Origin of the sequence: Mycoplasma sp. 21DD0573, from assembly GCF_034863425.1 — a bacterium.
Lineage (GTDB): Bacteria > Bacillota_I > Bacilli_A > Mycoplasmatales > Metamycoplasmataceae > Mycoplasmopsis.
Genome location: NZ_JAYFEZ010000001.1, coordinates 1 through 85,568, shown reverse-complemented (window position 1 = coordinate 85,568; position 85,568 = coordinate 1). Strand labels below are relative to the sequence as shown.

72 protein-coding genes are annotated in these 85,568 nt (G+C 29.0%); 27 read left to right on the top strand and 45 right to left on the bottom strand.

Features of this window, described 5'->3' with window-relative positions:
* Positions 1-47 precede the first annotated feature (47 nt).
* Positions 48-920: a hypothetical protein gene (locus VBM86_RS00360; RefSeq protein ID WP_323189475.1), complete on the top strand. Its 873-nt coding sequence runs from the start codon at positions 48-50 to the stop codon at positions 918-920.
* 143 nt (positions 921-1,063) lie between these two features.
* On the opposite strand, the gene VBM86_RS00355 is transcribed toward VBM86_RS00360, so the two are convergent.
* From VBM86_RS00355 to mutM, 4 genes are all read right to left on the bottom strand, one after another.
* Positions 1,064-3,835, bottom strand: coding sequence for a cation-translocating P-type ATPase (locus VBM86_RS00355; RefSeq protein ID WP_323189474.1), 2,772 nt, complete (start codon positions 3,833-3,835; stop codon positions 1,064-1,066).
* Positions 3,836-4,054: 219 nt separating this feature from the next.
* A complete protein-coding gene (locus tag VBM86_RS00350) occupies positions 4,055-4,384 on the bottom strand; it encodes a Smr/MutS family protein (protein WP_323189473.1) in 330 nt (109 codons plus the stop codon).
* Complete coding sequence (locus VBM86_RS00345) at positions 4,375-4,911, bottom strand: isochorismatase family cysteine hydrolase (RefSeq protein ID WP_323189472.1); 537 nt, start codon at positions 4,909-4,911, stop codon at positions 4,375-4,377. The genes VBM86_RS00350 and VBM86_RS00345 overlap by 10 nt, the downstream gene beginning before the upstream one ends.
* 1 nt (position 4,912) lies before the next feature.
* Positions 4,913-5,767 (bottom strand): bifunctional DNA-formamidopyrimidine glycosylase/DNA-(apurinic or apyrimidinic site) lyase, encoded by an 855-nt coding sequence (gene mutM / locus VBM86_RS00340; RefSeq protein ID WP_323189471.1) that lies wholly within the window; start codon positions 5,765-5,767, stop codon positions 4,913-4,915.
* Positions 5,768-5,865: 98 nt separating this feature from the next.
* Between mutM and VBM86_RS00335 the strand changes: the two genes are divergently transcribed.
* The 5 genes from VBM86_RS00335 to VBM86_RS00315 all read left to right on the top strand — a co-directional run bounded on the left by VBM86_RS00335 (position 5,866) and on the right by VBM86_RS00315 (position 9,861).
* The gene (locus tag VBM86_RS00335; protein WP_323189470.1) at positions 5,866-6,336 is read left to right on the top strand and encodes an L-threonylcarbamoyladenylate synthase; all 471 of its coding nucleotides are present in this window, start codon (positions 5,866-5,868) and stop codon (positions 6,334-6,336) included.
* A gap of 282 nt (positions 6,337-6,618) precedes the next feature.
* Complete coding sequence (gene deoD / locus VBM86_RS00330) at positions 6,619-7,323, top strand: purine-nucleoside phosphorylase (RefSeq protein ID WP_257088632.1); 705 nt, start codon at positions 6,619-6,621, stop codon at positions 7,321-7,323.
* A gap of 1 nt (position 7,324) precedes the next feature.
* Positions 7,325-8,620 carry a pyrimidine-nucleoside phosphorylase gene (locus VBM86_RS00325; protein ID WP_323189469.1) on the top strand — a complete coding sequence of 432 codons (1,296 nt, stop codon included), beginning with the start codon at positions 7,325-7,327 and terminating at the stop codon, positions 8,618-8,620.
* A gap of 48 nt (positions 8,621-8,668) precedes the next feature.
* Positions 8,669-9,331, top strand: coding sequence for a deoxyribose-phosphate aldolase (gene deoC / locus VBM86_RS00320; RefSeq protein ID WP_257088628.1), 663 nt, complete (start codon positions 8,669-8,671; stop codon positions 9,329-9,331).
* Between the two features lie 107 nt (positions 9,332-9,438).
* On the top strand, positions 9,439-9,861 hold the full coding sequence (locus VBM86_RS00315) for a hypothetical protein (protein ID WP_323188505.1): 423 nt from the start codon (positions 9,439-9,441) through the stop codon (positions 9,859-9,861).
* 77 nt (positions 9,862-9,938) lie between these two features.
* Here the strand turns inward: VBM86_RS00315 and VBM86_RS00310 are convergent, their stop codons facing one another.
* Together VBM86_RS00310 and VBM86_RS00305 are read right to left on the bottom strand one after the other, a co-directional pair.
* A complete protein-coding gene (locus tag VBM86_RS00310; RefSeq protein ID WP_257088624.1) occupies positions 9,939-10,169 on the bottom strand; it encodes a hypothetical protein in 231 nt (76 codons plus the stop codon).
* The gene (locus VBM86_RS00305; protein WP_323189468.1) at positions 10,162-11,010 is read right to left on the bottom strand and encodes a DegV family protein; all 849 of its coding nucleotides are present in this window, start codon (positions 11,008-11,010) and stop codon (positions 10,162-10,164) included. The genes VBM86_RS00310 and VBM86_RS00305 overlap by 8 nt, the downstream gene beginning before the upstream one ends.
* A gap of 222 nt (positions 11,011-11,232) precedes the next feature.
* Between VBM86_RS00305 and VBM86_RS00300 the strand changes: the two genes are divergently transcribed.
* Genes VBM86_RS00300 through VBM86_RS00280 form a run of 5 tightly spaced genes read left to right on the top strand, consistent with a single transcriptional unit; the run spans position 11,233 to position 19,805 of the window.
* The gene (locus tag VBM86_RS00300; RefSeq protein ID WP_323189467.1) at positions 11,233-11,586 is read left to right on the top strand and encodes a PTS glucose transporter subunit IIB; all 354 of its coding nucleotides are present in this window, start codon (positions 11,233-11,235) and stop codon (positions 11,584-11,586) included.
* Positions 11,587-11,598: 12 nt separating this feature from the next.
* A complete protein-coding gene (locus VBM86_RS00295) occupies positions 11,599-15,729 on the top strand; it encodes an AAA domain-containing protein (RefSeq protein ID WP_323189466.1) in 4,131 nt (1,376 codons plus the stop codon).
* Between the two features lie 18 nt (positions 15,730-15,747).
* Positions 15,748-16,134: a transcriptional regulator gene (locus VBM86_RS00290; RefSeq protein WP_257088616.1), complete on the top strand. Its 387-nt coding sequence runs from the start codon at positions 15,748-15,750 to the stop codon at positions 16,132-16,134.
* A 1-nt stretch (position 16,135) separates the two neighbouring features.
* Positions 16,136-17,896 carry an ABC transporter ATP-binding protein gene (locus tag VBM86_RS00285; protein ID WP_323189465.1) on the top strand — a complete coding sequence of 587 codons (1,761 nt, stop codon included), beginning with the start codon at positions 16,136-16,138 and terminating at the stop codon, positions 17,894-17,896.
* On the top strand, positions 17,874-19,805 hold the full coding sequence (locus VBM86_RS00280; protein ID WP_323189464.1) for an ABC transporter ATP-binding protein: 1,932 nt from the start codon (positions 17,874-17,876) through the stop codon (positions 19,803-19,805). The genes VBM86_RS00285 and VBM86_RS00280 overlap by 23 nt, the downstream gene beginning before the upstream one ends.
* A gap of 270 nt (positions 19,806-20,075) precedes the next feature.
* Here VBM86_RS00280 and VBM86_RS00275 read toward each other — a convergent pair whose 3' ends face one another.
* The 13 genes from VBM86_RS00275 to VBM86_RS00215 all read right to left on the bottom strand — a co-directional run bounded on the left by VBM86_RS00275 (position 20,076) and on the right by VBM86_RS00215 (position 31,540).
* Positions 20,076-20,540 (bottom strand): NUDIX domain-containing protein, encoded by a 465-nt coding sequence (locus tag VBM86_RS00275; protein WP_323189463.1) that lies wholly within the window; start codon positions 20,538-20,540, stop codon positions 20,076-20,078.
* Entirely contained in the window at positions 20,519-21,667 is a 1,149-nt protein-coding gene (metK, locus tag VBM86_RS00270) for a methionine adenosyltransferase (RefSeq protein WP_323189462.1), read from the bottom strand. The genes VBM86_RS00275 and metK overlap by 22 nt, the downstream gene beginning before the upstream one ends.
* A gap of 247 nt (positions 21,668-21,914) precedes the next feature.
* Complete coding sequence (locus VBM86_RS00265; RefSeq protein WP_323189461.1) at positions 21,915-23,696, bottom strand: hypothetical protein; 1,782 nt, start codon at positions 23,694-23,696, stop codon at positions 21,915-21,917.
* Between the two features lie 47 nt (positions 23,697-23,743).
* Entirely contained in the window at positions 23,744-24,082 is a 339-nt protein-coding gene (gene rbfA, locus VBM86_RS00260) for a 30S ribosome-binding factor RbfA (protein ID WP_257089750.1), read from the bottom strand.
* A 194-nt stretch (positions 24,083-24,276) separates the two neighbouring features.
* Positions 24,277-24,816: a variable surface lipoprotein gene (locus VBM86_RS00255; RefSeq protein WP_323189460.1), complete on the bottom strand. Its 540-nt coding sequence runs from the start codon at positions 24,814-24,816 to the stop codon at positions 24,277-24,279.
* A gap of 225 nt (positions 24,817-25,041) precedes the next feature.
* A complete protein-coding gene (locus VBM86_RS00250) occupies positions 25,042-25,509 on the bottom strand; it encodes a hypothetical protein (protein ID WP_323189459.1) in 468 nt (155 codons plus the stop codon).
* Positions 25,510-25,698: 189 nt separating this feature from the next.
* Positions 25,699-26,886, bottom strand: a complete 1,188-nt coding sequence (locus VBM86_RS00245) for a phosphoglycerate kinase (RefSeq protein ID WP_323189458.1) — start codon at positions 26,884-26,886, stop codon at positions 25,699-25,701.
* Positions 26,887-26,984: 98 nt separating this feature from the next.
* Positions 26,985-28,094 carry a DUF3137 domain-containing protein gene (locus VBM86_RS00240; RefSeq protein WP_323189457.1) on the bottom strand — a complete coding sequence of 370 codons (1,110 nt, stop codon included), beginning with the start codon at positions 28,092-28,094 and terminating at the stop codon, positions 26,985-26,987.
* Between the two features lie 5 nt (positions 28,095-28,099).
* The gene (locus VBM86_RS00235; protein ID WP_323189456.1) at positions 28,100-28,762 is read right to left on the bottom strand and encodes a LemA family protein; all 663 of its coding nucleotides are present in this window, start codon (positions 28,760-28,762) and stop codon (positions 28,100-28,102) included.
* Positions 28,763-28,874: 112 nt separating this feature from the next.
* Positions 28,875-29,987, bottom strand: a complete 1,113-nt coding sequence (locus tag VBM86_RS00230; RefSeq protein WP_323189455.1) for a DUF3137 domain-containing protein — start codon at positions 29,985-29,987, stop codon at positions 28,875-28,877.
* Between the two features lies 1 nt (position 29,988).
* Complete coding sequence (locus tag VBM86_RS00225; protein WP_323189454.1) at positions 29,989-30,651, bottom strand: LemA family protein; 663 nt, start codon at positions 30,649-30,651, stop codon at positions 29,989-29,991.
* A gap of 200 nt (positions 30,652-30,851) precedes the next feature.
* Positions 30,852-31,097 (bottom strand): DUF2188 domain-containing protein, encoded by a 246-nt coding sequence (locus VBM86_RS00220; RefSeq protein WP_257089736.1) that lies wholly within the window; start codon positions 31,095-31,097, stop codon positions 30,852-30,854.
* Positions 31,098-31,099: 2 nt separating this feature from the next.
* On the bottom strand, positions 31,100-31,540 hold the full coding sequence (locus tag VBM86_RS00215) for an RpiB/LacA/LacB family sugar-phosphate isomerase (protein WP_323189453.1): 441 nt from the start codon (positions 31,538-31,540) through the stop codon (positions 31,100-31,102).
* A 149-nt stretch (positions 31,541-31,689) separates the two neighbouring features.
* Between VBM86_RS00215 and VBM86_RS00210 the strand changes: the two genes are divergently transcribed.
* Together VBM86_RS00210 and VBM86_RS00205 are read left to right on the top strand one after the other, a co-directional pair.
* Positions 31,690-33,747, top strand: a complete 2,058-nt coding sequence (locus VBM86_RS00210) for an Mbov_0121 family peptidase domain-containing ABC transporter (protein ID WP_323189452.1) — start codon at positions 31,690-31,692, stop codon at positions 33,745-33,747.
* The gene (locus VBM86_RS00205; RefSeq protein ID WP_323189451.1) at positions 33,731-34,114 is read left to right on the top strand and encodes an MAG1140 family protein; all 384 of its coding nucleotides are present in this window, start codon (positions 33,731-33,733) and stop codon (positions 34,112-34,114) included. The genes VBM86_RS00210 and VBM86_RS00205 overlap by 17 nt, the downstream gene beginning before the upstream one ends.
* Before the next feature lie 19 nt (positions 34,115-34,133).
* Here the strand turns inward: VBM86_RS00205 and VBM86_RS00200 are convergent, their stop codons facing one another.
* The 3 genes from VBM86_RS00200 to topA form a co-directional block, all read right to left on the bottom strand.
* Positions 34,134-34,568 (bottom strand): 23S rRNA (pseudouridine(1915)-N(3))-methyltransferase RlmH, encoded by a 435-nt coding sequence (locus VBM86_RS00200; RefSeq protein WP_323177493.1) that lies wholly within the window; start codon positions 34,566-34,568, stop codon positions 34,134-34,136.
* Positions 34,568-36,418, bottom strand: coding sequence for a tRNA uridine-5-carboxymethylaminomethyl(34) synthesis enzyme MnmG (gene mnmG / locus VBM86_RS00195; RefSeq protein ID WP_323189450.1), 1,851 nt, complete (start codon positions 36,416-36,418; stop codon positions 34,568-34,570). The genes VBM86_RS00200 and mnmG overlap by 1 nt, the downstream gene beginning before the upstream one ends.
* A 163-nt stretch (positions 36,419-36,581) precedes the next feature.
* On the bottom strand, positions 36,582-38,456 hold the full coding sequence (gene topA / locus VBM86_RS00190) for a type I DNA topoisomerase (protein WP_323189449.1): 1,875 nt from the start codon (positions 38,454-38,456) through the stop codon (positions 36,582-36,584).
* A 179-nt stretch (positions 38,457-38,635) separates the two neighbouring features.
* Between topA and prfA the strand changes: the two genes are divergently transcribed.
* From prfA to VBM86_RS00170, 4 genes are all read left to right on the top strand, one after another.
* Positions 38,636-39,700, top strand: a complete 1,065-nt coding sequence (gene prfA, locus VBM86_RS00185) for a peptide chain release factor 1 (protein ID WP_323189448.1) — start codon at positions 38,636-38,638, stop codon at positions 39,698-39,700.
* Positions 39,700-40,410, top strand: coding sequence for a peptide chain release factor N(5)-glutamine methyltransferase (prmC, locus tag VBM86_RS00180; RefSeq protein WP_323189447.1), 711 nt, complete (start codon positions 39,700-39,702; stop codon positions 40,408-40,410). The genes prfA and prmC overlap by 1 nt, the downstream gene beginning before the upstream one ends.
* An 11-nt stretch (positions 40,411-40,421) precedes the next feature.
* Positions 40,422-41,927 carry a 2,3-bisphosphoglycerate-independent phosphoglycerate mutase gene (gpmI, locus tag VBM86_RS00175; protein WP_323189446.1) on the top strand — a complete coding sequence of 502 codons (1,506 nt, stop codon included), beginning with the start codon at positions 40,422-40,424 and terminating at the stop codon, positions 41,925-41,927.
* A gap of 332 nt (positions 41,928-42,259) precedes the next feature.
* Positions 42,260-47,413, top strand: a complete 5,154-nt coding sequence (locus tag VBM86_RS00170) for a M60 family metallopeptidase (protein ID WP_323189445.1) — start codon at positions 42,260-42,262, stop codon at positions 47,411-47,413.
* Positions 47,414-47,532: 119 nt separating this feature from the next.
* Here VBM86_RS00170 and VBM86_RS00165 read toward each other — a convergent pair whose 3' ends face one another.
* The 10 genes from VBM86_RS00165 to VBM86_RS00120 all read right to left on the bottom strand — a co-directional run bounded on the left by VBM86_RS00165 (position 47,533) and on the right by VBM86_RS00120 (position 65,484).
* Complete coding sequence (locus tag VBM86_RS00165) at positions 47,533-53,181, bottom strand: phosphatidylinositol-specific phospholipase C domain-containing protein (protein ID WP_323189444.1); 5,649 nt, start codon at positions 53,179-53,181, stop codon at positions 47,533-47,535.
* Positions 53,182-53,397: 216 nt separating this feature from the next.
* On the bottom strand, positions 53,398-54,660 hold the full coding sequence (gene glyA / locus VBM86_RS00160; RefSeq protein WP_323189443.1) for a serine hydroxymethyltransferase: 1,263 nt from the start codon (positions 54,658-54,660) through the stop codon (positions 53,398-53,400).
* Positions 54,661-54,667: 7 nt separating this feature from the next.
* On the bottom strand, positions 54,668-56,866 hold the full coding sequence (locus tag VBM86_RS00155) for a phenylalanine--tRNA ligase subunit beta (RefSeq protein WP_323189442.1): 2,199 nt from the start codon (positions 56,864-56,866) through the stop codon (positions 54,668-54,670).
* Positions 56,867-56,869: 3 nt separating this feature from the next.
* A complete protein-coding gene (locus tag VBM86_RS00150; protein ID WP_323189441.1) occupies positions 56,870-57,541 on the bottom strand; it encodes a uracil-DNA glycosylase in 672 nt (223 codons plus the stop codon).
* Positions 57,531-58,484, bottom strand: coding sequence for a phenylalanine--tRNA ligase subunit alpha (gene pheS / locus VBM86_RS00145; RefSeq protein WP_323189440.1), 954 nt, complete (start codon positions 58,482-58,484; stop codon positions 57,531-57,533). The genes VBM86_RS00150 and pheS overlap by 11 nt, the downstream gene beginning before the upstream one ends.
* Positions 58,485-59,711: a replication-associated recombination protein A gene (locus VBM86_RS00140; RefSeq protein WP_323189439.1), complete on the bottom strand. Its 1,227-nt coding sequence runs from the start codon at positions 59,709-59,711 to the stop codon at positions 58,485-58,487.
* Positions 59,712-59,890: 179 nt separating this feature from the next.
* A complete protein-coding gene (locus VBM86_RS00135; RefSeq protein WP_323177506.1) occupies positions 59,891-60,682 on the bottom strand; it encodes a Nif3-like dinuclear metal center hexameric protein in 792 nt (263 codons plus the stop codon).
* 37 nt (positions 60,683-60,719) lie between these two features.
* Complete coding sequence (locus VBM86_RS00130) at positions 60,720-62,207, bottom strand: RNA polymerase sigma factor (RefSeq protein WP_323189438.1); 1,488 nt, start codon at positions 62,205-62,207, stop codon at positions 60,720-60,722.
* Between the two features lie 3 nt (positions 62,208-62,210).
* Positions 62,211-64,082, bottom strand: coding sequence for a DNA primase (gene dnaG / locus VBM86_RS00125; RefSeq protein ID WP_323189437.1), 1,872 nt, complete (start codon positions 64,080-64,082; stop codon positions 62,211-62,213).
* 31 nt (positions 64,083-64,113) lie between these two features.
* On the bottom strand, positions 64,114-65,484 hold the full coding sequence (locus tag VBM86_RS00120) for a glycine--tRNA ligase (protein ID WP_323189436.1): 1,371 nt from the start codon (positions 65,482-65,484) through the stop codon (positions 64,114-64,116).
* A gap of 360 nt (positions 65,485-65,844) precedes the next feature.
* Between VBM86_RS00120 and VBM86_RS00115 the strand changes: the two genes are divergently transcribed.
* The 5 genes from VBM86_RS00115 to VBM86_RS00095 all read left to right on the top strand — a co-directional run bounded on the left by VBM86_RS00115 (position 65,845) and on the right by VBM86_RS00095 (position 72,854).
* Entirely contained in the window at positions 65,845-67,083 is a 1,239-nt protein-coding gene (locus VBM86_RS00115; RefSeq protein WP_323189435.1) for an MAG3090 family protein, read from the top strand.
* Positions 67,084-67,180: 97 nt separating this feature from the next.
* Entirely contained in the window at positions 67,181-68,191 is a 1,011-nt protein-coding gene (locus tag VBM86_RS00110) for a glycosyltransferase (protein WP_323189434.1), read from the top strand.
* Positions 68,192-68,356: 165 nt separating this feature from the next.
* Positions 68,357-68,992, top strand: a complete 636-nt coding sequence (locus VBM86_RS00105; protein WP_323189433.1) for an RDD family protein — start codon at positions 68,357-68,359, stop codon at positions 68,990-68,992.
* Entirely contained in the window at positions 68,983-71,190 is a 2,208-nt protein-coding gene (locus VBM86_RS00100) for an ATP-dependent helicase (RefSeq protein ID WP_323189432.1), read from the top strand. Before VBM86_RS00105 ends, VBM86_RS00100 begins: the two co-directional genes overlap by 10 nt.
* Complete coding sequence (locus tag VBM86_RS00095; protein ID WP_323189431.1) at positions 71,190-72,854, top strand: MHO_4530 family protein; 1,665 nt, start codon at positions 71,190-71,192, stop codon at positions 72,852-72,854. Before VBM86_RS00100 ends, VBM86_RS00095 begins: the two co-directional genes overlap by 1 nt.
* A 58-nt stretch (positions 72,855-72,912) precedes the next feature.
* On the opposite strand, the gene VBM86_RS00090 is transcribed toward VBM86_RS00095, so the two are convergent.
* The 5 genes from VBM86_RS00090 to efp are packed head-to-tail and all read right to left on the bottom strand — an operon-like array spanning position 72,913 to position 76,202.
* Positions 72,913-73,932 (bottom strand): nicotinate phosphoribosyltransferase, encoded by a 1,020-nt coding sequence (locus VBM86_RS00090; RefSeq protein WP_323189430.1) that lies wholly within the window; start codon positions 73,930-73,932, stop codon positions 72,913-72,915.
* A 52-nt stretch (positions 73,933-73,984) separates the two neighbouring features.
* A complete protein-coding gene (locus VBM86_RS00085) occupies positions 73,985-74,971 on the bottom strand; it encodes an MAGa3780 family membrane protein (RefSeq protein WP_323189429.1) in 987 nt (328 codons plus the stop codon).
* Between the two features lie 15 nt (positions 74,972-74,986).
* Entirely contained in the window at positions 74,987-75,331 is a 345-nt protein-coding gene (locus tag VBM86_RS00080; RefSeq protein WP_323189428.1) for a hypothetical protein, read from the bottom strand.
* Complete coding sequence (locus VBM86_RS00075) at positions 75,331-75,639, bottom strand: MMB_0454 family protein (protein WP_257089681.1); 309 nt, start codon at positions 75,637-75,639, stop codon at positions 75,331-75,333. Before VBM86_RS00075 ends, VBM86_RS00080 begins: the two co-directional genes overlap by 1 nt.
* Positions 75,639-76,202 (bottom strand): elongation factor P, encoded by a 564-nt coding sequence (efp, locus tag VBM86_RS00070; RefSeq protein ID WP_257089679.1) that lies wholly within the window; start codon positions 76,200-76,202, stop codon positions 75,639-75,641. The genes VBM86_RS00075 and efp overlap by 1 nt, the downstream gene beginning before the upstream one ends.
* A 278-nt stretch (positions 76,203-76,480) precedes the next feature.
* Here efp and rpsF point away from each other — a divergent pair, with 278 nt between their 5' ends.
* Genes rpsF through rpsR form a run of 3 tightly spaced genes read left to right on the top strand, consistent with a single transcriptional unit; the run spans position 76,481 to position 77,734 of the window.
* On the top strand, positions 76,481-76,888 hold the full coding sequence (rpsF, locus tag VBM86_RS00065; RefSeq protein ID WP_323176425.1) for a 30S ribosomal protein S6: 408 nt from the start codon (positions 76,481-76,483) through the stop codon (positions 76,886-76,888).
* A 38-nt stretch (positions 76,889-76,926) separates the two neighbouring features.
* Entirely contained in the window at positions 76,927-77,460 is a 534-nt protein-coding gene (locus VBM86_RS00060; RefSeq protein WP_323176426.1) for a single-stranded DNA-binding protein, read from the top strand.
* Positions 77,461-77,470: 10 nt separating this feature from the next.
* Positions 77,471-77,734 carry a 30S ribosomal protein S18 gene (gene rpsR, locus VBM86_RS00055; protein ID WP_257089673.1) on the top strand — a complete coding sequence of 88 codons (264 nt, stop codon included), beginning with the start codon at positions 77,471-77,473 and terminating at the stop codon, positions 77,732-77,734.
* Between the two features lie 193 nt (positions 77,735-77,927).
* Here rpsR and trmB read toward each other — a convergent pair whose 3' ends face one another.
* Positions 77,928-78,539 (bottom strand): tRNA (guanosine(46)-N7)-methyltransferase TrmB, encoded by a 612-nt coding sequence (trmB, locus tag VBM86_RS00050; RefSeq protein ID WP_323176427.1) that lies wholly within the window; start codon positions 78,537-78,539, stop codon positions 77,928-77,930.
* Positions 78,540-78,610: 71 nt separating this feature from the next.
* On the opposite strand from trmB, the gene rsmD reads away from it, so the two are divergent.
* Both rsmD and rlmD read left to right on the top strand, forming a co-directional pair.
* Positions 78,611-79,153 (top strand): 16S rRNA (guanine(966)-N(2))-methyltransferase RsmD, encoded by a 543-nt coding sequence (rsmD, locus tag VBM86_RS00045; protein ID WP_323176428.1) that lies wholly within the window; start codon positions 78,611-78,613, stop codon positions 79,151-79,153.
* Positions 79,141-80,469, top strand: coding sequence for a 23S rRNA (uracil(1939)-C(5))-methyltransferase RlmD (rlmD, locus tag VBM86_RS00040; protein WP_323189427.1), 1,329 nt, complete (start codon positions 79,141-79,143; stop codon positions 80,467-80,469). Before rsmD ends, rlmD begins: the two co-directional genes overlap by 13 nt.
* Before the next feature lie 14 nt (positions 80,470-80,483).
* On the opposite strand, the gene VBM86_RS00035 is transcribed toward rlmD, so the two are convergent.
* From VBM86_RS00035 to VBM86_RS00005, 7 genes are read right to left on the bottom strand one after another with little or no spacing between them, the layout of a single operon-like run.
* Complete coding sequence (locus VBM86_RS00035) at positions 80,484-81,278, bottom strand: hypothetical protein (protein ID WP_323189426.1); 795 nt, start codon at positions 81,276-81,278, stop codon at positions 80,484-80,486.
* Positions 81,279-81,331: 53 nt separating this feature from the next.
* Positions 81,332-82,156 carry a CDP-diacylglycerol--glycerol-3-phosphate 3-phosphatidyltransferase gene (gene pgsA / locus VBM86_RS00030; RefSeq protein ID WP_323189425.1) on the bottom strand — a complete coding sequence of 275 codons (825 nt, stop codon included), beginning with the start codon at positions 82,154-82,156 and terminating at the stop codon, positions 81,332-81,334.
* On the bottom strand, positions 82,128-82,700 hold the full coding sequence (locus VBM86_RS00025) for an MHJ_0274 family protein (RefSeq protein WP_323189424.1): 573 nt from the start codon (positions 82,698-82,700) through the stop codon (positions 82,128-82,130). The genes pgsA and VBM86_RS00025 overlap by 29 nt, the downstream gene beginning before the upstream one ends.
* Positions 82,701-82,712: 12 nt before the next feature.
* Entirely contained in the window at positions 82,713-83,045 is a 333-nt protein-coding gene (locus tag VBM86_RS00020) for a hypothetical protein (protein WP_257089647.1), read from the bottom strand.
* A gap of 9 nt (positions 83,046-83,054) precedes the next feature.
* Positions 83,055-84,524, bottom strand: coding sequence for a magnesium transporter (gene mgtE / locus VBM86_RS00015; RefSeq protein WP_323176434.1), 1,470 nt, complete (start codon positions 84,522-84,524; stop codon positions 83,055-83,057).
* Between the two features lies 1 nt (position 84,525).
* The gene (locus VBM86_RS00010) at positions 84,526-85,116 is read right to left on the bottom strand and encodes a diadenylate cyclase (RefSeq protein ID WP_257089643.1); all 591 of its coding nucleotides are present in this window, start codon (positions 85,114-85,116) and stop codon (positions 84,526-84,528) included.
* Complete coding sequence (locus VBM86_RS00005; protein ID WP_323176435.1) at positions 85,116-85,355, bottom strand: hypothetical protein; 240 nt, start codon at positions 85,353-85,355, stop codon at positions 85,116-85,118. The genes VBM86_RS00010 and VBM86_RS00005 overlap by 1 nt, the downstream gene beginning before the upstream one ends.
* Between the last annotated feature and the right edge of the window lie 213 nt (positions 85,356-85,568).

Sequence of the window (85,568 nt, the reverse complement as noted above, 5' to 3'; positions counted from 1 at the left end):
ATTAATATTTTTAGCTTCCTTAAGTATTTATTGAAAAAGGAAATTTTATGAACTTAAAAAATAAGAAAAAATGAATTCTTTTACCTTTAGGCGCAGGAGTTGCGGCTCCACTTGCTTTACTTACAACAGTAAGTGCAACAACTGAAAATGTAACAACTACAAATACAAATCCTGAAATTAATGCTCCTGAAGGAAGATTAAAATTCAATAATGCAAAGAATGAAGCAGTTAAATCACTTAACGACTTATCATTCTTATCAGATGAACCATATCCATATGATTCAGAAAAATTCAAAGCTTCTGAAGCTATTAAATCTGCTAAATCAATTGAAGAACTACAAAAAGCTATTGAAGATGCTAAAGCTTTAAACAAAGCTAACTACGATGCTCAAGTAGCTGAGTTAGAAAGCTTAACAAACCAATACTTAGCAAGTACATATGGAACTGAAAAAGCAAATGTTTTAAGAAAACAAATTGAAAATAAAATTGCTATGTTCAATTCAAAATCATACAAAGAAGAATCTGGAGAAAAAGCAGTTGCTAAAGCTCAAAACTTACTTGACTTAGTTGACTACTTAACATCAAAAGTTTCAGAATACAAATTTAATAAAACAGCTAAACAATTAGATTTAGCTAACTTAAATGAGTTTAAAAAATTATTAACAACATACGATTACTTCAACATTCAACTTAAAGACAGAAGCGACATAAAATCAGATGATGTTAAAAATATGAAACAATTAGCTCTTGATGTTTCAAAAATCAAAGATCTTAATGTTTTAGTAACTGCTGTTAAAAAATCATTAGTTAACAGAGTTCCACGCTTAGTATGACCATATGTTGTTGCTGGTTCATTAATTGCCTTCTTAAGTGGTATTTTCATTGCGACTGCTGCTAGAAGAAAAAACAAAAACAAATAATGATTTAATTTAAAGAAAATTCAGTATCACTAACATGGTACTGTTTTTTTATACTCTAATGTGTAAAATTATGCAAAAATTGTAAAAAAATAAAAAAACAGTTAAACTGATTAATTTAACTGTTTATATGATTTCTAAGCTAATTAGTTTTTCTTTGCTAATTTAGCTTTGATGTGATTGTTAGGGTTAAATTTGACAAATTTATAAAGTTTGTAGAATTCAAATGAAATTGTAAGCACAAATCCAAGCAATAATGGAATTAATCAGTAAACAACTGAGTATGATGCTTTTAAATCAATTAATTTTGCATCATTTACAAACTCAACAATATCAACATTTCTAAACACTGAAGCAAGTCCAGGAATGAATGCTGAAGCAACAACACAGATAAAGCTAAATGCTGAAGCTAAGTAAACTAAGTAGTATTTTTTAATGTTTGTTACAAAAATGCTTTTTGAAGACATTAAGTTAAGTGAGTTAATACTTGAACCAATACCTAATGTAATGAATGTAGCAGAAGATGTAAGTTTTACAAATCATTCACCTTTAATACCTTGTGATTGAGCATATAACCCAACAAATAAGTATGAAAGTAATGATACAAGTCCTAAGATTGAACTTTGGATAATTAAACTAATACCCATTCCATTTGCGAAGATACTATCATTTTTATTAAATGGTTTACGTTTCATAACATCTTCTTCATTTGGTACCATTCCAAGTGCAATAGCAGGAAGTCCGTGTGTAAGAAGGTTAATTCATAATAATTGTGCAGCTGTAAGAACAATAAATTCAGCTGTATTGATTGCATCTTTAAAGATAAATCTAAAGATGAATAAACCAAATAACATAACAATAATTTCTGTTAATGAAGAAATAAGTAAGTTTAAGATAACTGTTTTAATTCTGTCGAATGTTTCTCTACCACTTTTTACAGCGTGCACAATGGTGTTAAAGTTGTCATCAGTTAAAATAACATCAGCAGCTTGTTTAGAAACATCTGTTCCTGTAATTCCCATTGCACAACCAACGTCGGCCGCTTTAAGAGCAGGAGCATCATTAACACCGTCTCCTGTCATAGCAACAACTTGATTGTGTGCTTGTCAAGCTTTAACAATACGTAATTTGTCAGATGGATTTACACGAGCATATACAGAAATGTTTTTAACTTGTTCTAATAATTGTTCATCACTCATTTCTGCTAATTGTTTTCCATCAATTGCAATATCTCCATCTTTGAAAATTGATAAGCTTTTTGCAATTGAAATAGCAGTTGTTAAGTGATCACCTGTAATCATAACTGTTTTAATTCCAGCTGCAGTAGCTTCTTCGATTGAAGCTTTAACTGAAGCTCTAGGTGGATCAATCATTCCGATTAATCCTAAGAATACTAAATCATTTTCATCTTCAACACTAATTGAAGTTGTATCAGGTTTCATTTTTTTGTATCCAACAGCAATAACTCTGATTGAATCGTTTGATCATTGTTCATTGATGTGTGAATATTCATCAGCTTTGTTTTTTGATTTAGCAAAGATTACATCAGGAGCACCTTTTGTAATCATTACTCTACCACCTTCAGGTGTTTCGATTAATACTGACATTGTTTTTCTGTCACTATCAAATGGAAGTGAAGAAATCTTTTTGTATCTATAATAGAAACCATCTTTTGAATTGTTATTTTCAATTCCAAATCTTAAGATAGCTGTTTCAGTAGGGTCTCCAACTTCGTTGTAACCATTTTCAAGTTTTGTAACTTCTGCATCACAACAAGCAACAAATGATGCTAATGTTTGTGATTTAGCTAGGTTTTTATTATTTGGATCAGCTGCTTCAAAGAATTTAACAACTGTCATTTTGTTTTCAGTTAATGTTCCTGTTTTATCTGAACAAATAATTGATGTAGAACCTAATGTTTCAACAACAGGGAATGCTTTGATAATTGCATTTTGTTTTGTCATTCTTGAAACACCGATTGCTAAAAGAACTGTTGTGAAAGTGATTAATCCTTCAGGAATTGCAGCTACTGCAAGTGAAATACCAATGACAACAGCGTTTGAGTACACTTGAGGTTCATTTCAATTGTTTGAAATTGTGTTTGTTAAAACAATTTGTAAGATTGTTGTTAAGAACAATAATACAACTCCAGCAATTCCGAAGATTTTACTTAATTTGTTTAATTTAATTTGTAATGGTGAAAGTTGAACTTCTTGTTCTTGGATAGATGAGTTAATCTTTCCGATTTCTGTGTTAGCCCCAATTGCTTTTACAAGTGCAATTGCTCTACCATTTACAACGTATGTACTTGAGTAAATTTGATTGTATCTGTCACCTAATGGTAAAGATTCAATTTTTTCAATAGATCCGACTTTTTTATCTACAGCAAGTGATTCACCAGTTAATGATGATTCAACCACACTAAGTGAGTAAGATTCAACTAATTCAGCATCAGCAGATATGTAATCTCCAGCTTCAACTACAATTAAATCACCAATTGTAACTTGTGATGATGGAATAATAACTGTTTTTCCATCTCTTATAACTTTAGCCATAAGCTCATTAGATTTAGCTAATGCAGCTACAGCTTGATCACTCTTGATTTCCTGATAAGTTCCAAGCATAGAGTTAAGTGCCACAACTACTAAAATGATGAATGGTTCAATATATGCAATAACGATTTCACTAGTTGTTTTTAATCTACCATCAACGTGTTCTCAAATAGTAACACCAAAACTAAATGCAGCAGCAATTAAAAGAATGATGATCATAAAATCTTTAAATTGATTTAAGAAAATTAAAAAGATATTCTTTTTCTTTTTAGTTTCAATTGTGTTTAAACCAAATTGTTGATTTCTTTTAAGTGCTTCCTCAGAACTTAAACCAAGTTTTAAATCAGTTTGTGTTAAGTTTTCCATTTTTTCTCCTTTCTTATTTAATTTAACTTATAAATAAGTTAAATAATTATACCTTTTGTTTCCTATTTGCTAAATTTAATATTTTGAAGCTACAAAATACAAAAATCACTAGCACATAGACTTAAAAGTCTTTAACTAGTGGTCAATTATTAAAGGTATTTTCCTGCTTTATTTAGATTTCGATAATCCTGATAAATCTAAATTTAAAGCAATTTATTCTTATTCTTCGTTCTTGAAGTTATTAAATAAATTATCTACATCTAATGGTGACATCGAAAATTCTTCATCGTCTTCATATGAATCATAGTCATATGTTGAATATGGTTCATCGAATCTATTTATTAAATAGGCTCCATCATCATTAAAAATAGAGTATCTAATATTATTAGAATGTAAGTAGTTTTCTAATGTAGTTTTTAAAATACCAGTACCTTTACCTGTGATGAACATAATTTGGTCAACTTTACCAGTTTTATAATCAAACAAATTGTTTGTAATTACAATTAGAGCTTCTTCAGCTAATAAACCGTGTAAATCAACTACTCTCATACTCTAATTTTAATTCCTGCGTTTTTCATTATGTCTAGAGCAAAGTTGTGGAATTTATCTCCATTATGTTCAGGAGCATCATATGTATCAGTTGCATTTGAATAAACTAAGACTTTTTTATCTGAATTTATTTTGTTCAAGTAAATTTTTAAACTTAAAGCAAGTTGCATAACACAAATATCTGTGCAGCAACCTACGAGCACAAATTCATCATATTGATCTCATAATTTCATTGGAATATCGTAAAACCCATTTGTAGTATTTTTATAATAAACTTTTTGAACATATTCTTGTAATTCATGAACTATTTGTGATTCTTTATCATTAGCTAAACAGTGAATTGGATAAGTTTTCATTTCCGAATCATCTTCAGAGTGATGGTCGCATATGAAAATATTATGCTCATAGTTTTGCAACATATCTTCTATAGTAGGAATAATGTTATTTATTCTGCTTGAAGATAATTTTCCTTCTTTAGCAAAACCGTTAAGCATATCTATTACTATTAATAAACTTTTTTTATTCATCTTATTGTTCTTTTTGACAAACAGGACAGAATGATGTTCCTCTCCCATTTGGTTTAAAGTCTAATTTAACTTTTTGAACAATTCCTTCTTTACATACTAAGCAACGTTTATTAGCTCTACTATAAACTCTTAAATAGTTTTGATAATGTCCAACTACACCATTAACTGACGCATAAGTGTGAACTGTGCTGCCACCTGCTTTGATACTGTCGTCCATAATGATTTGTGCATTTTTTAAAAGTTCTTTAAGTTGTCCTTTAGTTACTTTGTTGCATTTAGTCATTGGGTAAATTTTAGTTGCAAATAAAGATTCGTCTGCATAAATGTTACCAATACCTAAAACAAGTTGTTGATCTAATAATGCAGCTTTAATTGAAATGTTTTTTCTTTGTAATTTCTCATATAAAGCATCAACATCTACATCTTTAGGTAACTTAGCTAACTTTTTAATTTCATAAACACTTCTTTTATCAGAGTTTGCAAAGTATTCAATCGATCCGAACATTCTTGGATCAACAAAAACGAAACATAAGTTGTCAGATAAATAAAATTCAACAATTATATGATTTACCATTTTCTTTAAATCAGCTAAATGTTGTTGTTCAACAACATAAAACATACCTGACATTCTTAAATGGATAACCATTTTAGAATTGTCATCTAAATAAATTGTGATGAATTTACCATAGTTTTGAATTTGGATAATTTTCTTATCAGTAACTGATTTTACAAACTCATCTAAAGGTACATTTTTAATAATTTTAGAAACATTAATTTGTACATTTTTGATAGTTTTGTTTAATATTTTTTTATTTAATTGTTCTGTGATTATAGTCACTTCAGGATATTCCGGCATTTTTACCTCCATTTTTTAGGGTTAAAAGTTTTTTAAATAAATTTACAAAAAATTTAATTTAGTATATATATTTTACTCTATAAGAGTAAAATTAAAATATGGAAAGATCAAAATATAAAGATATTTTCCTAGTATCTACAGATACTGTACCTGGACTTGGTGGTTTTGTTTCTCCTGAAACATTAGAAGAACTTTATGAACTTAAACAAAGACCTTTAGATAAAAAGATGGTAATTGTTGTAGGTTCATTAGAACAAGCTCAAGGATTTGCGCAATGAAATGAAGAAGCAAATGCATTTGCTATTCATAAATGACCTGGAGCAAATACAATTATTGTAAACGATCAAGGTTTCAGAATGCCAGCTTGCAAAGCATTTCAAGAGTTCTTAATCAAAAATGGTCCAATGTATTTAACAAGTGCTAATTTATCAGGACAACCAGCTTCGAAAACTTTAGAAGAAGCTAAAGCACAATTCCCAATGATCCAAAATGTTATTGACTTCTGCGAAGGAACAGGAACGCCAAGTACAATTTATAATTTAGATACTAGAGAAACTATCAGACGTTAAAATGTCTATAAAAAACTCAAAAATAAAACTTTTGTCAAAGTTTTGTTTTTGGTTTGCTTTTTATAATAACTGCTTCCGTTAAATAAAATTTATATATGAAATTATTTTGTGCATATTTTAGTTAGTCTGCTTGACTAACTTTTTTATTTTCCTTATTAATAATATATTATTAATAATTCTTTTAACTTTTTGTTTTAAGTGTTAAAATATTTTTGACTAAAAATAGTCCACATCATACTTAATATTTTGATGTTTTTAAATTATTAAATTTAGGAGGAAATTATGACACCACACATTCATGCTAAAAAAGGTGAAATAGCTAAAACAGTTATTATGCCAGGTGACCCATTAAGAGCAAAATTTATTGCTGAAACATACTTAGATGAAGGGTTCAAATTAGTTAATACAGTTAGAAATATGTTTATGTACACAGGTACATACAAAGGAAGACCAATCACTGTAGCAGCTAGTGGAATGGGATGTCCTTCAATCGGGATTTACTCATATGAATTATTCAAATTTTATGATGTAGATAGAATTATTAGAATTGGTTCAGCTGGATCATACAAAGCTGACTTAGGACTTTACGAAGTTGTTTTAGCATCAGAAGCTTTTGCTGACGCTGATGCATTTAGAAGAATTGCTTTAGGAAAAGAAGGAAACATTTCATTACCTTCAGCAAAATTAAACGAAGAAATTAAAGCTATTGCTGCTTCACAAGGAACAAAAATTACTGAAGGAAGAGTACATTCATCAGATATATTCTACTCAGTTGTTCCACTTGAACAAAGAATTGAAGAAACACAATCAGTTTGTGTTGAAATGGAATCATTTGCATTATTCACAAATGCTGAAGCTACAGGAAAAGAAGCTGCTTGTTTATTAACAATTTCAGATAACTTAATTACACACGAAGAAACATCAGCTGAAGAACGTCAAACAGCATTTACAAAAATGATGGAGATTGCTTTAGAATTAGCAAAATAATATGCGTGTAGTAGATATTATTGAGAAAAAACGTTTAAATCACGAACTAACAAATGAAGAAATTGAATTTTTAATTAATTCATACGTTAGAGGTGAAGCGCCAGATTATCAAATGAGTGCATTCTTAATGGCAGTTATGTTCAATGGAATGAACTCAAGAGAAATTGCAACAATGACAAAATATATGATGCATTCTGGTGAAGTTATGAACTTATCAGCTATTCCTGGTATTAAAGTTGACAAACACTCAACAGGTGGAATTGGAGATAAAACAACTTTAGCAGTAGGACCAATCGTTGCTGCTTTAGGAGCTCCAGTTGCTAAAATGAGTGGTAGAGGACTTGGACACACAGGTGGAACTATCGATAAATTAGAAACAATTCCAGGTTTCACAGTTGAATTATCAGAAAAAGAATTTATTGAACAAGTTAAAGAACACGGTATTGCAGTTATTGGACAATCTGCATCACTTGTTCCAGCTGACAAAAAATTATATGCATTAAGAGATGTTACAGCAACAGTTGAATCTATTCCACTTATTGCTTCATCTATTATGTCTAAAAAATTAGCAACAGGTTCAAACGCTATCTTACTTGATGTTAAATGTGGAAATGGTGCTTTTATGAAAAATGAAAAAAGCGCTATTGCATTAGCTGAAACAATGATTAGCATTGGTAAAGAACTTAATGTAGACACAAGAGCTGAAATTACAAATATGTCAAGACCAATTGGTTGTGAAATCGGTAACAAAAACGAGGTTCTTGAAGCTATTAGAACTCTTGAAGGAAAAGGACCTGAAGATTTCAATGAATTAGTTTACTCATCTTGTGCAACAATTTTAGAACAAGCTAAAATTGCTAAATCACACGATGAAGCACTTAAAATGGTTGATGAAGTTATTAAAAACGGAAAAGCTCTTGAAAAATTCTATGAATTTGTAAGAGTACAACATGGTGATGTAGAAGCTCTTAAATCACCTACATTCTGAAATCCTAAATACAAATTAGAAGTTATTTCAGAAGACGAAGGATACTTAGAAATCTTTGACGCTTTAACATTTGGTATTGTTTCAATGAAATTAGGTGCTGGAAGAAAAACAAAAGAAGACAGCATTGACAATGAAGCTGGAATTACATTGAACAAGAAAACAAATGAAGAAGTTAAAAAAGGTGATGTATTATTCACATTATATTCATCAAACCCAATCGATGTTGAATTAGTTAACGAACTTAAACAAGGATACAAATTCAATAAAGAAAAAGTTGAAAACAAAATTATTATTGCTAAATTACAATAATTACATTAAACACTTAATTTAAATAGTTAAATTTAAACAAAGGATAAAATGAATTACAACAAATTAATCGATCATACTTTATTAAAAGCTGAAGCGCAAAAAAAAGACATTGATAAATTAATCGACGAAGCTATTAAATATGACTTTGCTACAGTTTGTGTTAACTCAGGATGAGCAAAATACGCAGCTGAAAGATTAGCAGGAACAGGAATTGGTGTTACTGTAGTTGTTGGTTTCCCTTTAGGGGCTAACATTACAGCAGTTAAAGCACACGAAGCTAAATTAGCTATCGAACACGGTGCTACAGAAATTGATATGGTTATGGCTATCGGACGTTTCAAACAAGGGGACTACGAATACGTTCTTAACGACATTAAAAAAGTTAAAGAAGCTTGTGGAGATAAAGTTCTTAAAGTTATCATCGAAACAGCTTTATTATCAGAAGAAGAAATCAGAAAAGCAACTGAAATCGTTATGAAATCAGGTGCTGAATTCATCAAAACTTCAACAGGAACAAGCTTCCGTGGTGCATCATTGGAAGATGTTAAAATTATGAAAAGCGTTTGTGGAGACAAATTACTTATCAAAGCAGCTGGAGGAATTGCAAACATTGATGATTTAATCGCAATGTACGAAGCTGGAGCTACAAGATTTGGAACAAGTCGTTCAATCGCTATTGTTGAAGGAAAAACTTCTAAAGAAGGATACTAATCCTTTAATAATTATTAGATCACTATCATAAGATGGTGATTTTTTAATGCACTTTATTCAATTTAAGTTCAAATTTGACTAAATTTACTAAATAAATGAGGTACAAAATGAAAAATAAAGAAAAACTTATAGATTTATTTGAAGTTCACGAAATCAGTGATGATTTATTCGACTTCTTATTTAAAAAATCGAAAATGACTGATAAATTAATTATGCCAATCTTACAAGTGGGTAATGAATACTTATTTTGTGAAGTTAAACACAAGAAATTCAAATTAGACACTGATATGGGTCTGCTTTTATATACTGCAGATGGTTTGACTGATTATGAACTTAATGTAAACACAATATTTAAAATTAAAGAAGATATCTTATTTAAGAATTCATACAACATTAATCACGAAGTACTACATAAGAAAATTAGTGAGTTTAATGAATTAGAAATTCTACAAATCATTCACGATAAGGTTATGGATAATCTAAGAAATGTAAAAGTAATTCAAATCAATCGATTAAATAATCAAATTTAGTCAAGTTAAACACAAAAAATTAAAATTAGATTAAAAAACATCTTAACAACTACGTTAAGATGTCTTTGGTTATGTAATTATATTCATTTAAGTGCAATAGCTGTAATTAAGACAGCTACTAATGCAATTAATAGAACTAAAGAGAAAATAGCTAGTATATATGCTAGCCTATTTTTCTTATATCTTTTAACAGATGTTTCATCTTTAACATTCTCTTCGATTACTAAATCAACTAATTGAGTATATTTTTTCTCTGATTTGATTGTTGAGTAACCTGGTTTTTTAGCATTTTTCTTTTGTCTAGGCATCGTAACCTTCTTTTGGAGTTATCATAATAGCAAAAGCTTCAGGACCTGTGTGAACTGAAATAACACTTGAAGTAAGTTGTTCATTAACAAGTTTAATCGAGTGTTTTTGCGCTTGTTCTTGAACTAATTTATTAACTTTTTCATCTATACCATGCATTCATGTAAAAACGTAATCTTCTGGCTTATCAACTGCTTCCATTACTTTTTCAAATAGTTTTTTAATAGCGCCTGATGAAGTTAATTTGAATGAAACAAATGAAACTGCGTCATTTTTATCATATGAAAGGACAGGGTAAATACTTACTTTTGAAGCGATAAACTTTTTAACTGATGATAATCTTCCACCTGAAATTAAATATTTTAAGTTCATAGGGAGTAAGAATGTGTGTGATTTTTGATTTAGTTTAGCAAGATGATTGATAATAGATTGAACTTCTAAGCCTTGCTCACTTAGTTTTTTAGCATATTTAGCTGCATATAATAATTGAACACCTGCAAAGTGATTATCAACTACGTGAATGTTTTTATATTCATTAGACATAGCTGCAACATGATTTGGTGTAGAAGATAATTTAGATGAGATACCTAAATAAATAACTTCTTGGTTTTCCTCAGCAGCTTTTTTAACTGTGCTTTGAAGGATGTCTAATTTTGGTGATGAAGATTTAATATCAGTTGCATTAGCAAGCTGCTCTAAAACTTCAACGGGGTCAACTATACCATCTTGATAAACTTTTTTATCAATTTCTATCTGTAATGGTAAATAATAAAATCCGTGAGCTTCTGCTTCGGTTTTTGAGATTCCTGAAAAGGAATCAATAATAATACCTATTTTTTCCATAAAGTAAATTATATAGCAATTTATTTTAAAAAAAGTCTTATATATACATAATATGTATATATAAAAATATATGAATTTTTAGTAATAATTTAGTTTTATTTTTTGACTAAAATGCCTTGTACACTATGCTAAAAGTATTTTTACACGTGTATATGTATATTATATGTATATATAATATAAAAAATATTTAATAATAATTATATTTACAATATAATTATTACTATGACTAAACAAATGACAAAGATTATTTTTCTAACTATTATTACGTTAGGTTTCATATGAATTAAATGAAACAAAGAAAAGAAAGCTAAGAATACTATTTACCAAAGTAACAAGCTTCCATTCAAAGTTGAACAATTAGTTAGTGCTCTAGGTACTAAAGAAAATATTGATAACTTTGAAGTTAAAATAAGTAGACTAGTTGTAACAGTTAAATCAAACAACAAAGTCGATACAGAAGCTTTAAAAGAATTAAAAGGTGTAAGTGGAATTTTATTATCTAGTTCTAAAGTATCTATAACACTTGGTGAGTATGCTAACGAAACATTAAGACAATTAGAACAACAAGTAAAATAATGAGGTTACAAAATGAGTAAAGAACAAAACAAATATAAGATTATTCTAGATAACTTATTAGATATTTCGCAGACTGACTCTTCTATATTTACTAAAATACAAAATAAATATTTTTATGACTTGTATTCGCTTATAGGAGATAAAAACTGAGATACGTTTTATAACAATGAAACATTTCAAATAAGTGCGCTAGACAATAATGTAATTACTTTGATTGAGAAGATTTCTAATATATCAGGACCTGATAACTTGGTCTTATATTTAGAAAGCAAACTTGATGTATTGCATCATTTAAAAATTAAAGTTAATTTAGAAAACGTACAACAAGATTGAGAATACTACAAGAACAAGATTTTAAATGACTTACAGTTAATGTTACAAAAGTCAATCACACAATGAAAATTGTTAGATGACAAAGTAACTAACATTCTTGATGAAACAAATATTTGACCTTTATATATAGGTTTCCTATTTATTTCACTTAAGAAAGATGACAAATTCATTTATGCTCCTTTATTCTTAAAACAAGCTTCAATAGATTTTGTAAATGGTAAACCAATTATTAAATCAGATGGAGATATTAAAGTTAATGAAAAACTTGTATTCTTCTTAAACAATAATGATTTCAAGATTTCTATTGACGCAGAATTTAAAGACTACAAGATTTCTACTTTAATTAATAAGTTACAAGAAGATTGAAACGATTTATTTGATTTACCAGTTTCACTTAAAAATCCTTTTGAAAAAATCTCAAATCCTGAGGAAGAAATTACTAATGAAAACATTAAATTCCATCCAGGTGCTGTTTTAGGAATTTACCAACCTTGAGGTGGGTACGCTAGAAACAGAATGAAAGAGATTGCTCAAAAAGATGAAATTGATAACATCATCAAAGTTGAATTTAATAAAAACATTTATAAAGCTACAGTTGAGCATAACACATATAGAGATAACACAGGATTAATCAAGATAACAGATTCAAACTTATCTCAAGATAAGGCTATCGTTAGTTCAATGCTTCAAAACACTGTTATTTGAGGTCCACCTGGTACAGGTAAATCTCAAACAATAGTTAATATATTAGCTAACATCTTAGTAAGAAAGAAAACAGCAATTGTTGCTTCACAAAAGAGAGCTGCACTTGAAGTTATTAAAAATAGATTGGATGATTTATCTGAATTCTGTTTATTTATATTAAATACAAAGAATACAAACAGAAAATCATTCTATGAACCTATTAAAAAATATTTAGATACGCTTGAGAACTTTAGTGGAACAAATGGATTCCATCCTTTGAATGTTATTTCAGAAAGTGAAATTAACTTTATAGATGCTGCTTCTGAATATCTAAATGATTCACTTGCAAAAGATGTTTTATTAACTTACTACTACTTTGCATCACAAAAGCAAGATTTCGATCATTTAACAGACATCGAGTTTCTATTATCGCTTCCAAAAGATGTTAAATATCCGACTGAACCAACAAACCATCAAACAGCTAAAGAATTACTTAAATTAAGTAAATATAAATATTTACCTTTTGTAAAAGAATATAGAAGACTAAAAGAATTAGGTAACTTAATTGATGAAAAATTACCTACATTCAATGGTTCATTAAATGATTTAATGAAATTTGTAAACACAATTGGATTTGAGCACATTAATTCAGAACACAGTCCATTTAAAAAACTTAATAATTTAATTACAGCTTACAAAAACATTCAACCTAGACCACAAAGAATGAGTATAGAAGAAGTCAGAGACTTTGTAGCTCACTTAATAGTGGCTAGAATTAATAAATTTGACGAAAAACTTAAAAAAGAATATAGAGAATTTGCTCAATCAGTAAGAATTCAAAACTTAGAACCTTACAGATTTGTTAAAAAATTCACTGGAATGATTAAACAATTATTCCCAATTGTAGTTGCTACACCTAACACAGATTTATCAGGTTGATCTAAAGAAGAATTTGATTATGCGATCCTTGACGAATCAAGTCAGATTTTCATTGAAAATGCCATTCCAATTCTTTATTTAGCAAAATTCAAAATCTTTGCTGGTGACACAGAGCAAATGAAGCCGACTTCTTGATTCGTGCAACGTATTACAGATGATTCGATTTTCGGTAAAGTTGAATCAGTTCTAGATTATGCACTTTCATTAGGAGTTCATAATGTTATGCTTGATAAGAATTACCGTTCAAATCACGCTGAACTTATGGGGTTCTCGTCAAAAACTTTCTACCAAAGTAAACTTAACGTTTTAGATGCCGCTAATGCTTGAAATAACGAACCGATTGAAGTTTACCAAGTAGATGGTTCTTGAGACCAAAATAAAAACATTGTTGAAGCTAAATTAGCTATAGACAAAGTAATAGATAATATAGATAAATATAAGAAAATAATTCTTTTATCATTTAACGTTAAACAAAGTAATTACATAACAGAATTGATTTACAATCAATATCCATTACTTGAAAAAGCAATTCACAGCAAGAAACTTTTAATCAGAAACATTGAAAACATCCAAGGGGATGAAGCTGACTTAGTTATTGCAACAATTGCTTACGATAAGAACACAAAATTATCATCTACATATGTTTCACGTCCAGGTGGTAAAAATGCTCTTAACGTTGCGATTTCACGTGCTAAAGAAAAAATGATTATCATTAAGACAATCAAATCTGAAGATATCATTTTAACACCTGAAATATCTGACGATATTAGAGTATTCAAATCTTGACTTCAATTCTTAGAAAAAGAATCAGAACAAAGAAGAATTGAAATCAAAGAATCATTTGATCAAAACCATTATTCAATTTCAAATACTAAACTCAAGGACGACTGATTTAAAAACTTAGTATTTAATAGAATTAAAAGTGCAATTGCATATGATCCAAACTTTGAAGTGTTCAAAGATTACATAGTTGGTTCATTAGATATAGACATTGTGGTTACATACAACAAAATACCATTCAAATGTATTTCATTTGACACAATGTACTATGCAAATTCAAAAGAAAACTTCGTGTCTTTATATGATGCAGTTAAATTCTTAAAATCTAAATCATATGATGTGGAAGTTGTTACACCTATTAACTGAATTTGAATTCAAAATCAAATCGATAGTTGATTTACACCTGAAAAAACAAAAGAGTTTAAATCAACTTCAAAAGGTCAAGTAACAAATACTTACACAATTAACAAAACTGCAGAACACGAAGTTGCTAAAGAACCACAAGTACAAAATCAAATTTTAACTGCACAAATCACAGTTGAACCAATTGCTGAAGAAGTGGATGAAGTTGATTTAAATATTAATGATGAACAAATAATCGAAGCTGAAGAACAACCTGCAGAGCAAGTTGTAATTCTCTCAGAAGAAAAAGTTGAACCTATAACAGAGACTGTTGTGGAGAAAAAAATCTTTAACTTTGATTCATCTGATGAAGATGAAGAAGAAGTTATGAAGAGCAAAACTTCAGGAAGCATTGAAGAACAAAATGAACCTGAAGAAGTCAAAGACACACTTGAAGAAGAAATTGATTCAGAAGATATATTAGTTGATGAATCAAACTCAGAAAATGATAATAAAATAGAAACTCAAAATGATTCAGATATTTATGAAGAAATTTGAACATTTGGAGACAATAAAGTTTCAAATGATAATATTGAAACTGAACAAATAATAATAGAAGATATACAAAATGAAGAAGTTAATGAAGAACCTGTTGCTGTAGAAGAAACAACAATTAAAGAAGAACAACCAACAGAAGAACCATTCATTAACCAAAACGAAATTGATTCATCATTTGATGACATTTTCCAAATCAAACCAGAAAATATAGAAGAACAAATAACACAAGAATTTGTTGCTGACAGTACTGAAGAACAACAATCTTCTACAGATTCACAAGAATCAAAAGTAGATGACCTAGATTACAGTGATGAAGATGATGATAATTTTGTATTAAATTTTGAATCATTTAACCCAAGAGCTGTTACAAAAGAAGAAAAAATAACACTTGATAAAGTTGAACAAGCTGAAGAAGTGTTAAATAAGAAAAAATCTCATATAATTCATCCAACGATGCAAGATAAAACAGAAGAATGAATTTATGATGGACAATACGATGACTTTTAATAGATAGGAGAACTTATCATGACAATCGAAAAATTTTTAACATTTATGTCTAAGGACGTTAAAAGAAATTTAATTATTCACTTATTTACTTGTCACGAAAAAGAATGTGACGTTTTAGATTTAGTTGACCTTTTAAAGGAAAAACAAGCTAACGTTTCAAAACACTTAGGTGATTTGAGAAGAGACAAAGTGGTAGCTAGAACAAAACAAGGTAAAAAGTCAAAATACTATGTAACAAATGAATTTAAAAAACAATATGGTTACTTAGTTGAAGAAATTATGGAACACTCAGATCCTGCTTTACTTGACAAAATGGCTTGCAAATGTTTTGGAGATGGACACGTAATGGAAGTTGGAGAACACAATCACAACTTAAAATACGTTTCAAGCGTAAACAAAAAATAATATGCAAAAACCAATTCCAAAAATTACTTTCTGAAAATTGACAAAAGGCATTCGAATATATGGTCTTTTATCTATTTTTACAATTTTAGTAGGAGTTTTAATGCAGGTATTTTTACCTGACGTTTCAAATGATGTAATTAATGCATTGCAAAACAATACTGCTGATATTAATTTTGTACTACAAAAAGGAGCGATTCTAATAGCTCTTGCTCTTATTGCGCTTTTAACAGGTATATTAGCTATATATTTTTTAAATATTGCATCCACTAGATATGCTCAAAACATCAGAAACGCAATAATTAAACAAGTTAATGAATTTTCATTTGAAGATATTGACCATTTTACAAATGGTTCCATTTTAAATAGACTCAATATAGATGTGAATAATGTTCAAATGTCATTTAGGATGATAATCGGAACTTTTATTAGGTTACCTATTACTTTCTTATTATCACTTATAATGTCAATTAAACTATCATTGACTTTATCATCTATATTCTTAGTAACATTACCAATATTATGTAGTTTCTTTGTTTTAATCTGATTTATTAGTTTTCCTAAATTCAAACTAATGTATAAACAATATGATTTATACAATCAAAAAATTCAAGAAAACTTAAACAGCATTAGAACAATCAAATCATATGTAACTGAAAAATCAGAGTACAACAAAGTTGCATCTTTAGCTAATACACTTAAAGATACTAATATCAAAGTTAATAAGCACTTAACTTTTAACAGCTTATTAATTAATGGAATAATTTATAGCTCATTTATTACGCTTGCAATAGTCGGAACACAATTGTATTTAGGACAAAAAATTCAAATTGGAACAATTATGGCATTTGGTTCATACATCTGAATGGTTTCAGGTTCTCTAATGGGAACTATGAACGTTTTAAGTCAAATTTTAATGTCAATTCCTGCTTCAAAAAGAATTAAAGAAATTTTAAATTACGTTCCTACCATATTAGATGCAAAAGACTCAATCAAACACAATGTAATTGGTGACATTGAATTTAAGGATGTTTCATTTGCATATACAAATTCAAGTCATCAAGCGCTCAAAGATATTAATCTTAGAATTCCAGCTAATAGTTCGTTTGGAATTATCGGACAAACTGGTTCAGGAAAAACTACACTTATTAACTTGATTCCTAGATTTTATTCAGTTAAAGATGGAGCCATTTTAATTGATGGGATTAACATTAATAAGATTCAAAAAGATAATCTAAGACAACAGATTTCTGTTGTATTTCAAGATCCAACTTTATTTAAAGGAACTATTAGAGAAAATATGCTTTTTGCTAATCCTGATGCAACTGATGAGCAAATTTATCAAGCATTATCAGAAGCAAACATTTATGACTATGTCTATGGATTAGAAGATAAATTAGATCAGGTAGTAGAACAAAGAGGAAGAAACTTCTCTGGTGGTCAAAAACAAAGATTAGCAATTGCTCAATCATTACTTAAACAACCTAAAATCTTAATTTTAGATGACTCAACATCAGCGCTTGATTCTAAAACAGAAAATCACGTGAAAAATGCTGTGTCAAAATTACAAAATTGCACCAAAATTATCATTGCACAAAAGATTAGTTCAATCAAAGATTGTGACAATATTATCTTGTTACAAGATGGAAAAATCCAAATTCAAGGTAATCACGAGTATTTACTTAAACATAGTAAATACTATAATGAACTATATCAATCACAACAAAATGCAGGAGGTTTAGATGAGGTCGATGCAATCATTTAAATCACCTAATCACAATCTTAATTTAAAACTAACTAAAGAAGAAAAGCTAGATTCATTTAAGAAGTTAGTTTCTTTATTATGAAAACATAATAAAGGATGATTGCTTTTAGCTTTTACTTTAGTTATATTTAGTGCAATGGGTAATATATATAACCAACTATTTTTGGGATATGTAATAGTTGACAAATTATTGTTAGGAACAAATCCATTTAATGAAGACAAGTTTTACATAATCATTTGTGTATCTGCACTTATTTTCTTAACAAGTATTATTTGTGATTTCATAGCTAATAGAATAATGATATCTATTACCTATAAAACAATGACTAAACTGCGTTTGGACTTGTATGAGCATATACAAACTTTACCTATTAAATACTTTGACTCTAAATCTAAAGGTAATCTAGTATCTAGATTTACTTCAGATATAGATACACTTAGAATGTTTCTATCAAGAACAATAATTACAATTATTCAATCGTTTATAACTTTAACTGTATCACTTTCAATATTATTTGTACTTAACTGATTACTTAGTTTAATAATGGTTGCTTTAACAATACTAATAGCACTTAGTGCATACATTATTAGTAAAAAATCAAGCAAGTACTTTATTAATAAACAAAAAAATAACGGTCAAATGATAGGTTATGCAGAAGAAGTTATTTTAGGACTTAAAACTGTTAAAATGTATGGTCAAAGTGCTAATGTAGTTAAGAAGTTCTCTGATATTAATAACACACTAACTAAAAACAGTTTTAAATCTGAATTTATTTCTTCAATCATATGACCTTTATCAAAGAACTTAAGCAACATTGCTTATGCGCTTGTTATTATGATTGGAGCAATTGTTGTTATCACAAACAAATCAGGTAACGGAGTTGCTCTAGGATTAACAATCGGTATTGTTGTTTCATTTTCTCAATCAGCTAAAAGTTTCTCAGGTCCAATTTCAACAATGACTCAAACAGTAAGCTCATTTATGCTCGCGTTAGCTGGTTCAAAAAGAGTTTTCGATATATTAGCTCAAAAAAGTGAAATTAACCAAGGAACTATTAAATTAGTTAAAGTAATTAATAAAAATGATAAATACACTGAAGTTAATTTAAATGATAAGGATGGTTTCTATGCTTGAAAAACACAAGTAGGAAATCAAATCATTTACCAAAAAGCACAAGGTAAAATTGAATTTAAAAATGTATATTTTAAATACAATGAAAATGATGAAAACTACACATTAAAAGATATTAGTTTTGTAGCTAATCCAGGAGATAAAATTGCATTCGTTGGACCAACTGGCGCTGGAAAAACAACAATAGTTAACTTAATAACTAGATTTTACGAAGTAACTGATGGAGCGATATTGTATGACAATATACCTATCGAGAATATTGATAAACATTCTCTTAGAAAATCTATTGGTTATGTTCTTCAGGAAACAAGGTTGTTTACAGATACAATTCAAAACAATATAACATATGGTTCTGATTTATATGACGAACAAATGCTATCTAATGTTTCAAGAACAACTAATTTAGTTGAACATATAGAAAAACTAGATGATAAATACTCGACTATGTTAACTAATTCAAGTTCTAATTTATCTCAAGGACAAAAACAACTTATTTCTATAGCTAGAGCTAGCTATAAAAATCCAATAGTTTTAATATTAGATGAAGCAACATCTAATATTGATACACATACAGAATTTCAAATAGAAAAAGCAACCGATAAGTTGCTTCAAAACAAAACATCATTTATCATAGCTCACAGATTAAGCACAGTTAAAAATGCCACTAAAATAATTGTTATAAATGATGGGCAAATCATTGAACAAGGTTCTCACGATGAACTTATAAAAAATAAAAATCTATATGCTCAACTATGAGAATATGCTTCAAACAAATAGCAGGAAAAATCAATTTCTTGCTATTTTTATATATAAAAGTAGAAAACTTCACAAATCACAAAAAATGTAATTTAGAGAAGTGATTTTTAAAAAAATTAAACAAGTTATTTTGCTATTAATTAATTACAAGTAAGGTATTTTACTTTTATTCTTTAATTTAGACTTAAAAGTTTTAAATTATCACAATTAATAAGTGCTATGCAAATAGTGCTGATTTTTTATATCTTTTTTAAGTTAATTAATTAACTAAAGATATAAAAAATAACAAGACTATTTAATCTTGCTATTTGTAATATTTAAATACTGTTTATAAGCGTGTTTTAAGAATGCTTTTGACTTGTTATATGTAAGAATATTCAAAGCTCTTTTCACAGGGTAAAAATGCGCTTTTTTGACCTCTGAGAGCAGTTTCTTAGGACAAGAAGTGGTTTTAGTATCTGCTAAGAAGTAAGTCACTTCTTTTCAGTTACCTGTTTGATTAACAAAATATGTGTCAACATAAAATTTGTCTGCATAAATTGTTATATCTTTAATTGATGTTTCTTCAAAAACTTCACGATGTGCTGTATCAAGTTTTGTTTCGTTATTTTCCATATGTCCTTTAGGAAAATTTCAAACATCATTAATTTGTTTAATTAATAAAACTTTAATTTGTTTTTTGAATTGTTTGAAAACAATTGCACCACACGAATATTCAGATACTTTTTGATCCATTATTTTTGATCTTCCAATCATTGTGTAGCTAATTGTTTAAGTTTTTCAACTTTGTTAAGTTGTTCTCAAGGTAAGTGTAAATCATTTCTGCCAAAGTGTCCATAGTATGCTGTTTGTAAGAAAATAGGTTTTCTAAGACCAAGAGCATCAATGATACCTTTAGGTGTTAAATCAAATAATTGAGTTACAAAGTCAGCAATTACACTGTCTGGAATGTTTTTAGATGTACCAAATGTTTCAATCATAATTGAAACTGGTTTAGCAACACCGATTGCATAAGCGATTTGAACTTCACATCTGTCTGCTAAATTAGCTGCAACAATGTTTTTAGCAATTCATCTAGCAGCATATGCTGCTGATCTATCAACTTTAGTTGAATCTTTTCCTGAAAATGCTCCTCCACCGTGTCTTGCTGAACCACCATATGTATCAACGATGATTTTACGTCCTGTAAGACCTGTGTCACCAATAGGCCCACCGATAACAAATTGACCTGTTGGGTTGATTAAAATGTGTTTAGGTGCATCTAAGTTGTATTCTTTTAATACAGGTAAGATAATTTGTTCTTTAATGTATTTTTTAAACTCTTGTTCGTTGTAGTTTTTAGAATGTTGAATACTTAATAAAACTGTGTCTACAAATACATTGTCTTTGTCTGTGTAATCTAATGTAACTTGTGATTTCATATCAGCTTTAGCTCATTTGAATTCCATATTTTGTCTTAAGTTTTCAGCTCTTTTAACTAAAGCGTGAGCTAATGTGATTCCCAAAGGCATATATTCAGGTGTTTCGTTAATTGCATAACCGAACATTAAACCTTGGTCACCAGCACCGATTTCGTGTCCTTTTTCAACACCCATAGCGATGTCTTCACTTTGTTTTTTGATGTCTGTAATGAAACTTGTTTCTGTTGTGTAGTATCCGAGTTCTTTTAAGATGTTTTTAGCTATTTCTATAACATCAATATCAGCAGATGATTTAACTTCTCCTGCTATGAAAATATTATGCCCACTTGCCATTGTTTCAATAGCAACTTTTGATGTTGGATCTAAAGCAAGGTAAGCATCTAAGATTGCATCAGAAATTTGGTCACACAATTTATCTGGGTGACCTCTTCCAACTGATTCACTTGTAAAAAGTTTTCTCATTTTATCTCCTAATTTAATCAAATGTTTACTAATTATTCAGTCATTTATTTTGGGCTAATAAATTCATTGAAAAAGTTAGCAAGATAATTTTACTATAAATCTATTAAATAACCTCGCGCTTGCTTCTGTTTTTCAGGACAATGATTAAGAAAAATAAGGGAAATGAAGCAAAATTTTTGTTTTGAAAATAAGATTAAAATCGCAAAATAAAACCCACTATTTTAGTGGGTTCTAAATTAATCATTTATTATTCAGGTAATACTAATGTTTGTGTGTATTCTTTATTATTTTCACTTGAAACTTGGTATGTAATTGTAACTGATTTGTTTGCTTCATCTAATGTTCCATCAAGGAATTTACTATTTTTTAAAACAATGTTTGATACGCTTAAACCTTCTTTAAGTGCGAATAATTTGTTGTTTTCTCCGTTACCACCAGATGTTATACCGAAGAATGCACCTTTACTGTATGATTGTAATAAACCGTTTGTTTTAATTTTACCTTGTTTAGCATCATATGTAGTTTTAGCGTTAGCATATGTAGCTGTTGGTAACACAACGAATGCATCTTTGTATGCTGATTCAGCTTCTGCAACAGGTTGTTCTGATACTGTAGAACCAGTATCAGTTCTTGATTCCTCTCCATCTGCTGTAGCTGGTGTTGTTTCTTTAGCTTTTAATCCATTAAGAACTTGTGAGAACTTTCCATTCATTGCCTCTGTTAATTCTGTAGCTTTTGGCTCAGCTGATTTTACGAAGTAGAATACTTTTTGACCTTCTGCAACTGTAGGAACAACTGTTTCAAATTCAAAACTAATTTTTGCACTTGTTTCAGATGCATCACCTGGAATAGTTTCGATTTTTGCAACTTTGAATTTAGATGCTTCTTTGAAGTTTGCATCTAATACATACCCATATTCTTCACCACCAGCTTTTGGAAGGATTGTCATTGGTGTGAAATTTAATGCAGCTGTAACATTGTCAACTGTTAAGTCACTAAATGAAACTTCACTCATACTTTGTTTATTTAATGCTTCTAATAATTTTGCTTCGTCAATTGTGAATGCTTTTTCAACACGATATGTATTAGCAATACCAGCAGCACTCATTGCTAAAACAGGCAATTTTGTAACTTCGACTTCATCTTCTAATGATGTAGCTTCTGTGCTTCCTGTTTTGTACATAAAGATATCATTGTGTGATTTATCATCTAAGTATAAGTACGGAATAACTCTAGTTTTTCCTTCTTTAAGGTTTGTGCTTGCATCTACTACTGTAAATGCTCCTTTAACTAAATCATCACCTGTAACTGATACTTTGATTACATTTTCTAATGTTTTGTTTGTATATGAACCAGCTAAATATTTAGCACCAGCTGAAACACCTTTAGCAGTTTGAGGTTGAATTGCAAGGTTGTTTTCTTGTTCTTTATCAACTGTTGTTGACATTGTCGCTAAAACTGCTCTGAATTTTTCATATGCTTTTTCTTTTGAGATGTAACCTGCGACTTCGAAGTCTTCTGATGTAGGTTCTGTTTGACCTTCTTTTGTTGTTTTAACAGTAACTTTAGCTTTTCCAGCAAATAATAATTCTTTAGCAGCTCTACCTTCATCTGTATCTGCTTTTGATAATTCATATAAGTCAACTACTGATTTTTCAACAAGTGTAACACCTTCTGGAACATCAACTGTAAAGTCATTAATATCAGCTACGTAAGCTGTTTTCTTTCCTGTAACATCTGCATTAAGTGTTACTGATACTTTCTTTTCTTCTACTGGTGGTGTCACTGGGTCTGGATTAGGAGTTTCGTTTCCTCCGTTTCCATCTCCAGGGTTACCTGTGTTTGGATTTTGATTACCATCTTTAGGGTTAGTTGAAGTTCCTGTTCCTGGGTTTGCAGGTTGTTTTGAATCTTTATTATTGTCGCCTTTATTGAACTTTCCTAAAACTGCCATAGGAATTGTAACAATAGCTATTCCTAATGCTGCAGCTCCTAAAATGGTGAATGCAACTTTTCAAGCTCTTTTCATAATTTCTCCTTTTCAATTTCAATTTTGAAAATTGAAAAATAATTTAACTAATTTTCATTTTTAATTTGTCTAATGATTTCATCAATTTTGTATCCATTCTTAGAAACTGTATCTAAGTGGAAATGAACTGAAGGCACTTTACGTCAATCGAGTGATTTGGATAACACTTTTTTAACATAACCTGCCGCATTGTTTAATGCTTCGATACCTTTTTCTTCGTTTTTGAATAATGATACAAACACTTTCACGTGTGATAAGTCAGGTGATAGTTGAATATCCATCACTACTGGGTCTATTACATTTGAATTTGTAATATCATTAGTCACTATGTCAGCAATCAATTGATGTAATCTTGCTTCTTTTCTTTTTAAACTAATTTCGTTCATAGTTAAATTATACTTTCTTTCTTATTGAATATATATAAATATAACTATAACTATTTTATACACCTTTTACCCTAAAATGTAAGAATTTTCTTAAATTTTTGACAAAATGTGTAAAAAATAGCATCTTTTTTCACAAGATGCTAATATATTTTGGCTATTTTGATTAATTTAATTTTGAAATTTTCGTAATTTTTCTAGCTTAAAGTAAATGATTGTTCGTATACTTTGTCACCATTATCTTTGATTTTGTATTTAATTGTAAGTATTTTTGTTTCTGGATTTCAAGTTCCATCAAAATACTTGTTATCCGTAGTATCTCTAGTTGAAAGGAATTGGTCAATTGTAATTCCTTCTTTAGGAAGAAGAATTTTATTATCATCGCCTTGACCACCAGATTTAATTCCTATACCATTGAAACCTTTGTAAAGTTGTAAAAGACCATATCTGCTAATTTGATTAGCTTTTTCTTGAACCTTAGCATTTACATATGCAAATGTACCAGCTGGCTGCAATACGAATGCATTTTCGTATTGGTCAACTGGAGCTGCTATAGTTATTGGATTATCAGTTACACCATTTACTGGATTAACAGGAACCGGTTGTGGTTCTGGATTGGTTGGCGTTTTAGGTTCTTCAGATTTTTGTTCTTTCGCAGAACATTGAGCGGCGATAAGTGGCATTGATGCTACTGATAAAACACCTGTAGCAAAAAGTAAGAATTTGATTTTTTTCATTTATCCTCTTTTATTCTTTTGTCTAAAAAAGAATGTTTGTTAATTTATTAAATATATTTAATTTGAAAAAATTGAATATATTTTACTTATACACCTTTATCAAATTAAAGTAAAGCAAACTCTTTAATTTTTCACAAAATGTGTAAAAAATAGCATCTTTTTCACAAGATGCTAATATATTTTGGTTATTTTGATTAATTTAATTTTGAAATTTTCTTAATTTTTCTAGCTTAAAGTAAATGATTGTTCGTATACTTTGTCACCATTATCTTTGATTTTGTATTTAATTGTAAGTATTTTTGTTTCTGGATTTCAAGTTCCATCAAAATACACGTTATCCTTAGCATCCATAGTTGAAAGGATTTGGTCAATTGCAATTCCTTCTTTAGGAAGAAGAATTTTATTATCGTTTCCTTCACTACCAAACATACCACCAAAAATTCCTATACCATTGAAACTTCCGTAACGTTTTAAAAGACTATATCTGCGAATTTGATTAGCTTTTTCTTGAATCTTAGCATTTACATTTTCAAATGTACCAGCTGGTTGCAATACAAATGCATTTTCGTAATTGGTTGGTGTTTTAGGTTCTTCAGATTTTTGTTCTTTTGCAGAACATTGACTGGCAATAAGCGGCATTGATGTTGCTGATAAAACACCTGTAGCAAAAAGTAAGAATTTGATTTTTTTCATTTATCCTCTTTTATTCTTTTGTCTAAAAAAGAATGTTTGTTAATTTATTAAATATATTTAATTTGAAAAAATTGAATATATTTTACTTATACACCTTTGTCAAATAAAAGTAAAGTAAACTCCTTAATTTTTCACAAAATGTGTAAAAAAATAGCACTTTTGGTGCTACTTGTGAAAATATTCGGTTAATTATTCAGTGTCTTGAATTGAATCAACACCTGGTAAGTTTTGACCTTGTAATAATTCTAAGCTTGCTCCACCACCTGTTGAAACGTGTGAGAATTTATCTTCCATTCCTAATTTTTCAACAGCAGCAACTGAATCTCCACCACCAACAACTGTGTAAGCGTTTGATAATTTAGAAACAGCTTCACATACTGCTAATGTACCATTTTTGTAGTGTTCAAATTCAGCAACTCCCATAGGTCCGTTTCATACAACTGTTTTAGCTCCTTCAAGAGCTTCTTTAACGTTTTGGATTGATTTTGGTCCAAAGTCAAGTCCCATAAATCCATCTGAAATTGAACCTTCTTGAATTGTAGGTTCAACGTCTGCAAACATTTCAGCTGTAGCGTGGTCAAGTGGTAAGATAACTTTGTCTGAGTATTTTGCTAAGAAATCTTTAGCTAATTGAATGTAATCATTTTCAACTAATGAAGTTCCAACTTTTTGTCCTTGAGCTACCATAAATGTGTAAGCCATAGCTCCACCGATAATTAATTTGTCAGCAATTTCTACTAATTTTTCTAACACTAAGATTTTGTCTGAAACTTTAGCTCCACCAACGATAGCTACATAAGGGTGTTCTGGGTTTTGTAAAACTTTAGATAATGATGAAACTTCTTTTTCCATTAAGAATCCTAAGGCAGATTCAGCAATGTTTGAAGCAATACCAACATTAGATGCGTGTGCTCTGTGAGCTGTACCGAAGGCATCGTTTACAAATACATCACCTAATGAAGCTCAGTAAGCTCCTAAGTATGGATCGTTTTTAGATTCAGCTTTGTTATTTAAGTCTTCAAAACGTGTGTTTTCAACTAAAATAACATCACCACTTTCCATTTGTTTGATTGCAGATTCTAACACGTTTCCACGTGTTACAGGAACAAATGTAACTGGTTTTTTAAGTAATCTAGCTAATTCAACTGCAACTGGTCTTAATGATTTGTCTTTTAAATCTTCTTCTGTTTTTACTCTTCCTAAGTGTGAAAATAAAACAACTTTTCCACCTTTTCTGATGATGTACTGAATTGTAGGAAGTGCAGCTACAATTCTTTTAGCAGATGTAATAACACCATTTTTTAATGGTACGTTAAAGTCAACTCTAACTAAAACTGTTTTATTTTTCAAACTAAGTTCATTTAAAACTTTTTTCATTGTATCTCCTATGTAAATATAACAAATAAAATAAGGTGTATATATTATAAAGTATTAAATAAAAACACAACAATATTTATTGTTGTGAAATTTAAGGTTTAATAAAGATATACAGGTATATAACTTAAGGCTAAAATAAAGTATAAAGAGTATATATCTTTAATAACATCTTTGTAGATTGTATTGATTAATTTTTCTTTATTACCAATAAACGTAGATGAATTTATAACCATAAATCCAGATGAACATTGAAATGAAGCGTAAATTACATCATTATTAGCTCAATAACGCATACCTCTGGCGATAATGCTTGTATTTTTAATACCAAATTTGAAAAGTTTATTCATTTCTTCCATTGCTAATGGAGTAAATAATTGAAACATTTTAGTTGGATTATTAGATTTAACTTTGTAAATTTTGTTAAATTCAATGTTTTCAAGTTCTACTGGTTCTAAATCAGAAAACTTATCTCCAAAGAATGTAAAGTTTGCTTGGTCTTTTTGAGCAAGTGCTCTTGCATCGATTTTTATTAAAGCACTATAGTAATGTTCTTCGTGAATATTACCATCTTTATCTCTGTGGAAATCGACTCAATGTGCTTCTGATATATGTGCATGATATTTATTATCAATAGTAACTGTTTGAATTTCGGTTACACCTCTTAGTTCTGAGCCAGTTGGTATTCATTTAGGTTTAGTGCTTAAGTATTCATCTTTTGTAAACTTATTTGTGTTAGGATCAAAATTATGTTTTATAGATGTAGGTGTAAAGTTTTTGCCTTCATATTTTCATCTATCAATTAGAGCTTCAATCGCAACTCCATAAATATTTGATTTATGAAGCTGACTTATAATTTCTTTTTTAATTTTTCTAATAATATTTCATGCTTTAATTCAAAAACCAATAGCAACAAGTATAGATATTACAAATACAAGTGCAAAAATAATAGCACAGGTAGTAAATGCCGAAAGCGCTCTAAAACCACCATATTCTTTTGTAGCTTCTAATCCAAGAAAAAAACCAGAAAACAAGAAAGCGCCTATTGATGCTAAAAACACCCTAAGTGCATACCTATTGGTTTTTTTATAATCAACATAGATTGGTAATTGAGTAATTTCATTTACATGATTTTTAACGATTGGTAATACAGTTTGATTTGCTTTTTCATAGAATTTATCTATGCTAATAAAATCTTCAGCTCTTTTCATATTTTTTATAATCCTAGAGCAACCATATCAACATCTTTTCTAGCTTGAGAAGATGCTTGGAATAATCTAACTGTTGATAACCCCATATTTGCAGCAACAACGTTAGATGGAATTTCAAATAACATTCTGTTGAACATATTAGCTTGTGAATTGTAATTTCTTCTAGCAGCTGCAATTTCACGTTCAATGTATGTTGTTTCATCCATTAATTCAGTGTATAAAGCACTTGATTTAAGTTCTGGATAGTTTTCTGAAATAGCCATTAAACGACCGAATACTGATTGGTTTAATTTGTCTAATTCTGCAGAATTTTCAAGTGTTCTACCTGATGAAACAAGTGAACGCATTTTTGTAACGTTTTCAAAAACTTCAGCTTCGTGAATTTTAAATGATTTAACTTGTTGAACTAATTTAACAAGTGTGTCATTACGTTTCTGTAATTGAACATCAATGCTTGATGCACTATTGTTAATGTTATTTTGCATTCTGTTTAATTCATTTTTCTTTCCAAGGTATCAAAATCAACCTAAACCTAAGGGTAAACTCATTAAAATGTACATAAAAATCTTAAGTCCTGTAGATGCTTTAGCAGGAATTTCAGCACTTGATGCTGTAGGTTCAAAACCTTTTTGGTTTTGTTCTTCATTATGTGAATATAAATTTGCCATATTTAATCTCCTTTTTTTTATTTACCTATAATTTTATATAAAAATAAGTTAAATATATTGAATAAAAAATAACAAAAAAACACAACAATTTCTTGTTGTGTAATCGATTTGATTAATATAAGTAAACAGGAATGTAACTTAATGCTAATACAAAGTATAAAGTGTAAATATCAGTAACTACATCTTTGTAAATTTTTGCAACAAATTTGTCTTTTTTACCTACAAAAACCGGAATATCAATATCCATAAACCCGGATGGAGTTATAAATGAACAGTAAACAACATCATTGTTTGCTCAATATTCAAAATCTTTAGCTTTTTGAATGTTTGTGTGTTGTAAACCTTGATTGATTAATTTAACTAATTCTTCCATTGCAAGTGGTGTGAACAATTGGTACATTTTTGTTGAATTATCACTTGCAACTTTGAAAATTTTGTTAAATTCTTTGTTTTCCATTTCTACTGGTTGAAGACCATTTTTATTATCAAAGTATGTAAAGTTTGCTCTATCTCTTTCTTTAAGTTCTCTAGCATCAATTTTAAGTAAAGCAGAATATCAAGTTTGTTTTGTTTCGTGTCCGTTTTTGTTTCTTGTATTTAAAAGTCATTTAGCAACTGAAACGTGTGCGTGATATTTATCATCGATTGTAATTGTTTGAACTGGTGATGTGCTTTCTAATCGAGCATTTCGTGGAACAAATGCAGGTTTGAATGATTCATATTCTTTGAGTGCGAATCTTTCTGTTGAAAAATCATAGTTATGTCTGATTGAACTAGGTTCAAAATCATCATTTCTATATTTTCATCTTGAATCAGCTGCATTGACTGCTTTTCCATAAATGTTATCTTCTCTTAATTTGCTTGCAATAAAGCTTCTAAAAATTAAGTTTCTCTTTTTAGCTAATTTTACAAACACAAGTGTTAATATGAAACAAATAAAAGCAGCAAGAAAGAAAAGGCCTGATACAACAAGTTTAGCCATTCCATTAGCCATTCCATCGGCTATTCTATCATTTAGTTGTATAACAAAACATATCATTGCTATTGTAACAGATATAATCATACTTATAGATGACCCTAAAATTCAATATTTCATACTTTTATATTTTTTGTATAAAGGTGACTTGTAAGCATCATCTACTGCATTTTGAATAATTGGAAGTACTACTTGATCAGTTTTTTCTTTAAACTGTTCTATACTAACAAAATCTTCAACTCTTTTCATATTATAAACCTAACGCTTGAATATCAACATCTTTTCTAGCTTGAGAAGATGCTTGGAATAATCTAACTGTTGATAATCCCATAATTGCAGCAACAACTTTTGTTGGGATTGTAAATATTTCTTTATTGAACGCGTTAGCTTGAGCATTGTAATTTCTTCTAGCTGCAGCAATTTCACGTTCAATGTATGTTGTTTCATCCATTAATTCAGTGTATAAAGCACTTGCTTTAAGTTCTGGATAACTTTCTGAAATAGCCATTAAACGACCGAATACTGATTGGTTTAAGCTTTCTAATTCAGCTGAGTTTTCAATTCCTCTACCACCAGCTGCTAATGAACGCATTTTTGTAACATTTTCAAAAACTTCAGCTTCGTGAATTTTGTATGACTTAACTTGTTGCACTAATTTAACAAGTGTATCATTACGTTTTTGCAATTGCACATCAATGCTTGATGCACTATTGTTAATGTCATTTTGCATTCTATTTAAACTATTTTTTCTTTGGAAGTATCAAATTCAACCTAAAAATAGTGGAATAGACATAATAATGTATAAAAATACTTTTGCAGCTGTAGAAGTTTGAACTGCAATTTCAACGCTTGAAGCTGTTGGTTCAAAACCTTTTTGGTTTTGAGCTTCATTTTGTGAATATAAATTTGCCATTTTTCTCCTAAATTAATTGTTAATTTATTAAATACAAGCTAATATTCATCAAAATATGTAAATATTTGTTGTATTTCAACTCTATTCTAGAAAAAAAAAAAAAAACGGAAGTAAAAAGTCAAAAATCCTGAAATTATGTGAAAAATTATGAAAAAAATAGACAGATTTTACTCTGTCTATGCAAATTTAAATAACTTAAATTATTTTTCTTGGTAGTTTGATCCACCTCTGATTTTACCTTTTGTACTGTGGATTAACATTCTACCTTTGTTGTTTTTTGCTAATTCTTTAGCAAATTCGATTGCTTCTTTTTGTGTTTCAAAAGTTTTAATAGCTTTTACTCCACCTTGTCTGATAACTTTTCAGCCATCGTTGTGTTGTGAAACGTGTCAAACAGCATCTAATTCTTTAACTTCTTTTTCTTGAACTTCATTTACTTTTGCCATAATTATTCGTCAAGCTCATCAATTCTAGATTGATGTCTTCCTCCTTCAAATTGTGTATTCATATATTCATTTAACATATCTTTAGCTTGCTCAAATGTTACTTGTCTTCCACCGAATACAAGAACGTTTGCATTATTGTGTTGTTTTGCTAAATGTGCATCATCAACAGATGTAACTCTAGCTGCACGAATGTGTTTGTGTCTGTTAAGTGCATATGAAATACCTAAACCTGTACCACAAACTGCAATACCAAAATCAGGGTTTGCTTCATCTACATAATTAGCTAATTCCTTACCTTTTGAAGCATATGACACTGAAACTGAATCTGTTTCAGGTCCTAAGTCCACAACATCAAACCCTTGTTCTTTTAAGTATGATGCTAATTCGTCTTTTAATTTGTAACCTGCGTGGTCACTTGCAAGTGCTACTACTTTTTTGCTCATTAGTCCTCCTTTTAAATTTTGAACATTAATTTATTGATAAATTAATTATACAAAGTTTTAAAAACTTTTGTATTTTCAATTTTGCGAAAACTTTAGTGTAAAAATTGTGCTTTAGTTCCTTTTTGACAAAAATTACTAAATATAATGAGATGAAGACACAAGTAGATCAAAGAGATTGCTCATTATATGTGCTAGATTATTTTCACGAGTTTTTCTACAAAGAAAATTTAGATATTAATAATCTAAAATTGCAAATTCAATATAGTGCAGCAGGTATAAGTTTGGAAAACATAAAGCTCCTTGCTTCAAAAGTAAATTTGGAGCTTAATGCTTATGAAATTAATTGTGAACAATTGCTTTTGTTAGAAAAGCAAGTTTTTCCTATTGCAACAGTTATCAAAAATAATACTACGGACCATATGATTGTAATTAGGAAAATCAAGAACAATAAATTTTATATTTATGATCCGATTGATGGTGATGTTAAATTGAGCAAAAATGAATTTGAAACTAAATTCACTAACATTATTGTTGCATTTAGTAAAAACAAAAAGCAAATTGATAATGAAGGTGAAGAAAACAAGAAAAATATAAAACCAAATCCATTGATAAGTAACTCCAGAAGTTTAAAAATTTCATTATGGTCTAACTTCTCATTTTTATACTTATTTTGCTTACTCATAGAAATAAGCATCTATATTTCGTTTCCGTTCTTGAATAAAGTTATTATAAATAATATTGCTTTAAATAAAGATGATCAAATTCTTATGTTTTTAGGAATGATTTTTAGTGTGCTATTTTTAATAAATTTCACGTTCAACCTACTAACCAGACAACTGATGTATAAAATAGCAACTAAATATAAAAGTGATTTAATTAATAATTTAATAAATGAATTGAAATTTAAAAATAAGCAAGTAATTAATTTGCTAACTTTTGCAGATTTTAAAAACAGAATTATTGCACTTGATAATTTAAGTTTATTTAAATTATGTTTTCTTCCTGAATTAATTAGCACAGTTATTTCGATTGCTGTTTCATTTATTTTACTAATCAATATAAATTGAGTGTTGCTTTTAATAATTTTTTGTTATTCAGTAATTACATTGATTTTAAGTTTTATTAATAAAACTAATTTTGATAATAACTTCAATAAATTACTCAATAACTCAATTATGTTTGAAGATACCTTATTTAATATTTACAAATTAAATCAAACTTCACATAATGAAAATCTGCTTAATAATTTAAATCTTAAATCTACTTATGTGAATGAGAAATTGCATAGCGATTCAATTATTTTCAAAAATAAACAAAGCTTAATTAATTATTTAAGTTCATTTTTAAACTTTTTAGTTCCTTTATTAATTTTAATAATAGGAACTATTCAAATTTGAAATCAAAATTTGAGTGTTGTCAATTTAATTTTCTTTTTAACTGGTGTTTCTTTATTCACTAATCCAATTAGAAATATAATTCCATTAATAACTAGTTATAGTCAATATAAAAAGGATTTAGATTTGATTTCATTATTAAATTTTGAAGACTTAAAAATACCTAAAACTAGCTTACAGAAGGAAAGAATAATTAAAATTCAACTTTCTAATATAAGTTATTCATATAATTCATTAAAAGTCAATAAAGATTTAGAAATTAGTAAACTATTGATTGATTCGAACATACATTTAGTCGGTAAAAATGGTTCAGGAAAAAGCACACTCTGTTCTATATTGAATGGCTCGTGTGAGAGTTTATCTGGAATTATTAAAGTTAATGATCAAAAGCTCAATCCATTCTTAGATGAAACATACAAACAAAGAGTTTTATATATTTCAAATCAGATGCTGAATTTAAAGATTAGAACACTAGAATACCTATGTGTAAGTGATATTAGTATTTTCAAGTCAATTTTAGAAAACAATAAATTAGATAAATTAATTGATGAATTAAACATTAATTTAAACTCATCACTGGACCAATTATCTAGTGGTCAGGTTCAATTTGTTAATTTGCTTAATATATTTTTAAATGACTATGATTTATTGATACTAGATGAAGCTTTTGCAAATATTGATAAATCAATGTTCGAAAAACTAAAACCTATTATTAAAAATAATTTGCAAAATAAATTAGTTGTAGAAATTTCACACAATAATAGATATATTTTCGATGATTCTAAGGAAGTGAATATTGAAAACTTATCTTAAAGAACATAAGTGAAATTTCTGCATACTACTTATATTATTTTTCATTTTCGTAGCGCTCATTTTAGTCTTATGTTCAACTAAAGTAAATGTATATAAAACAGTTTTAATAACTGCAGAAGGTGATGATTTATATTTATACAACTTCAACATTGATAATCAAAAACTAGATACCTGTTATGTTAGTTTTGTTTATGATAATGAATTTTATAAATTCAATATCGATATTTCTAATCAAGATCACTCTGATGTTCTTATTAAAAGTGATGAACTGAAGTTATTTGTAAATGAAAATAACATTAGACAAATTCAAGTTAATTTACTAATTGATCAAACTTTATTTATCAAATATGTCTTGGGAAGTATATAAAAAAACTCCATTACAGAGTTTATTTATGATAAGTAATATTATTTCTAATTGTAAATGCTCTATAAATTTGCTCAACTAACATAACTCTAAATAATTGATGTGGAAAGGTCATTTTTGAGAAGTTAATTTTATTAGCAAACATTTCTTCATCAACTCCATTTGAACCACCAATCACAAAAGTTACATTATCAATATCTAAAAATGTTGAACCAAACTCTTCAGAGCTTAATTGTTTTCCTTGTAATGATAAGTAGATGACTTTTGAATTTTTAGGTATCTTTTCTAAAATCATTTCAGTTTCTTTTTTAATTTTTAACTGAATGTTATCTATCTTTTGTTCTTTAATTTCAATTAAATTAATCTTTGCAAAGAAGTTAATTTTCTTAACATAATCATCATATAAAACTTGAAAATCTTTTGTTAATGAACCTACTGCAACTATATTTAGTTTCATTATTTGTTTTTTCTACTTTCAATATGGAACATAAGCATTTGAATGTCAGCTGGGTTAATTCCACTAATTCTTGATGCTTGTCCAATTGTTAAAGGTCTAATTTTTTCAAGTTTTTGTTTAGCTTCTGTAGCTATGTTTTGAACTTTTGAATAATCGATATCTTCAGGTATTTTAAAGTCTTCTAATTTATTCATTTTTTGAGCATCAGATTTTTGCTTCTTAATGTAACCTTCAAGTCTTACCATGATAGTTAATTCATTTTTGTAAGGGAAGTCACCTAAAACATCAACCGGATCAACATCTGGTCTAGCTAAAACTCTTAACATTGAAACTCCATTTTCTACTCCAAGTTTTTTAGCTAATTCTGATTTAGATGATAAGTATGTGTTTTCTATTTCATTGATTTTTTCATCAATCATTTGGTATTTATTAATTATGTTTTGGTAATCTACATCAGAAACTAAACCAACTTCATTTCCATATTTTGCAAGTCTAATATCAGGGTTATCATTTCTTAATAATAAACGATATTCAGCTCTTGAAGTTAACATTCTGTAAGGTTCTTTAGTCCCTTTTGTAACTAAATCATCAACTAAAACACCAATGTAAGCATCGTGTCTTTTAAGAATCAATGGTTCTTTAGCTTCAAGTTTTCTTCCTGCATTAATTCCAGCAATAAGACCTTGAGCCGCTGCTTCTTCATATCCACTTGTTCCATTAATTTGACCAGCTGTAAAGATGTTTTTGATAACTTTAGATTCTAATGTAGGTGTAATTTGCAATGGATTCAATGCATCATATTCAATTGCATATCCTCATTTTTGAACCTTCATATTTTCTAAACCAGGAATTGTTCTTAACATTAAATCTTGAACTTCAATAGGCATTGATGTAGACATTCCGTTTACATAAATAATTGAACCATCAGCAGTTTCTGGTTCAAAGAAAACTTGATGTCTTTCTTTATCAGCAAATCTCATAACTTTATCTTCAACACTTGGGCAGTATCTTGGACCTATCCCTTCGATAAGTCCTGAATACATAGCTGATTTATCAATGTTATTTCTAATAATTTCGTGTGTTTTCTCGTTTGTGTAAGTTAAATAACAAGAAATTTGCTTATCAAGTTTAACATTTGAACGGGATGAGAAAGCTAAATAAGTATCATTAAGTTCTTCTTTTTCAACTTTTGAAAAGTCGATTGAATCAGCATAAACTCTAGCAGGTGTTCCTGTTTTTAATCTTTGTAAATCAAAACCTAACTTAGCAAGTGATTGTGATAATTTTGGTGTTGTTTTTTGATTATCAGGTCCTGAAATTTTAATTTCATCACCTCTAAGAATTCTTGAGTTCATATACGTTCCAGTTGTGATAACTAAAACTTTAGCATCTAAAATCGAACCATCTTCCATTTTGATCGCTTTAAATTGGCTATTATCGTCAACAAGAATATCCTCTGCAACTCCTTCAATTAAAGTTACATTTTTATGATTTTGTAATGCTTCTAAAATAAGTGCTGAATATTTTTCTTTATCAATTTGAGCTCTCATAGCTCTAACTGCAGGTCCTTTTGATTCGTTAAGCATCTTAATTTGAATCATTGCTAAATCTGAAAAGTAACCTTGAACTCCACCAAGTGCATCAATTTCACGTGTAATAATTCCTTTAGCAGGTCCACCAATTGATGGGTTGCAAGGCATCATAGCAACTTTTGAAAGATCAAAAGTGATAAGAGCTACTTTGTGACCCATATTAGCTAAAGCAAAAGTTGCTTCAACACCAGCGTGGCCTCCACCTATAACTATTGCTTCAAATTCTTTTTTGTTCTCTAAAATACCTTTATTATTCATAGTTTCATAATTTTAATTTATTTTTTAATTTTTAAAAATCATAAAATTAGTTTATTTTATGGTCTAAATTGATGTTTTTGATTAAATAGCGCAATTAAAATAACAAAATTAATTAAAAAATGAACAGACTTTTAAATCTGCTCATCTAAATAATTTTAATTAATTAATCATCATACTCATCGATGATTTCTTCATCATCTGATTCGCTCGGAAAATCATCTGGTTCGATGTTTCTTGTGAATTTACAGTTAGGGAAGTTTTTGCAAGCAATGAATGGTTGATTTTTCTTGTTATATCTTTTAACTAAGATACCATCATCTTCAGGACAAGTTGTGTCCAATTGTTCTAATTTGAATGTGTAAGGTGTAATTTTACCTTGTGCATTATCAAATTCAACAAGGAAGTTATCTCAGAAATCTTGCATAACTTCATTTTTAGTGATTTCATCTTCAGCAATTTGGTCTAATTCTTGTTCAACGTGTGCTGTATAACTTTCGTTAATAATATTAGGAAAAGCTGCGATTAAGTTTTGTAAGATAATTTCACCAAATTCAGTAGGATGTAATGCACCATTGTTTAATTCAACAAAACGTCTATCTTTAACAATTTGAACTGTTGAAGCAAATGTTGATGGACGACCAACTTTGATATTATCAAGCGCTTCAATAAGTGTCCCATCGTTATATCTTGGTGCTGGTTTTGTTTCGTGATCACATAAGATAAACTCATCAACCTTAACTTCTTGATCAATTTCGTAATTTGGATCAACTTGTTCAGATTCTTTACCTGTCACAACATAGTAACCATTAAATTTAATTGTTGAATAAGAATTTTTAAATGTGTATTTATCATTTACATAAGTATATTGAACACTTGTTCTAATTGGTTGCTTAATTAAAGCTTGAAGTGTTGTATCATAGATTAATTTGTAAATTCTTACATCATTATCTTCCATTTTTGGATAGTGAATTTGAACTTGTTCAGGTGTTAATGAAACATCTGATGGTCTAATGGCCTCGTGGGCATCTTGGTCTCCACTAAATCCTTTAATTTCATCAGCAATATAATCTTCACCTCACTTATTTTTGATAAATTTATGTGCATCATCAATAAACGATTGAGATAAACGTGTTGAATCTGTTCTCGGGTAAGTAATTAAACCGTTTTCGAAAAGTTTTTTAAGAATGTTTGTTGTTGAATTAGATGAAAATGGTGACTTTTTATATAAAACAGCCTGTTTGAATGGTTGAATTGCTCCAACTTTTCTATCAGAAACTTTTTTGTTAGTTACTTTTAAAACTTTAGGAGCTGACTCAAAGTATTCTTTGATTACATCAACTTCTGAACTGTAAATTCAGTTTTTTCTATCTGATTCATTAGCTTCATTATGATATGCAGCTAAAACGGGATTGTTATTTAATTTAGCATCAAGAGTAAAGTATTTTTCAGGAATAAATGCTCTGATTTCTTTTTCTCTATCAACTATTAGTTTAAGAGCAATTGATTGAACTCTTCCTGCTGTAGGTTGACCTGGTGTATTTTTAAATTTATATCTTAATAAATAAGATAATCTAAATCCAATAATTCTGTCAAGCATTCTACGACTCTTTTGAGCATTAACAAGAGCATCATCAATACCTGTCGGATTATCTAAGGATCTTAAAATAGCATCTTTAGTAATCTCATTATATTTAATACGTGAGTATTTTTCTTTGGGTATTTTTAAATAATCAACTAATTGGTACCCTATAGCTTCTCCTTCACGGTCAGGGTCAGTTGCTATATAAACGTGTTCTGCTTCTTTTGTTGCTTTTTTAAGCTCGTTGATAATATTTTTCTTTGTATTATCAGCTGTATAAAGAGGTTCCCAAGTATCAAAATCGATACCTAATGAATAAAGACCAGAAATCTTCATTCTAAGGAAATGACCTACAGATGCAATAACATTGTATTCATCTCCAACATATTTTTGAATTGTCTTAACCTTTGTAGGTGACTCGACAATAATTAATTTTTTCTTCAAGGTTGTTGCACTCATAATGGAAAATATATACTTTTTTTAGAAAATCAAAAGCATTTAAATTATTCTGCTTATATTAATTATTAATATTTTAATAATTAGGAAATGTAAAAATTTTTACATCACACAACAATAGAGCAATCTTTTAAAACTTTAGATTTTTTATGTGTTAAAATATACTAACTATGGAATTAACTATGTATAACTCTTTAATGCAAATTAAAAATAAGCACGATGAATTAGAAAAATCTTTACAAGATCAGGAAATAATTTCTGACATTAAAAAATACACAAAAATTAATAAAGAAATTAACTCAATTAAAGATATTGTTGAAGCATTTGATAAATACCTTGAAGCTGAAGCTAACTTAGCAAATGCAAAAGAAATGTTAGGTGAATCAGATGAAGAATTAGTTGCTCTTGCAAAAATGGAAATTAATGAAGCTGAAAAAACAATGGAAGATTTATCTGAAGATCTTAAAATCTTAATTCTTCCTAAAGATGAAAACGATGAAAAAGACGTTATTGTTGAAATTCGTGGAGCAGCTGGTGGTGATGAAGCTAACATTTTTGCAGGTGACTTATATAGAATGTACACAAAATGAGCTTCACAAAATGATATGAAAATCACACTCTTAGATGCATCAGCATCTGAAGCTGGTGGATTTACTTTGGTTACATTTGCTGTAAAAGGTGACAGACCATATTCAAAACTTAAATTTGAATCAGGTGTTCACAGAGTTCAAAGAATTCCAGCAACTGAGACTAAAGGTAGAGTCCATACTTCAACAGCAACAGTTACAGTTATGCCTGAAATCGATGATGATATTCAAGTTGAAATTAAATCTGAAGAAATCAGAATTGACGTTTACCGTTCATCAGGAAACGGTGGTCAATCAGTTAACACAACTGACTCAGCAGTTCGTATTACACACTTCCCAACTGGAATTGTTGTAACTTGTCAAGAAGGTAAAAACCAAATTCAAAACAGAGAAATCGCAATGAGAGTTCTTAAATCAAAACTTTACGACATTGAGTTACAGAAAAAACAAGCAGAAGAATCAGGTTACAGAAAATTAGCTGGTTCTGGCGCTAGAAGTGAAAAAATCAGAACATATAACTATCCTCAAGATAGAGTTACAGACCATAGAATTTCATACTCTACAAGTTTACTTCCTGTTATGGAAGGAAAACTTAATCCTATTATTGATGCATTACTTACAGAAGAACAAAACGAAAAAATCAAAGAAGCTGGAATTTAATGCCTACAAGAGAAGATTTATTATTAGAAAAAAGAAGATATGGTTTAGAACAAACTGTATCTTCTTTTGAATTAGAACAACTTCAAAAAGGAATGCCGGTTCAAAAAATAATGGGTTATGTTGAATTAGCAGATGTAACTATTGATGTTTCTAAAAAAGTTTTAATCCCTAGATACGAAACAGAAGAACTAGTTATATTAGTTAATTCAGAAAATAAAAAACAAAATTTAGATGTTTTAGACTTATGTACTGGTTCAGGTTTTATTGCAATTGCTCTAAAAAAAGCAAATCCAACTTGAAATATAACTGCATCAGATATAGATTATGAAGCAATTGAGCAAACTAAAATAAATGCACAAAAAAATGATGTTATGATTAACATCATTCAATCAGATATGTTTGAAAATATCAATCAAAAATTTGATTTAATTGTTTCAAATCCACCTTACATTCAGGAAACTGAAATATTAGATAAATCAGTCACTGATTGAGAGCCGCTTCATGCATTATATGCAAAAGACGATGGATTTTATTTTTATGATTTAATAATTAACAATGCAGAAAACTACTTAAAACAAGGTGGAAAAATCTATTTTGAAATCAATCCATTTCACATTAAATATTGAGAAAAATTACAAGAAAAATATAAAATTACTATACATAAAGATATGAGTTCTAAAAACAGGTTTGCTGTTATAGAATTTGACTAAAAGGAGAAAAAATGAAAAAAACAGTATTAATTGTTATTGATGGTTTAGGTTTAAGAGAACAAACACAAGGTAATGCATTTGCATTAGCTAACACACCAACATTTGATAACTTATTTGCAAATTATCCAAATTCACTTATTCAAGCTTCAGGTCAATATGTAGGATTACCAGCAGGACAAATGGGAAACTCTGAAGTAGGACACTTAAACATTGGAGCTGGAACAGTTGTTTACACAGGGCTTTCATTAATTCAAAAATCTCTTGATGATAATACATTTAAATCAAATGAGGCTTTTGTAACTGCGTTTGATGATGTTAAGAAAAATAATTCAACATTGCACTTAATGGGGCTTTTATCACCTGGTGGGGTTCACTCACTTGAAAATCACTTATTTGAATTAATTGAAGCAGCACACGAACATGGAGTTAAAAATGTTTTAGTTCATGTTTTTGGAGACGGTAGAGACGTTGCTCCTAAATCAATTATTCCTTCACTTGAAAAATTAGTTGCATTATGTGACAAATATGGATACCACATCGCATCTATTTCAGGAAGATTTTATGCAATGGATAGAGACTCAATGTTTGATAGAGTTGATAAAGCATACGATGCTATTTTAGGTTTATTAGATGTTAAATTTGACAATGTAATTGATTATGTAAACAAACAATATGCAGAAGGAATTACAGATGAATTCTTTGTACCTGCTATTAATGAAACACTTCCAAAAAGTAACTTTGTAAAAGATCACGATTCAATTATCTTCTTTAACTTCAGACCTGACAGAGCAAGACAATTAACACACTTATTTATTGGTTCACCATTATATCCAAACAAACCGGCTCATCCAGTTGTAATTAACAAATTTGTTTCAATGATGAAATATGAAGGAATTGACACAATTGTTGCATTCAAAGAAATGGAAATCAATATGCCAATTGGTAGAGTTTTAGAATTAGCTAACTTAAATCAATTAAGAATTGCTGAAACTCAAAAATATGCTCACGTTACATACTTTATGGACGGTGGAAACGACATTGAATTTAAAAATTCAAAACGTATTATGGTTGACTCACTTAAAGTTGAATCATATGCTGATGAACCAGAAATGTCTGCAGAAGGAATTACAGACGAATTATTAGCAAACGCATTAAATTATGATGTAACAATTATGAATTATGCAAACCCTGATATGGTTGGACACACAGGGAACTTAAAAGCCGCTATCAAAGCAGTTGAATTCTTAGATTCACAAATTAAAAGAGTTATTGAATGAGCTGAAGAGAATGATGTTACAGTATTCATCACAGCTGACCATGGAAATGCTGAAATCACAGAAGATGAAAATGGTAAACCAGCTACAAAACATACATCAAGTCCGGTTATGTTAATTTGTACAGATAAAAACGTTAAATTAAAAGATGGAAAATTAGCTAACGTTGCACCTACTGTTTTAGATTACATCAATATTTCTAAACCTAAAGAAATGGATGAAGAATCTTTATTAGTTAAATAATTAAATTAAAAAAGTTTAATTAACTACTCTATTGTTATGTCTATAATTAGATATACTCAGTAAGCTTAATAAAACTTTTACACCTATATAAAGCACTTAAAAGTACATTTACTACAAATCTTAAAGGTACTAAATGTACTTTTTATTTAATTAAATTAGTTAATTTTAGTGCTTAATCACACTAACAAAAACAGAAATAATTCATATAAAATTTACACACAAAAATAGAATAAATATTTTGATAAATAAAAGATAGATTAAAATAAAATAAAAAGACTTATAAAATAAAATTTTAATTTTATTTTAGTCATAAATAAAAAGAAAGGATGATTATGGCTGACAAAAATAGAAAAAGAAAACTCATTATTGGTCTAATACTTGGTGGTGTTGGTGCTGCAGCATTAATTGGTACTGGAGTTGGATTAGGATTAAGCAAAAAAGAAGCCCCCACTCCTGCTCAACCAGTTGACAAGCAACCTTCTAAAAATATTGTTGCTAATTTATCAAACTTAACTCAAGCACAAAAAGATGCAATTTATAAACAAATTAATGATGCTGCTGATAAAACTGCAATTGATAATATTGTAAACAACTCAAGAGACTTAAATGAATTAGCTGCTAAATTAAATGAAGCTAATGAAAAACAAAAATCTGAAGCATACACAAATGCATCAGCTGAGCAAAAACAAAAATTTAACGAAGCTAAAAAGTCTCTTGAAGATGCTATTGCTGCTAAAACCGATTTAACTACACCAGTAGAAAACAAACAAAGCTTAATTGATGCATTAAATGCTGCTGAAGAAAAATTAAGTTCATCTACTTCATCAGAACAACCTACTAACCCTGGAAATAGTGATGGTGGAGGAAGCAATGAAACCCCAAGTAATTCTAATGGAGATGGAGGTTCATCAACTGAACCAACTGATCCTAATCCAGGAACAGGAAATGGTGATGATAATGGTACACCAGATTATGAAGAGCCAGAAACTGGAGAAGAAACTCCATCACAACCTACTACATCAGAAAGAATTCTAGAACCTGAATATCCACCAGTTGATATGTTAAGCGAAGAAGAAACAAACCGTTTAACTGAAAATGCTAAATTCACAATCACAAACCAAGGTTACTTCCCAGAAGAAGGTAAACCAGTTGTATTACAATTTGTCGCTGGAAAAGAAGAATTAAAACCTGAACAATTCAAATGATATTCAAATGATAGTGAATTTAGTGTTACTGATAAAGGTACTTTAGAAGTATTTAATAACCAAATCGGTATTGATTCTAACTTCCAACTTGAAGTTATCGGAACATACAATGGTAAAAAATACGTTAAGAAACTTAATGTGGAAATGGTTTACAAAGTTAACCCATTACAAAATGTAAAATTAACTGCATCAAATGATGGATTATTAATAAATAACGCAGCTACAGTTACAGCAAGTAATGTTGATGGTGTAGATTGAACTAACTCATCTTGATACAGATATACAACATTAATTGAAAATGAACATTCAGCTACATTAAATGTAAACAGAGATGGAGACTATTCATTAGTAGTTAAAAATTCAGCTGGTGTAATGTGAAGATTAAAACCAGTTACTATTTCAGCATTACCACTCGCAAATAATACTCAACCATTCAGTTCATTACTTTCAAACAGATTAGACATTGTTTCATATACAGATAAAATCATTGAAAGAAAAACTAGACCTTCAATCCAAAAACAAGTTTACGATACAAAATTAAACCAAATGTATTCAAGTTATGGATTCAGATACCCTGGATACGATTTTAACTACGAAAAAAATGGTTCAAGCTTTGCCGATCGCGCTTTCTTTGAAGTAAATGGTCAAAAACTTAGTATGGGTGAACTTGTTTACAACGAAAGAGTTGAAGGTGTTATTGGTATAGATGGGTTCACAGGTGAAGGTGCACGTAAATATAGTGATGCAAACTTCATTAAAGAAGAAATAGCAAATAACCGTCTTAAAAAACACCCTGCTGCAGATAAATGATTCGAAAGAGTAGTTACAGACGAAACTCAAACAGTTACAAAAGAAATTTCAATTAACACATCAATGACAGGATACAACGTTATTGGTTTATATGCTCCAGCTGGAGAAGTTATTGAATTTGAAATTAGTGAAGACACATACAAAATTCTTAAAGAATTATATGGAACACCAAATGAAACTACAGGTATTTACAGTGAAGTTCCATTTGATTTCTATGTAAACAAAAGCTACTGAGACAACTACCCAGCAGACAACACAGGTAAAATTTCTAACCGTTACCCATTTGTTCTATCAAGATTTAGATTTAGATTTAACGAAATTGACCCAGCCACAAGAAGAGTTAAAGTTGGTTCACCATTTGGTGGAGCATTATCAATTAACGTTGGTGTAACTCTTAGAGATCAAAATGGTAACCCTGCTCCATTTGACGTTAAAGTTTATAATGCAGTTGAACAACTTCACTACGTTTATGGAAAAACAACAAAAGCAGAATGAGATGCACAAATGGCCGCTGTTAAAGCAGGTACAATTAATGCACCTATTATGACAATTCAATCAAACTACACAGGTATAGCAATTCCTTATACATCATCAAGTGCTATTGCTCATGTTAAATTTGATGATATTATCTTCCCTGAAGAAAAAATGCACAAATGAGACAGTTTCTATGAAATGTCATACTTATGATACGACTACAATTCACCTAAGTTAGCACTTAACTACTGTGATGACGTTTGAGGAGGAGCTGGTGCTTGAGGTGGTGGAAACAACCTTTGAGCTGCAATCGGATGAGCATCACCTTACTTAAAAGGAGCTTCTGACTTTGGATTTGATGATTGAGGAAACTACCACGAAATTAACCATAACTTTCAAGCTCACCAAGATCCATTCAATGTAAGAGACCACGGATGAACAAACATTCCATCAGTAATTAACTTATCATTTATTAATGATAAAACAAGACTTCGTGGAATCACAAACCCATCAGGAGACTTTGATGTACACTGAGCTAGATTAGCTAACTCATATTCAATTAACCAAACAAAAGCTGACTGATACGCACTTTACTCAAATATGATTTACACATTAGGACCAGTTAACTTTATTGAATGAGTTAAATCGTCAGGAAGAAATGGTTTATACGATAAGAAATTGAAGACAACTTGATACTTATCTAAATACTTCAAATTAAACTTCTACTACGCATTAAAACAATACGCAAGCACAATTGAATCATTACAACGATCAGTACCAACAGTTGATATTGCAAACGACCATAAACCAGAATTTGATGCAGCTATGGCTGAAGCTAATAAAGCTGCAGCTGAATTTGAGAAAGTTCAAGCTGACTGAAAAGACTGAAGATTTGAGGGAAGTAAAGAAATTGATCCTAAAGGTTACTATGGATATAATGATTCAGATAGACCTCGAAACTTAACAGAAATGGATAAACAATGAGCTCAAAAAGAAAGAGACGCCATTGCTAAATTAAGAGCAACTGGAGATAAAATTAATGAGCTTATGGCTAAATATCCAGATCAAGAAAACATCGAAAGAATGCTTGATATGTTCCAATGACCATCATTCGATTTTGTCGCTAACATTTATGCTTGTGGTCAATTCTTATACAACAGTGAACTAGACAGATTTGAATATACTTCAGATACAGCTCCAGCTTACCAAATTTCAGCAGGACAAGACTTTACATTTGACTTTGCAAATGGAATTAACTCACTTAACTCTAACTTTAGAATTAAAGAACTTAAATTCCCGACAAGAACAAAATTAGGTGGAAGTTTAGAATTTGATCCATCAGATCCTACAAGAATGAAAGTTATCTATAGAGCAAATCCAGATAAACTTGCAGAAATTGATGAATTTGATATGGAAGTTATTCCAGCTGACTTTGAAAACAAACCAAAAAGATATGTACCTGCTTACAGATACAAAATTAAACTTAGAAACGTAGTTAACCGTCCAGTCTTAACAACTTACCAACTTACAGATGGTCAAGTTAAAGGGTTAAGAACAATTTCACAAATTATGAACTACATCAAAACAAATAACATTCAACCAAAAGATACTTTAGTTGAAGACTTTGAACAAAGAAAACTTCAAAATCCATTTACAGGTAAAAAACAATTAGTTGAATCTAAGGCAAAATTCATCGCACCTGAAACAGGATCATATAATATTAAAGCTTACTTCTCTAACTGAGGATACATTAAGATTGGCGATGCATTCGAAGGTGAAATTAACTCAACAAATAATGCACTAAAAGATTTTGGTACAGTAACATTACAAAAAGGACAAGTTTACGACCTTACAATCGCGGCTTGAAATGATATTGCATACCCAAGAAGAACATTCTGATTGGAAAAAATCAATGATACAGGTTCTAATACAATCTACGAAATTAACAACTATGCATTAAGTCCATATCTTCCAGCAGATTGATACGATACACCAGAAAAAATCCAAGAATTATTAACTGGTAAACAATGACAATACAAACCAAGATTTATGCCTACTGATACTAAGAGTGACCTTCAAATTACAAAATTCGCTGGTTCATCTCAAGTTACAAACCCTGTTGCATTAAGCATTAGAGGGCCTTCAAACCGTTATATTAATGGTAATACAGAATATAAAGCAATTTACGATCAAATTTACGACACAAAAATTGAAACTTGACAAACAGATAAATTAGACTTTAATATCAAGTTCCAAAAACCTGCTACATTAAGCTTTATGGATATTATTGCTAAAGCTGACTTCCAAAAACAATACCGTCCAACTCATTACACAATCGAACTTAAGAGAACTGAAAAAGTTGAAGTATTCGAAGGTGAATTTATTGATATGCCAGTTGTGTTCAAAACATTAAACTTTGTAGTTGACCCTACAAAAGATACAGAAGGTCTTCCATTAACTAATAGATTAGACTTTGGTGCTATTTATGATGGAATTGAAGAAGTTCACATTACAACAATGAGAGAACCAATCAATGACGACGAAAAAACAAGAAAGCTTAAAGTTACAATCATTAGAGAAATTAAATTTGGTCTTGATACTCAAAACAAGAGAGTATTACCAATTAACAACTCTGGAATTCAATTCTATGGAACATCTTGAGAATTTTTAACAAACGAAAATGATCAAATCAACAACGCAATCAATGGTGTTTCAGCTAAAGTTTCAAAAGCTAACGAATACTTTGAATTTACATTCAACTCAGACGCTATTGACTTATTTGGAAAAACAGGACCAAATATGTCATCATTTGACGTATACATTGATGATGAATTAGTTCTTGAAAATGTTTCAGCAGTTACAACTGAAGAAACATACAACCACTGTTTATTAACATTATTTACACCTGAAAAATATGACTTAACAAAAGATCACAAAATGAAGATTGTAAATAAAGAAAATAAACCATTATTCTTTAACTACATTTTAACCAAATAAGATGTAATCGCAAAATTTAGAAGATACCTTACGGTGTCTTCTTTTCTTTTACTTTTTTGGCAAAAACAAAATAAAAAAAACCTTCATCACTAGGATGAAAGTTTAAATTTAAAAATTATTTATTTACGTTTTCTACGTTTTTTGTAGAAGATAAATCCAGCTCCGGTACCAATTAATGCAAGTAATCCTGATACACCACCTGCAATTGGACCAACTAAGTTTGAACCACTATTTGTGTTTTCTTTTTTATCTTCTTCTTTAGTAGGGTATTCAGGTTTAGTTTGTGGTTTAACTTTACCGTTAAGAGCTTCTGTAGCTTTTTGAAGTACAACTAATCTTTCAGATAAATTAGGAATTCCTGTAGTAAAGTCTTCTTTTTCTTTAATTTCTTCAAAAGCAGATAATGCATTATCAAATGCATCTTTAAATTGTTTATCAGCTTGAATGTATTGTGTTGTTTCTTTCATCGCTTTAGCATTCTCAACAACATCAAATGCACTGTTAACTTCTTTTACATTATTTTTAATGTCTTCAAACTTAGAAACTTCATTTAAGCTGTTTACTGTCTTTTTAGCAGCTTCTTTTTGAGTATCCGATAAGTTTGAGGCATCTTCGATAGCAGTAAGCGCTTCTTCTTTAGCTGTTTTTAATCTATCATCACCATCAAGAGAATCGTGAGTTAATTTTAATGTATCTAACTTGTTATCTAAGTTAGGATATGGTTCATCAAAGTCAAGTGTTGTTGTTAAATCGTTTAAACCAGTAACTGCATCATCAAATACATCTTGATTTGAAGCTTGAGTGTATTTGGTTTCTGATTCAAGTTCTATAGCAGATTCAACTTTAGCAATTGCTGTATCAATGCTTGAAGCATTTGAAACTACTTTATCAATTTGTGCTTTACCAGATTTAGCTTCTACTAATTTCATAGCTTTTTCTTTTTGAGTTTCCGATAATTTAGGTAATGAGTTAATCTTAACTATAGCATCTTCTTTTTGAGTTTCAAGTAATTTTTCTTCAACATCAGCAATTGATGTTTTAGATTCAACTTCATTTTTAGCAGGATCTTTTTGAACTGATGTTAAGTTTTCAAGTGCATCAATAGCTTTAATTGCTTCAGCTTTTGCAGCATCTAATCTATCTTTACCATTTAATGAACTCTTAGCTTCAGATACAGCTTGTAATTTAATATCTAATTGTTCAAATGGAGTTTCAAAGTCTGTGTAGCTTGATAATCCATCTAATGCAGTTATAGCATTATCAAAGTTTATCTTAACATCATCTGATGCTTGTTTGTATTGAATTTCTTCTTTTATCGCAACTTCATCATCAAGCGTTTCAATACCACTGTTAACCTTTTCTGCCTTAGCAACAATTGCATCAACTTCATCTTTAGTTGCTTTTGAGTTAATTAAAGCTTTAACAACTGGTTTTTGCACATCATCTGATAAGTTTGATAATGAGTCGATTTTATTTGATGCATCTTGTTTTTTAGCATTTAATAATTTATCAGCAACATTAGTGATAGTTGTTTGTTTTTCAACTTCAGTTTTTGAGTCTCTTTTCTCATCATCTGATAAGTTAGGTAATCCATCAATAGCAGATTTAGCAACAGCTATTGCAGTATCTAAGTTTTGCTGACCATCAAGTGTGTTGATTGCATTATTAAGAGCTTCTATTTTTTCTGTGATATTAGCAATAGGACTTGTTGTAAAGTCCGTTACTGTTTCTACACCTGTTAAGTTGTCAAACGCTGTTTGAGCAACTTGTTTTTTATCTGAATCAGCTTCTGTGAATTTTGTTTTTGACTTAACATCATTAAATCTTTGAACTTGTTCAATTGCAGCATCAACATTTGTTGCGTTTGTAACAATGTTCTTTGCTCCTTGAACTGTTGTAGCAGCATCGATTTGGTTATTTGCTTCTGTAATTTGTTCTTCTAATAAGTATGTTAATTTAGTCAATTCAGATTTCGCAGTTTGTCTTGCTGCTTTTAATTCAATTAAAGCATTATTAAGTTTTTCAGCATTGTTTTTAATATCTGTAACTTCTGAAATTGAGTTGGCTGAAGTTATGCTATTTGCAAAAGCATCTTTTTGTTCATTTGATAATTCACTTAAATTAGAAATGAAAACGTTAGCTTGTTCTTTTTCTTTTTTAAGTCTGTCTAATCCATTCAAGTTACCTTTTGCATTCTCAAGAGCTATAACATTTGCATCAAAATTAGCAGGTAATGTTGAAAAATCAGTTTGTGATTTTAATGGTAATAAACTGTCCAATATAGTATCAAAGTTTGTTTTTCTAGAACCTTCAGCTTCAGTGTAGTTTATTGTTGATTTTTCATATTCAGCTTCTTTAATTTTTGGAAGTGCATAATCAACTTTTGAATAGTTTCATTGAATTGCATCAATTTCAGTTTTTGTAGTTTTATTATTAATTAATTCAGCTGCTTTTTCTTTTTGGGTCTGTCCTAGATTAGATAATGAATTAATTTTGTTGATTGAATTTTGTTTTTGAGCTTCAAGTAATTTTAAATTAACTAAATTAATTGTGTTAGCAGCATTGATTGCATCTTGTGCAGCTTTTATTCGTTCTCCAGTTAAATTAGTTAATTTATTCAACTCATTTAACGCAGTTGTTCTTGCAGATGATAATCTAGAATCACCATCAAGACCCTTGATAGCGTTTTTTAAGTCAACTGTTAAGCTATCAATATTAGAAATTGATGTTGTAAAGTCTGAATTTGATTTGATATTGTCTATTGCACTTTTAGCAGAATCAAATGTTTGTTTTTTATTCTTTGCAGCTTCTGTATATGCTGGTTGATTTAATTTCGAATCAGCAATTGAAAGTTGTTCTAATGCAGCATTTAATTTTGTAGCATTAGAAACAAATAAATTTACATCATTTACAGTTTGCGCATTACTAATAGAGGTTTTAGCACCTGGTTTTTGAACATTATCTGATAAGTAAGTTAATTTATCAATATTTTTGTTAGCTTCTGCTTTTGCAGTATCTAATCTTCTTTGACCATCTAAGTTGTTTTTTGCTATCTGCAAGTTTTGTATTGCAGTATCGATATTCTCAATTCCTCTATCAAATGAATTTGAATTTTTAACTGTATTAGCAACTATTTCTGCATTATCATAAGCTTTTTTAAGATCTGTCGATGCTTCTATATAGTTAATTGATGACTTTACAGAATCAAAATTCTTGAGTTGAGCATTAAAGTTGTTTAATTTAATTACATTTGAGACTATTGAATTCATCGCAACTCTATTTGCACATTGTTCAACTGAAGTTTTTGCACTTGATTCTTGTGTATCAGTTAAGTTAGATAAACTATCAATTGTTTGATTAATAGCTTGATGTTCAAAATTATTTAATTGTTCAACTGCATTTTGCAATGCAATTGCGTCTGCATAAGATCTTTTTTGGTTAAGTTCAGCAACTTTTTGATCAATAACGCTTTGCTCTAAATATTTAGATGACAAAATAGATTGTCTAATTGAATCTAAATTAGATTGTCCATTTAACATCGAAATAGCAGATTGCATACGTTGTTCAATATCATTAACATTTGTTTCTTGAATTTCTGAAAGTGTTAATTGCTCATTAATTTCAGTAATTAATTGATCAATTTTAGTTGCTCAACCACTATTATCGAGTAAGTAATTGATTTGTGTTTTTTGTTCTTCACATTTTTGTAATGCAGATCTTAATCTTTCTCTATATAAGTTTTGATCATGTTGTTTTTTTAAGTCTTCAAGTGATTTAATAATTTGAGCGCATTTATCATAATGAGTTTGTAATCTGTTTTTTAAATTCGCAAAATCAATAGTTGCATCATTATTAATTGTTTCTTTAATGATAACTTGAATAGATTGAATATTTTCGTTTAATTCTGCTTTTTTATCTTGGTAGTTAATTTGTAAATTATCTAAATCTAAGTCAGTAACTTTTTGATTGAATAGTCACAAATAATCCTGAAGATCATTCAAGATTGTTTTTAATCTAGCTAATTTATTTTTCTTCTTGATGTAAATATTAAGAACATTTTGATATTCAGGTAATTTAGGAATTGTTGTAATTGCATCTTGAAATGCTTGATAATTATCTTCTGATAATTTAGATTTGTCAGCAGTTGTTATAAAACTTAATTGAGAATTTCTAAATGGAACTGATGAATTAAATGTTTTTATATCTGATTTTAAAGCTTCATAAGCATTTTTTAAGTTTGTAATTTTATTTTGAACTTCAGTTTTATCTGAATCAAATAAATTAGCTCATTCACCTCTTTGGTCAGTCATTGGTTGAATGATATATGAATTAGCTACACTTACAATTTCATTTTGAATATGAAATCTAATGAAATTTTGGTAAGTTGTATTAGCAAGAGTATCTGAATATGCCACATAACTTCTCCCTATGCTAAGAAGTTTATTTACATATTCTTCATTTCTAGAAACTGTAAGTCTCCCTTCAACATTTAAAATTCTTTTTGGAGTTGGATAGTAAATGTTTGTTGGAGTTTCTTTATAGAAAACTAATTTGATTGAATCGTTTAAAACAAATTTATTAGCTAACTGAATTCTTGTATTTGTATCAGTTATCTTTTTCTTTTCTAAAAGATTATTACCTTTGTAAACTTCAACAAAGTAATCTTTCATAGGTTGGCTTAATTCGATAATCGATGTATTGTCAACTAATTTAGTAACAGGAATCGCATTTAATTGTCTTCCTAAAATTCCACGGTTAATTACTCTTTGACTATACATATAGTTTTTACGCACTATAGCCAATGCAAGAGCATCTCCAGGGAAGTCCATTGGTACAATTCCTAAATGTTCTCATTGATCTTCTTTTTCTTTAAGTTTTTTAACAAGTCATTTATTTAAAGGTTTGCTAGTTCATCAAGGTTGCTCACCGTTAGATCTTGAAAGGAAGTTGGTCATTATGTCATTGTGGAAATCATTTGGATCTTGATACATGTTTGCCATATTCTCAAACATTCTCTTCTTTACATCTTCTGTTGAATCGTATACATCTTGTCGTATATTTCAGTTATTACCATGATCAATGAAAGTTCCATAGTTATTATCTGAATAAACTTTGTGGTGAAAGTTATTTACAACAAAAACTTTACCTCTTAGTTCATTAAGTGTTGGGTTCAGATTATTATTGCGAGAATAATTTTTGAAGAGGATATCTTTGAATTTATAAAGATTATCGATTATTAAGTTTCTTCATTTTATACAATCTGTAGCAGATAAATTACCAACATCTACATTTTCATCTTTTATACGTAAAATGATTGTTTCACTTGAGTGTGCAGTTAAGAATTTTTTACACTCGTCTAACACATTTTGTAGATATAAGTTATTCGAATATGCTCCACCGTGATTAACTGAATTACTTCTATCTAAGCGAATATCAAAATAACGAATACCCATTTTTAATTGGGTAGGTAAATTTTTGTACTGTGTTCTTGCTCAAGCAGAACCGAAAAATCATTTAACACCTCTACCATCATACATACCACTATCGTGAGTTCCTGGTATAGAAAGCTCTGATAGTAATTTATCCCCATCAACATCAGCCATTCAATCACTTAAATTCAATTGTGTTTGTGTATCATCTGAATAAGCTTTATTTTCATCTGTTCAAGAAACTCTTTGTTGAACAATTCCTGAAATTGCAGTCAACGAAAGAATCGGAGCTGCTCCGAGAGTTAAACTTATTATTAATTTCTTATTTCTTTTTTTCATAAATGTACCAACCTACTCAAAATTTGAGTAATCCTAATAAATTTATAAATAAATTTATTATATTTTATCTGTCTATTTTAACAAATTCTAAACACTATACGCAATGTCTGATTGTTAAATTTCAAGATTTATTAGCTTATTTAAATTTGATTTACATTTTTCACTTTTAAGTCTAGTAGAATATTATAAAAGAAAAAAATAAGATGCAATTGCATCTTATAAATATGATTTTTTGATTGGGAATTTTTTAGTTAATTCTAAAACTTCTTGTTTAAGTTCATTTAGTTTATCAATTCCTTTTTCTGAACTTAACATTTGATAATTTCTAAGTGTGTAATCAATTATGTCAGCTAATTTATCTCATTCTGTAAAATCTCTACTTGTCATAGCAGCAGTCCCAATTCTAATACCACTTGCCACAAATGGTGAAAGTGTATCGAATGGAATTGTGTTTTTGTTTAATGTAATGTTGATTTTACCTAAGATTTCTTCAGCTTCTTTACCACTAATATTATAAGTTGATAAAACATCAATCATAAATAAGTGGTTATCTGTTCCACCTGAAATAATTTTTGCACCCTTGTTAATGAAGTAATTACATAACTTAGCTGCATTTAATCTAATGTTTTTTGCATATTCTTTAAACATAGGTTGCATAGCTTCGTAAAAGCTTACAGCTTTTCCAGCTATAGCGTGGAATAATGGCCCACCTTGGTATCCAGGGAATACTCATCTGTCGATTTTTTTAGCAATTTCTTCATCATTAGTCATAATGATACCACCTCTACCTCCACGTAGTGTTTTATGTGTTGTAGAAGTAATAATATCTGCATAACCAACTGGCGATGGGTGTTCTCCAGCAGCAACAAGTCCTGCAATGTGAGCTATATCAGCAAGTAATTTTGCACCACATTTATCAGCTATTTCTCTGAATTTAGCAAAGTCAATTGTTCTTGAGTAAGCTGAATAACCACAAATAATCAAGTGTGGTTTTTCTTTTAGAGCAAGTTCTAAAATTGCATCATAATCTAAAATTCCATCTTTACCTAAATCATATGAAACTGATTCATAGAAAATTCCACTAAAACTGATTTTGTATCCGTGTGTTAAGTGTCCACCTGAACTAAGTGAAAGTCCCATAATTTTTCCACCACTAGGTACAACTGACGCAATAGCGGCAGCGTTTGCAACTGAACCTGAATAAGGTTGCACGTTAGCAAATTTAACACCAAAAATGGCTTTTAATCTATCAATAGCAGCTTGTTCAACTACGTCAACATTTTCACATCCACCATAATATCTTCTATTTGGGTAACCTTCACCATATTTGTTTGTTAAAACACTACCTTGAGCTTTAAGCACATCTTCTGAAACATAGTTTTCGCTAGCGATTAATTCAATGTGATCTTCTTGTCTTTTTAGTTCATTGTTAATTGCTTCTTGAACTAATTTATCTTTTAAAGTAATATCTGAATACATAGGTCTCCTAGTTGTTAAAGTGTGAATCTATTTTTTCAATTTGCTCACTTGAACCTGTAATTCTAAGTGTTACATTGTGTGAATTTTCTTTTTTGTAATCATCAATTTGGTCAATGCTGAAACAATCTGAAACTGATTTAATTTGATTAATTTTATCTTGAATGTACTCACCGCTTGCAAGTTCAAATGTAAGATCAAGTGTTTTGTATGGTTCGGTATTAACTGATTGGAATTTAGTTGCTGCTTCTTTGTTTCTAATGTTTTTAATCACATCTATGAATAATTCAGCATAGAATGCATTTGTTTTATCAATTGATGGATGAATTTTACCTAATCAACCCAATTCAACTTGTGCACATGTGTTTTGGTCAATGTAAACAATTTTTGCAGATGCATTTGGATGAACTAATGCATTGTCTTTTAAAGGAATAAATTCTAAATCTAATTTTGCAAAGTTGATAATATCTTGTTTCATTTCAAAGAATGATTTAGTTGTTAAAGCAAGACCTAAAACTTCATTAGAGTTCCCGATCATTCCTACTTCAAAAATGTTAATTGAGTTTAATTTACGTTTTTGATTGTATTCAACAACTTCTTGTAATGAAACAATAATTGAATTACGTACGTATTCTCTTTCTTTAGATACGAATGTTAATAAAGGTCCAACAGTTTCTTTTAAGTCTAAAACTTTAAAGTCTGCTTTTTCTTTAGAAACAAGTGTAAATGTTCTAACTTCTGAATAACCCATTCCACTAATAATATTTTTTGTTCTATCTTTTGATTGTGTAATTAATGGAACGTTTTTAACAACTTCTTCTTTAAAGTTGCTGTATGAATAGAATCTGAATAATTCTTCCATAACATCTTCAAATAAGTTAACATCATATCTATAGTTAGGAACTTTAACAATGTCTACTTCAAAGATAAATCCTAATTTACTTAATTGGTCTTTAGCTTTGTTAAATTCAGCTAATTGATTGTCTGATTTATTTGAGTAAACTTTTAATTTTTCATTATCAATTTTTATTTCTTTGTAGCTATCAAATTCAAATTGACCAATTGTATTTGAGACTTGTAAATCATTGCAGTATGATCTGATGAATTTAACTGCTAAACTTGCTAATTCCGGTGTAATTGTTCTTGCGCCTTGTGCAGCTGAGTTTGAAATTAATTTAAGTTCTTTAGATGAATGTCTAACATCTGTAGACTTAAACACTCCAACTTCAAATAAATAATCATTTGTTTGCTCTGTAGCTTTTGTGTCTTCTAGACCCATAGCGCAAGCAACTGAAACTGGTTTATTGTTAGCAAAAATTGTTAAAACATTATTTAATTCAACTTCTTTATTTCCCAAAATAACTAATTTTCCTGAATAATAATCTGCACTTAAATTGTTTTCTAATTTTGTAGCATCATAAACGTGAGCAGGCACACCGTAGTTAATCAATGTTAAGTTTGTTAAATTAACTGCTCAGTCAAATTTTGTATCGATACCGTGTTTTGCAAGTAACATTTTTTCATATAAAGTTGTTTCTTTTTTACCTTTAACTTCTGTAAATGATAAATGTTGTGCTTTGTTTTTATTAACTGTAAATTGTGTTGTAAATGAACTTGGCGTTTCTTTTAATACGCTTATAAAGTTAGTATCAAAATATGAAGCTAATTCTCTAGCTAAAACATAATATGAGTTCGCATCATTTCTGTTTGCTGTTACTGAAATTTCAATAAGTGTGTCATTAAGACCTAAAAGTTCCATTGCATCATCTTCAAGTGTAGCAAAATCGTTTGGTAAAACTAAAATTGAGTCAGTATATGATAAAAGTGAATTATCATATCCAATTTCAGATCACGCACCGAACATTCCTTGTGATAAAACACCTTTAATTTCTTTGTCTGCGAAAACAAAATCACTTTTTGATGCACCTGTCGGGAAGCAAATTGTAAGGTCGCCTGGTTTTAAAATTCTGTTATTTGTTTGAATTGTGTATTCACCTTGTTTTGTTAAAACTTTAACTACATCTAATTTGTCTGAATTAGGGTTAGCCGAAACTTCTAAAACTTTTGCAAATACTAAACCTTTAACATCAGAGAAAGGTGAAACTGATTCAACTTCTAAACCTAAGTTGTTTAATGCTTTTTCTACTTCTTTTGCATCTAACTTAATATTTGGTAAATATTTATTTAAATGTTTTAAAGATAAAATCATAAATTACTTTCCTCCTTTAGTTAAATCTCATTCGATTGGTTTTACATTGTTTTGTTTAAGTTTTTTATTAATAGTTTTAAATAAGTGTGAATCTGCAAAACCTTTGTTGTAACTATATGGACTTGGGTGTGCAAGTTCAACTAAGTTCTTAGGATTAATTGCTATATCTTTAATGAATTTTTGTGCTTTTTTACCTAACGCAACCACAATAACATTAGGGTTTTTCGCAACTACTTCCTCAACTACTTTGTGTGTGAAAGTTTCTCATCCTATTCTGAAGTGTGAAGCAGGCTTGCTTTGAGCAACTGTTAAAACTGTATTTAATAATAAAACACCTTGTTTAGCTCAAGAAACAAGTGAAGTTGTTTCTAATTTTGTTTTAGGATAATCTTTTTTAAGTTCCTTAAGCATATTATTTAGTGATGGAGCAAATTTATCATCGTATGTTGAAAATGCTAATCCATCAGCTAAACCTAATGTGTGGTATGGATCTTGACCTAAGATAATAACTTTAGTTTCATTAACTTGGAAGAATTCAAATGGTTTAAATAAATCCATTTGATGTGGAAAAACTTTAACTCCATTTGTTTCTTCTTCTTTTAATTTATCTAAAATTTTTGTAAAGTATGGTTTTTGACCTTCTGATTGTAATATTTTTAAAAAACTATCTTTCATTTTTAAATTGCTCCATTATTCTTAAATCATTTCTGTATAAATCTCTTATATCTGTAAAACCATATTTAATCATTGTGATACGTTCAATTCCAATACCAGCTGCAAAACCGTTAAATGATGAATCAAAACCGGCCATTTCTAACACACTTGGATGAAGCATACCAGCACCTAAAATTTCAATTCATCTATTTTTGTAAAATACATCAACTTCAACACTTGGCTCAGTGAATGGGAAGTAACTTGGTCTTAATCTGATTTCAACGTTTTCTTCTAAAACATATGAAAGTAAATCTTTAAGAGTTCAAATTAAATTAGAGAATGAAACTTTTCCAACTGTAACAAAGTCAATTTGAGTAAATTGGTGTGAGTGAGTTGCATCATCTTCATCATTTCTGTAAACTTTACCAATAGCAAAAGTTGAAAATTCCTTATTAGGGTTTTCTTCAAGAACTTTTGCAGTAATACCTGTATTATGTGTTCTTAATAAAGTTTGTTCTGTAATGTAAAGTGAGTCATGCATTCCTCTAGCAGGGTGATCATCTGGAATATTTAAACGTTTAAAGTTATATTCATCAGATACAATTTCACCATCTTTACGTTCATAGTATCCGTGTTGGAAAAATCAATCTCTTAATCTTTCTTCAACAAGTGTGATTGGGTGTAATGCTCCAGGTTTTAAAACAGGAATTGTTACGTCAATAAATTCTGAATTAATTTTCTTTTCAATTTCAAGTTTTTGAATTCTTTCTTCAGCTAACTTAAAGAAATCTTCATATTCTTTTTTAAGAACTGTAATTTTTTGTCCGATTTCTTTCTTTTGTTCAACTGGGGCTGTTTTTAATTCTTGTTGTAGTTTGTAAATTTCTCCCTCATTTGAAAATACACTTGCTTTTGCTAATTTAAGATCTTCTAATGAATTAATGTTTTCTAATTTTAAATTCATCTAATCCTCCTTAATTGCTTCCTTGATTTTTTGTCAATATTTTTTGTATTTTTGTTCGTTTTCATTTAATCCAGCAAAATAAAATTCTGCTTTAGATAATTCTTTTGGTAAATATTGCTGATTAACATAATTGTTTCAGTAGTTATGTGGATATTTGTAATCAACTCCATCACCTAATTTAGCTGCTGATGCATAATGTGAATCTCTTAAATGTTTTGGTATTTGATAAATTTGTCCTGAATCTAAGATTTGCTCTGTGTTTTCTATTGCAATGTATGTTGAGTTACTTTTTGGTGCTAGTGCAATATCAATAATTGCAAAAGCAATTGGTAATTTCCCTTCAGGCATTCCAAGTCGCTCAAAAGCTTCAATCGCATTTAGCACTCTTAAGCTTACATTCGGTGAAGCGTGACCAATATCTTCATATGATGCACAAATCATTCTCCTGAATAATCCATCAACATCTCCACTTTTTAAAATTAACATCCCATAATATAGTGCAGCATTTACATCTGAACCTCTAAGAGATTTGTGAAATGCAGATAAATTGTTGTAATGTGCGCTTGAATTTAAGTCACTATAGAAGTTAATATTTGGAATAACTTGTTTCAGTTGCTCTTTAGTAATTTCTACACCTGGATCAGAACATAAAATGAGCATATGTAAATTGTTAATGCTTAATCTTAAGTCTCCTGAAGAAAATCTAGCTAAGTTTTTTAGAACATCCATACTAATTAAATAGTTAGGAAAACTTTCTTTAACAATTTGATTAAGTTTTTCTGCGATCTCATCTTCTGAAATCTTAAAAAACTGCACAATTTGCATTCTACTTCTTAGAGCAGGTACAACTTTAAAGTAAGGGTTTTCTGTTGTAGTTGCATAAACAATAATCTTGTCAAATTCTAGATAAGATAACAAAATGTCTTGCTTATCTTTATTTAATCTATGTATTTCATCGATGATGATTACATCATTATTTTTCAAAATATTAATTAATTTATCTTTATTATCAACTGATGCGTTAAATAAATCATACTTAAGACCTAATTGGTTAGCCAAAATCATTGCACTTGTTGTCTTACCGGTTCCTGATTCACCAAAGAAAATAAAACTTGTTGATATTTTGTTTGCGACAACTTTTTCAAGTAATTTAACAACATGCTTTTGTCCGACAATGTCTTCTAATTTAGTTGGCCTAATTAAATTTGCTAGATTTTTATTGTTCATAACACCCTTTTAGTTAATTAATAAAATAAATTTTATTAATTATACATTTTTATTTTTTTAAAGATTGCACTTTGTTGTTTAGTTTATAGTAATAAAAGTTTAAAGTAGCAAAACTTTTAAAGCTTGCACACTATTATAAAAATAAAAATAACTGCTTTGTAGCAGTTAAATTTAGTTAATTACATATTGTGATATGGTACATTAGTTTTAACAAAAATGAATTTATGATTTGGAAGCATTTCTTGAAGTTGTTCATACATATCAAGCGCAAATACTTCTTCATCTAAGTGTGGAACTTCTAAAATGTTTGTGTTTGTTTGGTCAAATACAATTCAGTCACTTCATCTAAAGTCACTTGAAATGATTAAGTCACATTTTGTAGCTAAATCATTAATTTGTCCAATGTATCCACTTCCACTTAAGATTGCAACTGTTTTGAATTTTTTATCGTAGTTTTCAGGTGCAACATTAGTTCTGAATGAGTGCAATCCTAATCTTTTTTCTAATAATTCTTTAATTTGGTTTAATGATAAATTAGCATCAACAACTGATGAGAATTTTTGTGTTAATTCTTCATTTTGTTTTGCTTCTATACCCATATATCTTGCAATTTGGTATGAAGTACCTTTTGGATCGCAGTCGTAATTTGTGTGCATTGAGAATGCTGTAATTTGGTGTTTTCTAAGTAAATTTAAGATTTCTCTTTTGTATGGTGCTTTGTAATCTTCATCAATTCATCTTCTTTCGAATTTGAATGGGTGGTGTGTTAAGATAACGTTACAATCATTATCAATTGCTTCTTGAAGCACTTCTTTTGTAAGGTCAATTGCCAAAACTGCACCTTTGAATTTTTTAGCTTGAACTGTTTTAACTGAGTACCCTGATGGATCTCAAATTTCTTTGTTTTCTAATGGGTACATTTTGTTTAATAATTCAATAAAATCTTTAATTTTTAAACTTTTTTCTCTCATAATATCTATTTTTCCTAATTTTGTTTAATTGTTGTTTTTAGTTTCTAATAAAGTCTTTTAAGTTTTTACCGTGCTTTGGATCTGATTTAAGTTTACGTAAGATTTTGTTTTCAATTTGTCTTACACGTTCTTTAGAAACTCCTCCACGGTCTAGCGCTAATTCTTCTAATGAGTGCACTCTGTATTTATTTCCGTTTTCATCAACACCAATACCAAAACGTTTACAAATAAGTTTTTTATCTTCTGGATCAAGGTTGTTAACCATATCTAATAAGATTTCTTCTAATTCTTCTTGTGAAGCATAATCAACCGGCGAAACAATGTTATCATCTTTAACAAAGTCACTGAATGATGAATCGTTTTCTTTACCGACTTGTTTATCTAATGAAATAGGGTCAATATTAATTTTTCTAATGTATCTAACTTTAGCAGCATCATATCCATTTTGGTATCTTTCTGCAATTTCCTCATCAGATGGTTCTCTTCCTAATTCTTGTTGTAATTCACGCTCAATTTTTGAAATTTTGTTAATTGTTTCAACCATATGAACAGGCACACGGATTGTTCTAGCTTGGTCAGCCACAGCTCTTGTGATAGCTTGTCTAATTCATCAAGTAGCATATGTTGAAAATTTAAACCCTTTGTTAACGTCATATTTTTGAACAGCTTTTAAGATACCTGAGTTACCTTCAGAAATTAAGTCAATAAATGTAAGCCCTCTGTTTTTGTATTTTTTAGCATTGTTAATAACTAAACGTAAGTTTCTTTGGATAAGTTTGTCTCTTGCTCTTTTTCCTCTGAAACCACCTTTTTCCATTAATTTAGCTAAGTGTTTTTCTTCTTCTAAAGTTAATAATTCTCCATATTTACCGATTCAACGCATATATCATTTAACAATGTCATTTGTTTCAGTAAGTTTGTTTGATAAGTTGTATTTAATTTTTGTATCGTCAACTAATTCGATTGGTTCATCGTAAGTTTCAAAAACTAAATCCATATCATCAAAACCTGAATCAATTCCTGCATCATCAAAGAATTCATCGCTTAATCTTTGAACTTCATGTTCTTTTTCTTCGTCTTCCTCTTCTTCATCAGCTTCTATTTCTTCATCTGGAATTGTGTAGTAATCTTCGTTTTCGTCATCTTCATAATACTCATCATCATCCATATCATCAGAATCAAAGCTACTGTCAAAGTCAGGTTCCTGATCATCAAGGTCAGTTAATTTTTCAAAATCATAGTCATCTAGACTTTTTTCTTTTGTTTTCTTAGATTTTTTTGATTTTGCAGGTGCTACATCTTCAAAATCAGCTTCTGTATAGTCATCATTGTCACCAAAGTCAACATCATCAATAATAATATTGTTATCTTTTAATTCTGACATAAAATCATCAATAGTGTCTTCATCAATAGATAAACCTTTTGAGCTTAAGATATCAAAGACTTCTTCTTGAGTTAAGTAATACTTGTGGCGCTTTTTAAGCTCTCTCTTCATATAATTAATAATCTCTTCAAATTTATACATAAATTATCTTCCTCTCTTCTTATCAGGTTTATTTGAGTTAAGTTTTTTCAAGTTATTTATTGTGTCAACAAGATATGGTGGCAATGCATCTCCCTTAGGTAAATCTGCAATTGTTTGTTGTATAAACGGTTCTTGTTCTACTATATATGAATTAAATGGAAGCATACTTGTCTCTGTAAAGAAAGTTGTTTCTTCATATAACTCGTGTAAATAATTTTCAATAATTTCTGAATTAACTTCAGCTTCGGTCATTCCACAATTTTTAAGTAAATATTGTTTGAATATGTCTAAATAATTTTCATTTAAATATTGTGTTGTGTTTTTTGTGACTTCTTTGTATAGTTTGCCAATTTGAGTTGGGTAGCTAAAAACAGCACCAATATGATCAGTTTGTTTTAAGATATCCAAAATATGAGGGTTCATCATAGCTTGAGTTAAGATTTTCAATCTATTTTGAATACCTAAAGTAGTTAGCTTGCTGTAAAAATCTTTTTCATCAAACCTAACATTGTTAAGCGCTTGAACAAACCCATCATATGGATCAATAGGTGCATAGAGGTCATTTGCAACAAATTCATCATATTTTACTTGTTCTTGGATTTGTCTTTTAGGAACAATTTTTAGTTCGTAATTAAATTCTCTTTGTAATTGTGATTTTAAATATTGTTGTTCTTTTTCACTAAATAAATCAAGGTATTTATTAAGTTCAATGATAAACAAGTTAAAGTGATTAAAATCATAATTATCACTGCTGATTTGATGTTTGATTTTTAAGCGATCGTAAAGAAAGTCAATAGCAGATATTTGTGAATTGTTAATCAAGTCAACTAAAGTTTGTGCACCGTATTCATTTAAAATTTCGTCAGGGTCTTTTGAATAAGTATTATTAATAATAGAAACATCAAAATTGTGTTCTAATAATCTGCTTAAACTTCTAAATGTTGCTTCAATTCCTGCTTTATCATTATCAAGGAACATTAAAACTTTTGTGTTTTTGATAAGTGCTAAATGTTCTTTAGTAAGTGCAGTCCCCATAATTGCAACTACATTTTCAATTCCTGCTTTATAACAAGCTATAACATCCATATAACCTTCAACAATTACAACTTGTTTTTTAGTTCTAATTGAATCTTTAGCATTATGGTAGTTATATAAAATTCTCGATTTGTTAAATGCAACAGTTTCTGGAGAGTTAATGTATTTAGGCGAATTTGGATCATTGTTATTTAGTTTTCTTCCACTAAATCCAACAATGTGTCCGTGTTCATTAGCAATACCAAAAGTTACTCTATCCCAGAATAACTCGTGCATATCTGCATTAACTAATCCTGCTTGTTGCATTTGATGTGTTGAATAATTTAAATTAGTTAAATAATTAACCAAAACATTTTTAGGTGCATAACCAATGTTGAATTTTTCTCTAATTTGATTGTCAATTTTACGTTTAGCTAAATATTCCTTAGCAGCTTGATTGGTTAAATATTGAACTTTGTAAAACGAGTTAACAATGTCTAAAACATCAGTTATTTCAATTACTTCTTGTGAATAATTTGATGTTTCAGTTTGCTTATATTGTTCAAAATCAAGTTCAATATTTGCTCTTTTAGCCAAATATTCTAACGTGTCTACATAAGAAATACTTTTGTATCTTTTCACAAACTCAATTACGTCACCAGCAGTTTCACAAACAAAGCATTTGAAAATTTGCTTAGCTTGAACAACACTTAAACTAGGTTTAGTATCTTGGTGAAAAGGACATAGTCCAACATAACTATTTCCCTTTTTATGTAATTGAATAAATTCAGAAATAACATCAACAATATCATTTGCATGCTTAATTTGATTTGTTATTTCAGAAGTTAATCTTGCTGACATTATTTCCTCCTTTGAATTAATTTAGTTAGTTTTATTTTTGAATAAATGAAATTACTTGGTCAATTGATACTCTGACTTGTTCCATAGTATCTCTGTTTCTTAAAGTAACTGCATTATCCTCTAATGTGTCATAGTCAATTGTTAAACATCAAGGTGTTCCAATCGCGTCTTGACGACGATATCTTTTTCCAATTGAACCAGCTTCATCATAAGTTACTGAAATTCCAGCAGCAACTAAATTGTTGAAAATTTCTTTTGATTTTTCATTTAACTTTTTAACAAGTGGCATAACAGCAACTTTGTAAGGCGCAATTTCGTAAGGGAAACGTAAAACAATTCTTGAATCATTATTTTCTAATTCTTCTACATCGTAAGCACTTGTAATTACAGCTAACATTAAACGATCTAATCCGATGCTTGGTTCAATAACATATGGAATAACTTTTGTATTAGTTTCAGGGTCTAAGTAATCAAGTGATTCTCCTGTTGCATTCATATGCGACTTAAGATCGTAATCTGTTCTGTTAGCAACCCCAAGCAATTCACCTCAACCAAAAGCAAAATTAAATTCAATATCGCTTGTTCCTGCTGAATAGTGAGCTAACTCTTCTGGATCGTGAGCTCTAACTCTGATTAAGTCTTTTGAAATTCCTAATTGTTGCACAAAGTTATAAGCTTTGTTTACATAGTAGTCAAATCATTGTTGTGCTTCTTCAGGTTTTGTGAAGAATTCAAGTTCCATTTGTTCAAATTCCCTTGTTCTGAAAATGAAGTTTCCTGGCGTAACTTCATTTCTAAAGCTTTTTCCAACTTGCGCTACACCAAATGGTAATTTAGCTCTCATTGTTCTTTGAACGTTTTTGAAGTTAATAAAAATACCTTGTGCTGTTTCAGGTCTTAAGTAAACTTTTGATTTAGAACCCTCAACAACTCCTTGAGAAGTTTCGAACATTAAGTTAAATTTCTTAATGTCTGATCAATCTGTTTTATCTCCTTCATATTCTTTGATGTGCTCTCTTACAAAAACAACCATTTCATCAAAGCTCATTTTTTCAGGAATTAAATCAGGATTTACTTCTTGAATTAATTTGTCTGCTCTATATCTTTTTCCATTAACTTTGTTTTCGATTAAAGGGTCAGAGAAGTTAGAAACGTGACCACTTGTTACTCAAACTTGTGGGTTCATTAAAATTTTTGAGTCAATTAAGTAATTGTTAGTTTCTTTGATAACAAATTCACGTTTTCAAGCTTGCTCAATGTTATCTTTTAAAAGTGAACCAAGCGGTCCATAATCTCAAGTATTTGACAATCCTCCATAAATTTCACTTCCTTGAAAAACAAATCCAGAGTTCTTCAAGTGATTAACAATATCATTCATTTTATTTTCTCTATTATTTAGCATAATTGTAATTTTATCACTAAACGCTTAATAAAAAATTTATTTTTTATTATCATAATTTGATGAAATCCAAAGAAAAAAGCAAAAATTTTTGAATTTTGTTACACATTTGATTTTTACACTTTACTATTAAGTTCAAAATATGTTTATCCCTTACACACTATGGAAAACATCGAAAAAATAGCTATTTTTTCTTAATTTTTGTGAAAAAAAAGCAAAAAAATACCGTTTTTCCCTAAATTATAGGGATAGAAGTAGACAAATATATCATCATTATTTATAAAAAGCATTTATAATTAAGAGGAACGAAAGTTTATTTTATATAACGTTATACAAAATTACTTATTTAAACAAAGGAGATATATGAAACGTTTACAATGTTTATATAGACCTAACAAGGATAAAAACTACCCTTGAGCTCTTAAACACCCAAAAGTTGAAAGTCCTTTAGCTCTATTCAAAACTCGTAAAGACGCTATGACCTGATTCTTATCATTAGGTTACGAGTGTGCAACTTGATTCCAAACAGATAAAAAAATCTGAGGGGGAATCGTTATCGAATTTAATGATAAAGATTCAAAAGGAAATATCGTTCCTGAATTCGAACTTAACGTTGATAAATTCGACGGTGGTTTAGATTACGAAGAAACAGTAGAAGAATTAGCTATTGATCCAAAATCAATGAAACGTGATGACAAAGCAGCTAAAAGAAACTTCAAAGAAGTAGTTGATTTCAAAATCATTAAAGATCACGAAACATACTTCCCAGCTGATGATGATTACGTTTACGAAAGAAAAAAATCTGCTAAAGACTTAGAAATTGAAAAATTACAAAATGAATTAAGCAAAAAAGAACAATTAGAAAAAGAAGTTAACGAACTTCAAGAAAAATTAGCTAACTCAGTTACAAAAGAAGTTTTAGTTGAAAAATTTGTAGAAAAAGAAGTTGAAGTTTTACCAGTGTGTGAAGATAAAATTACAGAATATGCATACATTAGAGACTTAGTGATTTCTGACCAAATCAAAGTATTAGCAATCTACGCTAGAAAACTTCGTTTAACAGCTGCTTCATTACCAGAAACATTAACATCAATAGAAGACATCAAACGTATTGAAACAAACTTTGAAAATGTTTTAAAAGCTGCTAAAGCTCTTAAAAAAGATGTTAAAGGAAATGAAGAATACAAAGAATTATTAGCTGCTATTGTTGCTACTATTTCTAAAGCAATGCAAGAATTTGCTGACAAAGTTAAAGGAAGCGAAGAAATCGAATTCAATGCTGAAACAGAAGTTTACTCAGTATGTGAATTAGTTGGAAACATTACTTTAGCACAAAAAACTTCATACGTATTATTCAACAACTTACACGTTGGGTTTGTTAAAAAAGACAGCTACGACTACTCAATCTTCTTAGGTGAAGAAGCTCAAAGACAACACTTCTTAGTATTTGAATCTGTATTATCAGATGGTGTTGTTTCAGGTGAAGGTCAAGTTGTTACAACACGTTCAAGAGCTAGTCTTTTAGCAATTTTCTTAATTGTTTTAGGATACTCAATCTTAATCGTGTTAGCAATCTTATTAGGATTAGGATACATCATTTAGTTTTAATCCAATGCGCAAGGCTTAAACGCCTTGTTTTTTTATTCTCTGAATGTGTTAAAATTTATATAAATATAAATTTAAGACAAGAAGGTGTAAGATGAGACTATCATTAATTTCATTAAAAAATAACTCAGTTGAAAAAGTAAGAGAATACTTAGAAAGATTAAAAGATCAAAGTGCACAAAACTTTGAAGTTATTCTTTGTTTAACTGAAAACTCAAAAGCAATTTTCAAAGTTGCTAAAGATTACTACCAATTTTTCGGTAACAGACTTATTATGATTTTCAACACAAAAAGCACTTCATATCAACACAATTTAATTAGTGCATTTGGAGTTGCAAAAGGTGAATTTATTACAGTTTTAAATTCAGATTCAACATTTAGAGATAGTTATGTTGAAAACATTTTAGAACAAGCACAACGTTGAAATGTTGATGTTTTAGAATTCAAACCAAAACTAATCGGTTCAGTTAGATTCAAACCAAAAGAAAGAGCTGAAATGAGTCAAATGTTTGATTTAACTAAAAACTCATTACCATTAGCGTATAGTTTCCCTTTCATCTTCAACAAAGTTTTCAAGAAATCATTAATTAAAAAATTCATTAAATATAGACCCCAAATTTCAAACGATTCAATTATGTGTATTGAAGTTACATACAGTCTTTTAATGAACGCTAAAAAATATAAATACCTTGACTATAAGGTTAAAAGAGATTTTATTTCATCAGATATTTGATTGAATACACAAAATTATGTTAAATCATTTGACATAATTAAACAAATAGCAAAGAATCAGAATTTGAAGATTAATGAAGAATTAGAATACGCAAAATACTACTTCTTAAAATTACTTCTTTCAGGCTTCTTAAAAGCAAACTACTTCTTCTATAAATTATTCAATGTTCAAGATGATGAAGTTAGCGAAAAACGTAGTTCATTCCTAAATGATAAGCACGCTGAAATAATTAAGAAAATCGAAGATACACCAGATTTTAAAACATTTTTAACAACCAACTATTATGTTCTACTTGATAATGATGAAACTAAATTACTAAAAACTAAATTTTCTAAATTAAAGGCAGATAAATTATTAAAAGGACTTGAATAATCAACTTTCCATATGGGCTTTCTCATATGGTTTTTTAATGCAAAAAGTCAAAAATGCACCATAAAATTACTAAAAATTTTATTTATCAATAGATGTGCTAAAATTTATATATATTAAAAATATATATAAAGGAGAATTTGCAATTCAAATTGTAATCAAGCACAAATGTATAAAAATGCATCTTTTTTCAAGAGGTTTTTTTCAAATGTCTTCGACAACTTTTTGTTTATAGCATTTTCTGCAGTTATCTTCTTGATAATGCTAGATCACGCTAATCAAACATTGACTCACAGAATTGTTTCTGTTGTCTTAGTTTGCGTTTGAATGAATGTTTATTTCTTGATTTTACCTTTATCACTAAAAGGCAAAACACTTGGAATGAAACTTTTTATGCTCAAACTCATAGATACAAATTCAAAGCAGTTTAGTTATAAACTCATTTTCAAAAGAAACATAATAGGAATATTTATGTTGCAAGTTATCTTCTTACTCACAATTATTCCAATGTCCCTTCAAAAAGAAATGACAATCAAGGAATTTGAAAAAACAAATGAATTTAAATCATCCAGTGCATTTATATCTGCACTAATGACTGCGTGATTAGCAATTCACACAATAGGTTACACAATGTTAATTTTTTACAAGAAAAAACTAACATTAGTTGACTTAATGTTTAATACAAGAATTGTTGAAGATAAGCAAATACAACAAGTGCTTGAAGAAGAAATTGTGCTTTTACCTTTCTATAATAAAGGACGTAAATATCGTTACGTTAATAAGGAGGAGAATTTATGGGATTAATTAAACCTGATTTATTAAGTGACTTAAACGAACAGCAACGTGAAGCTGTTGAATATTTTGACTCACCTTTAAGAATTATCGCAGGTGCTGGTTCAGGTAAAACTAGAGTTCTTACAAGAAAAATAGCTTACTTAATTAATGACTTAGGTGTAAGCTACAAAAACATTTTAGCTTTAACATTTACAAATAAAGCTGCAAACGAAATGAAAGAACGTGTTTTACAATATTGTTCAAAATCAGTTGATAGCGATCAACTTAAAATCTCAACATTCCACTCATTTTGTGCAAAATTATTAAGAAGAAAAAGTAAATTAATTGGATTTAGAGAAAACTTTATTATCGTAGATGACCCTGACAAAATCCAAATACTTCAAGGTATTTATGAAAAAAGAGGAATCACATCTCACGATATCAGTTATAAAACAATGATTGAGTACATTTCTTGAGCTAAAAACTTCCAAATTCAATCAGGGCCTGAATTAGCAAAAATGCTAAACAAGTCACCTCAACACATCCTTGCAGTTGTATATCAAGATTATTTAAACGAATTAACTTCAAAAGGTGCTGTTGACTTTGATGACTTAATCATCTTTACAAAGCTTTTATTTGATACACACCCTGAAGTAGTTGAAGAACTTAAGAAATTATTTGAATATATACTTGTTGATGAGTTTCAAGATACATCAAAGCTTCAATATGAAGTTATTAAACAAATCATTGGTTCAAATACACACTTTACAATTGTTGGAGATCCTGACCAAACAATCTACAACTGACGTGGTGCTGATGTTAACTTAATCTTAGACTTTGATAAAGATTTTGAAAACGTTAAAACAATCGTGCTGGATACAAATTACAGATCAAGCAAGAAAATCTTAGATGCAGCTAACAATCTTATTATTCATAACTCAAACCGTGTTCATAAAAATTTAATTACAGAAAACGAAGAAGGTTTAGAAATTGAGTACTACCACGGGTTCAATTCAGAAGCTGAAGCTAGATGAGTAGTTCAAAAAATTAATGAACTTAAAAAACAAAAACAACAATTAAAATCAATTGCAATCTTATATCGTGCAAACTACTTATCAAGACCAATTGAAGATGCACTTATTGCAGAAAACATTAACTACAAAATCTTTAATGGAATTAAATTCTTCCAACGTGCTGAAGTTAAAGATGCACTTGCATTCTTGAAAGTTTTAGCAAACCCTAAGGATGATATTTCATTCGAACGTGTTATTAATGTCCCTAATAGAGGAATTGGTCCTGCTACTCTTAAAAAACTTAAAGACTACGCAGAAAACATTCACGATAGTTTATTCAACATAATGATTAGAGATATTAAAATTCTACCTATCTCAAAAGAATTAATTGTTAAATCAATCTTCCCATTCTTATCAACTATTCGTAAATACCAAAAAGCTTTATCAACAAATAAAATAAGCTTAACTTTGAATAAATTCCTTGAAGAAATCAAATACTATGAACACATCGAAATGAATAAAAACCTTAGAGGGTCAGCTATTGATAACGTTAAGGAATTAATTAACTCAATTCAAAACTGAGAAAGCAACAATCCAGATAAGTCTGCTATTGACTACTTAAACGAAGTTGGGCTAACATCAATTGAAGATGAATATGATAACCTTTCTAACTACGTTTCACTTATGACAATTCACTCTGCTAAAGGATTAGAATTTGATAACGTTTTTGTTATCGGTATGTCTGAAGGAGTTTTCCCTAACAAGCGTGCTTTAGATAGAGAGAAAAATAAAAAACAATCATCATCTCCATTAATTGATAAATACAACGATACATTAGAAGATGAAAGACGTTTAGCTTATGTTGCGGTAACCAGAGCAAAACAACGTTTATTCCTAAGCGACTCACGTGGAAAACTTATTTCATCTGATATCGATAAGAAACCTTCAAGATTTATTGGAGAAATGGGAGTTGATATTTCAGACTTTATTATCAACTACCACGGAAGAAAATTTGATGATCCTACATTCTCACCTGATGATGAAACACCTACAAACAATAACATTGTAGTTGGAGACATTATTTCTCACGTTATGTTCGGTGAAGGTGAGGTTGTTGAAGTTAAAGGAACAGAAATTGTTATTGACTTCATTAAAGATAGAAAAATAAGAACCCTTAATAAAAATCACCCTTCAATCAAAGTAATCACAAGATAATGAATTTAACAGCTATTATTGCAATTTCAATAATCTCATTAATATTACTCTTTGTATTATTAATGGGATTTTGATTAATTATTTACTTATATTACATAAGATCAACAGCTGGAATAATTTTGTTTGAAATTGATTCAGTTAATAAAAAAGTTCTTAGATTTTCAAAAAGAAATCAAGCATTATCAACTTTATTTGATGCTAAAAAATTAGGTTTCAGAACATTTAATTTCATTACATTACAAACCTTTTTTAGCTTCCTTGATGAAGGAAGTAGAAAAAAACTAAATGAATTCTTTGACTTAGTTAGTGATTCAGTTAAAACTTCTTTTGAAATTAAACTGAATCCAGAATTTAACACATCAAACCTTACGTTATTTGAAAAAATAGCTTACTTGCTTGATAAATCAAATAAAAGACTTAATTCATCATATATTCTTAAAATCAAACCTATTGAAAACAAAAAATTCATTTGTACTATTAAGTGAGAAAAAAATCGACTTAAATACAAATTTAATCATCATAATTCAGAGCAATCATTAAAAGAATTCGAACAAAAAAACTTTAAAAGCAACAAACATTCTGTTTTGGCTTTTGCATTTAAACCTTACTTTATAAACAAAGAATTTGACAGCATCCAAATTAAATCAATTTTTGATAACTTAAACATTTTAATATCAAAAACGCCTTTCTATATTATTGATGGAATTTTGTTTATTGTTAAGAATAAATTATCAAAATTTGGACACAAAAAGTATCTTAAAATGATTAATGAAATTAATGATAATAGGATGATTAATAAATTCTTCTTATGCGCTTCATTAATTAACGAAAATAAACTAAATAATAGAGCTGATAGACTAAAATTAATCAATAAAGTCAAATTCTCATTATTTAATTTAACGATTAATCCTAAAGCAAAATCAACATATTCAAATATTCCTGCAACAATTTCTCAAGATCCTAAATTCACAGAATTTGTTAAGAGATTAAATGAATATGTGCAATGAAACAATACTTTAAGTTCTAAAAATGCAACAATTAAGAGTACAAACATCTTTGTTTACGAAACTAAAAAAGCTTCAAACATTGTAATCAACTCGTTGCAAAAAATAACTAAAGACGACCAAGACAAATATTGAACTGACTTCTTTCGAAAAATTCCACATTTAAATTACCTATATGAGAAAAAATGATACGACTTCATCACACAAAATACTGAAAAACTTGATGAAACTGGTAATGTTAAAAATATGCAGAGATTGATAAAAATATCTCAAGAAACATTTTTACAATCTAACTTCATTCTTGAAGAAAAGAAACCAATTTGTCTTATTTATGCATACAATAATACATTTGACACATATCATTTAAGACAAAAAATCAGTAATAACTACAAGAAAAAAATACCTACAGCTTTATACATTGACACCATTGATAAATCTCTTATCAATATCATCAACGATACAAAACTGCAAGCTATTGTAATTGGAGAAAAGATTTCAAAACAATTAAACAATACAAAGGTATTTTTAAACTGTTTTAATATTGTGAACTTAGCTACAAATAATAATATTAAGACTATTTATGAAGGTGCACCTGATTATTTAGACCCACTTACAATCAAAAAGGCTAATGTTAAAATTTCATATAAGAATGATAATTAAAATATCCTGATCAGGGATATTTTTTTGTATAAAAAAATCAGCTTTTAAAGCTGATAAATTATTTATCTGATTTGTACACTATTAAATTAGGATTTTCTCTGTACCCTCTTCCTTCTTTAGCTTCAGGATTACCATTTAAAATAGTTGCGTCAGCTGAGAAAGAATTGTTAAGTTTAAAAATGCTTTGACCAACTCCATAATAGTCTACAGGGACATTTAATGATTCAAATAATTCTATTTTCTCTGCATTAAATCCAGATGAAACAACTATTTTATAGTTAGTTGCTCCAGCTTTATCTAATGCTTCACGTAATCTCTTAATTTGTTCTGGATTAACTCCATATTGCTTTTCTTCATCGTTATCAAACATATGGTCAATCATATTCTTTGAAGTGTCAATTCTAACACCTCAAACAAGATTTCCGAGTTCATTTCAAACTTTAAGGGATTCACTAATAATATTATTATGATAGTCTACAAGAGCTATAAGTTTATTTTTAGGGAAAAGTTTATGATAGGCCTTAGTTGCAGCGACAGTATCACCTGCAAAACCTTGAATTAAAACGTGAGGCATACTTCCAAAAACATTTTCATCATTAACTTCGTTTTGATCTTTTTGAGCTAATGTAGAAACAGCTTTAATTCCACCAACTCTAACTGCATAACCATCCATTTCTTGATTAATGTAGTGGTCTGCTCTATCTCCCATAAAGATGACTTGTTTATCTTTTGCAGCTTGCGCACAGTGGTAAGCATTTGTAGCAATTGATGTATTTCTAGCTAAAATACCATCAATCATACCTTCTCAAATACCAAAATCTTGATAGTGTCCTTCTAATTGTAAAACAATATCTAAATTATTAATTTTTGAACCTTCAGGTAAGTATTTAATTGTGTATTTTGATGTGTCTGTTTGTTCTTCTAAAAGAGCAAGAACTTCATTAATTCCACATAAAATCGAGTTGTCTTTTCTTTGAAAAAATTGCATAACAATCTTGTTTTCAGGTTTAAAAGTTTCTAAGATTTGTTTAGTTTTTTCAAAGTAAGATGCAATATAGGCTTTTTTATCTTTGCGCATTTTTACCACCTGTATAATAAAACAAAACTACAACAACTAGTTTGTTGTTAAATTATTTTTGCTTATTAAGTTTTTGTTCTTTTCTTAGTTGTTTTACTTTTTGTTTTTTAGCTTTGAATTCTTCTCTTTGTTTGTTTAATTGTAATTTTTTAAGTGTAATTGCTTCACGTACTTTTGGAGAAATAAAGTAAATTTTAGGAAGCGCTTTTTGACCTGGTTTTAGGATTCTGAGTACTTTTCTTAAGAAGAATCCTAAAGCAGGTGCTGAAAACATAGCAAATAGTAAAAGCATAATGTCTAAAACTACAATAACTAATGTTGAATTACCTTTGTAGTTAAATGGATGTAAATATGAAACAACTGAATAAATAGTAACACCACGTTCTAATTCAGTTCCTCCAAATTGCATAAATTTGTACCCAAATGCATAAATTGCAAATGTGAAAAATAAGTAAGCAATTGGATAAATCATAAAACTTCAAATTGACACATTTGAAATTCTGATACGTTTTCTTTCTCATCCAACAAGAGTTAAAAGTCCCAAGAATGGAGCAGCACCGTGCATAATTGATGTTTTAACTCATTCAAAAGTTTGTGAGTCACTCATTAGTGTCGGATCAGTTGCTACACCACCTCAATAAACTGCGACTACAATAATAATGTAGACCATTGAAGCAAAGTAAAATCTTTGTGCCTTTTTAGATGTTCTATAAAAAGGATATAAGAACATTGTTACACCCATAAGCACATTAGACATAAATGTAAATCAGTAAGTTGATCCACCTCAGAAAAGTAAGGTTGCATTAGGGTAAATTAATTTTTGAAGTTTAGCACTATCAACATTAGATTCTTCTAATGTCCCTTTAACTTCTAAGAATGCTTTTTCAACTGCAATACTTCTGAAGTGTCATTCAAGTAAGGTTACAACTAAATAAGTAAGAATTAAAGTTAAACCTATTGAAAATGTAATTCAATCTTTTCAATCAAATAAATTAAATTTTGCCTTTAAAACTCTAAAAGACTTTTTCAATCCAATCACGACACCTCCTTAAAGTTAAATTATTTTAAATGCAGCTAGTAGAATAATACCTATAATAACTAGAAAAAAACTAATTCCACCAAGAACAAATCATTTTGAATATTTATTCATTAAATATTTTTTCTTTAGTCTATTGAACACAAATCTATTTTCAGGTAAATATTGATCTGGAATTTTGTCTGTTTCTAATTCCTTCAGTAATTTGTTTAATTGTAAAAAATATTCAACAGTGTGTTTGTTTTTTTTCTCATATGACTTGACATTTTGTTTTTTATTTAATTCAGCACGAACTTCGTTAATAAAAACTCTTCTGTATATTGCATAAGAGTTTTTATCCAAATCTTTATAAGTTCTTCTCATTAATAAAAATCTAATAACACTACTTGAACGTTTTTAGGTTTCTTATCAATTAAAGATTTCACACCATTTTCAATTTGTGTGATTAATTCTTTAATTGTTGAATATGGTTCTTTATTTTTTTGGTTTTTAATTTTAATATCTACATAAATTTCAACGTTTGAATGTTTATCGTCAAAACTTAATCTAATTGAGTTTGAAGCTTTAATATTTTTGTATGAACTAAGCGCAATGTTTACAACGTCTAAAATTGCGCTTTCTTGAACTATGTAATTTTGATTTGAATTGTAAGATACATTAATTCAATTCATTATTTATTTGCTTTTCCAACGTATTTTCCAGTTTCTGTTGAAACAGAAATAACGTCATTTTCTTTAATGAACATAGGTGTTTCTAATTCAAAACCAGTTTCCACAGTTACTTTTTTCTGAGGGTTTGTTGTTGTGTTACCTTTAACTGCATCAGGTGCTTCTGTAACTAATAAATCAACGTGAGCAGGTAATTCGATATCTAAAACTTCTGATTCAAATTTTCTAATTTGAACTTCTGAACCTTCTTTTAAGAAGTTTAATTCTCATTCAACTACTGTAACAGGAATTTCAACTTGTTCATATGTTTCATTATCCATTAAGATAATGTTTTCTCCATCTGAGTATAAGAAGTTCATTTTTCTTTTATCGATGTGAGCTGGTTTAACTTTATCACCACCTGTGTATGATTTTATAGTTGTTGAACCTGTTCTTAAGTTTTTAACTTTAGCTTTAACGTTTGCTTGTCCACGTCCTTGTTTTGAGTGTTGAGCATCTAAAACTACAAAAATTTCACCTTCATCTTGGAAAGTAATACCTGGTTTAAATTCATTAACATTAATCATAAAATTCTCCTTAGTAAATTATTTGTTTAATTATATTAAATAATTAAAAAATTGCATTTAAATAGTTTAAAAATTCAAATTTTGCTTAATTTGACACAGAAAAACTAAAATTTACTAAATTAGCCAGTGTACTAGGTGTAAAAAATATTTTTAAAGGTATGTAATAGTCTTAAAAGTTTTTAGTTAGATTTTTACACTCTTGTATAATATACAAGAGTATATAAAGATACTCCTTGGCTATAAGATTTTTAGCCCAGAAACGACCATAAGGAGAGAAAATGCAAAAATACGAAATTATGTCAATCGTTAGTCCAAAAGCAGACGTTCAAGTTTTAGTTGACTTATTAAACGAAGTTTTTGGAAAAGAAAACATTTCTAAAGTTGAAAAACTTGAAAGAAATGAATTAGCTTACGAAATCAACAAGTCAAAACACGGACAATACGTTTTAGCATTTGTTAATGCTAAAGGTTCAGACATTGCTGAATTTACACGTCGTTCAAATATTATTAAAGATATCTGAAGAGCTTTAGTAATTAATTTAGACACAGAAAAAGGTCTTAACGGAAAAGAATCTGTTAAAGAAACTAAAAAACCAGTACGTAGAACAAGAAAATCAGCTGCATCTGCAGAAGAAAAAGTTTCAAAACCTCGTACAAGAACAGTTAAAGCAAAAGCATCTGAATAATTAAATGCTTAAAAGTTTAGTTATTCACAGGGGGTATTATGTTTAATAAAATTACAATAGTAGGACGTATAACATCAGATAATGCGATAGCACATACATCACAAGGTGTTCCATACGTACGTTTCACAGTGGCAGTTAATAGAAGAAACTTTTCAGCACAACAAAATGAAGTTACTGACTTTATCCCGGTTGTTGCTTGAAGATCAAATGCCGAGTTCATAGCGAGATATTTAAATAAAGGGTCTCTTGTTTTAGTTGAAGGGTCTTTACATTCAAATCAATATCACAGTAACCAAACAAACCAAATAGTAAGAACATTAGATGTTACTGCAGATCAAATCGTCGCTCTAGAGTCAAAAAGTGTCAGAGAAGCTCGTGGTGGTTCTTTAAACGCAACTCCTTCTCCGGTGTCTGCGCCCCAAACGTATACTCCGACTTATAAAGCATCACAAAGTGATGTGAATCGTAATAAACCTGCGAATGCTACATTTGAAAATACTAATCCAAAAACCGGTGCTACTAAATTACACGATTTAGAAGATCTTTTCGCAGCACCTGAGGATTTAAATTAAGGAGATAAGAATGGCTTTTTACAAAAACAAAAAAGGTTTTATTAACAGAAGAAGATCATGTGAATTCTGTGATAACAAAATGACATATGTTGATTACAAAAACGTTGATTTATTACACAAATATGTAACAGCAACAGGACAAATTAAAGCTAAAGCTGCAACCGGAACATGTGCTAAACACCAAAGAAAAGTTGCTAACGCAATTAAAAGAGCACGTTTCATCGCTTTAATGCCTTACCACGTTGTTCGTCCACGTATTCAAAAATCAAACTAATTTATATACTATTACACCACTTGTCAAAGCAAGTGGTTTTCTTTTACCAAAACAAAAACACCACTCCTGTGGTGTTTAAGGTTAAATTGAATTAGATTTTCTCTTTATTTTTTTATTGCGTTTTTGTTCAATTTCATTAATGTAATAAAATAATAAAAAATGAATACTATTATAGTATTCATAATTTTAAACATTATTTATTTGGCTTAGCGATTAAGAAATTAATGTTTTTACCAAGTGAAGATCATTTTTGCTCATATCCTGTTTGAACATTAGTTTCATTATACTTTGATGAATGTAAATCAGTTGTCATGTCAATGATATTTCAATTATTTTCATTCAATGATTCTATTGAAAATTCAAATAACTTATCATTATCAGTTTTAAAGTATAAGCAACCTTTTTCAGATAATAATTGTTTATATTGGTCTAAAAATGTTTTGTATGTTAATCTTCTTTTTTCGTGAGCTTTTTTAGGTCACGGATCTGAAAAAGTTAATCAAATTGTGTCTATTTTGCCTGTAAATAATTCAGTTAAATTACTTGCATCTTTAGTTATAATGAAAAGATTTTTTAAATTAAGTTCATTAATCTTCTTAAGAATTTTATTAGCTACTGTTGGATATTTTTCAAAAGCATAATATGTAATATTAGAATTTTGAAGAGCTAATTGAGCAATCATTTCACCTTTACCTGCTCCAATTTCTAAAACATCATTTTCTTTTAAGTTAACTGGAAATTCTTTAATTAAAAAGTCAGAATTTGCTAAATTTGCTTCAGCATTTTTATCATATCTCAATCTCATGGTTTTATTATAATGTATAATTTAAAAATCACTATATGAATAGTTAAAAAGAATTTTTATAAGGAGCTAAAATGAGAATAATAGCAGGTAAATTACGTCACTTAATAATAGAACAACCAGATTCAAAATTCACTAGACCTACAGGAGATAAAGTCAGAGAAGCTGTCTTTTCATCAATTCAATTTGAAATTGAAGACACAACTTGTTTAGACTTGTTTTCAGGTTCAGGAGCTTGAGCTATTGAAGCTATCAGCAGAGGTGCAAAACACGTTGATGCAGTTGAAAAACAAAGACAAGTTTTTACTGTAACTAAAGCAAATGTTGCTAAAACTAAAACAGATAATCAAATAAGTTTATTTAATGATGATGCTTTACATTTTTTAAGTAAGACAAGTAAAACTTATGATTTTATCTTTATCGATGCTCCATTTGCTGAATATGAATTAGTTAATAATTCACTTTTAACAATTTCGCAAAGAAGTTTACTAAATGAAAATGGTGAAATTATTTTAGAAACTGATAAACCTAATTTAATTGTCTTACCTGACAATTTACAAGTTTATAAAGAAAAACAATATGGAAAGGTTTATATCTTAAAAATATGTCTAAAATAAACAAATATACCTTACGACAAGAGTTAAAAGTTAAATGCAGTGAAATTAGTTACGAAGGTTATGGTGTTTATAGAGATGAAAATAACTTTCCTATTTTCATAAGTGATTTATTACCTAATGAAGAAGCAATTATCAAGATAACAAACTTATATAAAAATTATGCATTTGGATGCATTGTTAAACATTTAACTTTTTCTGATGATAGAAACTCTGAATTTCAATGAACTCCATCAGCACCATTAGTCACTTTAAAATATCCTGCTCAAATTAAATTTAAAAATAACTATTTCTATAATTTACTTAAAAGAAACTTGCAAAACATAAATTTAAATGAAGTTTATTCTCAATTTACTCAATCTCTAATTCAATTTGAATATAGAAATAAAGTTTCTTATAAATTAAGCGTTCAAAATAATAAGTTGACTATCAATGAAATCAATCAAAAGTCTAATGAAATAACAGACGCTAATAATTTATTCTTAGTTAAACCAATCATAAAAGAAACAATCAGTCATATTTTAGATACAATTCAAACATTTCTGGAAAACACTAGCAAATTAAAAAACTTGAAAATGTTTGAAAAAATCACATTAAGAGCAAATTCAAAAAATCAAATTGATGTTTGTTTATCAATTCACACTGATTATGATTTACCTAATAAATTAGTTAAATTGCTTAATGAAATTACACAAGTTATTTCACTAAGTATCAAGAAAAAGCATAGTGTACAAGTCTTATTTGAAAAAGAGCAATTCAAAATGCAGTTGAATGATAAAGAGTTCATTTGTAGCATTCAATCTTTCTTTCAAGTAAACGATATTGTTGCATCAATGATGTTCACTAAGATAAAAGAGTATGTAAATAGCAAAAACAATATTAAAACTATTTTAGATGCATATTGTGGAGTTGGTACAATTGGTCAAATTGTTGCAAACAAAAATAATTATGTATATGGCTCTGACATTGTCTCAAGTGCAATTAAAAATGCAAATAATAACAAACTTTTAAACTCTGTTAGTGGTGAATATAAAACAATATCTTCTGATGTTTATTTCACTAAGAATGTTTCTAATTTAGAGGACAGCATTTTGATTTTAGACCCACCACGTAGTGGAATAAGTAAAGAATTCATTGATTGAATAATTGAAAAACAAATCAAAAATATTGTTTATATGTCTTGTGATGTTAAGACATTAACAAGAGATTTACAATTAATTTTAGAATCTAATTCTTATAAAATAACTTACATTCAAGGTTTCGATATGTTTCCTAATACACCACATATTGAGGCGCTTGTTTTCATCGAAAAAAAATAGTCTTGCGACTATTTTTATTTTGCGATTGCATATATTCCTGAAAGTATCATTGAAATAAGAATATATGTTGAAGCGACTATTCCTGTATACAATAAGTTTTTGTACCAAATCTTTTTGTTTGTGTGCAATGAAGTAAAGAATGAACCAGCACAAACATAGATGTTTGTTGGGAATGAAAATTCCTTAAAAACTAGTGCATAAGTTAAAAGCGCTACATAAGTTGTTAATCCGGCTATTGTGTCAGCCATAACATATGAGTTTAAGTTTTCTGTTATTGTATGTTGAATAGTAAATAAGACTGATGCAAATATAATGATTTGTGTTACATCTTTGAAAGTTGAATAAGTCTTGATTGAAGTCTTATTCATATTTGAAACTTGAAGTTTCTTATATTTTCTTGATATTAAGCCTCAGATGTTTCCTGAAACTATTGAAGCAAGTATATGCGCTAAAAATAGCAAGAATAAGTTGAGGAATAATATTGTTTGATTATTTAAGTTTTTGTTAAATAAGTAAATAAAAACATAAAAAAGAGATACAACTGGGTTTATAACAGGAGGAACGTTTTTACTAATATCATTGTATAAATCGTTTTCAAATTGGTAAACAAGTCCTCTGAGAATAAAGTATGAAAGTAATCCTGCAGTAAATGTAGCTAAAGCATATGTAAAGGGAAATATGAATTTTAATTTAGCATATTTTTTACCTACATAAGTTAGTAGCAGTGACATAGTTGATAAGAATGTAACTGCTAAAAACTCTGCAACAAATAGTTCTCATAAAAACTTCTTTGTTAATATAAATTCCACTGTAAATCCTTGATATGTTCGCTGATAATTGATTTGGGTTTATTTAAATTAAATTATTGTTTATTTACTTCTTTTTTTGATTTTTCAATTTGTTCTGGTTGTTTTTCTTCAACCGCTTTTATTTGTGTAGTTGTAACTGTTTCTGTTGTTGTAACTAATTTAACAGCTTTAAATGCTTTTCTTACATAGAAAATTCCTGAAAGAATTGCAAATACTAAAGCAACGTAAATTGGGATGTTTAAAATGTATCTAACCATTTGTTGGTGTGATAGTGCATTTAATGTTGCATAATGTAATCCAATTGTAACAGTTAATGTGATTGTAAGTCCAATAGCTAAAATAAATGTTTTAATTTTTCCTCATTTACCTGCTGATACATCGTATCCTTTTGATGCTAAAAACACTCTAACACCATCTACAATAATATCTCTTAATAAGAAAAGTGCCATAGCTCAGAAAGGTAAAACATTAATTACAGCTAAATAAACAAGTGTTAAGTTAACCATTAGTTTATCTGCAATTGGATCTCAAACTTTTCCAAACACAGATACTAAATTACGTTTTCTTGCAATTGCTCCATCAAAGTAGTCTGTAACCATGGCTCCAATAAAAATTGCTAGGATTAATAAATTAATAATTGTAAGTGCAATTTTGTATCCTAGAACGCTACCTGAATTTGGTAAAGTTTCTAATCTAAAATATGATGCACCAGCTTGGTCAGTTCCTAAGTAAATTAATAAAATGCTAATTGACATTAATAGAAGCATTGGAACAACTAAAATGATTCTAATTAATGTAAGTAAGTTTGGTAAACTGATTTTTTTCTTTTCTTTTACAACTTTTACTTTTTTAATTTTCTTTTCCTTTGTTGAACTCATTTTTAAAAATCTCCTCCATTTTGTTGTGTAATTCAGCTTCTTCTTTATAAATTTGATTAATAGAAGCTTCATTGTATTTTTTAACTTCTGCAAAAGCTTTTTCTTGGTTTGTATTAAAGTATTCTAAAACGTTAGGGATTTTTTTAGCTCATAAGTTTGAATTGCAATCTCTAAGTTGTTCTAAGTTTTTAACAAAAATTTCGTGAGCAGGGTTTTTGAATAAGAATTCTCTAAATTCAGGTGATTTAAACACTTTAACAAGAATATTTCTAGTGTTATTGTTAATTTCTGACATTGTGTATTCACCAATTGATGGTACAAATTCATCGTGTTTTACTTTGTTAAGTTTGATTAATTTGTTAACCATAACGTTAAGTTCATAAACATACACGATTGCTTCTTGTGTAAATTCAAAGTGTGCTTGTCTTTGTTTTTTCTTTGCAATTTTGTCCTTAATGAACTGGTATAAGATGTATGATGCTAAAGCAAGTAAAACAACACCAAGAATAACTCAAATTGCTATATTTAATTTATTATCAGGCATAACATCTCCTTTCTATTTTGTAGTTATTTTTAATTTTCATTTAGGTTCTTTTGCTACTACGTATTCTTTGATTAAATCTTCTAATTCTTCAGGTGTAAAAGTTCTTCCTTCTAACATCGATTGATGTAAGAAGTTTCCATATCCTCTGTAGTCAAATGAATTAGCTGGTTGATATAGTACGTATGAAATTTTTCCACCAGTTGATAATGTTCTTGAAATTTCAATGTCTACATCCTTTAGTTCTTCTTTGATTAATTTTAAGTTTTCATTTGCTTCTTTTTTAGCATTCACATAGTTTTCTGCTAATAAAACGATTTTTTCAATATCAATTGTTTCGTGTTGCATAAATTCTCCTTAAATTCAATGAGCACTGTGTGCTATGAAAAGAACTAAAATGTTAAGACCGAAGAAAATCAATGTTGATAAAGCATCTGATAATGTCGCTAAAATTGGAGCAGACATAACAGCTGGGTCTTTTTTAAATTTAATAGCTACAAGAGGAATAATTGTTCCTAAGAATTTAGCAAAGATAACTACAAAAAATAGTGATAATGAGCTTGCTAAAATAACAAATGAAAGAACTCCTCAACTTGCTGTTTTACCATCACTTTCTCTAAATGATGGAATTGCAAAGTAAATATAAAGTCTGGCTACATTGACTACGAACATAATCGCCCCAATAATAGCACCAATGGATACTTCACGACCAACTACTTTTCACATATCTTTAGTTCCAATTTCACCTAAAGATGCTGCACGAGTAATTGTTGTGGAAGATTGAGAACCTGCGTTTCCAGCAGCCCCTGAAATAATCGGAATAAGTCCAACTAAGATAGCAGAAGAAATTGCAACATTAATTCCGTTAACAAATCCTTCTGAAACGTCAGTGAATTTTTGAATAATAAATTGAGATAAAGTAGCTGAAATCATTAAGATAATTAATCATAAAACACGAGATTTAACAATTTGCATAATTGTTGTTTTAAGATAACTTTCTTCAGCAGCTTCAGGGTTAATCCCGGCAAGCTTATACATATCCTCTGTTGCTGAATCTTGAATAACATCAATAACATCGTCAGCTGTAATCATACCGATAAGGTATCCATCAGCTGTAGTTACTGGAAGTGTTGATCTATCGTGGTCAGCAAATATGTTAGCTGCATTTTCTTTTTTATCATTTGGATGAACTGTTGTAACAACGTTGTAAAGTTCATCTAAAGTTTCTTTTTCATCATCTGCAAAGACTAATTCTTCAAGTGTGATGTCTCCAAGTAATTTCTTTTGATCATCTACAACATAGAAGTTGTGTGTAAGCTCAATGTTGCTTCTATAGTCTTTTTTGATTTTTGAAATAGCTTTTTTAACCGTTCAATCAGATTTAAGAATAGACATATCAACGCTCATAATACTTCCGATGCTATCATCATCGTAAGATAAAATGTTATTTAATTTTTGTCTTTTTTCTGGATCTGTTTTAGACAAAATGTATTTTGTAATGTTAGCTGGTAATTCTTCAAGAACGTCGGCTAACTCGTCGGTTTGAAGTTCTTGTAAAACTTCCATACCTCAATCTTGAGTGAATGATTGAGCTAAATTAACTTTTGTATCATCATCTAAATAAGCAAAAACGTCAGCAGCATCTTCAGTTTTAAGCACCCTTAAAATGTAAAGTTGCTCATTGATTGTTAATTCGCCAAGTGCCTCAGCAAAGTCTGCAAGAGGATATTTTTCAAGCAACAATCTAACGTCTTTAATTTTTTTAGCAGCAATGAGAGTTCTTAAATTTTGTATTAACTCTAATTTTTGTTCTTCTGTGAAGTTCATATTACTCACTTAAGTACTTAATTAAATCTTCTTGGAAATGATCTAATTCAGTATCTATCATTGCTCCGTTTTTGATGATTTTAATTTGTCCATTTTCTTCTGAAACTACAATTGTAGTTGCATCTGATTGTTCAGAAATTCCCAAAGCAGCTCTATGTCTTGAGCCATAATTAGCTTCAAAACTTCTTTTTGTGATTTTGTAAAATGTAGCTGCATAGTAGATTTTGTTATCTCTAATAACCACAGCACCATCATGCAATGGAGATGTTTTATTAAAAATCGAAATAAGCAAACTGCTTGAAATGTTTGCGTTAACAACAACACCATCAGTTCTTAAGTTATCAATGTTGTCATTGTTTTCAATCGTAATAAGAGCACCAATTTTGTTTTTTGATAAGTAATCAACTGTTTCTCTTAATTGGTTAATTAAACGAATTTGACTACTTTTTCCTAATTTTTCATATTTTGATTTTCTGATTTTATTTCCAACAAATGTAGAAATCATTGGTTTTAAGAAGTAACCTAAAAGCCCTAGGATTGCTATAAAAGTTAAGCAACCTATAACTAATGAAATGATTGCAACAACATTCATTATGCACCTTTAACAAAATATGCGATTAGGATGATTAGCACCATTACAAGTAATGTGAAAACTATTCCAAGAATGTTAAAAGTTAAATCTTTTTTGTATCAAGGAAGAGCTTTTTGCGATTTTTTGTGTTCTAATGCTTCTTTTTCTGCTTGTGCTTTAACACGAGCATTATTTATCTCATTTTTTCTAAATTCGACTAAGTCAATGAATTTTCTTTTTTCTTTAGTTTTCTTATCCATATTGACTCCTTTTGTATATTTACTTTTTTAATTTATATAATTTTAAATTGTTTTTTTTAAAAATAAAATTTTTAAACTAGTTAAATAAGCATTGCAGAAAGTAGTTTTAGTTAATTGACAAATTAATTTTTGATTTTGATATCAACTAAATTAGCTAATTTTAAATTATGCAATTGCAAAAATTGCATAAAAAAACAGTTCTTTAGAACTGTG